A 113,324-nucleotide genomic window follows, 5' to 3' on the forward strand; every position below is an offset into this window, starting at 1 on the left:
GTAAGTGTCCGTGAAAACGGGGGTGAACCCATCTCCGACATCAACGCGCATACCTACACCTACCTGCTCAACGGCGCGGCGCCCGCGGGCAACTGGACCGGCCTGTTCCAGCCGGGCGAGAAGGTGCTGCTGCGCTTCATCAACGCCTCGGCGATGACCTACTTCGACATCCGGATCCCGGGGCTGAAAATGACCGTGGTCGCCGCCGACGGCCAGTACGTGCATCCGGTCAGCGTCGACGAATTCCGCATCGCCGTGGCCGAGACCTTCGACGTGCTGGTGGAGCCCGCCGGCGCCGACGCGTTCGCGATCTTCGCGCAGGACATGGGGCGCACCGGCTACGCCCGCGGCACCCTCGCCGTCCGCCACGGCCTGCACCCGCCGGTCCCGCCGCTGGACCCGCGCCCGCTGCTGACCATGGACGACATGGGCCACGGCGGCATGGACCACGCGAGCATGGACCACGGTGGCGGCGCGATGAAGGGCATGGAAGGCGGTTGCGGCGCCGACATGGGCCACGCGATGCCGGCGATGGACCACGGCGGCAGCGCGATGCAGCAGCACCCCGCCAGCGAGACCGGCAACCCGCTGGTCGACATGCAGACGATGACGCCGGTGCCGCGGCTGGACGACCCGGGCATCGGCCTGCGCGACAACGGCCGCAAGGTGCTGGCCTACGCAGATATTCACAGCACGTTCGAGGACCCTGACGGCCGCGAGCCCTCGCGCACGGTCGAACTGCACCTGACCGGCCACATGGAGAAGTTCGCGTGGTCGTTCGACGGCATCAAGTTCAACGACGCCGAGCCGCTGCGGCTCAACTACGGTGAGCGCATGCGCATCGTGCTGGTCAATGACACGATGATGACCCACCCGATCCATCTGCACGGCATGTGGAGCGACCTGGAGGACGAGTCCGGCGAGTTCCTCGTGCGCAAGCACACCGTCGACATGCCGCCCGGCACGAAGCGCAGCTACCGCGTGCGCGCCGACGCGCTCGGCCGCTGGGCGTACCACTGCCACCTGCTCTACCACATGGAGGCGGGGATGATGCGCGAAGTGCGGGTGGTCGAATGAACCGCCACGCCCTCCCCCGCCTGGCGCTGGCCGTCGCGCTGGTCGCCTGCTTCGGCGGCCCGGCGGCGCTGGCGCAGGACGATCCGCACGATTTGCATCAGGGCCACGGCCAGCACGCGCCGGCGCTGCCGACGGCCACGGACGAAGCCGATGTGGACCATTCGCAGCACCGGCCCGCGGCAGCGGACGACTCCGGCACGGACCACGCCGCGATGGGGCACTCCATGGACCACGCGGGAATGGACCATTCGACAATGGATCACTCGGGAATGGACGCCACCGCCGCGCCCACGCAGCCACGCGTGCCGATCCCGCCGCTCACCGATGCCGACCGTGCCGCCGCGTTCCCGGAGCTGCACCACACGATGCATCACGGCGACGGCGTTCATGGCTTCCTGCTGGTCGACCGGCTGGAGGCCTGGGATGGCGACCACGGCACCGGCCAGGGCTGGGAGCTGCAGGGCTGGCTCGGCGGCGACATCAACCGCGCCTGGCTGCGCAGCGAGGGCGAGCGCGAAGGCGGTGAAACCCACGCGGCCGATATCGAGTTGCTGTACGGGCGCGCGGTCTCGGCGTGGTGGGACGTGGTCGCAGGCGTGCGCCACGACTTCGCCCCGGGGGATTCCCGCAGCTGGGCCGCGGTGGGCGTGCAGGGGCTGGCGCCGTACATGTTCGAGACGCAGGCGACCGCCTACTTCGGCGAATCCGGGCGGGTCGAGGCGGTGATCGAGGTCGAGTACGAGCTGCTATTGACCAACCGGCTGATCCTGCAGCCGGCGGTCGAGGCCACCTTTACCGGCCGTGACGACGCCGACCGGGGCGTCGCCTCGGGACTGTCGTCGAGCGAGGCCGGTTTGCGGCTACGCTACGAGTTCACCCGCAGGTTCGCGCCGTACGTCGGTCTTGTGCACGAACGCAGCCACGGCGGCACCGCCGACCTGCGGCGCGATGCCGGCGAGCCGGTCCACGACACCCGCTGGGTCGTCGGCCTGCGAACCTGGTTCTGAGCGCAAGTTCCTGGCAGACACGCCGGATCGACACGATCCCGACACACGCAGCATCCGAGAGAGACAGCCCATGAAGACCCTGCCCGCCCTGTTCGCCACCTTCGTGCTTGCCGCCGCGCTGCCCGCCTGCGCCGGCGGCGACCCGGCGTCCCCGGCCACCGCTTCGGCCCAGTCCCACCAGGGCCACGCCGCGCAGTCCCCTGCCCCGGCGACGCTGCCGCAACTGCTGGTCCACAAGAGCCCGAGCTGCGGCTGCTGCGTGCACTGGGTCGAGCACATGCGCGAGGCCGGGTTCACTGTGGAAGTGCGCGACGTCGACAACGTGCAGGCGGTGAAGGACCGCGTCGGCGTGCCGACCGGCAAGGCCTCCTGCCACACGGCCGAGGTCGGCGGCTACTTCATCGAGGGCCACGTGCCGGCCGCCGACGTGAAGCGCCTGCTGGCCGAGGCGCCCGAGGCCCGCGGCCTGACGGTTCCCGGCATGCCGGCCGGTTCGCCGGGCATGGAGCTGCCCGACGGCCGCGTCCAGCCCTACGCGGTGGAACTCGTTGCCAACGACGGCAGCACCACCGAGTTCTCGCGCCACGGCGAGTAAGCGTTGGCGGTACGGTCAGGCACGCGGTCGCGGTTGCGCGACAATGGCGGCCTGACCCTGCGGAACATCCCATGTCGATCCGATCCAAGGCCAAGCGCGACGCCCGCCGCAAGCAGCAGTCGCGTGCCCCGCAACGCATCGTGGTGGCGCCGCGCCCCGGCGTGGAGGCCCACGCCGACCTGCGCGACGAGGCCGGCGAGTTGCTGGGCGGCATCGCCCGGCGCGAGGGCGAGTGGGTGCTCGGGCTGGACGGCCGGATCGTCGGCGGCTCGGAAAGCCCCGCGACGCTGCTGGCGATGCTCCGCCGCGCGGCGACCATGCAGCGCGAGGCCGGGCGCGAGGTCCGGCTCAAATTCTCCGACGCGCTGCGCACCGCGGCCGATGAGGAGGCGCGCGCGCAGGGCCTGAGCTTCGAGGAGTTCGAGGCCCAGCTGGACCACCGCCTGCGCACCGGTGACGCGGACGCCACGCCCCTCGCCCACTGACCGGCCTCAGGCGACCTGGCTGGACACTCCGTCGTTGGCCGCGCCGCCGGCACCGGTACCGGTATCGATGCGATCGGCCGGGCACAGCCGCCGCACGTAGTCGGCATCGAAGGTGAGCCGCTCGACCAGGAAGTCGACGAATGCCCGCACCTTCGGCGACGGCACGCGCCCGCGCGGAAACAGCGCCGTCAGCGCAAGGTCCGGGCCGACCCAACCCGGCAGCACGTGGCGGACCTGGTCGCGCTCGACATGCGCCTTGATGGTGATGTCGCAGGCCAGCATCAGCCCCTCGCCCGACAGCAGCGCGCCCTTGAGTCCGCTGAAGTCATTGGCGACGAGCACCGGGTGGATCCGGTAGTCGCACAGCGGCCGCACACCGCAGGGCTGGCAGATCGCCGACGACTCCGCCAGCGGCCAGGCGAAGCCGTCGTTGCGACGCCCCAGCGGCAGGCTCACGGTGCGGTGGCGCTGCAGGTCGTCGGGGTGGCGCGGCTCGCCGTGGCGGGTGATGTAGTCGTGGCTGGCGTAGACCTGGGTACGGAACACCGCCAGCCGCCGCGCGACCAGGCTGGAATCCGGCAGGTCGCCGATGCGCAGCGCCAGGTCGAACTCGGTGTCGATCAGGCCCGGCTCGTCGGTGCCCAGGGTCATTTCGACCCGGACCCCGGGGTGGCGCGCGTGGAACTCGCCCAGCAGCGGCGCGACCCACGTGATGCCGACGTCGTACGGCGCTGCGAACCGCAGCCAGCCACGCGGGCCGTCCTGCAGCTGGCCGATGGCGTGCTCGGCCTCCTCCAGCCCGCGGCAGATCCGGCGGGCATGCGCGAGGTAGACGTGGCCGGCGTCGGTCAGCCCGAGCGAGCGCGTGGTCCGGTGCAGCAGCTGCGCGCCGAGCCGGGACTCCAGCTCCTGCACCTTGCGGCTGACCGTGGTCCGCGGCATCGACAACGCCCGCGCGGCCGCGATGAAGCTGCCCCGCTCGGCGACGGTGGCGAACACCAGGGTCTCGTTGAGGTCGCGTCCCATCGGTCGGGCCGCCGTCAGGCGGCGGCCTCCTCCTCCTCGTCTTCCGGCCGGCGCAGGGCCAGGCTCGACAACGCCGCGGTGGTGGCCACGCGCGAGCGCTCCTCCACCTTGTTCTCCCGATGGTGGATACCGGGGCAGCGGCTCAGCATGTAGGCGGCGTCGAAATTGAGCCGGTCGACCAGGAAGTCGACGAACGCGCGCACCTTCGGCGACTGCATCCGCCCGCCCGGGAACACCGCGTTGAACTCCATGTCCGGGCCGGTCCAGCCGGCCAGCACCCGCCGTACCAGGCCCTGCTCGACATAGGGTTTGACGGTCAGGTCGCTGGCCAGCATCACGCCCTCGCCGCACAGCAGCGCCCCCTTCAGCGCGGCCGGGTCGTTGGCGACCAGCACCGGATCCACCCGGTACTCGATGCTCTGCCGGCCGTCGTTCAGCGGCCAGGCGTAGCCGCCGTTGCGACGGAACTTCTGGAACGTCAACGCCCGGTGGTGCTGCAGGTCGTCCGGGTGGGCCGGCTCCCCGTGCGCCTCCAGGTAGCAGGAGGACGCGTACACCTGGCTGCGGAACACCGCCAGCCGCCGCGCGATCAGGTTCGAATCCGGCAGGCTGCCGAGCCGCAGCGCCACGTCGATTTCGGTGTCGATCAGGTCCAGCGACTCGTTGGCGAGCACCATCTCCACCCGCACCTCGGGGTGCAGTTTGTGGAACTCGCCCAGCAGCGGGGCAATCCAGGTGATGCCGACCGAGTACGGCGCGGTGAATCGCAGCCAGCCGCGCGGGCCGCCCTGCAGCTGGCCGACCGCGGTTTCGGCCTCGTCCAGTTCATGGGCGATGCGCTTGCAGTGCTCGAAGTAGATGTTGCCGGCCTCGGTCAGGCCGAGCTTGCGGGTGGTGCGGTGGAGCAACTGCGCGCCCAGCCGGGTTTCAAGGTCCTGCACCTTGCGGCTGACGGTGGTCTTGGGCAATCGAAGCGAGCGGGCTGCGGCGATGAAGCTGCCGTGCTCGACCACCTTCACGAAGATCAGGGTGTCGTTGAGGTCGCGGGCCATCGTGAGCTCCTTGCATGCGGGCCTGTATTGGACCGCGAGGGGGACAATTATTCCCCGATCCACCGGCTAATCAAGCGACACCGGGACGCCTAGGCTGCACGCCTGCCCTTCCCCGATGACCTCCGAGGCCACGCCGGTGTCCCGCCCGATCCCGTCCCGCTCCTCCCTCGCGCCGCTGTCCCGGACGGCGGCCAAGGGCATGCACGGCCCTGTGTCCGCAAGGCCACGCGCCAACGGCGGCGCGGGCTGGCGTGTGGATGGGCGCCGGTCCCCATCTTCGCGTTCGCACATCGCCCGACGTGCCGGCGGCGCCTGCCAGCCGGTGGCGCACCCGGGCCCGGGCATCGGGCCCGGCCGCGATGACATCCCGCCGGCGGGATCAAAAATCCCGGCAACGGGACAATCCATCTGTCGATTTAGGCCTTCGTCACTCGCCGAGAGAGGACGAACCCGTCTTTGGCCCGGACAGCAGGCCCCGCGCGAGACGTGCACTCCCCTCGCACCCCGTTGCGCGCTGCCGGGCTCTTTTCTTCCCGCTTCCAGTCTTTCCACTTCCAGGACCCGAACGTCATGACCTCCCCCAAGGCCCCCTTCCCCACACCGCCCCGTCCCGCGGGCATCGTCCCCGAACTCGCCCTCGCGCTGGCCGCGCTGCTGGTGGTCGGCCTGTCCGGCTGCGGCACCCAGGCCGCGCCCGGCGGCGGCATGCCACCGCCGCAGGTCAGCGTCGCCACCGTTGTCGAGAAACCCGTCAAGCAGTGGGACGAATTCAGCGGCCGCATCGAGGCCGTCACCTCGGTCGATCTACGGCCGCGCGTCAGTGGCTACGTCGAGCGGATCGCCTACGAGGAAGGCCAGGAGGTCGGGAAAGGCGACCTGCTGTTCGTGATCGACCCGCGCCCCTACCGCGCCGCGCTCGCGCAGGCCGAGGCCAACCTTGAACGCGCCCGCAGCGAGGCCCGCCTCGCCGATGCCCAGCACGAGCGCGCGCAGTCGCTGATCAAGGCGCAGGCGATCTCGCGCGAGGAGGCCGAGGCACGCCGGGCCGCCGCCGCGCAGGGCAACGCCGCGGTCCGGGCCGCCGAGGCCGCCGTAGCCACCGCGCGGCTGGACCTGCAGTTCACCCGCGTCACCTCGCCGATCGACGGCCGCGCCGGCCGCGCGCTCGTCACCACCGGCAACCTCGCCCGGGCGGATGCCACCGTGCTGACCAGCGTGGTCTCGCTCGACCCGGTCCACGTCCACTTCGAAGGCGACGAGCAGACGTTCCTGCGCTACCGGGCGCTGGCCCGCAGCGGCGACCGTGCCGACTCGGGCAATCCGGTGCGGGTCGGCCTGGCCGGCGAGACCGGCTTCCCGCACAATGGCACGGTCGATTTCGTCGACAACCAGGTCGATCCGGCCACCGGCACGATCCGCCTGCGCGCGGAGCTGCCCAACCCGGATCGCGTGTTCACGCCCGGTCTGTTCGCGCGGGTGCAACTGCTGGCCCGCAACGAGCACGAGGCGCTGCTGATCGACGACCGCGCGGTGATGACCGACCAGGACCGCAAGTACGTCTACGTGCTCGGCGAGGGCAACAAGGCGGTGCGCAAGGACGTCCAGCTGGGCGACACCGCCGACGGCCTGCGCGTCGTCACCGCCGGGCTGACCGCGAAGGACAAGGTGATCGTCCACGGCGTGCAGAAGGTGTTCTTCCCCGGCATGCCGGTGGACCCGCAGACCATCGCGATGGGCGCGCCGTCCGCCGCCGCCGTCGCAACCGCCGCCGGCGCCAGGTAAGGCCGCCGGACGCAGGCAACCCGAACAGGAACCCAGATGGATTTCTCCAAGTTCTTCATCGACCGGCCGATCTTCGCCGCGGTGCTGTCGATCGTGATCTTCGCCGCCGGCCTGATCTCGATCCCGCTGCTGCCGATCGGCGAGTACCCCGAAGTCGTGCCGCCATCGGTGATGGTCCGCACGGTGTACCCCGGCGCCAACCCCAAGGTCATCGCCGAAACCGTCGCCACGCCACTGGAGGAATCCATCCGCGGCGTCGAAGGCCTGATGTACATGAAATCGGTCGCCAGCTCCGACGGTTCGCTGCAGACCACGGTGACCTTCAGCCCCGGGATCGACGCCGACGAGGCCACCGTGCGCGTGCAGAACCGCGTCAGCCAGGCGCTCGCGCGGCTGCCCGAGGACGTACGCCGGCAAGGCGTGACCACCCAGAAGCAGTCGCCGGTGTTCCTGATGGTGGTGCACCTGACCTCGCCCAGCGGCAAGTACGACACGCTGTACCTGCGCAACTACCTCCGCCTGCACGTGAAGGACCGGCTGGCGAGCATCCCGGGCGTCGGAAACGCGCAGGCGTTCGGCGGTGGCGACTACGCGATGCGGCTGTGGCTGGACCCTGACAAGGTCGCGTCGCGCGGGCTGACGGCGGGCGACGTCGTGCGCGCCGTGCGCGAGCAGAACATCCAGGTCTCCGCCGGCCAGCTGGGCGCCGAACCGATGCCCAACGGCAGCGACTTCCTGACCCTGATCAACGCACGCGGCCGGCTGGCCAGCGCCGAGGAGTTCGGCGACGTGGTGATCAAGACCGGCGCCGACGGCACGGTGGTGCGGCTGTCCGACGTGGCCCGGATCGAGCTGGCCGCCGGCGACTACAGCATGCGCTCGCGCCTGGACGGCGAAAACGCCGCCGCGATCGGCATCTTCCAGGCCCCCGGCGCCAACGCGCTGGAGATCCGCGACGAAGTCATCCGCCGCATGGACGAGGCGGCCGAGAGCTTCCCGCCGGGCGTCGAGTACAAGTCGATCTACGACACCACCGTGTTCGTGCGCGATTCGATCAAGTCGGTGGTGACCACTCTGCTGGAGGCCACCCTGCTGGTGGTGCTGGTGGTGATCCTGTTCCTGCAGACCTGGCGCGCGTCGATCATTCCGCTGATCGCGGTGCCGGTGTCGATCGTCGGCACCTTCGCGGCGCTGTACCTGCTCGGCTTCTCGATCAACACGCTGACCCTGTTCGGCCTGGTGCTGGCGATCGGCATCGTGGTGGACGACGCGATCGTGGTGGTCGAGAACGTAGAGCGCCACATCGAAGCCGGCGCGTCCCCGCTGCACGCCGCGCACCTGGCGATGCGGGAGGTCTCCGGGCCGATCATCGCGATCGCGCTGGTGCTGTGCGCGGTGTTCGTGCCGATGGCGTTCCTGTCCGGCGTGACCGGCGAGTTCTACAAGCAGTTCGCGGTGACCATCGCGATCTCGACCGTGATCTCGGCGATCAACTCGTTGACCCTGTCGCCTGCACTGGCCGCTCGCCTGCTGAAGCCGCACGGCGCCGCCAAGGACGCGCCGACGCGCCTGATCGACCGCCTGTTCGGCTGGATCTTCAAGCCCTTCAACCGGTTCTTCGCCGACAGCTCCGACCGCTACGAGCGCGGCGTGGCGAAGGCGCTGGGCCGTCGCGGCGCGGTGTTCGTGGTCTATGCCGTGCTGCTGCTGGGCACGGGGCTGATGTTCCAGATCGTGCCGAAGGGCTTCATGCCGGTGCAGGACAAGGGCTACATCATCGCCGGCATCAAGATGCCCGAGGGCTCGTCGATCGAGCGCACCGACGCGGCGCTGAAGAAGATCGGCGAGGCCGCGATGGGGATCGAGGGCGTGCAGCACGACGTCGCCTTCCCCGGCTTCAACCCGCTGCAGTTCATCAACACGCCCAACTACGGCGTCACCTTCATCGGCCTCGATCCGTTCGACCAGCGCAGCCGCACGGCGAAGGAGATCACCGACGAACTCAACATGAAGATCTCCGGCATCCAGGAGGGCTTCGCGTTCGCGATGATGCCTCCGCCGATCCAGGGGCTGGGCAACGGCTCGGGCTACTCGTTCTTCATTGAGGACCGCGGCAACCTCGGCTATGGCGAACTGCAGAGCGCGGTGCAGGCGATGCAGGCCGCGGGCTCGCAGGTGCCGGGGCTGGGCTTCCTCAACAGCAGCTACCAGGCCAACGTGCCGCAGCTCGACGTCGAGGTCGACCGGGTCAAGGCCAAGGCGCAGGGCGTTCCGCTGACCGAGCTGTTCGACACCCTGCAGACCTACCTGGGCTCGGCCTACGTCAATGACTTCAACATGTTCGGCCGCACCTGGCAGGTCATCGCTCAGGCCGAGGCACCGTACCGCGACAGCGTCAGCGACATCGGCAACCTGCGCACCCGCAACGCCGACGGCGAGATGGTTCCGGTCGGCAGCATGGTGACGGTCAACGAGACCTTCGGCCCCGACCCGGTGATCCGCTACAACGGCCACACCGCGGCCGACATCATGGGCGAGGCCGATCCGCGGCTGCTGTCGTCCGCACAGGCGATGGAGCAACTGGAGCAGCTCGCGCAGAAGGTGCTGCCGCAGGGCATGGAGATCGAGTGGACCGACCTGAGCTACCAGCAGGCCACCCAGGGCAACGCGGCACTGGTGGTGTTCCCGCTCGCGGTGCTGCTGGTGTTCCTGGTGCTGGCGGCGCTGTACGAAAGCTGGACCCTGCCGCTGGCGGTCATCCTGATCGTGCCCATCGTGATGCTGTCGGCGCTGCTCGGCGTCTGGCTGACCGGCGACAACAACGTGTTCGTGCAGGTCGGGCTGGTCGTGCTGATGGGCCTGGCGTGCAAGAACGCGATCCTGATCGTCGAGTTCGCCCGCGAGCTGGAAATGCAGGGCAAGGGCATCGTGGAGGCCGCGCTGGAAGCCTGCCGCCTGCGCCTGCGCCCGATCGTGATGACCTCGATCGCCTTCATCGCCGGCACCGTGCCACTGGTGCTGTCCAGCGGTGCCGGCGCGGAGGTGCGCTCGGTCACCGGTATCACCGTCTTCGCCGGAATGCTCGGCGTCACCCTGTTCGGGCTGTTCCTGACCCCGGTGTTCTACGTCGCCCTGCGCAAGCTGGTGTCGCGACGGGCCGGCGCCCAGGCACACCGCGAACTGCAGGAGATAACCCATGCGTGACCTGAACCCCGCAGCGGCGACACGTGGCCTGGCCGCCTCGCTGCTGGCCCTGTCGCTGGCCGCCTGCATGGTCGGGCCGGACCACGTCCGCCCGTCCCTGCCGGCATCCGGCGAATTCACCCACGAACCGGCCGCCGACCCGCTTGCCGTCGCCCCGCAGCCCGCGCCCGACGCGGACTTCTGGAACGCATTCGACGACCCGCTGCTGACCCGCCTGGTCGACGAGGCGCTGCTGGCGAACCACGACCTGCGCATCGCGCTGACCCGCTACGACCGCGCCAACGCGCTGTTGCGCGGCGCCCGGTTCGATGCGTTCCCGACGCTGACCGCAAGCGGCCAGGCCAGCGACACCCGCGCCAGCGCCGACCAGATGCCCGGCGCCACCCGCGACCAGCGCGACGGCGAGAGCTACTCCGCCGGCATCGACATGGCGTGGGAGCTGGATCTCTTCGGCCGCGTGCGTCGCAACGTCGAGGCCAACCGCGCCGGGACCGCCGCGGCCGCCGCGGACCTCGCGGCGCTGCAGGTCGCGATCGTCGCCGAGGTCGCGCGCAGCTACATCGACCTGCGCGGCCTGCAGGAGCGCCTGCAGGTGGCGCGCGACAACGCCGACAACCAGCGCGAGACGCTGCGCATCGTGCAGGCCCGCCTCGATGCCGGCAGCGCCACCGGTTTCGACCGCGCCCGTGCCAGCGCCCAGCTCGAGGCCACCCTCGCACGGGTGCCGGCGCTTGAAGCCGAGGCCGCGGTGATGATGAACCGGCTCGCGGTCCTGGCCGGCAAGACGCCGGGCGCGCTGGCGGTCGACCTCGCAACGCCCACCGGCCTGCCCACCCTGCCCGCACCGGTCGATCCCGGCACGCCGGGCGAACTGCTGCGCCGCCGTCCCGACATCGCCGCCGCCGAGCACCGCCTGCACGCGGCGACCGCGCGCATCGGCGTCGCCACCGCCGACCTGTTCCCGCGCTTCACGCTCGGCGGGCTGATCGGGAGCCAGGCGATCGACGCCGGCGATCTGTTCGAGCGCGACAGCGAGGCCCGCGTCGTCGCGCTCGGCATCGACTGGTCGTTCCTCGATATCGGCCGCGTCCGCGCCCGCATCGCCGCCGCCGATGCCGACGCCGCCGGCGAACTCGCGCGCTACCAGAAGACCGTCGCGCTGGCGCTGGAGGAAACCGAGAACGCACTCGTCCGCCACGCCCGCACCCGCGCCGAGGACCGGCACCTGCAACAGGCCGCCGCCGACAGCACCCGTGCCGCCGAACTCGCCCGCCTGCGCTACGACGCCGGTGCCACCGGCCTGCTGGAAGTGCTCGACGCCGAGCGCACCCGCCTGCAGGCGCAGGACGCGCTGGCCGACGTGCGCACGCGGGCGGCCAACAGCGCGGTCGCCGTGTACAAGGCGATGGCCGGCGGATGGCCCGGACGGCTGCCGGTCCGCGAGGACATCGCCGGGGTCGACTGAGCGCTTTGCACGCTCCGCAAACATGTGCGGGGCGAAGGTCGCAGGGTCGATCCCGGAGGGACAGCCCATGCATGCCGCAAAGTCACCCCGCGCCCCGTGGCTCACCGGCGCGGTGTTCGCCCTGATCGGCCTGGCCCTCTCGGCCGGGGGAATCCGGCTGGTGCTGCTCGGTGGGTCGTGGTTCTACCTGGTTGCCGGCGTCGGCTTCGTCGTCGTCGCGCTGCTGCTGTGGATGCGGCGCGCGGCCGCCATACCGGCCTACGCGCTGGTGCTCCTGGGCACGCTGGCGTGGTCGCTGTGGGAGGCGGGGCTGGACTGGTGGCCGCTGGCGACGCGGCTCGGGCTGCCGTTCCTGCTCGGGCTGTGGTTGCTGCTGCCATGGGTGCGGCGCTCGCTGCGTCCGGTCGGCTCCGACCTGCCTCCGCCCGGTGGCGTCGCGCGGGCGCGCGCGGGCAAGCCGTGGCTGCTGGCGGGCGTGGTGGTTGCCGTGTTGCTGGTATCGGTCGCGTCGTGGATGGCCGATCCGCATCGCATCGAGGGCGAGGCGCCGGCCGCGCGTGCCGGCATCGCTGCAACTCCGGCGGAAGTACCACCCGGCGAGTGGCCGGTCTACGGTCGCACCCCCCACGGGCAGCGTTATTCGCCGCTGGACCAGATCACGCCGCGGAACGTCGACGAGCTCGATGTCGCCTGGACCTATCGCACCGGCGACGTCCCCGGCCAGCCCGGCGACCCGGTCGAGACGACCTTCGAGGTCACCCCGCTCAAGATCGGCAACCGTCTCTACCTGTGCACGCCGCACCAGTTCGTCATCGCACTGGACGCGACCACCGGCGAGGAGATCTGGCGGCTGGACCCGGAGATCCAGGGGGAACTGGCGCTGCAGCATCTGACCTGTCGCGGTCTGTCGTACCACCCCGGGCCGGTTGCCACGGACGACCCACAGGCTTCCGCGGCGACAAGCAAAGACCCCCCGGACGCGCCTGTCGCCACGCGGAGCGTTCCCGCCATTGATGCGAACGGCGGGACCGGCGATGAAGCCGCGGTACCGGTAGTTCGTAGCGACGCCGCGGCCGAAACCGGGGCCCCCACCGGCTCGCCAAACCCCACCGGCGCACCCGTCGCCACCGCGTCGCTGCCGGTCGCCGAGCGCTGCAGCGCGCAACTGTTCATGCCGACGTCCGACGGCCGCCTGCTCGCGATCAACCCCGACAACGGCCGAGTCTGTCCGGAGTTCGGCAACGGCCGCGGCCAGATCAACCTGTGGCAGCACATGCCCAACATCAACCCCGGGTCGTACTACTCGACCTCGCCGGTGGTGGTGACGCGGGGCCTGATTGTCGTCGGCGGCACCGTGCTCGACAACGTCACCGTCCACGACGCGTCCGGCGTGGTCCGCGCGTTCGACGTCGACACCGGCGAGCTGGTGTGGGCCTGGGATTCCGGCAATCCAGGCGACACCACGCCGCCCGCACCCGGCGAGACCTACACCGAAAACTCGCCCAACAGCTGGTCGATCTCCAGCGTCGACGAGGACCTCGGCCTGGTCTACGTGCCACTGGGCAACCAGCCGCCGGACCAGTGGGGCGGCAAGCGCAGCGACGCGGTCGAGCGTTTCTCCAGCAGCGTGGTCGCGCTGGACCTCGCCACCGGGCAGGTGCGCTGGGTGTTCCAGACCGTCCACCACGACCTGTGGGACTACGACGTGCCGGCGCAGCCGGGCCTGGTCGACCTGACCATCGACGGCCGCACCGTACCCGCGCTGGTGCAACCGACCAAGCAGGGCGAGATCTACGTGCTCGACCGCCGCACCGGCGAGCCGCTGCTGCCGGTCCGCGAGGTCCCCGCACCGCAGGGCGCCGCCGCCGGCGACCACACGGCGCCTACCCAGCCGGTCTCGGCGCTGTCGTTCAATCCGCCGCCGCTGACCGGCGCCGACATGTGGGGCGCAACCCTGGTCGACCAGCTGGTCTGCCGGATCAGGCTGAAGCAGTTGCGCTACGAAGGCCGCTACACCCCACCGACGACCGGCGGCTCGCTGGTCTACCCCGGCAACTTCGGCGTCTTCAACTGGGGCGGCGTCGCGGTGGACCCTCAACGGCAGATCGTGTTCGCGATGCCGACCTACCTCGCCTTCACCTCCAGGCTCATCCCGCGCGAGAACGACGAGAAGCTGTACGTGAGCGAAGGCAGCGTGCCGCCGCACAGCCCGCTGCCCAGCCTCAACGAGAACTTCGGCGCGCCGTTCGCGGTGGAGATGGCGCCGTTCCTGTCGCCGCTCGGCATTCCCTGCCAGGCCCCGCCGTGGGGCTACGTCGCCGCGGCCGACCTGACCACCGGCGAGATCATCTGGCGGCACCGCAACGGCACCGTGCGCGACCTCACCCCGCTGCCCCTGCCCTTCAGGATGGGCGTGCCCGGCATCGGCGGGCCGATCATGACTGCCGGTGGCGTCGCGTTCCTCTCGGGCACGGTCGACAATTACGTGCGCGGCTATGACGTGACCACCGGCGAGCAGGTCTGGGAGGAGCGCCTGCCCGCGGGTGGCCAGGCAACGCCGATGACCTACCTCGGCGCCGACGGCCGCCAATACCTACTGGTGGTCGCCGGCGGACACGGCTCGCTCGGCACCGACACCGGCGACCATGTCATCGCCTATGCGCTGGATGCGGATGACGTCGACGAAAGCGAGTGAACAAAAAGGGCCGCCTTTCGGCAGCCCTTGATGCTTGTAGCGAAGTGGCGTCCCCACGGGGATTCGAACCCCGGTCGCAACCGTGAAAGGGTTGTGTCCTAGGCCTCTAGACGATGGGGACGCAGTGGTTTTCCGCACCTTGGTCGGCTGCTTTCACTCAGCCGGGTAACGAAGAACCTTTGAAGTGGTGGAGCCAGGCGGGATCGAACCGCCGACCTCTACAATGCCATTGTAGCGCTCTCCCAGCTGAGCTATGGCCCCACGTGCTGGAAAGTCGACAAGCTTAAGGACGGTTCCCGAAGTCGTCAAGCAATCTTTTGCATTCCGGTGAAACTTTTTTCGGCCGGCCTCAACGTGGCCACACCGTGTCCCTGTTCGGACAGGTACTGCAGCCATTTTCCCAGAAAGGTGTTCATCCGCAAGCGGTGTCCGATGAGCTCCGCCGGCGGTGGATACATGCCGATGACGTCCTGCCAGCGGCGGCCGACGTAGCAGTGCGTCGCCTCCACCTGGCGGGCGTCGTGGTACTGCCGCAGGTACGCCGACGGGTCCGGCTCGCCGGTCACCGGGTCGGGCATGGCGTAGGTGAGGCGCAGCTCGGTGGTGTAGCGGTGCTGCTCCAGCACCTCGATACGCAGGTCGAGCCCGTCACCGACGCTGGAGACGAAGCAGCCCGGCTCCAGCCCCGCCGGCGCGAACATCGCGGCCAGCCGGCCGTGGTTCTCCGAATAGAGCGCCATCAGCCAGCCGAGCCGGCTCAGGGTGGGTATCCGCGCGTGGCGGCGGGCCAACGGGTTCATGGCTCGATGCTACACGCGGCCCGTCCTGCGCGGCAGCGTTGACGGCCTATCCGGCCGGACGTAGGTTCAGGGTTTGCCCGCCCGCCCGCGCGCCGGGCTGCGGCTCAGAACATCTCGCGCCGGATGCCCAGCGTCGACAGCACCTTGCTGGAGATCTCCTCGATCGAGGTGTGGGTGGTGCTGAGGGTCGGGATGCGCTCTGCGCGGAACAGCGCCTCGGCCTGGGCGACCTCGCGGCGGCAGGTCTCGAGCTTCGCGTAGCGCGAGTTCGGCCGGCGTTCCTGGCGGATCTGCTGGAGCCGCACCGGGTCGATGGTCAGGCCGAACAGTTTCTGCCGGTAGGGTCGCAGGCGCGGCGGCAGGCGGTCGTGCTCGAGGTCTTCCTCGGTCAGCGGGTAGTTGGCCGCGCGGATGCCGTAATGCAACGCCAGGTACACGCAGGTCGGCGTCTTGCCGGCCCGCGACACCGCCACCAGGATCACGTCGGCATCCTCGTAGTCCACCGCCTGGCCGTCGTCGTGGGTCAGCGCGTAGTTCATCGCGTTGATGCGGTGGTGGTAGGACTCGAAGTCGACGATCGCATGGGCCCGCCCGACGTGGCGCTGGCGTCCCTCCTGCAGCTCCCGCTCCAGCGGCTCGATGAATGGCGCGAACACGTCCAGGATCAGCGCGCCGCTCTCGGAGATGGCCTCGCTGACCTCGCTGTCCATGCAGGAGTTGATGACGATCGGGCGGATCCCGTGCACCTCGGCGGCGGCTTTGATCCGTTCGGCCGCCTCACGCGCCCGCTCGACGCTGTCGACGAAGGAAATGCGCTCGCTGACGAACTGGGTGTCGGTGAACTGCGTCAGCAGGCTGTGGCCGATGGTTTCGGCGGTGATGCCGGTGCCGTCGGAAACATAGAAAACCGGCCTGACGTTCGCCATCGAAACCCTCGCCATCATCGTCGATCAACAAGAAAACCCCGCCGGATCAACCTTGTATGGCCCCGGCGCAGGAGCGATCATATCCGCTTGGCCGCGCCGGTCGGCGTGTCGGACCCTTCGGAGACCCCGCTTGAACGAGAACATCCTCTGGCTGCACGCGCTGCGCCTCAACGACCTGGCCCGCGTCGGCGGCAAGAATTCCTCGCTCGGCGAGATGATCGGCAACCTTGCCAACCTCGGTGTCTCGGTGCCCGGCGGCTTCGCCACCACGGCCGAGGCGTTCAAGGACTTCATCGCCCACAACGACCTGCACCAGCGCATCTTCGACCGCCTCGCCTCGCTCGATGTCGAGGACGTTGGCGCGCTGACGAAGGCCGGCGGCGAGATCCGCGGCTGGGTGATCGACGCCCCCCTGCAGCCGGCGCTCGACAAGGACATCCGGGAGGCCTACCGCACGCTGTGCGCGGAGAACGGCGGCGGTGACGTCGCGGTTGCGGTGCGCTCCTCCGCCACCGCCGAGGACCTGCCCGACGCCAGCTTCGCCGGCCAGCAGGAAACCTTCCTCAACGTCACCGGCGAGGACGACGTCGTCCACAAGGTCAAGGAAGTCTTCGCCAGCCTCTACAACGACCGCGCGATCGCCTACCGCGTGCACCACGGCTTCAAGCACGAGGACGTGTTCCTCTCCGCCGGCGTGCAGCTGATGGTGCGTTCGGACGTCGGCGCCTCGGGCGTGCTGTTCACGCTCGATACCGAGTCGGGCTTCCGCGACGTGGTGTTCATCACCTCGAGCTACGGCCTGGGCGAGATGGTCGTGCAGGGCGCGGTCAACCCTGACGAGTTCTACGTCTACAAGCCCACGCTGGCGCAGGGCAAGCAGGCGATCCTGCGTCGCTCGATCGGCGCCAAGCAGCTGCGCATGGTCTACTCCGACCAGCCGGGCGAGCGCGTGCGCACCGAGGACACCCCGGCCGAGCTGCGCAACGCGTTCTCGATCTCCGACGAGGACGTGCACGAGCTGGCCCGCCAGGCGCTGACCATCGAGAAGCATTACGGCCGCCCGATGGACATCGAGTGGGCGAAGGACGGCGTCTCCGGCAAGCTGTTCATCGTGCAGGCGCGTCCGGAGACGGTGAAGTCGCGCGCCAAGGCGACCCAGATCGAGCGCTACCAGCTCGGCGAGCGCGGCCCGGTGATCTGCGAAGGCCGCGCGATCGGCCAGAAGATCGGCAGCGGTGTCGCGCGGGTGGTGCGTTCACTCGACGACATGGCCCGCGTACAGCCCGGCGACGTGCTGGTCGCCGACATGACCGACCCCGACTGGGAGCCGGTGATGAAGCGCTCGGCCGCCATCGTCACCAACCGCGGCGGCCGCACTTGCCACGCCGCGATCATCGCGCGCGAGTTGGGCGTGCCGGCGGTGGTCGGCACCGGCAACGCGCTGGATACGATCCAGGACGGCCAGACCGTCACGATCAGCTGCGCCGAGGGCGACACCGGCTTCATCTACGAGGGCGCCCTGCCCTTCGAGCGCCACACCGCCGACCTGGACGACATGCCGCCGGCGCCGCTCAAGGTGATGATGAACGTCGCAAATCCCGAGCGCGCGTTCGATTTCGCCATGCTGCCGAATGCCGGCGTCGGCCTGGCGCGGCTGGAGATGATCATCGCCAGCCACATCGGCGTGCACCCCAAGGCGCTGCTGGAGTACGACCAGCAGGACGCGGCGACGAAGAAGAAGATCGACGAGCGCATCGCCGGCTACGGCGACCCGGTCGATTTCTACGTTGATCGCCTGGCCGAGGGCATTGCCACGATCACCGCGTCGGTCGCGCCGAACCCGGTGATCGTGCGCCTGAGCGACTTCAAGTCCAACGAGTACGCCAACCTCATCGGCGGCAGCCGCTACGAGCCGCACGAGGAGAACCCGATGATCGGCTTCCGCGGCGCCAGCCGCTACGTCGATCCGAGCTTCACCGAGGCGTTCGCGCTGGAGTGCCGCGCGGTGCTGAAGGTGCGCGAGCAGATGGGCCTGACCAACTGCTGGGTGATGATCCCGTTCGTGCGCACGCTCGACGAGGGCCGCAAGGTGGTCGAAGTGCTGCGCGCCAACGGCCTCGAACAGGGCAAGGACGGCCTGAAGATCATCATGATGTGCGAGGTGCCGTCCAACGCGCTGCTGGCCGACGAGTTCCTCGAGATCTTCGACGGCTTCTCGATCGGTTCCAACGACCTGACCCAGCTCAGCCTCGGCCTGGACCGCGACTCGAGCATCGTCGCCCACCTGTTCGACGAGCGCGACCCGGCGGTCAAGAAGCTGCTGTCGATGGCGATCCAGACCGCTCGCGCCAAGGGCAAGTACGTCGGCATCTGCGGCCAGGGGCCGAGCGACCACCCGGACCTGGCCGAGTGGCTGATGGAGCAAGGCATCGAGTCGGTGTCGCTCAACCCCGACACCGTGGTCGACACCTGGCTGCGGCTGGCGAAGGCGAAGGCCGGCGCGGCATGACGGGCCGATAACGCCCGCGGCGTCACCATCACCGCAACAAAGCGAAGCCCCGCCCACGCGGGGCTTCGTACTTCCGGAGACCGCTCCCATTGGAGGCCCCATGCCCGACCGCAGCCTGAGCTGGATCGACTACGCCCGTGCCGGCGAATGGACCGAGGCCCTGGTCGGCCTGGGCATCCGGGTGGCGCTGGCGCTGCTGCTGTTCCTGGTCGGCCGCTACATCGTCGCGTGGCTGGTCAAGGTGATCGACCGCGCCCTCGCCCGCACCGATCTGGATGCGACCGCGCTGCAGTTCCTGTGCAAGGTCTCGACGGTCGTGCTGACCATCGTGCTGGTGCTGGCGTCGCTGCAGGTTGTCGGCGTGCCGATGACCTCGATGATCGCCGTGCTTGGTGCGGCGGGCCTGGCGATCGGCCTGGCGCTCAAGGACTCACTGTCGAACATCGCGTCGGGCGTGATGCTGGTGGCGCTCAAGCCGTTCCGCGTCGGCGACGTGGTGAACATCAACGGCGAAGGCGGCACCGTCGAGGCGATCAGCATCTTCCAGACCCGCCTGCGCGGCGCCGACAACCAGACCATCGTGCTGCCCAACAGCCTGGTGACGTCGGACTCGATCATCAACTCCACCCCCGATGTGCACCGCCGGGTCGAGCTGGTGATCGGCATCGGCTACGACGACGACATCGACCGCGCGCGCGCGATCGTCATGGACATCATGAACGCCGACAACCGCGTGCTGGCCGAGCCCGAGGCCGACGTGGTGGTGTACGAACTGGCCGAGAACAGCGTCAACCTCGGTGTGCGCTGCCACACCGCCAACGGCGACTGGTTCGCGGTGAAGGTGCACCTCAACGAGAGCATCAAGAAGGCGTTCGACGCCGCCGGCATCAGCTTCCCGTATCCGCAGCGCGACGTGCACGTGTACCGCCATGCCGCCGGGGCGGCGACGGCGCGCAAAGGCGCCGGCGAAAACCCGGCTCCCGAACCACGCTGAAAAGAGCGCGGCCCGGCGCGGTCAGAGCTCGGCCGGCTCCATCCCGCCCAGCCGGCCCATGAAGAAGCGGTAGTGCTTCAGTTCGGCGATCGAGTCGTGCACGTCGCTGAGCGCGGTGTGACGCGCCTCCTTGCCGACCCCGGCCAGAACCTCCGGCGCCCAGCGGCGTGCCAGCTCCTTCAGCGTGCTGACGTCGAGGTTGCGGTAGTGGAAGTACTGCTCCAGCCGCGGCATCTCCCGGTGCAGGAACCGGCGGTCCTGGCAGATCGAGTTGCCGCAGATCGGCGACGCCTTCGCCGGCACCCATTCGGCCAGGAAGGCCAGCGTGCGCTCCTCGGCCTCGGCCATCGGCACGCCCTGCTCCAGCACCCTCGCCCACAGGCCGGACTTGCGGTGCTGGTTGCGGTTCCAGTCGTCCATCGCCTCCAGCCGCTGCAGCGAGTGGCGGATCGCCAGCTCGGGGCCCTCGGCGAGGATTTCGAGGTTGGCGTCGGTCACGACGGTGGCGATCTCCAGGATCGAATCGTTGGCGGTGTCGAGGCCGGTCATTTCCAGATCGATCCAGATCAGCCGTTGCTCGTTGCCTGTCCGTGTGCCCATCGCTCGCCGTCTCCCACGTGAAGCGGCATGATATCCCACGCCCTCCCGCCACCGCCGCGCCGCGGCCGGAACCGTGATCCCGACCGATTCCCAGTACGCCGTCCTGACCGCGATGCTCGCCCCGGCCTTCTTCCTGACGGCCACCGGGTCGCTGCTGATCTCCGCGAGCAACCGCCTTGCACGGGTGGTCGACCGCCTGCGTCAGCTGATGAAGGAAATGGAGCAGACCACCGACCCCGACGAGCTGCAGTGGCTGGACCACCGGGTGACGCGCCAGCGACGCCGCAGCGGGCTGATCCTGCGTGCCAACCAGATGCTCTACCTGTCGCTGAGCTTCTTCGTCGCCACCAGCCTGATGGTGGTGCTGGAGGCCTTCGTCCCGTCGCCGGCCGGCCTGCTGCCGACCACCTTCGCGATACTCGGCGTGCTCGGGCTGTTCGCATCCAGCCTGTTGCTCTCGCGCGAGTCGACCATTGCGCTGGCCATCCTCAACGAGGAGATGGACCGCTCGCATACCCGCGCGCGGGCCGGCGGCGCCCTCTAGAGCGGCGGCTTGCCGCGCTTGCGTCGGAAGTAGTTGCCGAGCATCCGCCCGGCCTCCTCGCCGAGCACGCCGCCGCGGACCTCGACCCGGTGGTTGTGGCGTGGGTCTGCCAGCAGGTCGAACACGCTGCCGGCAGCGCCGGTCTTGGGGTCGAACGCGCCGAACACCACCCGCGCGACGCGGGCGTGGACCATCGCCATCGCGCACATCGCGCACGGCTCCAGGGTGATGTACAGCGTGCTGCCGAGCAGCCGGTGATTGCCGATGCGCCGGCCGGCCTGCCGCATCGCGACGACCTCGGCATGCGCGGTCGGGTCGTGCTCGGTGATGTTGCGGTTCCAGCCCTCGCCCAGCACCTCGCCATCGGCCGAGACCAGCACCGCGCCAACCGGGATCTCGTCGTCCTCGTGCTCGGCCCGGCGCGCCAGGTCCAGCGCATGGCGCATCCAGCGTTCGTCAGCGGTGGTCGATGGGTCTGGCGGGTTGTCCACGGTCGGCACTGTGGCGGCGGGCCGGCAGGATACCGCGCGGCTTACAATCCCCGCATGTCCGACCAGCCCGCCCCCGCCCCCGCCGCCGCGCGCCACGCGTCCACCGTGGACGACTTCCGCGCCAACCTCGCCGCGGTGCGCGCCCGCATCGAGGCGACCTGCCAGCGTGCCGGCCGCGACCCCGCCACGGTGCGCCTGTTGCCGGTCAGCAAGACCGTCGACGAGGCCCGCATGCGCCTCGCGTGGGAGGCCGGCTGCCGCGAGTTCGGCGAGAACAAGGTGCAGGAGGCCGCGCACAAGGCCGAGGTCATGGCGGATCTACCGGGCGTGCGCTGGTCGGTGATCGGCCACCTGCAAACCAACAAGGCGAAGCTGGTGGCGCGGTTCGCCGACGAGTTCCAGGCGCTCGACAGCCTGCGCGTGGCCGAGGCGCTGGACCGCCGGCTGCAGATCGAGGGGCGCTCGCTGGACGTGCTGGTTCAGGTCAACAGCTCGGGCGAGGAAAGCAAGTTCGGGCTGGCGCCGGAGGAGGTGCCGGCGTTCGTGCGCGGGCTGCCGGCGTTCCAGTCGTTACGGGTGCGCGGACTGATGACGCTGGCGTTGTTCTCGGCCGACGCCGACCGGGTGCGTCCGTGCTTCGTCCGCATGCGCGACCTGCAAGAGCGCCTGCGCCAGGAGGCCCCGGCCGGTTTGTCGTTCGACGACCTGTCGATGGGGATGTCGGGCGATTTCGAGCTGGCCATCGAGGAAGGCGCGACCGTGGTACGGGTCGGCCAGGCGATCTTCGGTGCCCGCGCCCTGCCCGACAGCCACTACTGGCCCAGCACCGGATAAGACGAGGGCCACGTTTCCGTGGCCCTGCGTGGTGTCCGCTTGGCGCCTGCCGGCGCTCTCACTCCCACTCGATCGTCGCGGGCGGCTTTCCGCTGATGTCATAAACGACGCGAGAAACGCCTCGCAACTCATTGATAATTCGATTGGAAACCTTGCCGAGGAACTCGTACGGCAGGTGCGCCCAGTGCGCTGTCATGAAGTCGATCGTCTCGACCGCCCGCAGCGCGATCACCCATTCATAGGCACGCGCGTCGCCGACCACGCCGACCGACTTGACCGGCAGGAACACCGCGAACGCCTGGCTGGTCCTGTCGTAAAGATCGGCCTTGCGCAGCTCGTCGATGAAGATGTGGTCGGCTTTGGCCAGCAGCTCGGCGTACTCGCGCCTGACCTCGCCGAGGATACGCACGCCCAGGCCCGGGCCCGGGAACGGGTGCCGGTAGACCATCGGTGCCGGCAGGCCGAGCTCGACGCCCAGGCGCCGCACCTCGTCCTTGAACAGCTCGCGCAGCGGCTCGACCAGGCCGAGCTTCATGTGCTCGGGCAGGCCGCCGACGTTGTGGTGGCTCTTGATGACGTGCGCCTTGCCGGTCTTGCTGCCGGCCGACTCGATCACGTCCGGGTAGATCGTGCCCTGCGCGAGCCACCGGGCGTTCTTCAGCTTGCCCGACTCTTCCTCGAAGATCTCGACGAACAGGTTGCCGATGATCTTGCGCTTGGCCTCCGGGTCGCTGACGCCTTCCAGCGCCTTGAAGTAGCGGTCGGCGGCGTCGACGCGGATGACCTTGACGCCCATGTGCTCGGCGAACATCGCCATCACCTGGTCGCCTTCCTGCCAGCGCAGCAGGCCGGTGTCGACGAACACGCAGGTCAGCTGCTCGCCGATCGCCTTGTGCAGCAGTGCGGCGACCACGGACGAATCGACGCCGCCGGACAGGCCGAGGATCACCTCGTCGCTGCCAACCTGCGCGCGCACCCGGGCGATCTGGTCATCGATGATGTGGGCGGCGGTCCACAGCGTCTGACAGCCACAGATCTCGGTGACGAAGCGGCGCAGCAGGGTCTGACCCTGCAGGGTGTGGGTGACTTCCGGGTGGAACTGCACGCCGTACCAGCGCTTGTCCTCGTGCGCCATCGCCGCGACCGGGATGCGGTCGGTCCTGGCGGTGACGGTGAAGCCCGGCGGCGCGGTGGCGACGTGGTCGCCGTGGCTCATCCAGACGTTCAGGCGCGGCGCGCCGCCGTGGTCGGACAGGCCGCCCAGCAACGCGTCATGGGCCACCAGTTCGACTTCGGCGTGGCCGAACTCACGCGCATCGGCCGCTTCGGTCGAACCGCCCAGCTGCGCGGCAAGGGTCTGCATGCCGTAGCAGATGCCAAGGATCGGCAGGCCGCTGTCGAACACCTCCTGCGGTGCGCGCGGGGCGCCCGGCAGCGTGGTCGACTCCGGGCCGCCCGACAGGATGATGCCCTTCGCGCCGTACGCGGCGATCTCGGCCGGGTCGTGGTCCCAGGCCCAGATCTCGCAGTAGACGCCGATCTCGCGGATGCGGCGGGCGATCAGCTGCGTGTACTGCGCGCCGAAATCGAGGATGAGGATCTTGTCGCTGTGGATGTCGGTCATGGGTCAGCCGGCGCGGTAGTTCGGCGGTTCCTTGGTGATCTGCACGTCGTGGACGTGGCTCTCGCGCGAGCCGGCGCTGGTCACCCGGACGAACTGGGGCTTCTTGCGCATCTCGTCGACGGTGGCGCAGCCCACGTAGCCCATGGTCGCGCGCAGTCCGCCCATCAGCTGGTGGACCACGCCCCGCAGCGGGCCCCGGTACGGCACCCGGCCCTCGATGCCTTCCGGAACGAGCTTGTCGGCGTCGGAAGAGTCCTGGAAATAGCGGTCCTTGGAGCCCTGCTCCATCGCACCGATGCTGCCCATGCCGCGATAGCTCTTGTAGCTTCGGCCCTGGAACAGCTCGACCTCGCCCGGGCCTTCCTCGGTACCCGCGAACAGGCCGCCGACCATCACCGTCGAGGCGCCGGCGACCAGCGCCTTGCCGATGTCGCCGGAGTAGCGGATGCCGCCGTCGGCGATCAGCGGGATGCGGTCCTGCAAGGCCTCGGCGACCATGTCGATCGCGGTGATCTGCGGCACGCCGACGCCGGCGACGATGCGCGTGGTGCAGATCGAGCCCGGGCCGACGCCGACCTTGACCGCGTCCGCGCCATGGTCCATCAGCGCCAGCGCGGCATCGCCGGTGACGATGTTGCCTCCGATGACCTGCAGTTGCGGGAAGTTCTTCTTGACCCACTTGACGCGCTCGAGCACGCCCTGCGAGTGGCCGTGCGCGGTGTCGACCACCACCACGTCGACCCCGGCAGCGGCCAGCGCCTCGATGCGCGACTCGGTGTCGCCACCGACCCCGACCGCGGCGCCGACCAGCAACCGCTCGCTGGTGTCGTAGGCGGCGTTGGGGTTGTCGGACTTCTTCTGGATGTCCTTGACGGTGATGAGGCCGCGCAGTTCGAACTCGTCGTTGACCACCAGCACCTTCTCGATGCGGTGGCGGTGCAGCAGGCCGAGCACTTCGTCGTCGGGCGCGCCTTCCTTCACCGTGACCAGCCGGTCTTTCTTGGTCATGATGTGGCGGACCGGGTCGTCGTGCTTGGTCTCGAAGCGCATGTCGCGGCTGGTGACGATGCCGACCAGCTTGCCGGCGTCGACCACCGGCACGCCGGAGATGTTGCGCTCGCGGGTGAGCTTGAGCACGTCGCCGATGCTGGTCTCGGGGCCGACGGTGAAAGGCGACTTGATCACGCCGGCCTCGAAGGTCTTGACCTGCGCGACCTGCGCGGCCTGCGCGGCCTGCGTCATGTTCTTGTGGATGATGCTGAGCCCGCCCAGCTGCGCCATCGCGATGGCAAGCCGTGCCTCGCTGACCGTGTCCATCGCCGCCGACAGCAGCGGCAGGCGGATGCGGAGGTCGCGGGTGACGCGGGTTTCGAGGGAGACGTCCTTGGGAAGGACGCTGGAATGCGCGGGGACGAGGGATACGTCGTCGTAGGTCAGCGCTTCAGCCTGGATGCGCAACATGGGGCGGCCCGGGGAGGATGAAGCGCGTCATTGTACCGCGTTCGCGGGCCGCGCATACGCGGGCCGGGCCGTGGGACGCTCCGTTCCGGGGGCGGGTTCAGGCCCGCCGGTCGCCGTCGGCGGCCTCGGCCGCCTCCAGGGTGTTCTGCATCAGGGTGGCAACCGTCATCGGCCCCACTCCGCCCGGGACCGGGGTGATCCAGCTGGCGCGCCGTGACGCGGCCTCGAACCCCACATCGCCGCACAGCCGGCCGTCGTCCAGCCGGTTGATGCCGACGTCGATCACCACCGCACCCGGCTTGACCCACTCGCCCGGGATCAGCTGCGGGCGGCCGACCGCCACCACCAGGATGTCGGCGCCGCGCACCGCGGCCTCCAGCACGTCCGGCGGGGTGAATTTGTGGCAGGACGTGGTGGTGCAGCCGGCGATCAGCAGCTCCAGCGCCATCGGCCGGCCAACGTGGTTGGAGACGCCGACGATGGTCGCGCTGGCGCCGCGCACCGGGCGGTCGGTATAGGCCAGCAGGGTCGTGATGCCGCGCGGGGTGCAGGGCCGCAGGCCGAACTGGCGCAGCGCCAGGTGGCCGACGTTCTCCGGGTGGAAGCCGTCGACGTCCTTGGCCGGGGAAATGCGGTGGATCAGCGCGGTGGCGTCGCGGCGGTCCGGCAGCGGCAACTGGACCAGGATGCCGTGGACGTCGGGGTCGGCGTTGAGCCGGTCGATCAGCGCCAGCAGTTCCTCGTCGCTGGTGTCGGCGGGCATGTCGAAGTCGATCGCGCGGATGCCGACCTTCTGCGCCGCACGCCGCTTGTTGCGCACGTAGACCGCCGACGCCGGGTCGTTGCCGACCAGCACCACGGCCAGCCCCGGGGCCTTGCGTCCGCTGGCGACGCGGGCATCGACACGCGCCTTGAGGTTATCGAGCAGGTCCTCGGCGATGCCCTTGCCATCCAGGATGCGGGCGGTAGCGGCGGGCGTGTCGGTCATCGGGTGGCGGTCCTGCTTCGGCGGCCGGCCATTATCCCCCATCCGTGGGTGGAGTCGCCCCGACCGGGCAGCGCGGCACGCCCGAGCCGACCACGCACTGCACGCAACACCGGGTAGGCGTGCCCTGCTCCACCGGGGTCGCCGGGGGCATCCGCGGTGGCGGCGCGGCACGCAGCGAGGGATCCAGTTTCAGCAGCGCCGCCCAGTCCTGCCGGTTGAAGCTGCAGCCCGCCTCGTTGGCCGGCGAGCAGAACGGCGCCCCGCGTGGAAGCCCCCAGAGCCGGCCGTCGCGGTTGAGCGGCAGCAGGCGCTGGGTGACGCTCTGCAGGACGTTGCCCCCGACCAGTTGCAGGCGCCCACCGCCGGCGCCGACGACGATCTCGCAGTGCATCGGGAGCGATCCGTCGGCGTTCGTCGCCAGCCATGCGCGCAGCCCTGCAGGGCCCATCGGCGTGCTGCCCCGGACGTAGCACAGCATGTCGCCGATGGCCGGTCGCGAGGCATCCGGGTCGACCAGTTGATAGGGGCTGCCGGCACCCGCGAGGTAGGCATCCCGCACGTAGTCGACATGGCGCGGTGACGGCCGGAAACCCGGGACCCCGGCACGGACCAGTACGAACGAGGTGAACGCGGCCGACCATGGCCGGTCGATGATGAAAGCCCGGCAGTCCGGCGCGGGGTACGCGAGTCCTGCGGCGCGCGCGCAGGTGCCCGCACCGGGGAAGGCGCTCATCTGCCACATAAGACCACTGCCGCGCCAGTACTCGGCCACCCGTTTCCAGGCGGGGGTGGTGCCGTCAGCCAACTCCCCGGCCTCGGCCTCGGTCGCGCTCATGCTGGCCAGGTGGCCGTCGGTGTTGATGAAGGGCTGGTACCAGAGCCAGTTCTCGCGGCATGCAATGGCCGCGATCCGCCCGCCCAGACTGGTCGCAGCGGCCGGGTCGTCCTTGCCGCAGGCCCATGCACGCCCCATCGGCCAAAGCGCGAGCACCAGCAGCACGCATGCCAGCCCGCTCCACCGCCACCCAGTCGCCATCGTCCGCCTCCTCCCGTGTGCCGCCCATGGTCCGGAGGCGGCGTGAGTGCGAGGTACAGGCGGGGTGCAGGCCGGCTCAGCCGGCGCAGAACTGCTGGTAGTCGATGTAGCCCGGGAACGGCGTGCCCGGCGCGCAGACGGGGCAGCCGGGGTCGGCCCGCAGGCCGGTTTCGTGGAAGCGCATCGACAGCGCGTCGAATTGCAGCAGTCGCCCGGCCAGCGGTTCGCCGATGCCGAGGATCAGCTTGACCACCTCGGTTGCCTGGAGCATGCCGACCACGCCGGGCAGGACACCGAGCACGCCGGCCTCGCTGCAGTTGGGCGCCATCTCCGGCGGTGGCGGCTCGGGGAACAGGCAGCGGTAGCACGGCGCCTCGCCACGCCGGCGCCCGGCATCGAACACGCTCACCTGTCCGTGGAAGCGGTGCACGGCGCCGTACACCAGCGGCTTGCCGAGCTTCACGCAGGCGTCGTTGAGCAGGTAGCGGACCGGGAAATTGTCGGCGCCGTCGAGGACTACGTCGGCATCGGCGATCAGCCGTTCGACGTTCCCGGCGGTGATGCGCTCGCGCATGCCGATGACCCGGATGGTCGGGTTGAGCGCTTCCAGCGCGACCCGGGCCGACTCGACCTTGGCGGTACCGATGCGCGCGTCGGTGTGCAGGATCTGCCGCTGCAGGTTGCTGCGGTCGACCACGTCGTCGTCTGCCAGACGCAGCGTCCCCACGCCGGCCGCGGCGAGGTAGTACGCCGCCGGCGAGCCCAGCCCGCCCGCCCCGACCACCGCCACCGTGGCCTGCTGCAGCCTGCGCTGGCCGGCCTCGCCGACCTCGGGCAGGCGCAGGTGGCGCGAGTAGCGGTCATTGAAATCGAGGTCGCCGTGGGCGGCGACCAGCGGCAGGTTTTCCAGCCGCCATTGCCGGGTCCCACCCTCGATCGAGGCCACCCGCTCGAAACCCGCGTCGACCAGCGCCTCGGCCGCCTGCCGCGAGCGACCGCCGACCTCGCAGATCAGCAGCACCTCGACATCGCGACGCGCCAGCACCGCGCCGGGCGCCGCTTCCAGCTCCGACCGCGACACCCCGAGCGCTCCCTCGGCCATGCCGAGCGCCCGCTCGTGCGCCTCGCGGACATCGATCAGCACCGCGCCGCCGAGCTGGCGCCGGCGTGCCTCCGCCGGGGTGATCGTCTCGACGGCCATGCGCGCCGCCTAGCGGCCCTTCTTGACGTGCCGCAGCAGCCGGCGCTTCTTCGCCACCTGCTTGTCGGTCAGCACGTTCTTCTTGCCTTCGTAGGGGTTGCTGCCCTCCTTGAAGACGAAGCGCACCGGCGTGCCGACCAGCTTGAAGCGCTTGCGGAAGAAGTTCTCGAGGTAGCGCTTGTAGGTGTCGCTCAGCGTGCGCAGGCGGTTGCCGTGGATCGCGAACGTCGGCGGATTGCTCGCCACCGGGTGGGCGAACCGCAGCTTGGCGATATGGCCGCGCACGACCGGCGGCGGGTTGCTCTCGTAGGCGATCTCGACGGCGCGGGTGATCTCGCTGGTGCTGAACTCGCGGGTGGCCGACGCATGCGCGCGGTGGATCGCGCCGAACAGTTCGCGCAGGCCGGAACCGTGCTTGGCGCTGATGCGCACCGCCTCGGCCCAGTCGACGAAACCGAGCTTGCGCGCCAGCAGCGCCTCGGCCTGCTGGCGCTGGTATTCGGTCAGGCCGTCCCACTTGTTGACCGCGACCACCAGCGCCCGGCCGGCGTCGAGCGCATAGCCGAGCACGCTGGCGTCCTGGTCGGTGACGCCCTCGCTGGCATCCAGCATCACCACCGCGACCTGGCACTGCTCGATCGCCTGCAGGGTCTTGATGATCGAGAACTTTTCGACCGCCTCGTCCACGCGCGACTTGCGGCGCAGGCCGGCAGTGTCGATCAGGCGGTACAGGCGACCGTCGCGCTCCATGTCGATCGCGACCGAATCGCGGGTGGTGCCGGGCACGTCGGAGGCGATCATCCGCTCCTCGCCGAGCAGCCGGTTGACCAGTGTCGACTTGCCGACGTTGGGCCGGCCGATGAAGGCGACGCGGATGCGCGACGGGTCGGTGTCGAGCTCGGGCGCGACGCCCTCTTCCGGCAGCCGCGCGACCACTTCGTCGATCAGGTCGTCGATGCCCTGCCGGTGTGCGGACGAGGTCGCCACCACGTCGCGGAAACCGTAGCGGGCAAACTCGTTGAGCGCGGCGCCGGTGTCGATGCCGTCGGTCTTGTTGACCACCAGCACTGTCGGGCGGGCGCTCTTTCGCAACCACGCGAGGATCTCGTCATCCATTGCCGAGGCGCCCTCTCGGCCGTCGACGATGAACAGCACCAGATCGGCCTCGGTCGCCGCAGCGCGCGCCTGGCGGGTGGTTGCGCCGACCAGTCCCTCGTCCTCGCCGGCGATGCCGCCGGTGTCCACCACGGCGAAGTGGCGCTGGCCTTCCGGCCGGCAGACACCATAGTGGCGGTCGCGGGTCACGCCCGGCTGGTCGTGGACCAGCGCGTCGCGGGTACGCGTGAGCGCGTTGAACAGGGTGGATTTGCCGACGTTGGGTCGACCAACGAGCGCGACGAGGGGAAGCATGGATTCAGCCGTTTGGGGGCGTGGAACGGGAGCCGACGGGCAGACTTTGCCACGGCGGCGCGGGCCAGTGGCCGATCCCGGAAACAGGACCGGCGGCCGGATGGACGATGTCGCCCATTATCGGCCGCCGGCCCGGGTTTTCGCCAATGGGTTACTGCGCGATGCGGAAGGCGCTCAGCCCGCCGTCGACGTCCTGGGCGATGAGGATGTCGCCGGAGACCACCGGGACTGCGCGGATGGCGTCGCCACCGGCGCGGGCGCGGGCGGCAAAGGCACCCGTGGCGAGGTCGAGCCAATGCAGGTAACCGTCGTAGTCGCCGACCACCGCGTAGCCACCGTGCACCGCAGGCGCGGACAGGTTGCGCCGGACCAGGCCGGGCTGGGTCCACAGGGCGCTGCCGCCGCGCTTCTCGAGCCCGTAGACGTTGCCGTCGGCGGAGCTGACCGCCAGTACGCTCGGCGCCACCGCGGCACGGCCGGGGCCACCGTGGTTGCTGACCCACATCGGCTGCCCGGACGGCGCGTCGATCGCCATGGTGCGGCCGTCGAAGCTGGTCGCGATGATCGTGGTGCCGTCGAGCACCGGGGTGCCGTCGACATCCGCCATGCGGTCAAGCTCGGTGCGGCCTTCCTGCTGGCCGACGGCCTGCTCCCACAGCGGGCGACCGTCGGCGGCGGCGAGCGCGCTGACGGTGCCGTCGTCGCTGCCGACGAAAACGTAGCCCGGGCCGAGTACCGGCGCGTCGTTGCCGCGGACCGACAGCGACGGCACGTCGTGGTTCCAGAACCAGCGACGCTCGCCGGTGGCGGCGTCGAACGCGGTCAGCCGGCCGTCGTTGGAGCGTACGAACACCATGCCAAGGCCGACCACGGGCTCGGCGATGATCTCGTTGCCGACCTTGGCCTGCCAGCGCTCGGCACCGGTGCTTGCGTCCAGCGCGATCACGTCGCCATCGAGGCTGCCGACCACGACCAGGCCGTCGCCGGCGCCCGGCCCACCGCTGAGGCGCAGTTCGCTCGGGTAATGCCAGATGCGCTTGCCGGTCTGCAGGTCGAGCGCGTGGACCCCGCCATCGACCGCCGCGGCATACACGCGGCCGTCGACGATCACCGGGTGCTGGCGGATGCCGAGCCTGTCCTCGCCCTCGCCGACGTCGGCCGACCACAACTCGCTGACCGTCACGGTGGGGGAAAATTCGGTGAGCTTGGCCGGTTCGGTGGCGTCTTCGTCCTTGCCGTCGAACCAGCCCTTGACCGTGCTGCAACCGGCCACGGCCAGCACGCACAGGGCGAGCGCGCAAGCGCGCAGCAGCGGCGTCGCGGCCGCGGCGGAATGCGGGGTCGATGCAGGCTTCATCAGGACTTCGCCTCGGTGCTGGCGGGCGTGCCGCCGACTTCCATGAGTTTCAGTTCGAGCAACTGGCGCTGCGGCGCCGCCACGTCGAGCCCGGCCAGCGCCTTCGAATAGTCTTCGCGCGCCTTTTCCTGCTGCCCGAGCGCCTGTTGAGCGTCGCCGCGGGCCTCCAGGGCAGCGGGCGTGGCAGCGTCGGCGAGCAGCTCAAGCGCGGCTTCGGCCTGGTCGGTGGCGATCAGCAGGCGGGCCAGCCGCTGGTCGACCACGTCGGCAACCGCCGGGTTGCCCGGCTTGATCGCGCGCAGGGTCTCGATCGCTTTCTGCGGTTCGTCAGCCTCGACCTGGGCGGCGGCGAGTTCCAGTGCCGACAGGTTGGCGAACACGCCGTCCCCGAGCGCCGCGACCTTGGCGGCGGCCTCCTCGTCGTTCGCTTCGATCGCGCTGACCGCGGCGTGGTAACGGTCGGCGGCGGCCAGTTCCTGCTGCTGCTGGTGCTGCTGCCACCACTTCCAACCGCCGATTGCCGCCAGCCCCAGCACGATGCCGCCGATCAGGCCGGCACCGTTGTTGCGCAGCCATTCCAGGACGCGTTCGCTTTGTTCGTGCTCGTCGAGCAGGTCGTCTATTGCCATGCGGTAGCTGCTATCCAGCCCCGGCCGACGGCCGGAGACGCTTGATTACGGACGAGCCCGCGGGGCGGGCCGGTGGGAGTCGGACCCGTCGCGGGTCAGTCGACGACCGGCGCGAGGGAACCGTCAGAGGATAGCGTAAAGCGGGCCACGTTCGCGCGGCTGAACGGTGCCAGGTCGACCGGCTCGCCGTTGTGCATCACGTCGACCGCGGCGATGTTGCCAAGCACGACCCGGCCCACCTCACCCGGTTCGTAGCTGCGGCGGTCGCCCTCGGCCAGCAGGCCCTGCTCCAGCGAGCGTCCGTCCGGTGCGAACACCTGCACCCAGCTTTCGCCCTCGAACGCGAGTGACAGCGCCGGTTCGACCGGGCGCTGGGCGGGCGCACTGCGCATCGTGCCCATCGAGGCGATCAGCGGGGTCCGCCGCGGCGGGGTTGCCGACGGCGCCGGCTCGGCGGTTGCCAACTCGGCCGGGACCTCCAGCGACTCGACGTGCGGGGTGTTGGACAGGTGCGGCTTGGTGGCCAGCCAGACCGGGACCGCGATGACCGCGGTGATCGCGATGTACATCGCGCGGCGGGTGGCCTGCTCGAACACGTGGCGGTAGCGCGGGACGTGGGTGTGGCTGACCAGCTCCGGCGGCGCGACCGGCCCGACCTGCGCCTGCACGAGGTCGGCCTCCAGGTCGATGCCCATCAGGCGGGCGTAGCTGCGCAGCTGGCCGCGCACGAACACGGGCGCACCGATGCGCGCCCAGTCGTCCGATTCAAGTGCCTCGATGACACGCACCGGCATCCTCAGCCGTGCGGAAACCTGCTCGCGGGACATGCCCGCCAGTTCCCGGGCCGCGCGAAGGCGCGCGCCACAGCTGTCGACGCCCTCGGGCGTGGTGTGGTTCGACTGCATCATCGTTTCCCGTCATCCCCTGTTCCGGAGCCCGACGTTGCCGGGAACTCCGCCCGCAGCCGTTGAACGTATCGGTCGGCGGCCTCCTTGTCGCCGAGTTTTGTTTCGATTTGTGACGCAAGCAACAACGAAGCCGCATCCGCGGGTGCAGCGGCCAGCCTGCGCTGGGAAAACGCCCGTGCCTGGAAGGCCCGCCCCGCGTTGAACTCGTAGCGCGCCATCGCCGACAGCGCCACCGGGTTGACCGGGTCCTGCTCCAGCGCAGCCTCCAGCAGCTTCGCCCCCTGCTCGGCCCGTCCGGCATCGATCGCGCAGGCGCCGGCGTTGGCCATGGCGGTCGAGCGCCGCGGATAGTTGGGGTCGGCCAACGCCCGCTGGAACCAGCCCAGCGACTCCTCGGCACGTCCGTTGGCGCACAACCACGTGCCGTAGTTGTTGAACATGCCGCCCTGGTGCGGGGCCAGCTCGACCGCACGTCGGTAGTGCTCGCCGGCGCGCTCGATCTCGCCCCGATGGTCGGCGACCACGGCCCGGAGAGTGTGTGCCGCGGCCGAATCGGGATTCTGCTCGATCGACTGCTCGGCGAACCGCGCCGCCTCCTCCAGCCGTCCCGCCGAAAACGCGGCCTGCGCCTGCTGCAGGGAGATGCGGGCGCCGTCGTGGCGCGGGTCGGTCTGGATATCAAGCTCGGGCGCGGTGCGCTCGAAGTCGCCGCGGCCGAGGTCGGGCTTGATGAAGGTGAGCCGGCTGCAACCCGCCGCCACCAGCACCACCAGCACGCACGCCCCCCATCGCACCCCTCCGCCGGCGCCGCGCTCAGGCGGCCGCATCGTCGATCCCCCGCTCCGCAAGCGTCTTGCGGAACTCGGCCTGTCGGCGGGTGCGGTCCATCACCTGGCCCTTGAGCTGGCCGCAGGCGGCGTCGATGTCGTCACCGCGGGTCCGCCGCACGGTGGTCAGCACACGGGCGTCCTGCAGCAGTTTCTGGAACGTGCGGATGTCCGCTTCGGGCGAGCGCTCGTACTGCGTGCCCGGGAACGGGTTGAACGGGATCAGGTTGACCTTGGCCGCGTCCTTCATCTGCACCGCGTTGTCGAACTGGCGCATCAGGCGGGCCAGCTCGCGGGCGTGCTGCGGCTGGTCGTTGACGCCCTTCATCAGGGTGTACTCGAAGGTGATCGAGGAGCGCGGCTTTCGCTTGACGTAGCGCTGGCAGGCCGCCATCAGCTCGGCGATCGGGTACTTTTTGTTCAGCGGGATCAGCTCGGTGCGCAACTCGTCGTTGGGCGCGTGCAGCGACACCGCCAGCGAGACGTCGCTGGCCTTCCCGAGCTGGTCGATCTGCGGCACCAGGCCGGAGGTCGACAGGGTCACGCGCTTGTTGGCCAGGCCGTAACCGAGGTCGTCGCGCATGATGCTCATCGCGCGCACGACGTTGTCGAAGTTCATCAGCGGCTCGCCCATGCCCATCATCACCACGTTGGTCAGCTTGCGCTGCTGGTGCGGCAGGTTGCCGAGCTGGCGGGCGGCGATCCAGACCTGGCCGATCACCTCGGCGGTGGTCAGGTTGCGGTTGAAGCCCTGGGTGGCGGTCGAGCAGAAGGTGCAGTTGAGCGCGCAGCCGACCTGGCTGGACACGCACAGCGTGCCGCGGCCCTTGTCGGGGATGTAGACCGCCTCGATGGCGTTTTTCGGGTCCATGCCGATCAGCCACTTGATGGTGCCGTCGGCGGAGGGCTTCTCGTGCAGGACCATCGGCGCACGGACCTCGGCGTGCTCGTGCAGCTTGGCGCGCAGCGCCTTGCCGAGGTCGGTCATGTCGTCGAAGTCGGTGACGTAGCGGTGGTGGATCCACTTCATCACCTGGTGCGCGCGGTAGCGCTTTTCGCCGAGGACGTTCTCGAAGAAGTCCTCCAGCGAAACGCGGTCGAGGTCGAAGATGTTGGTCTTCGACCCCGACGCGTCGCCGGCCGGGCGCGCCGCGGAACCGGCCACCCGCATCGCATCCGCTTGCGTGGAGGCATTGGCGAGGACGATGTCGATGGCGGTGTCGCGGGTGGTCATGGCCGGGATGTTGCGTGTATCGGTGATGCCTCAGCGGGCGTGGACGTCGGTCGCCGGGAAGAAGTACGCGATCTCGATCGCGGCGTTCTCCAGGCTGTCCGAGCCGTGCACCGCGTTGGCGTCGATGCTGTCGGCGAAGTCGGCGCGGATGGTGCCCGCGGCGGCGTCCTTCGGGTTGGTGGCGCCCATCAGGTCGCGGTTCTTGAGCACCGCGCCCTCGCCTTCGAGCACCTGGATCATCACCGGGCCGGAGATCATGAACTCGACCAGCGCGCCGAAGAACGGGCGCTCGCGGTGGACGGCGTAGAAGCCTTCGGCCTCGGCCTTGGACAGGTGCTTCATCTTCGAGGCGACGACCTTCAGGCCGGCCTTCTCGAAGCGGGTGTAGATCTCGCCGATGACGTTCTTGGCGACGGCATCGGGCTTGATGATGGACAGGGTGCGCTCCAGCGCCATGGGAGGTTCTCCGGGTAGGCGGGTCGCGGCCGTCTTGGGACAGGGTTCGCGCCCGAGGATAACAGAAAAACCCGCGTCGGGACGCGGGTTTAGCCGATATGGCTACGGTAATGCTACCGGATTGCCGGTCGGGTTTGCACTGCCCTGCCCGCATTTCATGGCCGGCTGCGATTGACGGTTCATCATGTCAGGCCTAGCATCAAACAAGCGTTTGATTCAGCCAGGCCCGACCCCGCGACCATGTCGACCACGACCTTCTCCACGAAAGACCGGATCCTCGGCGCGGCCGAGGAACTGTTCGCCCAGTTCGGTTTCACCGGCACCTCGTTGCGGCAGGTCACCAGCCGCGCCGACGTCAACATCGCCGCGGTCAACTACCACTTCGGCAGCAAGGAAAACCTCGTCAACGAGGTGTTCCGGCGGCGCATGGACGATATGAGCCGGCAGAGGCTGGACGCCCTGAAGGCCGCCGTGGCGGACCATCCGGGCGAGCTGGAGCCGATCCTGGCGGCGTTCGTGGAGCCGGCGCTGGCGCTGGCCCAGGACCGCCACGGTGGCGGCGCGTTCGTGCGCGTGGTCGCGCGGGCGTACGCCGAGAAGAACGACAGCCTGCGCAAGTTCCTGTCCGACCACTACGGCCACGTGCTGCGCGATTTCGCCCGCGCGATCGCCGCGTGCGTGCCGGGGCTGAGCAAGGAGGAGCTGTACTGGCGGCTCGACTTCCTCGCCGGCGCGCTGACCTATGCGATGGCCGACTTCGGCCTGATCAAGCGCCCCGCAGGCACCGCCGAAAAGGCCCACCGCGAACGCGCCGCGCGCGAGCTGATCCGCTTCGCGGCGGCTGGATTCAAGAGCTGATATTCCGATTTTTCAGGGAGTTACGATAATGTCCAAGAATCTGCTTGTACGTCGTGCGGCTGTCCTGGGCGCCGGCGTCATGGGCGCGCAGATCGCCGCGCACCTGACCAACGCAGGGGTCGACACCGTGCTGTTCGACCTGCCGGCGAAGGACGGCGACCCGAACGGCATCGTCAACAAGGCGATTGCCGGGCTGGCCAAGCTGAGCCCCGCCCCGCTGGCCGACAAGGCGCTGGCGTCGCGCATCACCGCCGCCAACTACGAGACCGGACTGGCCCTGCTGGAAAGCTGCGACCTCGTCATCGAGGCGATCGCCGAGCGCATGGACTGGAAGCAGGACCTGTACCGGAAGATCGCCCCGCACGTGCCGGCACACGCGGTGCTGGCCAGCAACACCTCGGGCCTGGGCATCAACAAGCTGGCCGAGGTGCTGCCGGAGGAAATGCGGCACCGCTTCTGCGGCGTGCACTTCTTCAACCCGCCGCGCTACATGCACCTGGCCGAGCTGATCCCGGCGCGCGGCACCGATGCCGACGTGCTGGCCGGCCTGGAAACCTTCCTGACCACCACCCTCGGCAAGGGCGTGGTCTACGCCCGCGACACCCCGAACTTCATCGGCAACCGCATCGGCGTGTTCTCGATGCTGGCGGCGATGCACCACACCGAGCAGTTCAAGCTCGGCTTCGACACCGTCGACGCGCTGACCGGCCCGGCGATCAGCCGGCCGAAGTCGGCCACCTACCGCACCGCCGACGTGGTCGGGCTCGACACCATGGTCCATGTCATCAAGACGATGGCCGACACCCTGCCCGACGACCCGTGGCACAAGTATTTCAAGGCGCCGAAGTGGCTGGCGGGGCTGGTCGAGAAGGGTGCGCTGGGGGCCAAGACCGGCGCCGGCGTGTACACCCGCAAGGGCAAGGACATCCTCGTGCTGGACCTGCAGGCGCAGGATTACCGGCCGTCGAACCCGGAGCTCGACCCCGGGGTTGCCGCGCTGCTGAAGGAGCGCGACCCGGCGAAGAAATTCGCCGCCCTGCGCGCGTCCGACCACCCGCAGGCCAAGTTCCTGTGGGCCTGCTTCCGCGACACCTTCCACTACAGCGCCTACCACCTCAAGGACATCGCCGAGACCGCGCGCGACGTCGACTTCGCGATGCGCTGGGGCTACGGCTGGTCGGTCGGTCCGTTCGAGAGCTGGCAGGCGGCGGGCTGGAAGCAGGTCGCCGAGTGGATCGCCGAGGACATCGTCGCCGGCGATGCGATGAGCAACGCCGAGTTGCCGGACTGGGTGTTCGACGGCCGCGAGGGCGTGCACGCCAGCGCCGGCAGCTACAGCCCGGCGCGCGACGCGATGGTGCCGCGCTCGTCCAACCCGGTCTACGCGCGCCAGCGCTTCCCGGACGCGCTGCTGGGGGAGAAGGCCTCGCAGGGTCGCACCGTGTTCGAGAACGACGGCATCCGGATGTGGGCCGACGAAGGCGATGAAATCGCGGTGGTGAGCTTCAAGACCAAGATGCACACGGTCAACGACCACGTGCTCGACGGCCTGCAGGAAGCGGTGCGGATCGCCGAGCGCGACTTCCGCGGGCTGGTGATCTGGCAGCCGAAGGAGCCGTTCTCGGCCGGTGCCGACCTGGCCGGCGCGCTGGGGCTGCTGCAGGCCGGCGACGTCAAGGGCTTCGAGGCGATGGTCGAGAACTTCCAGCGCACCAGCATGGCGATCAAGTACTCGCTGGTGCCGGTGGTCGCGGCGGTGCGCGGCCTGGCGCTGGGCGGCGGTTGCGAGTTCCAGATGCACTCGGCACGCACGGTGCTGGGGCTGGAGAGCTACATCGGCCTGGTCGAGGCCGGCGTCGGCCTGCTGCCGGCCGGTGGCGGGCTGAAGGAACTGGCCGTGCGCGCCTCGGAGGCAGCCGGTCGCGACGGCGATGTGTTCGCGGGGCTCAAGACCGTGTTCGAGACCGTGGCGATGGCCAAGGTCGCGACCTCGGCAGTGGAGGCGAAGAACCTGCAGCTCGCCCGTCCGGACGACGTGGTCGTGTTCAACGCCTTCGAACTGTTGCACGTGGCGAAGGCACAGGCACTGGCGCTGGCTGAATCCGGCTACCGCCCGCCCCTGCCCGCCCGCGCGATCCGCGTGGCCGGCGACGTCGGCATCGCGACTTTCAAGATGATGCTGGTGAACATGCTCGAGGGCCGTTTCATCTCGGAGCACGACTACGAGATCGCCACCCGGATAGCGACGGTGCTGTGCGGCGGCGAGGTCGACCGGCACTCGGTGGTCGACGAGGAGTGGCTGCTGCGGCTGGAGCGCGAGCACTTCGTGGCGCTGGCGCAGATGCCGAAGACGCAGGAGCGCATCGCCCACATGCTCAAGACCGGCAAGCCGCTGCGCAATTAGCCATGAAGAAGATCGGGCATCCTGCCGCGACTTCTTCGCCTCTGGCGAAAAACGCGGTTTTCGCCAGAGGCCGCGACGTCGCGCCGCGACGCCGCGCCGGCACATCCATGTGCCGGTAAACACCACCGAATCCGGAGTCATCCCATGACCAAACAGATCCAGGACGCCTACATCGTCGCCGCCACCCGTACCCCGGTGGCCAAGGCGCGCGGCGCATTCCGCAACACCCGTCCGGACGACATGCTCGCCCACGTGCTCCGTGCCGCGGTCGCGCAGGCGCCGGGCATCGACGTCAACCGCATCGAGGACGCCATCATCGGCTGCGCGATGCCGGAGGCCGAGCAGGGCATGAACGTGGCGCGCATCGGCGTGCTGCTGGCGGGCCTGCCCAACACCATCGCCGCCCAGACCATCAACCGCTTCTGCTCGTCGGGCCTGCAGGCGGTCGCGCTGGCGGCCGACCAGATCCGCCTTGGCCAGGCCGACCTGGTGCTGGCCGGCGGCACCGAGTCGATGACGATGGTGCCGATGATGGGCAACAAGGTCGCGCTCTCGCCGAGCGTGTTCGAGAAGGACGAGAACGTCGCGATCGCCTACGGCATGGGCATCACCGCCGAAAAGGTCGCCGAGGAATGGAAGGTCAGCCGCGAGGACCAGGACGCGTTCGCGCTGGAGTCGCACCTGAAGGCGATCCGGGCGATCGAGGCCGGCGAGTTCCGCGACGAGATCACACCGCTTGAAGTCGTATCGCACATCCCCGACCTCGCCGGCAACGCGATCCGGTTGAAGAAGACGCTGGTCGACACCGACGAAGGCCCGCGCGCGGGCTCGACCATCGAGGCGCTGGCGAAGCTGCGTCCGGTGTTCCGCAACGGCCAGTTCGGCGGTACGGTGACGGCCGGCAACAGTTCGCAGATGTCCGATGGCGCCGGCGCCGTGCTGGTGGCGTCCGAGCAGGCGATCAAGGACTACGGACTGACCCCGCTGGCGCGCTTCGTCAGCTTCTCGGTCGCCGGCGTGCGGCCGGAGGTAATGGGCATCGGCCCGATCGCGGCGATCCCGAAGGCGCTGAAGCAGGCCGGGCTGACGAAGGACCAGCTGGACTGGATCGAGCTCAACGAGGCGTTCGCCGCACAGGCGCTGGCGGTGATCCGCGACAGCGAACTGGATCCGTCGAAGGTCAACCCGCTCGGTGGCGCGATCGCATTGGGCCATCCGCTTGGCGCGACCGGCGCGGTGCGCACCGCGACCATCGTCCATGGCCTGCGCCGGCGCCAGCAGAAGTACGGCCTGGTGACGATGTGCATCGGTACCGGCATGGGTGCGGCGGGCGTATTCGAAGCGCTGTAACGCAATGCGTGGGCCGGGCGTCCCGCCAGGCGCCCGGTCTACGCGATATCAGCCGCGCCCGGTCGCGGCCTTCCAGGCATCCCGGGCTTCGGCCCACCAGTAGCTCAGCTGCGCGCCGACGAACCCGGCCGGCTTCCACGCCGGCACCAGTCCGAACTCAGCCAGGTCACGCCAGCGCGTGTCGCCTTCGGCGATCGCCGACGCCAGCAGCTCGCCGGAAAACGCCGTCGGTGCGACGCCGTGACCACCGAACGCCTGCGCCAGCCACAGGCCCGGATCGACCTGCCCGACCTGCGGCATCTGGTGGCGCGCATAGCTCATCAGGCCGGACCACGCGTGGTCGATGCGGACGCCTTCGAGCTGCGGGAAGACCTTCAGCATGTCGCGGTACAGCAGTTGCCGCACCGCGTCCGGCGAACGGTCGCGCACCGAGATGCGTCCGCCCCACAGCAACCGCGTGTCCGGCAGCGGGCGGTAGTAGTCGAACGCGAAGCGGGTGTCGTACACCGCCGCGCGGGTGCGCATAACCTCGTCGAGGTGCGCACCGAGCGGCTCGGTCACCATGACGTAGGTCGCGATCGGCAGGATCGAGGCATCCACTTCGCGCCGAAGGCCAGCCAGGTACCCGCCACAGGCCAGAACGACCTGCCCGGCGCGGACGCAGCCGTCGTCGGCCGTGTGCACGCGCCAGCCATGGCCGTCGCGCTCCAGTCGCGACGCGACAGTGTGCTCGTGCACGACCAGCCCCTGCCGCACTCCTGCTTCGGCCAGCCCGGCCACGTACTTCAGCGGGTGGAAGTGGAACCCCTGACGCTCGAACAGCGCGTCGCCGTAACGCTCCGAATGGATCAACCGGCGCAACCCGGCCTGCGGCAGCCACTGCCAGTGCGCGTCGAAATGTTCCGTCAGCAGCGCCTGGCGTGCCTTAAGGATGGCCGGGTCGCGGAACCAGTTGGCCCAGATCACCCCGGCCTCGACCGCGTCGCAGTCGATCATGTAACGGGAGATGCGTTCGCGCACCAGTTCGACCGCATCGAGCGTGCCGCGGTAAAGCGACTTCGCCCGCTGCGGCCCGAGCTGCCGCAGCAACTCTCCTTCGCCGAGTGAGAAGCCGCCGAAGACGAATCCACCGTTGCGGCCCGACGCGCCGAAACCGAGCTGCTCGGCTTCGATCAGGACAACGCCTTCGACGCCGCGCTCGACCAGCCCGACCGCCGTGTTGAGGCCGGCAAACCCTCCGCCGACCACGCAGACGCTGGCGTCCAGATGGCCGCGCAGGGACGGATACGGGCTGCGCGCCGGCGTCGTCGCGCGGTAGTAGGAGTCGTGCATGGGGCGATGGTACCGGGCCGGGCGGGCGATGCCCTGGGCGCCCCCCCCCCGGATTCGAGGAGCCCGGTGCCGCGCGTCGCCCTACTCGAGTTCTTCGACGCCCATTTCCCGCAATGCGTCCTGCATCAGCGTCGTGGCGGCGTTGCTGAGCTTCTCGTGGTCGAGCGCGTAGCGGATCGTCGCCTCGATCAGGCCGATGTGGGTACCGCAATCGAACCGCGTGCCGCGGAACCGGTAGGCGTTGACCGCCTCCTCCTTCAGCAGCGCGGCGATCGCATCGGTGAGCTGGATCTCGCCACCGGCGCCGGGCGTGGTGCTTTCGAGCAGTTCGAAGATGCGCGGATTGAGCACGTAGCGACCGACCACCGCCAGCGTGCTGGGCGCATCGGCGGGCTTCGGCTTTTCGACGATCGCCTCGATCCGTCCCTCGCGGCCGTTGAAGTCCGGCGCGGCGACGATGCCGTAGCTGCCGGTCTTCTCGCGCGGCACGTCCTGCACCGCCAGCATGCTGGCGCCGCTGGCTTCGGCGGCATCGGCCATCTGCTTGAGCGCGCCGTCGCCGCCTGAACCATTGTGGCGGTTCCAGATCAGGTCGTCGGGCAGGATCACGGCGAACGGCTCGTTGCCGACCACGGGTTTGGCGCACAGCACCGCATGGCCCAGCCCGAGCGCTTCGGCCTGGGTCACGAACACCGCACGGACGCCCTTGGGCAGCACGTTGCGGACCAACTCGAGCTGCTCGTGTTTGCCGGCGCGCTCGAGCTTCTGCTCCAGCTCGTAGGCCTTGTCGAAATAGTCGGCGACCGCGTGCTTGTAGCGGTTGGTCACGAACACCAGCGTGTCGCAACCGGCCTCGATGGCTTCGTCGACGGCGTACTGGATCAGCGGCCGGTCGATGATCGGCAGCATCTCCTTGGGGACGGTCTTGGTGGCGGGGAGGAAACGGGTACCGAGGCCGGCTACGGGGAACACGGCCTTTCGAATGCGTGCTGGCATCAAGACTTCCTTGCGGCCCGGGACGGGAACGCGACGACGATGGCCCGTTCGGCCGGCGCCGGCGCCCGGTGGGCGATGGGCTGGAACTCCGGTACTAGCTCACGGAGCACCATGGAAAGGATTTCACAATCGTACCGGCCCGACGCCTCGCGCAGCTTCTCGAGTCCGGCCTGCACCAGCTCGGCCTGGATCGCGCGCGGTTCGGCCTGCAGGATCTTCGGGTGGGCGGTGGCGCGGTAGCGCTCGTCGGCGTGGAACAGCGTCTCGTGCAGCTTCTCGCCCGGCCGCAGCCCGGTGTAGGCGATCGAAATGTCGCGTCCGGGTTGCTTGCCGGCGAGCCGGATCATCTGCTCGGCGAGCACGCGGATCGGCACGGGCTCGCCCATGTCGAGCGTGTAGATCGCCTCGTGGGTGCCGATCGCCGACGCCTGCAGGATCAACTGGCAGGCCTCCGGGATGGTCATGAAGTAGCGCGTGACCTCGGGGTCGGTGACGGTGACCGGGCCGCCGTTGCGGATCTGCTCGCGGAACAGCGGCACCACGCTGCCGGCCGAGTCCAGCACGTTGCCGAAACGCACGGTGACGAAACGCGTGCAACGCTGGTCGGCCAGGGCCTGGCAGCCCATCTCGGCCAGCCGCTTGGTCGCACCCAGCACGTTGCCCGGGTCCACCGCCTTGTCGGTGGAGATCAGCACGAAGGTACCGACGCCCGCCTCGCGGCACGCATGCGCGACCGTCCGGGTGGCGAGCACGTTGTTGCGCACCGCTTCGCGGACCTGGGTTTCCAGCAGCGGGACCTGCTTGTAGGCCGCCGCGTGGAAGACCGCTTCGGGTACCGCCTGTCGCAGTGCGTAGTCGATCACCGCGGGGTCGCCGCAGTCGCCCAGCACCGGGATGTACTCGAGATCGGGGAAGTCGCGGCGCAGCGTGGCTTCGGCCGTGATCAGCGACAACTCGTCGAGCTCGACCAGCGTGATCCGGCGCGCACCGTGGCGCGCGCACTGGCGGCACAGCTCGGAGCCGATGGAACCGCCCGCGCCGGTCACCAGCACCGAGCGTGCGCCCAACCAGGCACGGATCGCCTTCCAGTCCGGCAACACCGGCTGGCGCCCGAGCAGGTCCTCGATCGCGACTTCCTTGAGTTCGCCCGGCAGCGAGCGGCCTTCCAGCACGTCGCGCAGGCGCGGCACCATCCGGAACGGCAGGCCCGAGCGTTCGCAGGCGACCACCACCCGCTGCATTGCGTCGGCGTCGGCCGACGGCATCGCGATCACCAGCAGGCGGGCGGCGGTTTCCCGGGCGATCTCGGCCACGTCCTCGACCCGCCCAAGTACCGGGACACCCTGCACCTTGGTACCGCGCAGGCGCGAGGCGTCGTCCAGGAACCCGACCGGCTGGTAACTGCCGAAGCGCCGCAGGTCACGGACCAGCGCTTCGCCGGCGTGCCCGGCGCCGAGGATCAGAATCCGCACCGACGCCTGGCCGCCCCGGTCCACATGACTGTCCTTCCATGCCCGGTACAGCAGCCGCGGGGCGCCCAGCAGGCCCATCAGCACCAGCGGATACAGCACCAGCACCGTGCGCGAGACCAGGTCGAGCCGGTTGTACAGGAACAGCCCGAGCACGATCGCGAAGAGGCCCAGCGCGCAGGCCTTGAAGATGTTCCACAGGTCCGGGACGCTGGCGAAGCGCCACAGGCCGCGGTAGAGGCCCACCTGCCAGAACACCAGCCCCTGGGCCGCCAGCACGAGCACGACCTCGGTCGACCACAGCGCCATTTCCGGCGGGTTCGGCATCACGCTGTAACGCAACCAGTGCAGCCCCTCCCACACCAGCCACACCATCGCCAGATCGTGCGTCACCACGGCCACCCGAGGCACCGAGCTCGACCAGCGATCGCCCCACTTGCTCATCCGTTTTCCTTGTTGTTCTTCGATACCGCCATCGGCTCGAACCGCTGCACCCGCACCCACGCGAGTGCCGCCAACCCGTACCAGACCGCGCACACCATCCACGCCATGAAGACCTCGCCACGGGCGAGCACGAGCGCCACAGCCAGTCCGACCGCCGTCCATCCGACATAAACCAACGTGACGACGGCGTGACCGGAACGACGCGCCCAGATCTGGTAGGCGTGCTGCGCGTGGGCGGTCCACCACTGTTCGCCACGCAGGACCCGCCGCGCCAGGGTGAGGCTGGAGTCCACCAGGAACGCGGACAACGGCAGCAACAGCAGGACCCCGCCGAACGCCCCGTGCCGACCGACCGTCACCACCCCCATCCCGGCGATCGCGAACCCGAGCGCCCCGCTGCCGACGTCCCCCATGAAAATCCGCGCCTGGGGGAAGTTGAACGGCAGGAACCCGGCGCAGGCCGCCACCAGCGCAAGCGCCAGCCACGTCCACGCGCCGCCCCCCAGCCACGCCAGCGCGACACCCAGCAGCAGCGCCTGGCTGGCCGCGATGCCGTTGATCCCGTCCATGAAGTTCCAGACGTTTGACAGGACCAGGGCCGCCACGAACGCCAGCCCCCCCCAGCCGACGCTCCCGGACGCGAATTGCACCGCCGCGCCGAACACCAGCCCGGCCACCGCATGCACCGCCAGCCTGACCCAGGCCGGCAACGGCCGGTGGTCATCGATCCACCCCACCACCGCAACCAGTGAAAGCCCCGCCACGAACGCACCCAGCAACAGACGCTGCCCCGGATCACGCAAAGCGAGGGCGAATGCGGCCACCAGCAGCGCGAGTACCAGCGCGATGCCACCGCCACGCGGCGTCGGCGTGGCATGGCTGCGGCGGCCGCCGGGATGGTCCAGCAGCGCGCGCCCCAGCGCATAGCGACGCGCAAGCCACGTCGCCAGCGCCGCGATGCCGGCATGCAGGATCAGCCAGGCCGTCATCCCTCAGACCACGGCGTAGTTCAGCAGCGGCTTGATCGTGCCCCATTCCTTGCAGCTCGGGCACTGCCAGTGGTGGCTGCGCGCACCGAAGCCGCAGCGGTTGCACCGGTAACTGGGATTGCGCACCAGCAACTGGTCGGTGATGTGCTTGAGGTCCAGCAGCGTCGCCGCCGGGTCCGCGCCGTCGGCGAGGCTGAGGTCGATGAGGGCGGCCTCGCCCCGCACCGACGGCCGGTCCTTGAGCTGCTCGGCCAGGTAGGCGCGGGCGGCGGGAACGCCGTCGCCGCTCTCGACCATGCGCGTGAGCGCCAGCACCGGCGCGATGCCGCGGTAGTGCTCGCACATCTCGGCGAGGAACGCCCGGGCGCCGGGGATGTCCCCCACCCGCTCGTAACTGGCCAGCAGCGGCGGCATCACTTCGGGCAAGTAATCCGGATCGTGGCGGGCGACGCGCTCGAACGCGCGGATCGCCGCCTGGTGGTTGCCCGCCTCGACCTCGATCCGTCCTTCCAGCATCCCCGCCCGCACCGAGTTCGCGTCGGCCTGGTAGGCCCGCGCCACCGCCGCGCGTGCAGCCGCGTCGTCGCCGGCGGCGCGGTGGCGGTCGGCCAGCTCGCATTCGAACTGGGCGATCAGCTTGCCCATCGGCTCGTCAGTCGCGGCCTCGTAGCGCTGGGCGTTCTCGATCGCCTTGTCCCAGTCGCGCTCGGACTGGTAGATGTTGATCAGGTGGCGCAACGCCAGCGGCGCGCGCATGTCGAGGTCGACCAGGTCGCTGAAGACGGTCTCGGCGCGGTCCAGCAGGCCCGAACGCATGTAGTCCTCGCCGAGCGCGAGCAGCGCCTGGACCTTCTGCTGGTCGCTCAGGCCGGGCCGCTGCACGAGCGCCTGGTGCAACCGGATCGCGCGGTCGACCTCGCCACGGCGGCGGAACAGGTGCCCCAGCGCGACCTGCGTCTCGAAGGTGTCCTTGTCGAGCTCGGCGATGTGCAGGAACAGCTCGATCGCCTTGTCGGGCTGCTCGTTCAACAGATAGTTGAGGCCGCGGAAATAGGTGGTCGACAGCCGGCTGACCTGGGAGTCGCTGTGGCGCTCGCCGCCGCGCCGGCCGATCACCCAGCCGCTGACCGCCGCGATCGGCAACAGCAGGAAGAACCAGAACCACTCGTTGATGAAGGCCACGTCAGGTCCTTGCGGTTGCCGTGGCGGGGCGTTCGGCGCGGGCGAGGCGACGACGCAGCGGCAGCACCACGCTGGCGCTGATGACCAGCCCGCCCAGCAGCACACCGAGCAGCAACGCGATGATCAGCGCAACGCCGAGGTTGGTCGGCAGGTGGGCGAAGCCCAGGTCGATCGACACCGGCTGGCGGTTGAGTGCGCCCACCACCGCGCCCACTGCGAGGCCGGCGAATGCGATCAGGTAGCGGATCAGGCGCATGGCGGAACTCCGGAAGACTCCATGTTCAGCCAATAGCTTAGCCGACACGCCGTCGGCGGCGATATCCGAATCGCGTCGCTCAGTCGTTCTCGTCGAGCGGCACGGCGTTGCTGACGCGCTCGCGCAGCTCCTTGCCGGGCTTGAAATGGGGGACGTGCTTGCCTGCGAGTGCAACCGACTCGCCGGTCTTCGGGTTGCGCCCCAGGCGGGGCGGACGGTAGTGCAGCGAGAAGCTGCCGAAACCGCGGATCTCGATGCGTTCGCCGTTGGCCAGCGCGCCTCCCATCATCTCAAGCAGCGCCTTGACCGACAGATCCACGTCCTCGGCCTTCAGATGGGCCTGGCGCTGGGCGAGGATTTCGATCAGTTCGGACTTGGTCATGGGTGGCAAGGCACTCGACGGGGACGGCTGCGGGCGTTGCGCCCGTACAACGGTGGTGCGGGTTTCCATAAAGGAACGGCCCGGCCGGAGCCGGGCCGTTCCCTGTTACAGCGATGCGACAAGCACCACTCGGCAGGACCGATTACTCGGACTTGCTGTTGAGCTGCTCGCGCAGCAGCGCGCCCAGCTTGGTGGTGCCGCTGGCGGCCTCGGCCGAAGCGGCGGAGCGGTTGTAGTCGGCCACGGCCTCCTGCATCTCCGCCTCGTCCTTCGCCTTGATCGACAGCTGCATCGTGCGGCCCTTGCGGTCCATGCCGATGAAGCGCGCCTCGACCTCGTCACCGACCTTCAGGTGCTTGGTGGCGTCGTCCACGCGCTCCTTGGCGATGTCGCGGGCGGCGATGTAGCCCTCGATGCCGTCGGCCAGTTCGATCGTGGCGCCCTTGGCGTCGACTTCCTTGACCGTGCCGGTGACAATCGAGCCCTTCGCGTTCGACGCCATGTACTGGCCGAACGGGTCCTGCTCGAGTTGCTTGACGCCCAGCGAGATGCGCTCGCGCTCCGGATCGACCGCCAGCACGACGGCCTCGAGGGTGTCGCCCTTCTTGAAGTTGCGGACGATGTCCTCGCCGGTGGTGTTCCAGCTGATGTCGGACAGGTGGACCAGGCCGTCGATGCCGCCGTCCAGGCCGATGAAGATGCCGAAGTCGGTGATCGACTTGATCTGGCCCTCGACCTTGTCGCCCTTCTTGTGCAGCACGGCGAAGGTCTCCCACGGGTTGGAGGTGACCTGCTTCATGCCCAGCGAGATGCGGCGACGCTCCTCGTCCACGTCCAGCACCATGACCTGGACCTCGTCACCGACCTGCACGATCTTGGACGGGTTGACGTTCTTGTTGGTCCAGTCCATCTCGGACACGTGCACCAGGCCCTCGACGCCCGGCTCGATCTCGACGAACGCGCCGTAATCGGTGACGTTGGAGACCTTGCCGAACACGCGGGTGTCGGCCGGGTAGCGACGCGCGATGTTGTCCCACGGATCCTCGCCCAGCTGCTTGAGGCCGAGGCTGACGCGGTTGCGCTCGCGGTCGTACTTGAGCACGCGGACGTCCATCTCCTGGCCGACTTCCACCACCTCGGACGGATGGCGCACGCGCTTCCAGGCCATGTCGGTGATGTGCAGCAGGCCGTCGATACCGCCCAGGTCCACGAACGCGCCGTAGTCGGTGAGGTTCTTGACCACGCCCTTCAGGATCGCGCCCTCGACCAGCTTCTCCATCAGCGCCTCGCGCTCCTCGGAGTGCTCGCTCTCGACCACCGCGCGGCGGGAGACGACGATGTTGTTGCGCTTGCGGTCCAGCTTGATGAGCTTGAACTCGAGTTCCTTGCCTTCCAGGTAGGTCGAGTCGCGCACCGGGCGCACGTCGACCAGGGAACCGGGCAGGAAGCCGCGGACGTCCTTGATGTCGACGGTGAAACCACCCTTGACCTTGCCGCTGATGCGGCCGGTGATGGTCTCGTTCTTCTCGAGCGCTTCCTCGAGCTCGTCCCACACCATGGCGCGCTTGGCCTTCTCGCGCGACAGGACGGTCTCGCCAAAGCCATTCTCGATGGCGTCCAGCGCGACCTTGACCTGGTCGCCCTCGGCCACGTCGATCTCGCCGGCGTCGTTACGGAACTGCTCGATCGGCACGATGCCTTCGGACTTCAGGCCGGCGTTGATCACCACCACGTCGCCACGGACCTCGACGACGGTACCGGTGACGATGGCGCCCGGCTTCAGCTTGGCCAGGTAGGCCTGGCTCTGTTCGAACAGTTCGGCAAATGATTCGGTCATTGGAAAAATATCCGGTTGAACACACGGGCCGCACCGGTTGGCACTCGCTCCCCGACGGGGCAGCGCAGGCAACACGTGGTCGACCCACCCGTTGATGTGGTGCGATGCAGCTGCACCATGTGTCGGTTGGTTGATCCGCCGCGCTGCACCATGCAACGTGGCGGGGCTGTTCTGCCGCGGTCGGTCAGGCCCCCGGACCGACGGGACGTGCCGGCATCAGCGCCAGCACGCGGTCGACCACCTCGTCGATGCCAAGCCCGGTGGTATCGATCCGCACGGCGTCTTCGGCCGGGCGCAACGGAGCCACCGCGCGACTGGCATCGCGGGCGTCGCGGGCCAGAATCTCCCGCAGCAGACCGGCCAATGTAACCGGAACCCCCTTGTCATTCAACTGCTTATAGCGTCTTTCGGCCCGCTCCTCGGCGCTCGCGGTGAGGAACACCTTGTGCGCGGCATCGGGGAAGATCACCGTGCCCATGTCGCGGCCGTCGGCGACCAGCCCCGGCGGCTGCCGGAAGGCGCGCTGGCGGTCCTTCAGCGCGGCCCGGACCTCGGGGATCGCGGCAATCGCGGAGGCGGCAGCACCGGCGGTCTCGGTCCGCAGCTCGTCGGTCGCGTCCTGGCCGTTGACCAGCACCCGCAGTTCATCGCCCTCGTCGCGGAAGCCGATCTCGGTGTCGAAGGTGCAGCGCACCAGCGCGGCCGGGTCGGCCAGGTCGATGTCGCCCCAGCCGGCGGCCACGCCGACCGCGCGGTACAGGGCGCCGGAATCGAGGTAGTGCCAGCCCAGTTTGCGGGCCACGAGGCGGCTGATGGTGCCCTTGCCGGAGCCGGAAGGGCCGTCGATGGTCAATACGGGGGTGTCGAGGGTCGTCATGCCGGCATTATGCGGGTCAGCCGGCGCCCGATCGCGGGGATTGTGCGCGGGCACGGTAAATTTTTGCCGCAACCACTTGATCCCACTGGCAAATGCCCGCTATCATCGCGGGCTTGCTCAATTTCCCCGTTTGCCGAGGTCTGTCATGAAGGTCCTGTCCTCCCTGAAGTCGGCGAAGAACCGTCACCGCGACTGCAAAGTCGTCCGCCGTCGTGGCAAGGTCTTCGTGATTTGCAAGTCGAACCCGCGTTTCAAGGCGCGCCAGCGCTGAACCGCCGGCCGCGCCGGTTCACCGGCGTGCGTTTCGACCGGAAGGCCGCCCCTGGGCGGCCTTCTGTCATTGGGGCGGATGCCGCGCCGGCCGGATGCGGCGGCGCACGGGTTCCGTGATGACGGTATGCCGCCCTTCCCGCGCCCGCCGCATACAATCGGCCGGAAACCTGAGCGGCCCGGCCGTTCGGCCATCACCAGACCGTATACAAGGACAGGGGATTCCCATGAAGACGAGCATCGCCGCACTTCCGCTGATCGCCCTGCTGGCCATGGCCGGCACCGCATCGGCCGAAACCCTGCTGATCGACCGCGTCCAGCAGGAGCCCGCCAGCGCCCCCGTGCGCGGCCAGAGCATGGCCCAGGTGGAGTCGCAGTTCGGCGCCCCGGCCGAGCGCATGGACCCGCGCGGCGGCCAGAAGAGCCAGTGGCCGACCATCAACCGCTGGGTCTATCCGGCCTTCACCGTCTATTTCGAGAAGAACCGCGTGATCGACGTCGTCGCCAACAAGGCGACCGCCGCCGAGATCGGTCCAAAGCCGCCCATCCGCTGATCCTCCGCACAGAATGACCGCAACCGCACCGCGCTTCCCTGCCGAGTGGGAGCGCCAGTCGGCGATCCTGATCGCCTGGCCGCATGCCGACACCGACTGGGCCGACCGGCTCGGCGACGTCGAGGAAACCTACATCGCGCTGGTCGCGGCGATCACCCGGTTCCAGCCGGTACTGGTCTGCGTCGCCAACGACGACGTGGAGGCCTACGCGCGCGCGCGGCTGGCGTCGGCGCGGGTCGACATGGAGCGGGTGCGGTTCGTCGAGGTCGAGTACGACGACACCTGGCTGCGCGACTCCGGCCCGATCACGCTGCGTGACGGGTCCGGCTTCCGCCTGCTCGACTTCCGCTTCACTGGTTGGGGCGGGAAGTTCGCAGCCAGCCGCGATGACCGGCTGGTCGAGGAGCTGGTGGAGCGCGACACCTTCCACGCCGACCGCCACGACAGCATCGACTTCGCGCTGGAAGGCGGCGCCATCGAGACCGACGGCGCCGGCACCCTGCTGACCACCTGGCAGTGCCTGCACGAGCGCCACCCGGACGCCTCGCGCGAGGAACTGGGCCGCCGGCTCGCCGACTGGCTGCACCAGGACCGCGTGCTGTGGCTCGACCACGGCTACCTCGAGGGCGACGACACCGACGCCCACATCGATACCCTCGCCCGCTTCGCCGCGCCCGACGCGATCGTCTACCAGGGCTGTGGCGACCCGGCCGACTCGCACCACGCAGAACTGCAGGCGATGGCGGCCGAGCTGGCCGCGCTGCGCACCCGCGACGGCCAGCCCTACCGGCTGTTCGAGCTGCCGTGGCCGCAACCGGTGATCGACGGCGGCCGCCGCCTCGCCGCCAGCTACGCCAACTTCCTGATCGTCAACAACGCGGTGCTGATGCCGGCCTACGGCGACCCGGCCGACGATGCCGCCGCGGCGGTACTGGCGCAGGCCTTCCCGGGCCGCGAGATCGTGCAGGTGCCGTGCCGCCCGCTGATCTGGCAGAACGGCAGCCTGCACTGCATCACCATGCAGCTGCCCGAAGGCCTCGTCGCCGCTTGACCCTCCGGCAACGGTCCACGTGCGACCGTCGCCGTCGAGCCGCCGGACCGTGCGGCGCAACACCGGACCCATCGCAATGAAGAAGCAGACCCTGCCCGTCGCCCTGATCCAGGAGCGCAACCACGGCGACGCCGACGCCAACCTGAGCGTGATCGAGCAGCGCGTGGCCGAGGCCGCCAAGCGCGGCGCCAGGCTCGTCCTGCTGCAGGAGTTGCACAACGGCGCGTACTTCTGCCAGCACGAGGACGTCTGCGAGTTCGACCTGGCCGAACCGATCCCCGGCCCCAGCACCGAGCGCCTCGGGGTACTGGCGAAGCAGCACGGCGTGGTGCTGGTCAGCTCGCTGTTCGAGCGCCGCGCGGCCGGGCTGTACCACAACACCGCGGTGGTGTTCGAAGCCGACGGCAGCGTCGCCGGCAAGTACCGCAAGATGCACATCCCGGACGACCCGGGCTTCTACGAGAAGTTCTACTTCACCCCGGGCGACATCGGTTTCGAGCCGATCGACACCTCGGTCGGCCGGCTCGGCGTGCTGGTCTGCTGGGACCAGTGGTACCCGGAAGGCGCGCGCCTGATGGCGCTGGCCGGCGCCGAGCTGCTGCTGTACCCGACCGCGATCGGCTGGGACCCGGACGACGACCAGGCCGAGAAGAACCGCCAGCGCGACGCGTGGGTCCTCAGCCACCGCGGCCATGCGGTGGCCAACGGGTTGCCGGTGCTCAGCTGCAACCGCGTCGGCCACGAGCCCTCGCCGCTCAAGGCGTCGGGCATCGACTTCTGGGGCAACAGCCACGTGCTTGGGCCGCAGGGAGAGTTCATCGCCGAAGCCGGCGGCGAGCCGGAGATCCTGATGGCCGAGGTCGACCTGCAGCGCAGCGAGCACGTGCGGCGGATCTGGCCGTTCCTGCGCGACCGCCGGATCGACGCCTACGGTGACCTGCTGAAGCGCTACCGCGACTGAGGGGCTGCCCACTGCGCCGACGAACGGCACGAACGAATCGAACGGGCGTGCTATTTTTCGCCCATGACCGTCGCTCCCGCCACTTCGAAAGGCGCCGCCACCCGCGAGGCGATCCTCGAGCACGCCTATGGCATCGCCTGCTCTGCGGGGCTTGAGGGGCTGTCGATCGGCGCCCTGGCGCACGCGGTGCGGATGTCCAAGAGCGGGGTGTTCGCGCATTTCGGCTCGCGCGAGGACCTGCAGCTGGCGGTGCTCGATACCGCCGCGCAGCGCTTCGTCGCCCACGTGTTCCAGCCCGCCCTGCGCAAGCCGCGGGGGCTGGCGCGGCTGCGGACGATCATCGAGCAGTGGTTCGACTGGGTCCGGCACGAGGACGATGGCGGCTGCCTGTTCCTGGCCGCGGTGAGCGAATACGACGATCGTCCCGGCCCGCAGCGCGACTTGCTGCTGCAGCAGGACCGGCAATGGCGCCAGGCGCTTGCCCACGCGGTGTCGCTGGCGGTCGAGGCCGGCGAGCTGCGGCCGGACATCGACATCGAACAGCTGGTGTTCGAGATCTACGCGTTGCCGCTGCTGGTCCACCACGACGCCGGGCTGTACGGCTTCGAAGCGGCCTGCTCGCGCGGCCTGCGTGCCTACGACCGTTTGATCGGCGCCGCATCCCTTCCTTGACCTTCGACCGGAGGCCCGACCATGCCCATTGCCCTGCCCCTAATTAGCACGAACGTTCGATCTTTCGCATTCTGGAAGCTGCTGCGGCTGCGGTTCCGACTGGGCGGCCTGGTCGCGCCGGCCGCCACGGTCGAACGTGCCTCGGCACTGTTCTGCACGCCCTACCCCGGCACGCGCGAGCGCGCCTTGGCGGCGCCCACGGGCGATGCGCGGCTGGACGTGATCGATGCCGGTGGCCACGCGCTCACCCGCTACACCTGGGGCGAGCCGACGCGGCAGCCGTACGTCCTGTTCGCGCACGGCTGGTCGAGCCATGGGGCGCGGGTGCTGCCCTGGGTCCAGCCTCTCCGCGACGCCGGTTACGCCGTCGTCGCCTTCGACCAGCCGGCGCACGGTCGCAGCGAGGGCCGCCAGAGCAACCTGTACGACTTCACCGAGCGGCTGCTCGACGTCGGTCGGCTCACCGGGCCGGCCGCCGCGGTCATCGGGCACTCACTGGGCGGCGCCGCGGCCGGGCTGGCGCTCGCGCGCGGGTTGCAGGCCGAGCGCGCGGTGCTGGTCGCGGCGGCCGCCGATCCGGTCGACGCCGGCCGTCGCTTCGCGCGCCGGATCGGGCTGTCGGAGGGGTTGCGACGACGGATGTACGAACTGTTCGAGACGCGGCTGTCGATCCGCTTCGACGAGATGATGGCCGAGCGCAATGCACCCGCGATCGACCGCCCGGCGCTGATCGTGCATGACCTTGCAGACCGCGAGGTGCCGTGGTGCGAGGGCGAGCGCTGGGCACGCCACTGGCGCCGCGCGCGCCTGCTCGACACCCGCGGGCTGGGCCACCACCGCATTCTCGGCGACCCGGAGGTGTTGGCCGCGGTGCTGCGGTTCCTCGATGGCGATGCGGTCGGCGACCGGCTGGTGTCGTCGCCGAACCTCGCACACGTTGCATGAATCCCGGCGCCCGCGAGGGTTTGCCGGCGCCCCGGTGACGCCCTAAGCTGCCCGGTCGCACGCTCCGTGCGTCCCGAGCCGACCGACCGATGCCCTTGCCGTCCCCCGCCCTTCCGTCACGCCTTCGCGCGCGTTCCATCATCGTCGACGGAGGCTGCCAGCGTGGATGAGGGCAACGCGGCGCCGGTGCTTGACGGCCAGCCGCACGCGATCGTCGAGCGTGACGGCGTGCGCTACACCCTGCTCGGCACCGCGCACGTCTCGCAGGCGAGCGTCGACGCGGTGCGTACCGCGATTGCCGGTGGCGGTTACGACGCGGTGGCGGTCGAGCTCGACGAGCCGCGGCTGCAGGCACTCACCGACCCGGACGCGCTGGCGCGGCTGGACCTCATCCAGGTGATCCGCACCGGCCGGACCGCGATGTTCGCCGCCAACCTTGCGCTGTCGGCCTACCAGCGCCGGCTGGCCGAGCAGCTCGGGATCGAACCCGGCGCCGAACTCAAACTCGCCGCCCTGCAGGCCCGCGAACAGGGCCTGCCGGTGCACCTGATCGACCGCGAGGTCGGCCTCACTTTCAAGCGCGCCTCGGCCCGGCTGGGGTTCTGGGGCCGCGCCAAGCTCGGCGGCGGCCTGCTCGGTTCGCTGTTGGCCAGCGAGGACGTCGGCCACGACGAAATCGAGAAGCTCAAGCAGGGCGACATGCTGGAGGCGAGCTTCAACGAGTTCGCCGCCGAGAGCCCGGCGATCTACGAGACCGTGATCGCCGAGCGCGACCGCTACATGGCCGCGCGCCTGCGCGAGGTCGGTGAAGAATCCGGCCCGGAGGTGCGCGAGGTGCTGGCCGTGGTCGGCGCCGGCCACCTGCAGGGCCTGGCCCGCCATCTGCGCGAGGAGCAACGCCCCGGCCCGGCGGTCCGCGAAGAGCTCGAAACGCTGCCGGAGAAGAGCGGCATCCCGTGGTTCACGCTCGCGCTGGCGGCGTTCGTGCTCGGCGGCTTCGCCTGGGGCTTCTGGCAGGGCGGGCTGGATGTCGGCTCCGACCTGCTGCTGCAGTGGGTGCTGGCCACCGGCGTGCTCGGCGCGATCGGCTGCGCGATCGCCGGCGGCCACCCGCTCAGCATCATCGTCGCCTTCCTCGCCTCGCCGATCACCCCGCTCCACCCGGCGCTGGCCTCGGGCACGCTGAGCGCGCTGACCGAGGCCTGGCTGCGCAAACCGACCTACGCCGACTTCATGGCGCTGCGCAACGACGTGCAGACGCTGAAGGGCTGGTGGCGCAACCGTGTCGCGCGGATCCTGCTCAACTTTTTCCTGACCAGCCTGGGCACGGCGATCGGCGTGTGGACCGGCGGGCTCAGGATGCTGGGGACATTGTTCTGAGCCCGCGGGCGTGGCGCACCGTGCGGACGGTGTTGTTGCGCAGGTCGTCGAGGATCGCGTAGATCGTCGGCAGGAACAGCAGGCTGACCACCGTCGAGAACGCCAGCCCGCCCGCCACCGCGCGGGCCATCGGGTAGTAGGTGATCCCGCCCAGCACTTCGGTCGTGCTCAGGCCGATCGGCACCATCGCCAGGATCGCCGTGCCCATCGTCATCATGATCGGCCGCAGGCGCTCGCGGCTGCCCTCCACCAGCGCATCGGTGCGGCACTTGCCCATCCGGCGCAGGTTGTTGATGTGCTCGATCATCACGATGCCGTTGTTCACCACCACGCCCATCAGCACCAGGATGCCGATGAAGGCCATCACCGAGAACGCGGTGCCGGTGATCCAGAACAGCCAGAACACGCCGAACACCGAGAACAGCACGCAGCTCATGATTGCCGACGGGAACAGCAGCGACTCGAACACCGCCGCCATCACCACGTAGATCATCACCAGCGCGATGATCAGGTTGAAGAACATCTGCTTCTGCGCGTCCGAGTCGCGCTCGAACGCGCTGCCGTCGAAGCTGTAGCCGTAGCCCGGCGGGAAGGCGACGCTCTCCATCGTCTGCTCCATCACCTGGCGCGCCTCGGGCACGGTGGTCTCGCCGGCCAGGCCGGCCTGGATGGTCAGCGTGGTCTGGCGGTTGTTGCGGCGGATCTCGGTCGCGGCGGGGAGAACCGCCACGTCGACCATCGCCATCAACGGCACCGTGCGGCCATCCGGTGCGCGCACGGTGAAACCGGCGATGTCCTCGACGCCGAAGCTCTCGGCGCCCTCGAAACGCACCCACACCGGCACCTCGTTCTCGCCCTGGCGGAAGTCGCGCAACTGCGCGCCGCGCAGCGCCAGCGAAACGAACTGCGACACGTCCTGCGCGCTGAAACCGAATGCCGCCGCGCGGTCGCGGTCGACCCGTACGGTCAACTCGCTGTTCTGGTCGCCCGCGTCCACCCGCACGTCACGCAACTGCGCGGTGTTGGCGGCGAGGACCGGCATGATGTCGCGGGCCAGCTCGGCCAGCACCGTGGTCGAGTCGCCGACCAGCTGCACCTGCACGTTGCCGCCCTCGCCACCGCCGCCACCACCACCGCCGCGCTCGCCGATGCCGATCTTGGCGCGCGCCGACTTCGGCAGCTCCTTGCCGATGGTCTCGACCAGCGCCTTGGAGTCACCCACCGATTCGTCGAAGGTGACCTCGGTGCCGGCCCAGCCCTGCTCGCTGTACCAGGAGTAGATCTGGGTGATGTGGAACCGCTCGCGGTTGTCGTCGAGGAAGCGCTCGACGCGGCGCACCTCGTCGGAGATCTGCTCTTTCGTGTAGCTGCCGTTCCACTGGTAGAAGATGTTGGCCTCGCCGCTGTCCTCGCCGCCGCCGAACATGTCGAACCTGGTCTGCGTCATCGGCACGATGCTGATCGCGATGATCATCAGGATGCCGAACACGCTCCAGCCGCGATGCTCCAGCGTCCAGCGCAGGAACCGCGCGTAGCGGGCCTGCAACCGGTGGATCAGGCCGTTCTCGTTGCGCACCGCCGGCGGGGTCTTCATGCGTGCCGAAAGCATCGGGATCAGGCTGACCGCGACCAGCCACGATGCCAGCAGCGATACCGAGATGGTGATTGCGATCTGCGACATGAAGATGCTGATGTCGTTGGTCTCGCCGAACAGGTTCGGCACGAACACGATGCAGTGGCACAGGGTGCCGGCCGACAGCGCGATGGCGACGTTGCGGGTGCCGATGATGGAGGCGCGCATCGGCTGGCCCGGCAGCTTCTCGCGCTCCTGGTAGATGCTCTCGACCACCACCACCGCGTTGTCGACCAGCATGCCGACCGCCAGCAGCAGTCCCATCAGCGACAGCACGTTGAGCGTGACGCCGGCGAAGTACATGAAGCCCAGCGTCATCACGAAACAGATCGGGATCGCCAGCGTCACCATCAGGGTCGACGGCCAGTGGCGCAGGAAGAAGAACAGCACCGCGATCGACAGCACCAGGCCAACGCCCCCGGCCTCTGCCAGCTCCAGCAGCGAGCTGGTGACATCCTCGCCGAGGTTCTCCACCACCTTGACCTGGATGCCGCTCAGTTCCGGGTGCTTGCGGATGCGCTCGATCTCGGCCAGTACCGTGTTGGACACCTCCACCAGGTTGGCGTTGCGTTCCTTGAAGATTTCCAGGCCCACCGCCGGCTGGCCGTCAAGACGGCGGCCGTAATCCATGCGCTGCGCCTTGAGCCGCACATCCGCGATGTCGCCCAACCGCAGGCCGCGGTGGTTGATCACCAGGTCGCGCAGCTGGGCCAGGTCGGTCAGCTCGCCGACCGGCTGCACGCGCAGGCGCTGGTCGCCGGCCTCGATCTGCCCGGCCGACAGCGAGAAGTTGACCGCACGCAGGCGCGTGCTCAACTCGTTGAGGTTGAGTCCGTGCGCGCCGAGGCGCTCCGGGTCGATCGCGATCTCGACCTCGCTCGGCGGCGCGCCGACGATGTCGACCTTGGCCACGCCCGCGACGCGCTCCAGCGGGCGCTGGAACTCGCGCTCGATCAGTTCGTAGGCGCCGGTCAGGTCGCGCTCGCCGGCCAGGCGTATCTGCAGGATCGCCTGGTCGTCGGTCGAGAAGTTGCCGACGAAGTAGCGCTGCAGGTCCTCCGGCAGCTCGTCGCGGATCGCGTCGATCCGCTCGCGCGCTTCCGACGCGGCGATCTGCACGTCGGTATCCCAGTCGGAGTACGACACCTGCACCATCGCGCTGTCGGCGCTGGCCCGACCCTGCAGCCGCTCCAGCCCGCTCATGGTCGAGAGCGCTTCCTCGACCGGGCGCAGCACCGTGCGCTCGACTTCCTCCGGCGTCGAACCCGGATACGGCAACTGCACGAACACCGCCGGGAACGAAAGCGACGGCAGCGCTTCCAGCGGCAACCGCACGGCCGCGATCAGGCCGATGACGAACATCGACACGAACAGCATGATCGTGGTGACCGGCCGTTTCAGGCTCAGCTCGGCGATGCTCATGCAGGCTGCTCCGCCTCGTCACCACCCGCGTTGCCCGACAGCTGCGCGCCGCGCCGGCCGCGCTCGCGGTAGTGCTCGTCGGCGCGGCGGTCGAGGCGGTCGTACACCACCGGAATCACCACCAGCGTCAGCAGCGTGGAGACCAGCAGGCCGCCGATCACGGTGATCGCCATCGGCGAGCGCACCTCCGAGCCCTCGCCGAAGGCCAGCGCCAGCGGCAGGAAGCCGAACAGCGTGCACAGCGTGGTCATGATGATCGGCCGCAGGCGCGAACGCGCACCCTCCACCAGCGCCTCGCGCTTGGCCACGCCGGCCTCGCGCAGCTGGTTCACCTTGTCGATCAGGATGATCGCGTTCTTGGTCACCAGCCCGACCAGCAGGATCAGGCCGATGAACACGACGATCGAGACCGTCGAACCGGTCAGCAGCAGCGCCAGTACCGCGCCCACCATCGCCAGCGGGATGGTGAAGAGGATCACGAACGGGTGCAGCAGCGACTCGAACTGCGAGGCCATCACCAGGTAGACCAGGAAGATCGCCAGCCCGAACGCGAACAGCAGCGAGTTGATCGACTGCTCCAGTTCCTCGCCCTGGCCACCGATGTTCATGCGCACGCCGGGGCCGAGCGGGTTCTGCTCGACGATCGAACGGACCTCCTGCACGGCGCTGCCCAGGTCGATGTCGCGCAGGTTGGCCGAGACGATCGCCACCCGGACCTGGTCGGCGCGGTGGATCTCGCTCGGGCCGGTGGTGGCCACCACATCGGCGACCGAGGCCAGCCGCACCGGCGCGGCGCCGGACGGGTTGACGATCAGGTTGCCGATGTCCTCCACCGACGCGCGGTCGGTCTGCTGCGCGCGCACCAGCACGTCGATCTTGCGGTCGCGGAAGCTGTAGCGCGTGGCCACCTCTCCGCGCACCTTCGCCACCACCGCGTCGGCGATCTGGCGCGTGGTCAGGCCCAGCGCCGCGGCGCGCTCCTGGTCGAAGTGGATCTGGATCTCGGGGAAACCCTGCTCCACCGTCGAGCTGACGTCGGCGTAGTGCGGGTTGGCGCGCAGCAGCTCGGCCATGCGCCGGCCGGCCTGCTCGATTTCGGCCAGGTCGTTGCCCTGAAGCTCGATTTCCAGCGGTGGCGAGAAGCTGAAGAGTTCCGGCCGGCTGAAGTCGACCTGCGTGCCCGGATGCGCCTGCATGGTCTCGCGCAGGCGCTCGGTGGTGGCGGCCTCGACCTCTTCGCTGCCGCCGTCGGCCATCACGATGCTGAGCTTGCCGATGTTCTCGCCGCTTTCGGTCGGGCTGGCGTCCAGTCGCGTGCCGCTGCCGCTGACACCGTAGAGCGCGTGGATACCCGGCTCGTCGGCGTGCTTGCGCTGCAGCTCGCGGACCAGCGCGTCGGTCTGTGCCAGCGGCGTGCCCGGCGGCAGCTTCACGGTCATCTCGAACCGGTCCTGCGCCAGCTGCGGGATCAGGTCGGCGCCGAGCAGCGGCACCATCGCCAGGGTCAGCACGAATGCAGCCGCGGCAGAACCCATCACCAGCCACGGACGGGCCAGCGCTGCTGGCAGCAGGCGCAGGTAGCCCCGCTCGGCACGAGCGTACGGCGCCATCGCGATGTCGCTGGCCTTGCGCATCACCGGCCCGACCAGCGCGACCAGCAACCGCCACGCCCGCACCACGACCCACGCCAGCCCGAAGAAGCCGCCGCGCGCCCCCGCGCTGACGCCCCGCTCGGCCAGCGCCAGCGGCTTCTGGAGCTTCGACATCGGCTGCCACTTCGGGTGTGGCGGCTCCTCCGGGAACGACATCGGCGGCCGGCCCTTGAGCGCACTCAGCATCGGGATCAGCGTCATCGACACCAGCAGCGAGATGCCGATCGCCAGCGCCACGGTCAGCGCCTGGTCGCGGAACAGCTCGCCCGCCACGCCCTCGACGAACACCAGCGGCAGGAACACCGCGATCGTGGTCAGCGTCGACGCGACCACCGCCATGCTGACCTCGCGCGTGCCCTGGATCGCCGCCTGCAGGATGCCCAGCCCGCGTTCGCGCGCCTTCGCGATCGACTCCAGCACCACGATCGAGTCGTCCACCACCAGGCCGGTGGCCAGCGCCAGGCCGCCCAGCGACATCACGTTGAGGCTCAGGTCCAGCTGGCCCATGAAGAAGAACGTGGTGATGATCGAGACCGGCAGCGACAGGCTGATCACGAACGTGCTCCAGCCATCACGCAGGAACAGGAAGATGATCAGGATCGCCAGCACGCCGCCGATCACCGCATCCACCTTGACGTCGCTGATGGCGTGGCGGATGAAGGTCGACTGGTCCTCGATGACGGTCAGCTCGATGTCCGGCGGTACCTGCTCGCGGATCTGCTCGAGCCGCGCGTGCACCGCATCGGCAGTGGCGACGGTGTTGGCGTCGCCCTCCTTGTAGATCGCCAGCTCGACCGCTTCCTGTCCGTCGAGACGGATGATCGCCTCGCGCTCCTTGTAGCCCTGGCGAACGGTCGCGACGTCCTTCAGCCGCACCGGCATGCCGCCGGCGACGGTCGAGCCGCCACCCGACGACGCGCTCTGCACCGAGGCCGCGGCCGCCATCGCGTCGGCCGACCCCGTCGCCGCGGCCACGCGCGCCATCTGCAGCGCCGCGTCCTGCGCCGCGTTGTCACCGCCGCTGCGGGTCGACACCAGCATGTTGCCGATCTCCTCGACGCTGGCGAACTGGTTGACCGTGCGCACGAGGTAACGCTGCGAGCCTTCCTCCAGCCGGCCACCGGAGATGTTGATGTTCTCCTGCTGCAGGCGCTCGATCACGCGCTCGATCGGCAGGTTGAGCTGGGCCAGCTTCTGCTGGTCGATCAGCACCTGGATCTCGTCCTCCAGGCCGCCGCCGACCTTGACCGCGGCGACGCCCTCGACCGGTTCGAGCTTCTTCTTCAGGTCCTCGTCGGCGTAGCGGCGCAGCGTCGTCAGCTGGGCCACCGCGTCATCGCCGCCCTTGGCCGACAGCGCCAGCCGCAGCACCGGTTCGGTCGACGGGTTGAAGCGCAGCAGCACCGGCGGCTCGGCCTCCAGCGGCATCTGCAGCGCTTCCATCTTGTCGCGCACTTCCAGGCTCGCCTGGTCCATGTCGGTGCCCCAGGCGAACTCCAGCACCACGTCGCTCTGGCCGGTGCGCGACACCGACTTCAGCTTGCGCAGGCCCTTGACCACGCCGACCGCCTCTTCCACCGGCTCGGAGATCAGCGTCTCGATCTCGGCCGGCGCGGCGCCGGTGTACTCGGTGCGCACGGTCAGCGTCGGGTAGCTCAGGTCCGGCAGCAGGTTGACCTTGAGGTTGCCGAGCGCGATCAGGCCGAACAGCAGGAAGGTGATCGTCACCATCGCCACCGTCACCCGGCGGCGGGTGGAGAACTCGACCAGGCTGAAGTTGCGCGGGGCGTGCGAGTCCACTGACCCGTCCGGCCCGCCGGAAGGACGATTGATATCGCTCACGTTGGGGTCCCGGGGTTACTGGTTGTTGGACGGGGCGTTGGCCGCCGGCGTCGCGCTACCGCCTTCCGACGACGCGACCGCCTTGCTCTCCGGCGCGCCGATCACCGCCACCGCGCTGCCATCGCGCAACGCGGCCTTGCCGGCGACGACCACCTGTTCGCCCACCTCGACACCCTTGCGCACCTCGGCCCACTGGCCGTCGAGGTAGCCCAGCTCGACCGGCACCCGCGCGGCCTTGCCGTCGCGCACGACGAACACCGCCGCGTCGCTGCCGGCTTCCAGCAGTGCCGAGCGCGGCACCACGGTGGCATTGGCGCGGCGGTCGTAGTCGATGCTGATGCGGCCGAACATGCCCGGCTGCAGCAGCCCGCCGCTGTCGAACTCGGTGATCACCCGGAACGTGCCGCTGCCGGCATCGACCACCGGCGAGACCCGGTCGATCGTGCCGTCGAAGGTCTTGCCCGGCAGCGCGTCAACGCGCAGCGCCACCGGCAGGCCGGCCTGCATCGTCGCCAGTTCGCGCTCGGGGACGTTGAGCACCGCCTCCAGCGTCGAGGTGTCGACGATGCGCACGATCGGCGTGTTGATCTGCACGAAGTTGCCCGGCTTGGGGGTCACCGAGGCGACCACGCCGCTGATCGGCGCCTTGACCGCGGCGTAGGACAGTTCGAGGTTGGCCAGCCGGTTGGCGGCGCGCGCGTTCTCCAGGTCGAAGCGGATCTGGTCGTAGTCGGACGCGGCGATCAGCTGCTCCTTGGCGAGCGTCTGCGCGCGGGCGAACTGGTTCTGCAGCTTGTGCATCTGCGCGGCGGTCTGCGCGGCCTGCAACTCGGCGCGCGAAGAGTCCAGCCGCACGAGGGTCTGGCCGGCGCGCACCACGTCGCCTTCCTCCACCAGCACGCTCAGGGCGACACCGGAGGTCTTGGCAACCACCTGCGACTCGGCCGGCGCTTCCAGCGGCGCGGTGCCCGAGTAGCTGGCGGCGACCGCGCGCGTCTCGACCGGGGCGACCTCGACGGATATCGCTTCAGGCCCTTTCATGCCGCCGGCTCCCGCCTTGGCGTCGGCCGGCGGGCCACCCCCGCAGGCCGCCACCGACAGCGCGCAGGCCAGGGCGAGGACAATGGCGCGGACCTGGCCGCGTGACATGGTGTGGTGGCGCATCGGGGGACCCCAGGAAAAGGTTGCAGGACGTTGTCTGCCGGGCGTATGCCGGTGTTGTATGTAGGTATATCACCCGCCTCCGGAACCACCATGCGCCAGAGGTCATGGTGAGCGACGGCACCACCCGCGATGCCGTTGTCCGGCGTCCGGGGTTCGTTGCAGGCGGGGCGCAAGCTATACTCCACGGATTATGCGCCGGGGTTGCGGACACGCTCCGCCGCGCAGCCAGCTTCGATTCCCTGCCAGCTACCAGAGATTGCGGACTACGACATGATGCGACCGCTGACGATCGCCGCCTTGGCGCTTACCACTGCCTTCGCCACTCCGGCGCTGGCCCAGGACACCGCGGCCCCGGCGGCCGCAGCCGCTGCCGCCCCGGCCACGGGCGACATCGAGAAGGGCCGCCTGCTGACCTACACCTGCCAGGGCTGCCACGGCGTCGAGGGTTACAAGAACGCCTACCCGAACTACCACGTGCCCAAGATCGGCGGCCAGTCGTCGGTCTACCTTGTCAACGCGCTGACCGCGTACCAGCAGGGCACCCGCGCGCACCCGACGATGCAGGCCCAGGCCGAGAGCTTCTCGGACCAGGACATCGCCGACATCGCCGCCTTCCTTTCCAGCCTGAGCAAGTGAGCAGACGCCAATGACGATCCGCAACCTCGCATTCGCCCCTGCCCTTGCTTCCGCGCTGCTGCTGGCCGCCTGCTCGTCGGGGTCCGGCGACCACGCCGCCGCCGCGACGTCCTCCTCGGCCGGCCTGCCCCAGGGCAACATCGCCGCCGGCGAGCAGCTGGCCAACGCCAAGGGCGCCGCCACCGGCCAGTCGTGCGTCGATTGTCACGGCCCCGACGGCAACGCGCCGATCGATCCGAGCTATCCGAAGCTGGGTGGCCAGTTCGCCGACTACCTCGGCCACGCGCTGCAGGGCTACCGCAGCGGCGCGCGCGACCACGCGCTGATGTCGGCGCAGGCGAAGGCGCTCACCGACCAGCAGATCGCCGACCTGTCGGTGTACTTCGCCTCGCGCGAGGGCGAGCTGGTCGACCTGAGCGGAATGGACGACTGACACGACGCACCAGCGCCCGACACGAAAAAGCCCGCCATCGCGCGGGCTTTTTCGTGGGCGTCGAACGGGCCGCGGTTGGCGGTCAACCGCCGCTCGCGGGCGGGCGGCTGCCGTTGCCTTCCTGCAGCTCGGGCTTGAACGGGATGTCGGGTGGCGGCCGCGCGGTCGCCGGCTGCTCGTTGAGGTTGGGGTCGCCGATGCCGCAGGCGCCACCCATGACCAGCATCACGGTGGTGCACTCGATGTACTTGCTGGTGCCGGGGATCGGGATGCGGATCGTGGTGACGCTCTTGCGCACCCATTCCTGCAGCAACGTCTCGTTCGGGCGCCAGTACTCGTCGAAGGCGGTCGGCTCGTAGTCGTTCGGTGGGCGCCGCAGCCAGGTGCCGGCGCGGTCGAGGTCGGCGATCTCCTCGGTGATGGTGCCAGGCGCCTGGCCGGGCGATGCCGAGCCGGGCGACTCCGCCAGGCGGACACTGCCGTCGCTGTTGTAGAGGCCGGGTGGCTCGCCGCGCTGGGCGCCGGGACGTTCGGTGTCCGACGCGCCCCAGTCGTCGGCGCGTTGCGGCGATGGCCAGCCACCGGGGGCCGGTGTCGGCTTGGGGCCGGCCATGGCCTGTGGCTTGGGCTCCGACGACGGGGAGGCGGCGGGCGTCGCCGGGGTGCCCGACATGTCAGGCGTCTTGGGCGCCGGTGTCGCTTCGGCGGCCGCGGTCGCCTCGGCCGGTGCGCTGTCGCGGGCGGGCGCTGGTGTGGGCGCGGCCGGTCTTGGCGTCGGCGCTTCGCGCGGCTCGACCTCGATCCGCCGCTCGCGCACACTCGCGACCGGCGCACGGATCCGCGGAACCTCCGCCGGCTCCGTCCGGATGACCGGCGCCGCCGGCCGCCGCAAGGGCACCGGTAGCTCGCGTACCGCCACCTCCGGCACGGTCGCCTGCAAGACCGGCTGGGCAACCGTCGGGGTCGGCAGGCGCTGCACAGTCGGCGCGCGGACCTCCCGCGGAATCTCGACGACCTGCATCTCGGGCACCGTCGCCTCGAGTTCCGGCATCGCCACCGGAGGCGCCTCGATGCGCGTCGGCGGCGGCAGTACGAACGTCTCCGACACGTCCGGCACCGGCTCGCTGACCGCCAGCGGCTGCGCGGCGGGTTCGGGTTCGGCCAGCGGCACCTCGCGCTCGGCCACCGCGGTCGATGGCAGCGGCACCACCGGCTGCGACATGTCGATCGGCTGCACCTCGAATGCGGGCGGCACCGGTAACGCTTCCGTCGTGGCCTCCGGCGGTGCGGGCGACGGCTGCTGCACGGCGGTCGCCGCCTGCGCCTCCGATGGTGCCGGTTGCGCGGCCGGTTGCACCGGTTGCGGCACGGGTTCCGCGTCCGGCCCGCCACCGACGTCCTCCGGCGTGCCCTCGCCGATGTACTCGATCTGGACGACCAGTTCCTCGCCCTTCGGCGGCGGGTGCGCGGCGTTGATCAGGTCGAGGTACATCAGCCAGACCAGCATCGCGGCGAGCAGCAGGTGCCAGGTTGCCGTGATGCCGCCGGCCAGCCAGCGCAGGCCGCGGTCCTGCGGCTCCGGGCGGTCCCACTGCTGCCGCCACAGGGTGGTGAAAGCCTCCCAGCGGGTCAGCTCGCCGACCCGACGCGGCGGCGTCGCCAGCGGGCGCTGCAACAGCGTGGCCACCAGCGCGTCGGCCGGTGCGCCCGTCACCCGTCCCGGTCGGGCGCGCATCGCGTCGAACCATTGCTGCCACCCGGGCGGGAACTCCCCCGGCGGCCGGCGCCTGTGCGGCGCCAGCACCAGCAGGCGTCGCTGCAGTGCCTGGATCAGTGCGTCGGCTGAGATCATCAACGACGCGGGGCCGGGTTCAGGCCGCGCCGCTGCGGCTGATGTACGGCGAAGCGCCGGTGTCGTGGTCGGTCGCGTCGCGCACCGCCGTCACCCCGGGGACCTTCTCCAGCAGGGTCTTCTCGATTCCGTTCTTGAGCGTCATGTCGGCCATGCCGCAACCGTGGCATCCGCCGCCGAAGCGCAGCACCACCACGCCCTCGGCGGTCACTTCCTCGATCGCGACGCTGCCGCGGTGCGCCGCCAGCTGCGGGTTGATCTCGTTCTCGACGATGTAGCGCACGCGCTCGACCAGCGAGGCGGACTCGCCCGGGGCGACGCCCTTGATCTTCGGCGCGCGGATCTGCAGCTGGCCGCCGGTGTCGCGGGTCTCGAAGTCGATCTCGGCGCCGTCGAGGTACGACGTGCTGGCCGCTTCCAGCCACAGGGTGAAGCCGTCGCAGTCGATCGCCCACTCGTCGCCGTGCAGGTCGCCGGGCTCGGCGAACTCCAGCCGCACGTCGGCGCGCGGGGTGCCGGCGTCGACGGCGGACAGCCGCACGCCGAGGCCGGGCAGCGCCTCGCGTTCGATCAGCTTGCGGAAATGGGTCTGCGCGGATTCGGAAATCTGGATCATGCGGCTATTCTAGCGGCCTGCGCGCGGCAACACCGCGCCTGTCCTTCGTCCGACCGCCGTCGCTGCGTTTCGTTCAGTCGACCCCTGCCAGAGGAACCGCAATGAACGACCTGATCCCCCTCGCCCGCGCCCACTGCGTCCCGCGCCGGGGCAGCGAACACAAGCTCAGCCAGGCCCGCATCCGCGAACTGCTGCCGGACATTCCCGGCTGGGAACTGGCGGAGGACGGCCACGCGCTGGTCAAGACGTACCGGTTCGACGACTACCACCGCACCATGGCGTTCGTGAACGCGCTGGCCTTCATCGCCCACCGCGAGGACCACCACCCCGACCTAAGCGTGCATTACGACCGCTGCGTGGTGCGCTTCTCGACCCACGATGTCGGCGGCCTCAGCGAGAACGACTTCATCTGCGCGGCCAAGACCGAGTCACTGACGGAGTAATGCCATGAGCACGCACGCGATCGGCAGGTCCCACACGTCCATCCGCACCGCCCTCCTCGGCACCGCCCTGCTGGCGCTGCTGGCCGCCTGCGAGGGCGGCCCGCCCGACACCAGCATGATGGTCCCGCCGACCCAGCCGGTCGCGCTCGACACTCCGCCGCCGGCCTATCCGGCCGAGCTGGCCTGTTTCGACCGTGGCGGCACCGTCGGCCTGCTGATGAAGATCGGCGTGGACGGCTCGCCGGCCGACATCCGGGTCGAGACCAGCAGTGGCCACCCGCAGCTGGACCAGTCGGCGCTGGACGCGGTGCAGGGCTGGAAGTTTCGGCCGGCCACCCGCAACGGAAATCCGGTCGCCACCGACCTGCGCGTGCCGGTGACCTTCAGCCCGCCGGACGTGCGCCCGGAGATGTGCTTCCAGTACGACGAATAGCCGCGGCGCCTCGCGCGAGGTTTACGCCAGCCGGTCGAGGACGTCGACCAGCTCGGGGGCCAGCGGTGCGTTCAGCAGGTACTGGACCTTGCCGCCGTCGAGCGCGAACTCCAGCGTCGATGCATGCAGGAACAGCCGCTTCAATCCCGCCTGTTCGCGCAGCCGCTTGTTGACCGCGGGGTCGCCGTACTTGTCGTCGCCGGCAACCGCGTGGCCGATGTGGGCGGCGTGCACGCGGATCTGGTGGGTGCGCCCGGTCTCGATCCGCACCTCGCAGTAGGACTGCCCGCCGCGCCGCTCCAGCGCCCGGAAGTGGCTCAGCGACGGCTTGCCGGCCGGGGTGACCTGCACGTGGCGCTCGCCGCCCTGGCGCAGCCCGGCGTGCAGCGGTGCGTCCACGCTCATCACGCCATCGGGCATGCGGCCGGTCAGCAGCGCAAGGTAGCGCTTGGCGATGCCGCCCTCCCCGCGCATCAGCGCCTGCATCTCGGTCAGCGCCGAGCGCTTCTTGGCGATGACCAGCAGCCCCGACGTGTCGCGGTCGAGGCGGTGGACCAGTTCCAGCGTCTGGTTGGGACGCAGGGCGCGCATGGTCTCGATCGCGCCGAAACTGATCCCGCTGCCGCCGTGGCTGGCGACGCCGGACGGCTTGTTGAGCGCCAGCAGCCGCGCGTCCTCGTAGACGATCGCGGCGTCCAGCGCGTCCATGAAGCCCTTCGGCGGCGCCGGGCGGTCTCCCGGTTCAGCGAGACGCAACGGCGGGATCCGCACCTCGTCCCCACCCTCGAGCTTGCGTTCCGCCTTCGCCCGGCCACCGTTCACCCGCACCTGGCCGGAGCGGACCAGCTTGTAGATCAACGACTTGGGCGCACCCTTGAGCTGGCCCAGCAGGAAGTTGTCGAGCCGCTGGCCGGCGCGCTCATCGGGCACCCGCACGGTGCGGGCGCCGGCACGGTTCTCACCGGCGTCGGGGTTGGCTGAATGGGGCATCCGTCGTGGGTTATCTGTTACACTCGCGACGCGAGATAAGGTTTTGATTTCGCAGGGACTTCCCCCTGGCGACCCGGCGCGGCCGCGGCGTCAACCGGGAGGACGGGGCCAAAAGCCCCACCTGCGATTCCGTTCCACGCCTGACCACTGCCCAGTGCCGGTACTTCAGCACGGGCAGCCATGTTAGCAGCGACGGCCCGGCTGAACCGACCCTCGTCCGGCGGGTCAAACCGCCTGTAATGAACACGCCCCGCGCGGCGCCAAGGCATCCGCCAACCGCAGCCGCCGGCCCGAAATACAGGAAAGCAGTACACAAGCGCTCCCGCGGCATGCCGTGGTGTCGTAGCGCTGGAAATAGTCAGGTCGCGCCGGCGCGCGCACGGGTTGCTCCAAACAGCACCCTGCACAGTCGCGAAGGCGGGGCCCGGTGGTCCAGAAGCGAAACGCCACGGCGTTCCGCGCGGTAGAGCGCGCGAGGACGCAACAATGAAGCGCATGCTGATCAATGCGACGCAGGCGGAAGAACTGCGCGTAGCGATTGTCGACGGACAGAACCTGTACGACATCGACATCGAGCAACCGTCGAAGGAACAGAAGAAGTCCAACATCTACAAGGGCAAGATCACCCGCCTCGAGCCCTCGCTCGAGGCCGCGTTCGTCGAGTACGGCGCTGCCCGCCACGGCTTCCTGCCGCTGAAGGAAATCTCCCGCGACTACTACCAGTCCGGCGTCGACCCCAACAAGGCCGGCCTGAAGGAACTGCTGCGCGAAGGCCAGGAAGTGGTCGTGCAGGTCGACAAGGAGGAGCGCGGCAACAAGGGCGCCGCCCTGACCACGTTCATCTCGCTGGCTGGCCGCTACATGGTGCTGATGCCGAACTCGCCGACCGCCGGCGGCGTCTCGCGCCGGATCGAGGGCGACGACCGCGCCGAGCTCAAGAAGGCGATGGACAGCCTGAACATCCCCGACGACATGGGCGTGATCATCCGCACCGCCGGCGTCGGCCGCGATGCCGAAGAGCTGCAGTGGGACCTCGACTACCTGCTGCAGGTCTGGAAGTCGGTCGCCGAGGCCGCCCTGAGCAAGCCGGCGCCGTTCCTGATCTACCAGGAGTCGCGCCTGATCATCCGCGCCCTGCGCGACTACATGCGCCCGGACGTCGGCGAGATCCTGGTCGACACCGAGGAGATGTACGCCGAGGCGCGGGAGTTCGTCGAACAGGTGATGCCGCACAACCTGCGCAAGCTCAAGCACTACACCGACGACGTCCCGCTGTTCAACCGCTTCCAGATCGAGTCGCAGATCGAGAACGCCTACGAGCGTGAAGTGCGCCTGCCGTCCGGCGGCGCGCTGGTGATCGACCAGACCGAGGCGCTGACCGCGGTCGACGTCAACTCGGCACGCGCCACCAAGGGCAGCGACATCGAGGAAACCGCGTTCCACACCAACCTGGAAGCGGCCGAGGAAGTCGCCCGCCAGATGCGCCTGCGCGACCTCGGCGGGCTGGTGGTGATCGACTTCATCGACATGTCGTCCAACAAGCACCAGCGCGAAGTGGAGAACCGCCTGCAGCACGCGCTGCGGCAGGACCGTGCGCGCGTGCAGGTCGGCCGGATCTCGCGCTTCGGCCTGCTGGAAATGAGCCGCCAGCGGCTGCGCCCGAGCCTGGGCGAGTCGAGCCAGATCGTCTGCCCGCGCTGCGAGGGCCACGGCCGCATGCGTTCGGTCGAGTCGCTGTCGCTGTCGATCCTGCGCGTCGCCGAAGAGCACGCGATGAAGGACAACACCGGCCAGGTGCTGGTGCAGGCGCCGACCGAGATCGCGACCTTCCTGCTCAACGAGAAGCGCCGCGCGCTGAGCGAGATCGAGCGCCGCCACGACGCGCCGATCGTGATCGTCGCCGACGAGCAGCTGCACACCCCGCATTACGAGGTTACCCGTATCCGCGAGAACGAGCTCGGCGAGGAGACCAGCCGCCCGAGCTACCACCGTGGCACGCCGCGCAAGCTGCCGACCCACGCGCTGACCAAGGCCCACCTCAACATCCCGGCGGCGCCGGCGGTGACCAACGTCAAGCCGGCCCAGCCGGCCCCGCTGCGCGAGCCGCGCGAACCGGTCCCCGCCCCGGCGCCGGTCGCGCCGGTGGTCACACCGACGCATTCGGTCGGCGTGGTCGAGCGGATCATGCGCTTCTTCCGAGGCAGCGCGCCGGCCGCCGAGACGGAATCGTCGAACCGCAGCCGGTCGTCGGAAGGCCGCGGACGCGGTGATCGCAACGACCGCGGCGAACGCAGCGGCCAGCGCCGAGGCAAGCAGGGTCGCGACGGTCGCCGTGACGAGCAGTCGCGCGACGGCCAGCGCCAGCAGCGCAACGGCCAGGCGCAGGAGCAGGCGCCCGGTCGCGGTGGCAAGCAGGGCCGGCAGAAGCAGCCGCGCGCGCAGGCTGACGAGCGCAACCGCAATGGCACCGCCCAGGCCGCTTCGACCGAACAGGCCGAAGCCCAGGCGCCCAAGCCGCCGCGCCAGCCGCGTGCCGAGAAGCCCCGCAGGGATGCCGAGCAGGCTCCGGCGACCGAGGCGGTTGCGGCCGTGACGGCTGCGGCTGTCGCAACGAACGCCGAGGTTGCCGCCCCTACCGAGACCGCGAAGCCGCAGGTCGAGGACACGACCGCCGCCACCCCGTCACCCACGCAGAACGCCAGCACTTCCGAACAGGGCGAAGCCGGCGCCGAAGGCGGCCGTCGCCGTCGTGGCCGTCGCGGCGGCCGCCGCCGCCGTCGCGGTGCTGGTGAGAACGCCACGGCCGAGGGCCAGGCGAACACCGACGCGCTGGACGACATCGACGCCGACGCCGACGCCGACAACACCGCTCCCGTCGCCACCCGCTCGCAGCCGGAGTTCGACTTCGACGACGGCGCAACCGCGAGCGCTCCCGAGGCGCCGGCTCCCGACAGCGCTCCGCGCACCGGCCGTACCCGCAAGCCGGCGGCGACGTCCGGGCAAGCCGAAAGCAGCCCGGCAACCGTCGCCGCGGCGGTCGTCGCGCCGGTTGCGGCAGAGGCCGTCCACACGGGCGATGCCCCGTCGAACGTGACCGAATCGCCGGACGTCGCCGCCGCGCAGGCAGCGCCGGTCGAGGCCCAGGCTCCCGCCGTACCGTCGCCCTCCCCTGCCGAAACCGCAGCCCGGCTGGCTGGCGGTGGCACGTCGGACGAGAAGCCTTCGACGGACCAGCCGACCCCCGTGGTCGAGCAGGCGATCGTCGAGGACGAGGTGGTCCCGGCCCCGGTGCCCGCCAACGAGTCCGCCGTGGTCGAAACCGCGGTGGTCGAGGAGGAGGTCATCACCCCGGCCGCACCGACGGGCGACGTCATCGAGCCCCCGGCCGATTCGCCGTCCGCCGACATCGAGCGCGGCGCCGCGGCCGGCGTGAACGGCGCCGGCGCCGCCGCGCAACCGCGCACCCCGGGGCTGTTCGACGCCGAGCCGCCCGCGGCCGCGCCGCAGCAGGCCGCGGTCGAGGGACAGCGTGACGATGGCGAGGACCCGGCGCGCAGCCACCGCGACGCCTGACCCGCCGCGGGCACGCAAACGGAACGGGCCGCTCGATGCGGCCCGTTTTTTGTTGCACGACGCGACTGATGCTGCGCGGGTCCCCGTCTACAGGCTCAGCGCCGGCTCCATCAGGCCGTGCTGGCCGGCCAGCCGCGCAAGCGCCACCGTGTCGGTGATCTCCAGCTTCTGGAACAGCCGCGTCTTGTGCGTGCTGATGGTCTTGGCGCTGATGCCAAGCCGGCCAGCCATGACGTCCTGCTTGAGTCCCTGCACGAGCATCATCGCGATCTCGAGTTCGCGCGGCGAAAGCAGGTCGAAGGGCGATTCCGAGCCGCGGTCCAGCCCGGTCAAGGCCAGATATTGCGCGATCCCGCTGGCGAGGTAACGCCGGCCACGTGCAACCGTTCGGACCGCGCGCAGCAGTTCGGTGGCATCGCCACCCTTGCCGACGTAGCCGGACGCGCCTGCTTCCAGCAACCGCTTGGGCAGCGGGCCGTCCTCCAGTACCGAAACGATGATCACGCGCGTGCCGTGGTTGCCCTTGACGATCCGCTCGGTCACTTCCAGCCCGCTCACGCCGGGCAGGTGCAGGTCGCACAGCACCACGTCGGGCTTGAGCGAGCGGATCAGCGGCATCGCGGCCTCGCCGCTTTCGGCGTCGCCGACCACCACGATGTCGACCTCGGCCGACAGGATCATGCGCATGCCGGTACGGACCAGCGCATGGTCGTCCACTAAGAAAACCTTGATCGCCATCGTCTTCCCTGTGATTCCCCCATCCCTGCTCTTCAGGCTACCGGCGGCCCGGGACCCGTGCAACCGCGCCCTGTGCGGCACGGGTCCGGGATCGGGCACACTCGGCCGACCTCCCGCAACCGCAACCGCCATGACATCGACCCGCCTACGCCCGGTATCGACCGCGCTTGCCCTGTCCCTGCTGCTGGCCGCCTGCATGCACTCCGCGGAACCGGCAGCGTCCGCCGTCCCGGCACAACCGGTGGCAACCAGCGACGCGGCGCGCGAGTGGCTCGACGACGTGGGCGCGATCGCCGCGGGCGTTGACAACGCCGCGCGCCGCGCAAACATCCGGCAGCGCCTGGACGCGCTCGGGCTCGAGGTACGCAGCGCCGGCTTCCAAAGCGATCACGGCGACGGCGAGAACCTGCTGGCCGACGTCGCCGGCGAGGCCGACGCGCCGCTGCTGTTGCTGGGTGCCCACTCCGACCGGGTCGGCACCGGCGCCGGCGCCACCGACAACGCCTCCGGCAGCGCGGTCGTGCTGGAGCTCGCCGAGCGGTTCCTCGCCGAACCGCTGCACAACCACCGCGTCGCGGTCGCGTTCTGGGACCAGGAGGAGCTCGGCCTGCTCGGCGCCCGCGCGTTCGTGCAGGCGGGCGGCCCGGCACCCGCGCAATACGTCAACTTCGACGTGTTCGGCTGGGGCGACACGGTGTGGATGATGGCGCCCGACCCGACCCACGCGCTGGTCGCTGCCACCCGCACGGCCGCCGCCGACGCCACGCTGCAACTGTCCGCCGGCAGCGAATACCCGCCCACCGACCACCTCGCCTTCCTCGAAGCGCAGTGGCCGGCGGTGTCGTACTCACTGGTCGGCCGCGACGAGATCGACGGCATCCTCGGGGCCTACGCCGGCAAGCCGCCCGCGACGCCGCCGAAGGTCATGCACGTGCTGCACAGCGAGCGCGACACCGTGTCGCAGCTGGACCCGGAAGCCGCCGCGCGCGGCATCGACGCGATCGAGGCGGCGCTGCGGGCGTGGGATGCGGCCGGCACCAACGGCGGTGCGGCGACCGGCGGCGATTGAGCGCCAATTAGTCGCCTCCGCGTGCACTGCCTACAATGCGCGGGCACGGGCAACGACGGGCTGGGGATGACCGAACACACACCGGACGGGCTGCCGACTCCCACGCGGGACCAGCGGGCCGCCACCGACGCGCTGCGGCCCTGCCACGGCGTCGTCAGGAACCAGCGGGGCGACTGGATCCTGCTGCGCCACGACCTCGTCGTGCAGGCGGCGCTGGACGACGCGGGATTCTCCAGCGCGGTGTCGCGGTACCTGCAGATTCCCAACGGCCTCGACGGCGACCGCCACGCCGCCTACCGGCAGGCGCTGGACCCGTTCCTCGACGCCGCCGCGCTCGAACCTTTCCTCGACGACTTCCGCCGCATCGCGACCGGGCTGGTCGCGTCCTTGCCCCGCGGTGGCAGCGTCGACGCGGTGTCGAACCTGGGCGCCCGGTTCGCCGTGCGCGCACAGAGCGCCTGGCTGGGCTGGCCGGCCGAGCTGGAAGACCGGCTGGTCGACTGGGTGGCCGAAAACCACGCCGCAACCCGCTCCGGCGACCGCGACTGGACGCTGCGCGTGGCCGAGGACTTCGACACGCTGATCCATTCGGTGCTCGACACCCGTCGCGACGGCCAATGTCCGGGCGGTGCACGCGACGTCACCAGCGCACTGATGCGCACGCAGGTCGAAGGCAGGCCGCTGGAGGACGCGGAGATCGTCTCTGTCCTGCGCAACTGGACCGGCGGCGACCTGGGTTCGATCGCCCTGTGTGTCGGCGTGCTCGTGCACCGACTGGCCAGCGACCCGGCACTGCAGCAGCGCCTGCGCGCCGGCGTCGCGGAAGCCGAGTTCGACGCGTTGATCGACGAGATCCTGCGCATCGACAACCCGTTCCTGTCCAACCGCCGCATCACCACCCGCCCGCTGACGATCGGCGGCGTCGACCTGCCGGCGGCGGCCCGGGTGACCCTGCACTGGACGTCGGCCAACCGCGACAGCGCGGTGTTCGGCGACCCCGACGCGCTGGACCCGCAAGCCAACCGCGCCCACAACCTGGTCTACGGAATCGGCCGGCACGCCTGCCCCGGACGGCTGCTGTCGACGCTGGAACTGCGCATCGTGCTGCGCGCGCTGCTCGACGCGACCGCCTCGGTCACCCTCGACCCGGACGACCCCGCCGAACGCGCCATGTCCCCGGCCGGCGGCTGGTCGCGCGTGCCGGTCATCCTGCGCTGAAGGCCGGGTCCGCGGCGTCTGCCGGACCATGCGGGTGGCGGAGAGAGTGGGATTCGAACCCACGGAAGGTTTGACCCTTCGCCGGTTTTCAAGACCGGTGCCTTAAACCGCTCGGCCATCTCTCCGGATGCGTCCCGCGCGCCGACGCGTTGCGCGCGGCGGGCGACATTCTCGCATGGTGCGCGGGGCCGCGCTCAGCGGTTGGCGGCCTTCGGCGTGGCGTCGGTGCAGGGTTTGCCGTCGAGGTCGATGCAGCCCACCCGGGCCGATTCCACCAGGCCCGGCACCTTCTCGGCGAGGTAGTCGATGAACACCCGCACCGCCGGCAGCAGGCCGCGGCGCGAGGCGAACACGGCATGGAAGATGCCCTGCGGCAGGCGCCACTCGGGCAGCACCACCTGCAGCTCGCCGCGGCGCACGGCGTCCGAGCAGATGGTTTCCGGCAGCATGGTGATGCCCACGCCCTGCTTGGCCAGCGCCATCAGCATCGGGAAGTCGAAGCCGGCCACGCGCGGCTTGAGGTCGATCCGTTTGATCTCGCCATCCGGCCCGTGCAGCTCCCAGCGCTGGCGCGACTCGTCCTCGCTCATGCTCAGGGTGATGTGTTCGGCGAGGTCCTCGGGGCGCTCGGGCCGGCCCATCTTGCGCAGGTAGTCGGGGCTGGCGATCAGCAGCTCCTGGATCTGGCCGAAGCTGCGCATCACCAGGCTGCCATCGTCGTCCAGCCGGGAACGCACGCGCAGGGCGACGTCGATGCCCTCGTTGATGACGTCCACCCGGCGGTTGCTGACCTGCAGCTGCACGCGCACCTGCGGGTAGCGGGCGAGGAACTCCGGCAGCAGCTGCGGCATCTGCTGCTGGGCGGTGCCGACCGGCACGCTGACCCGGATCAGCCCGCGCGGCTCCGCGCTCAGGCGGTCCACCACCTCGCGCGCGGCCTGGGCCTCGGCCAGCATCGTCTGGGCGTGGCGATACACGCTCTGGCCGACATCGGTGACGGCGAAGCGCCGCGTGGAACGCTGCAGCAGCCGCACCCCCAGCTCGTTCTCCAGCTGGGTGATGCGCCGGCTCAGGCGCGACTTGGGGATGCCCAGCGCCCGCTCGGCGGCGGCGAAGCCGGAGTGGTCGACCACCATCGCGAAGTAGTAGAGATCGTTCAGATCGTGCACGTTAATTCCAAATTCGGAACATTCCGTGGCATTAGATTCGGTTTATCCCGAAACCGCAACAACCTAGTCTGGCTTCCAACGGGCCACGGCCCCACCGGTCACGAGGGAATCCATGAAACTGCTCCACATCGACTCCAGCATCCTGGGCGACAACTCCACCAGCCGCTCGCTGAGCGCGGCGATGGTCAAGCGCTGGCAGGACGCGACGCCCGGCCTGCGGGTCAGCTATCGGGATCTGGCGGTCACCCTGCTGCCCCACCTCGACGGCGGCTCGCTGGCCGGCGCCGATGCGGACGAGGCGGCGCTGGCCACTGCCCTGATGGACGAGTTCCTCGCCGCCGACGTGGTGGTGGTCGGGGTGCCGATGTACAACTTCAACATCCCCAGCCAGCTCAAGGCCTGGATCGACCGCATCTCGGTCGCGGGCAAGACCTTCAAGTACACCGAGGCGGGCCCGGTCGGGCTGGCCGGCGGCAAGAAGGTGTTCGTGACCGGCGCGTACGGCGGCTTCCACTCGGGCGATGCGCCGACCAACTTCATCGAGCCGTACCTGCGCTTCGTGTTCGGCTTCTGGGGCATCACCGAGGTCGAGTTCATCACCGCCGAGGGGCTGGCGGTGTCGCCGGAACAGCGCGAGGCATCGATCGTCGCGGCGCGCGAGCGGATCGACGGGCCGTGCGAGGCGCTGGCGGCCTGACATCCTCCCGTCTCCCGCAAAGAAAAAGGGCCCGCTCGCGGCCCTTTTTCACGGAGCGACGTCGCGCAACCGTCAGCCGATTCGCTCCAGCCCACCCATCCATGGCCGCAGCACCTCGGGGACGGTGATCGAGCCGTCGGCGTTCTGGTTGTTCTCCATCACCGCGATCAGCGCACGGCCGATCGCCACGCCCGAGCCGTTGAGGGTGTGCACCAGTTCCGGCTTGCCGGTCGCCGGGTTGCGCCAGCGCGCCTGCATCCGGCGGGCTTGGAACGCCTCGCAGTTGGAAACCGAGGAGATCTCGCGGTAGGTGTCCTGGCTCGGCAGCCAGACCTCCAGGTCGTACGTCTTGGCAGCGGAGAAGCCCATGTCGCCGCTGCACAGCAGCATGCGGCGGTACGGCAGGCCCAGCCGCTCCAGCACGACCTCGGCGCAGCGGGTCATCCGCTCGTGCTCGTCGTAGGACTCGTCCGGCCGGCTCACGCAGACCAGCTCGACCTTCTCGAACTGGTGCTGGCGGATCATGCCGCGGGTGTCGCGGCCGTGGCTGCCGGCTTCGGCACGGAAGCACATCGAGTCGGCGGTCATGCGCAGCGGCAGCGCCGCGTCCTCGACGATCTGGTCACGGACGATGTTGGTCAGCGGCACTTCCGCTGTCGGAATCAGGTAACGGCGGTTGTTGGCCGAGGCGGCGTCGCCGACTTCGGTCGCGAACAGGTCGTCCTCGAACTTCGGCAGCTGGCCGGTGCCGCGCATGCTGTCGGCGTTGACCAGCAGCGGGACGTTGGTTTCCTCGTAGCCGTGCTCGCCGGTGTGCAGGTCGAGCATGAACTGGGCGAGCGCGCGATGCAGGCGCGCCAGTTGGCCCCGCAGCACGGTGAAGCGCGCGCCGCTGAGCCGCGCCGCGGTGTCGCCGTCGAGCCAGCCGTTGCGGGCGCCGAGTTCGACGTGGTCCTTCACCTCGAAGTCGAAGCTGCGCGGCGTGCCCCAGCGGTGCTGCTCGACGTTGCCGGACTCGTCGGTACCGGCGGGGACCGACTCGTGCGGCAGGTTCGGGATGCCCAGCGCGATGCCTTCCAGCTCGCCCTGGATCGCCTGCAGGCGGGTCTCGCTGGCCTTCAGCTCGTCGCCCAGCCCGGCAACCTCGGCCAGCAGCGCGGCGACGTCCTCGCCCTTCGCCTTGGCCTGGCCGATCGCCTTGGAGCGACTGTTGCGCTGGGCCTGCAGCTCCTGGGTGTGGACCTGGATCTGCTTGCGCTCGGCTTCCAGCGCCTGCAGCGCCTCCGCATCGAGTTCAAATCCGCGCGTGGCGCGCAGGCGCCCGGCGAGTTCGGTGGGTTGCTGGCGCAGCAGGTTGGGGTCGAGCATGGGAACCGCATCCGGGGTGATCGGGTTCGCGATTATCGCGTGGAATCGCGATGGATGGGCCGCCCGCGCGCCGCCGGCCGACACCGACGGCCATGCGCATGCACAATGGGGCGTCCGTCGACGAGCCGTACCATGCCTGATCCGACTCCCAACCCGTCGCGCTTCCGCCTCGATCTCGACGCATGGCGCCCGTCGCTACGCGCGCTGTGGCTGGTGCTGGCGGCGTTCGTGATCGGCCTCGTGCTGTTTGCGCTGGTGTGGTCCGGCGACCGTGACGACGATGGTTTCTTCCGCGCCGACGGTGCGCCGCCGACGGCCGCTCCGGTCGACTACGAGCCGCTCCCCATGCCGTTGCCGGCGGGCAGCCGCGACGCCAGCGGCCTTGACCCGGACGAGCGCAAACCGGCGGACAAGGTGGTGCAGCAGGAGGAGCCACGGCTGATCGAGCCGCCGCAGCCGGTCGCGGAAGAACCCGCGCCGGCGCCCGCACCCGCACCCGGCGCGCTGAGCCAGCCGCGTCCGATCCCCGGCGCGATGCCGGCGCCGCGCTACCCGCCGCGCGCCCTGCGCCGCGGCGAAAGCGGCACGGTGATGGTGCAGGCGGCGATCGGCCCGGACGGCGTGCCGACCTCGGTCAGCGTGGCGCAGACCAGCGGTTCGCGCCTGCTCGACCGGGCCGCCGTCGACGCGGTCGAGCGCTGGCGGTTCGAGCCGGCGATGCTCGACGGCCGCCCCACCGTCGGCAGCGTGGTGGTGCCGATCGAGTTCGCGCCGGCCGGGCGCTAGGCGAACTCAGCCCGCGCGCAGGCCGAAGCCGATCGAGTCGGCCAGCGTTTCGAAACCGGGGAACGAGGTCGCCACGTTGGCAACGTCGTTGACCCGTACGTCGCCGTCGGCCACCTGCGCCGCGACGGCGAAACTCATCGCGATCCGGTGGTCGCCATGCGCATCGACCTCGCCGCCGCGTAACCGGCCGCCTTCGATCACCGCGCCGTCGGGCTGCTCGTCGACCCGGATGCCCAGCGTCCGCAGCCCGGCGGCCATGGTGGCGATGCGGTCGGACTCCTTGACCCGCAGTTCGGCCGCGCCGCGCACGACGGTGCGGCCGCTGGCGCAGGCCGCGGCGACGAACAGCGCGGGGAACTCGTCGATCATGTCCGGCACCAGCGCCTCGGGTACCTCGATGCCGTGCAGCGGCGCGTGGCGCACGTGCAGGTCGGCGACCGGTTCGCCGCCCTGCTCGCTGCGGTTGTCCTCGCGGATGTCGGCACCCATCGCCCGCAACGCCTGCAGCAGGCCGGTCCGGCGCGGGTTCATGCCGACCCGGCGCAGGCACAGCTCCGACCCGGGCACCACGCTGGCGGCGACCAGGAAGAACGCGGCCGACGAGAAGTCGGCGGGCACCTGCACGTCGGTCGCAACCAGCCGCCCGCCGCCGGTCACCCGGGCCACGCCGGGCGCGAAATCCACCGGCCAGCCGAACGCGGCGAGCATGCGTTCGGTGTAGTCGCGGGTCGGCCGCGGTTCGCGCACGCAGGTTTCGCCGTCGGCATAGATGCCGGCGAGCAGCAGGGCCGACTTCACCTGCGCGCTTGCTATTTCAAGTTCGTAATCAACGGCTTGCAGCTTCTTGTTCCCGTTGATTCTCAGGGGTGGCCGGTCGCCGGCCGCGGTCTCGACCACCGCCCCCATTCGCGCCAGCGGTCCGGTCACGCGGCGCATCGGCCGCTGCGACAGCGATGCGTCGCCGACCAGCACGCTGTCGAAACGCTGCCCGGCGAGCAGGCCGGCAAGCAGGCGCATGCCGGTGCCGGAGTTGCCGCAGTCCAGCACCCCGGCGGGCGCCTGCAGGCCATGCAGGCCGACACCGTGGACGATGCGGCGCTGCGGGTCCGGGGTCTCGATGCGCACGCCCATCTGCGCGAACACGCGGGCGGTGGCGCGGGTGTCCTCGCCTTCGAGGAAACCGTCGATGCGGCTGCTGCCCTCGGCCAGCGCCGCCAGCATGATCGCCCGGTGCGAAATCGACTTGTCGCCCGGAACCTGCAGCTCGCCGCGTAGCGGGCTGCCGGGCGCGGCGATCCAGTCCTCGCGGCTGGCCTGCGTGCTGCTCATGCGGCCACCGCGTCGAGTGCGGCCAGCAGCCGCCGGTTCTCGTCGGCCGTGCCGACGGTGATGCGCAGGAACCCGGGCAGGCCGTAGCCGGCCATCGGCCGCAGCACCACGCCGGCGGCGACCAGTGCGGCCTCGACAGCGCCGGCGGCGCCGAACTCGACCAGCAGGAAATTGGTCTGCGACGGCAGCACCCGCCAGCCTCGCGCGGACAAGGCTTCGGCGAGGGCGGCGCGCTCGCGGGCGTTCCAGTCGCGCACCTGCTGCAGATGATCGACATCGGCCAGCGCAGCCTCGCAGGCAGCCAGCGCGGGGCCGTTGACGTTGAAGCTCTCGCGCAGCCGCTCCATCACCGCGACCAGGCCGGGCGCCGCCAGCAGGTAGCCGCAGCGCAGGCCGGCCAGGCCGTAGGCCTTGCTGAAGGTGCGAGTGATGACCAGATTCGGATGCCGCGGCAGCAACCCGGTCCCGCTGGCGTAGTCCGGCGCGTCGGCGAGCTCGGCGTAGGCCTCGTCGAGCACCACGATGACGTGCTCCGGCACCCGGGCGAGGAACCCGGCCAACGCCTGGCCGTCGAACCAGGTCCCGGTCGGGTTATTGGGACTGGCCAGGTACACCAGCCGGGTGGCGGGGCCGATCGCATCCAGAAGTGCGTCGAGGTCATGGCCCAGCGGCATCGCCGCATCGAGTGGCAGCGCATCGGCAACGCGCAGCGTCGCGCCGACGGCCTGCGCCGCCAGCGCGAACACCGCGAATCCGTAGCGCGGGTAGACCACCTCGTCGCCCGGCCCGGCGAACACCTGCGCCAGCTGCATCAGCAGTTCATGGGAACCGTTGCCGAGCAGGACCTGCGAAGCGTCCACGCCGTGCCGCTCGCCCAGCGCACGCTTGAGGCCGGCCCCCAGCGGGTCGGGATAGCGGTGCAGCATGTCCAGCTGGCGAAGCACCGCCTCGCGCGCGGCGGGCGACGGGCCCCACGGGTTCTCGTTGGAACCGAGTTCGACCAGCGCGTCGCCGAAGCGCCGGCGCAGCGTCACCAGGTCATGGCCGGGGTCGTAGGCGCGCAACCCGCGGATGCCGGGCCGGGCGCGGGCCGCGAACGACGCTTCGCCGTGTTGCGTTTCATCGGTCATCAGGGTGCCCGCGTCGCTCACACGATCGCCACCGGATAGGAGCCCAGCACCCGCACCTCCTGCGCGAACTCGGCGAGCTCATCCAGCGCCCGCCGCATCGCGTCCTCGTTGGCATGCCCGCCCACGTCGATGAAGAACGCGTACTGCCAGCGCCCGGTGTGGCCGGGACGCGACTCGATGCGGTTCATGCTCAGCCCGTGGCGGGCGAACGGCGCCAGCACGTGGTGCAGCGCGCCCGGCTGGTCCTTGATGAACACCAGCAGCGAGGTGCGGTCGTTGCCGGACGGCGGGAACAGCTCGCGGCCGAGCACCAGGAAGCGCGTGGTGTTGTCCGGCCGGTCCTCGATCGGCCCGGCGACGTTCTTCAGGCCGTACACCGTGGCCGCGCTGATGCCGGCGATGGCCGCGGCGTCGTCGGCATTGCGGGCGCGCCGGGCGGCCTCGGCATTGCTGGCCACCGGGATCTTCTCGGCATCCGGCAGGTACTGCCGCAGCCACGCCTTGCACTGCGCGAACGACTGCGGATGCGAGTACACCCGCTCGATGTCCTCGATCCGGCCGCCGCGCGACAGCAGGTGCTGGTGCACGCGCATCTCGACCTCGCCGCAGATGCGCACGCGGGAGGTCAGGAACATGTCGAGGGTCGACTGGATCGTGCCCTGGGTGGAGTTCTCCACCGGCACCACGCCGAAGTCGGCCGCGCCGGATTCGACCTCGCCGAACACCTCCTCCAGGCTGACCAGCGGCAGCCCGTGGATCGAGTGGCCGAAGTGCTTGTAGACGGCCTGCTGCGAATGCGTGCCCTCGGGGCCGAGGAAGCCGATCTTGAGCGGCTCCTGCTGGGCCAGGCACGCCGACATGATCTCGCGGAACAGGCGCACCAGCGCGCCATCGTCGAGCGGTCCCTCGTTGCGGTCGACCACCCGCCGCAGCACCTGCGCCTCGCGCTCGGGCCGGTAGTAGTCGATCGCCGCGGCCAGCTCGCCCTTGGCGCGACCGACCTGGCCCGCGAACTGCGCGCGCTCGGTGATCAGGGCCTGGATTTCACGGTCTATGCCGTCGATGCGCTCGCGCAGGGCCTGCAGTTCGGGGCTGGCGGGCGTCGCGGCGGTGTTCCGGGGCTCGTCGGCCGCGGCGGCTTGGCGGGGGTGGTCGGTACTCATTTACGTTCCGGGCGGGATGCGTGGGGTGGGCGCTACAGGCACGCGCCGGATGACCGGCACGCCGCCCCGAGGATGACACGCCGCCGCGCCTCCCGGGTACGCCGGAACGGCGCGTTCGCCATTCCGCCATTCCCGGCCGTCATCAGCCGTGGCGCTTCTGGAAATCGCCCATGAACGCGACCAGTGCCTGTACGCCCTCCTCGGGCATCGCGTTGTAGATCGACGCCCGCATCCCGCCGAGCGCGCGGTGGCCCTTCAGCGCGATCAGCCCGGCCTCCTTCGCCTCGGCGAGGAACGTCTTGTCGAGCGCATCGTCGTGCAGGAAGAACGGCACGTTCATGCGCGAGCGTGCCGCCACCGCGACCTCGTTGCGATAGAACCCGCCCGAGCCGTCGATCGCGCCGTACAGCGCCGCCGCCTTGCGTGCGTTGCGCCGCGCGAACTCCTCGACGCCGCCCTCGGCCAGCATCCACTTGAACACCAACCCGGCCAGGTACCAGTTGAACGTCGGCGGGGTGTTGAGCATCGAGCCGGCCTGCGCATGGCGGGCGTAGTCGAAGATCGGTGCGCGTGCGTGGCCGGTGCGCTCGAGCAGGTCGCGGCGGACGATCACCACGCTCACGCCGACCGGACCGAGGTTTTTCTGCGCGCCGGCGTAGATCACCCCGTAGCGCGACACGTCGAGCGGCCCCGCGGCGATGCTGGAACTGAAGTCGGCCACCAGCGGCGCGTCACCGACATCGGGCGTGTGCTGGAACTCGACGCCGTGGATGGTCTCGTTGGCCGTGACGTGGACGTACGCCGCGCCATCGGTGAGCCGCCAGTCGGTCGCCGGCGGAATGTCGCGGAAGCCGCCGCCGTCGCCATCCGCGGCGACGTTGACCGCCACGTAGGGCTGCGCCTGCTTGATCGCGGTCTTGCCCCAGTGACCGGTCACCACGTAGTCCGCCACCTGGCCCGGCGCGGCGAGGTTGAGGGCGAGCAAGGCCTGCTGCGTCGTCGCGCCGCCGGACAGGAACAGCACCGCATGGCTGTCGGGAATCGACATCAGCGTGCGCAGGTCGGCCTCGGCCTCGGTCGCGACCTGCATGAACTCCGGCCCGCGGTGGCTCAGCTCGATGATCGACGCGCGGGCGCCGCGCCAGTCGAGCAGTTCCTCGCCGGCCTGGCGCAGTACGGATTCGGGCAGGGTCGCGGGGCCGGCACTGAAGTTGTACGCGCGGGTCATGCGGGGAACTCCGTCAGAAAGGTCGGGAAGGTCGTATCGCCACCCGCCGGGATTCAGCGGGTGCCGAACATCAACAGCAGGGTCAACGCGCCGGCGATCAGCAATGCGGCCAGCAACAGCCACGGGATGCGGCGCATCGACGAGGCGACTGGCGACGGTTTCGTCGCCGCGGCGTCGGTACTATCGGTATCGTCGACGGGGACCGGCTCGACCGCCGCGCCCGGCGACATCGGCGCCTCGATCACGAAGCGGTGCTGGCCGCCGAACACCAGCTGGTCGCCGGGCTGCAGGAGCCCCTCGCCCACCGGATGGCCGTTGACCACCACCGTCCCGCCGCCGAGATCACGCAGCACGAGGCCGTCCTGGTGCGGCTCCAGCCGCGAGTGGCGATCGGCGATCCCCGGTCCGTCGAGGCGGATATCGCATTCCACGTCGTGCCCGACCTCGCGCGCATGGTCGAGGCTGAAGCAGCGCCCGTGCGACGGCCCGCCGATGCCGCGCAGGACCGCCCGGCGGTCGCTCTCGCGCACGATCGGCACGCCCTGCGGCATCGGTTCCGGCGCGGGGCCGAGCAGCACCAGCTCAACCGCTTCGACGTGGATCGAATCGCCCGGCCGCAGCATCGCCATCTGCCGCACCGGGCGGCCGTTGACGTGCACCGCGCCATCGGCGGCACGCGACTGCAGCCACACGCCACGGCGGTCGACGCAGAACTGCACCAGCGCATCCTCGCGTCGCTCGACGCGGTCCAGCCGCCCTGCTCCCGAATGGCCGAACGCGTGGACGCCCCGGCCAAGGGCCAGGTCATCGCGGTCGTGGTCGGGGAATCGCAGGCTGATGGCATTCACGCGGGCAGAATCTAGCACGCCCCCGACACCCCGCCCACGGGCTGTGAACCGCCGCCGGCGCACCGCACAATGGGCCGTCCAAAGGAGGCGCCCATGGCAAGCATCGACATCCAGCATCCGCACACCCTGCCCCCCGCGCACGCGCGGCAGGCGGTGCAGGACGTGGCCGACAAACTCGTCGACCGGTTCGGCATGGAGTGCCGCTGGAACGGCGACATCCTCGATTTCACCCGCACCGGTGTCGACGGGCGCATCGCGCTGTTGCCGGGGCAGTTGCACGTCACCGCGCAGCTGGGCTTCCTGCTGGGCGCGATGAAGGGCCCGATCGAGGCGGAGATCCGCCGCATCCTCGACGAGCGGTTCTGAGCACTACCGGCAACTTGCCGGGACGTGCCGCACCTCACTTCGCGTTGCCGGTGCCGCACGTATATTGCGCGGACCTTCCGGCCCACAGGTAGAACCAGGGAATGCCGACCATCCCCTTCGTCGTGACCATGCTGGTGATCGCCCTCCTCCTCGGCGCGGCCGCAAGCGCCTGGCTGTGGCGCGTGCAATGCCGGCGCTGGGTGGTGGAAGCCGGCCTGAAGACGCTGGCGGCGATGCGCTGGCGCGAGTTCTCGCGGTTCGTGATCGAAGCGCTGCAGGCGCAGGGCTTCGAGGCCAGCCGGCTGGAACCGGCGGCCGACCGCGGGCAGAAGGCCGACCTCCTGCTCAACCGCGACGACCAGACCTGGTTGCTGACCTGCAAGCAGGGTGTCGACTACCGCATCGACCGCACGATGGTCGAAGACCTGCGGCAGGCGGTGCGCGCCAGCGGTGCCAGCGGCGGCATCCTCGCGACGCTCGGCCGGATCGAGCCGGATGCGCGCCGCAACGCCGGCGGCATCGAGCTGCTCGATGGCCCGATGCTGTGGACGCTGATCGACCCGCTGCTGCCGCCGAGCGTGCACAAGGACCTCGTTGCCGGTGCGCGGCGCCGGATGTGGCGGGCGATGGTGCTCGCGTGGATCGCGGCGCTGGTGCTGGGCCTGGCGCTCGCCCTGTTGCTGGCGCGGCACGCCACGCCCGATGCAAGCGTTTCCGCCCCGTCCGCAGCCACCCCGCAACCGGCCTCACCCGCAGCCACCGCCGATGTACCGGCCGCGACCTCCGCACCGGCGGCGACCCCGGACGCACCGGCCGAACAGCTCAGCGAAGACGAGCAGCGCGCCCGGATCGAGCGCGACGTGGGCGCTCTGCCAGGCGTCATCGAGGCAGGCTGGGCGACCCGGTCCACCCTGGTGGTGCAGCTGATGCCCGATGCCACCGAGGCCCACATCGACGGGATCTGCAGCGTGATGGAGCGCAGCCAGGCACTGGGCGCATCCCGCGTGCAGCTGCAGCCGGCGCCGTCCACCGGCCAGCCGGTGCGCTTCATGCAGTGCCGACCCTATTGAGGCGTTTGGAGGCTTGCCGGCGACCGTGGCGGCCAGTAAACTGCGCGGCCCAGCAGTAACGCAGTATTCGGGCGGTTAGCTCAGCGGTAGAGCATTGCCTTCACACGGCAAGGGTCGCAGGTTCGATCCCTGCACCGCCCACCAGCAGTACCGGAGCCGGCCCCGCGCCGGCTTTTTTGTGCCCGCGGCACGGACCTGTCAGGAGCATTGGCATGCACCCCACCCGCCTGTACCACAACCCCCGCTGCTCCAAGTCGCGAGGTGCGTTGGAGCTGCTGCGCGAACGCGGCATCGAGCCGCAGATCGTCGCCTACCTCGACACGCCGCCGACAGAAGACGAACTGCGACAACTGGTCGCGATGCTCGGCCTGCCGGCGCGCACGCTGCTGCGCACCGGCGAAAGCGAATACGCCGAACTCGGGCTCGACGACCCGGCACTGACGGACGAGCGGATCATCGCCGCGATGGCGACGCACCCCCGGTTGATCGAGCGCCCGGTCTTCGTCCACGGCGGTCGCGCCGTGATCGGCCGCCCGCCGGAACGCGTGCTCGAACTGCTCGACTGAGTCGCCTCAGAACGACTTGCTCTGCCGCATCCGGCGTACCCGCTCGGGCGCGCAGAACGAGTCGCTGCGCGCACTCGCCCAGAACGCCTTGAACACCGAGTGCTCCGGGATGCCCGCGAGCAGCTCGCCCGGCTCGAGGAAGCGGAACAGCGCCGCCAGCGAGCGCACCTCGGTCGGCGTCACCCGACGCATGATGTGTTCGGGACCGATCTCGCGCGGGTGCTCCAGGCCGGCCGCGCAGATCAGGTCGCGCAGCGCCCGCACCGTGTTGTGGTGGAAGTTGTGGACGCGCACCGCCTTGTCGGTGACGTCCAGCCCACGCCAGCGGCGCGGGTCCTGGGTGGCGACGCCGGTCGGGCAATGGTCGGTGTGGCAGGCCTGGGCCTGGATGCAGCCGACCGCGAACATGAAGCCGCGCCCCGCGTTGCACCAGTCCGCGCCCATCGCCAGCGTGCGCGCGATGTCGAACGCGCTGGTGATCTTGCCGGCCGACGCCAGCCGCAGATTGTCGCGCAGTTCCAGCCCGACCAGGGTGTTGTGAACCAGCATCAGCGCCTCGTGCATCGGCACGCCGACGTGGTCGATGAATTCCGCCGGCGATGCGCCGGTACCGCCCTCGGCGCCGTCGACCACGATGAAGTCCGGCAGGATCCCGGTTTCCTTCATCGCCTTGGCGATGCCGAACCACTCCCAAGGGTGGCCGATCGCAAGCTTGAAGCCGGTCGGCTTGCCGCCGGAAAGCTCACGCAAGCGGGCAACGAACTCGAGCAGCCCGACCGGTGTCGAGAACGCGCTGTGCTGCGCCGGCGACACGCACTCCACGCCCGGCGGCACACCGCGGGTCACCGCGATCTCGGGGCTGACCTTGGGCGCCGGCAGCACCCCGCCGTGGCCCGGCTTGGCGCCCTGCGACAGCTTCACCTCGATCATCTTGACCTGCGGGTCGATGGCGTTCTCGACGAAGCGCTCGACGCTGAAGTTGCCCTCGTGGTCGCGGCAACCGAAGTAGCCCGAACCGATCTCCCACACCAGGTCGCCGCCGTGTTCGCGGTGGTACGGCGAAATCGAACCCTCGCCGGTGTCGTGGTAGAAGCCGCCCGCCTTCGCGCCCTTGTTGAGCGCGCGGATCGCGTTGGCCGACAGCGAACCGAAGCTCATCGCCGAGATGTTGAACACGCTCGCCGAGTACGGCTGCGCTGTGTTCTCGCCGACCAGCACCCGGAAGTCCGGGTCGACGTGCTGGCTCGGCACCATCGAATGGTTGATCCACTCGTAATCCGGGCCGTAGACGTCCTGCAGGGTGCCGAACGGACGGGTGTCGATCACCGACTTGGAGCGCTGGTAGACCAGTGCGCGCTGCAGCCGCGAGAACGGTACCTCCGCGGTGTCGGCCTGGATGAAGTACTGCCGCATTTCCGGGCCGATCGACTCCAGCCCGTAGCGGAAGTGCGCCAGCAGCGGGTAGTTGCGACGCAGCGTGCTGCGCGTCTGCAGCAGGTCCCAGGTGCCCAGTGCGGCCAGCGCGCCGGACACGAGGAGCAGCCACATCCAGTCGCGATCCAGCACGAGCGTCATCAGCGCCGGCAGCAGCGTCAGGGCGAGCGCGGCGATGTAGAGGGCATAACGCGACATGGAATCTCCCGTGGACCGGACACCCAAGGATAACCGCGCCCCCCGAGCCCGGCCGGGATGGTGGGTGCGCCGCGCCTATTGGCCGTCGGTGTCGACCGGCGTGGCCGGCGTCGCTTCGCGCAGCGCGGCCAGCAGCCCCTGGCTCGCGCGTCCGTCGACGGTGCGGCCCAGTCGTTGCTGTTCGACCCTGATCGCGGCACGCGAACCGGCACCGATGATGCCGTCCACCTCGCCGATGTCGTGCCCGCGCTGCAGCAGGATCCGTTGCAGCTCGCGCCGCTCCCGTCGCGACAGGCCCGGGTCGTCGGTCGGCCAGTCGCGCACCAGTCCGCCCTGTCCGCGCAAGCGATCGGAAAGCAGCGCGATCGCGAACGCGTAGCTCTCGGCGGCGTTGTACGAATAGATCGCGTCGAAATTGCGGAACACCAGGAAGGCCGGCCCGTCCCTGCCCGCCGGCATCACCAGCGCCGTGCGCCTCGCATCCGGCGCGATCGCGCTGCCGTCGACGCGGGTGATGCCCTGCCCGACCCAGTGCGACAGCGGCCGGCGATGGGTGCGTCCGCTCGGGCCGGCATAGCCGCGCGGCACCGCGACCTCGTAACCCCACGGGTTGCCGGTCTGCCAGCCGGCACGCTTCAGGTAGTTGGCGGTCGACGCCAGCGCGTCGGGGATGCTGCCGACCAGGTCGCGCCGGCCGTCACCGTCGAAGTCCACCGCAAGGCGGCGGTAGGTCGACGGGATGAACTGGGTGTGGCCGAAAGCGCCGGCCCACGAGCCGACCAGCCGCTCGGGCGCGACGTCGCCGTCGCGGATGATGCGCAGCGTCGCGAACAGCTCGTCGCGGAAGAAATCCTGCCGCCGTCCCATGCATGACAGTGTCGACAGCGACTGCAGCAGCGGCCGCTTGCCGAAGGTGTCGCCGAAGTCGCTCTCCACGCCCCAGACCGCGACCACCGTGGCCGGGTCGACGCCGTAGGCCTTGCGTACACGCTCCAGCGTGGCCGCGTGCTGCTCGAGCATGGCCTTGCCATCGGCGACGCGCTCCTGGTCGACCAGTCCGGCCAGGTAGTCCCAGATCGGCGTCCTGAACTCCGGCTGCGCGTCAAGCAGCCGCAGCACCGTGGTATCGGGCACCACGTCGCGCACGTGCCGGTTGAACAGCGCCCGGTCGATACCCTCGCGGCTCGCCCGGGTCTCGAGGCTGTCCAGGCAGCGGTCGTAGGCGGCTGCGTCGTAGGGAGGCACCGTGGCAGCCTGCGGCGCCGCGGCCATGGCGATGGCGAGCAGGTTCGGAAGCATGGCCGAACCTTATCGACCCCCGTCGTGACGGCGCCGTGGTCGGGGCGTGGCCGCGGTCAGGTAGCCGCGCGGACCAGCAGGTAGCCGCCCACGCTGAGCCACAGGAACAGCACGCCGGCCAGCAGCAGCGGCCGCGGCCCGAGCGCACGCAGCTTGGCGACGCGCGTCTCCACGCCCAGCGCGGCCATCGCGGTGGCCAGCAGCAGCGTGTCCAGCGTCAGCAGCGCCGACTTCCACGACGGCGGCAGCTCCACCAGCGAGTTGAATGCGACGACGGCGAGGAAGCCCAGCGCGAACCACGGGATCACCATCGCCCGCTCGCCACCGTTGGCGCGCGCCTCGTGCCAGCCGAGCGCCAGCAGCACCGGCACCAGCAGCAGCACGCGGGTCAGCTTGACGATCACCGCGGCGTCGGCGGTCTCCGGGCTGACCGCGCTGCCGACCGCCACCACCTGCGCCACCTCGTGCACGGTCGCGCCGGCGTACAGGCCGAACGCCGCCGGGTCGAGCCCGATGTGCGGATACAGCGCCGGATACAGGAAGATGTTGAGCGTGCCGAACAGCACCACCGTCGCCACCGCGATGGCGACCTTGCTCGGTTCGGCGCGGATCACGCGCTCCACCGCCAGCACCGCGGCCGCGCCACAGATCGCACTGCCGGCCGCGGTCAGCATCGCCGTGTGGCGGTCCAGCCCGAACCAGCGGCGCCCCGCCCAGGTGCCCAACAGCAGGGTCGAGACGACCACCACCAGGTCGACCAGCAGCCCGGCAACGCCGATCGCTGCGATGTCCTGGAAGCTCAATCGCAACCCGTACAGCACCACGCCCGCACGCAGCAGTTGTCGCTGAGACAGGTGCAGCCCGGGACCGAGGCTGGCCGGCAGCCGCGCACCCAACACGTTGCCGACCAGCAGGCCAAGCACGATCGCGCAGGTCAGCGCGCTCAGCTGCCAGCGCGCCAGCCACGGCAGGTCGGCCAGCCACAGCCCGGCAAGCCCCAGCGCGAGCGCGAGCGCGAGGCCCGGCAGCAGGCGCGGCCCGGGACGCAGGGACTCGGGGATCAGGCGGGAGGCGACGGTCTGGGGCATGGCGGTCGGGGACGGCGGGTGGCGTGCATGCTCCGCGTTGCCGCCTCCTCAGTACAGTTGATATTACTTAGCGGCATGATCAAATAACCTGATGATCGGCGTCAGCCCCCGCCAGCTCGAGATATTCGTCGCCGTTGCCGTCGCCGGCAGCGTGCGCGGCGCGGCCGGCCAGCTTCACCTGAGCCAGCCGGCAGTGAGCATGGGCCTGTCGGAACTGGAGCGCCTGCTGGGGCGTCGGGTGTTCGACCGCGTGCAGCGACGGCTGCACCTCAACGCCCACGGCAAGCGACTGCTGCCACAGGCGCAGGAGATCCTCGAGCGGCTGCGCGAGTTCGGCGCGGCCGAGTCGCCCGGGCAACTCTCTGGGGACCTCCGCCTCGGCGCCAGCAACACCATCGGCAATTACCTCGTGGGCGACCTGCTGGGTGACTTCGTGGCCACGCATCCGCGGGTGTCGCTGCGCCTGCACGTGGACAACAGCGCCGCCATCCTCGCCGGCATGCTGGACTACAGCCTCGACCTGGGCTGCATCGAGGGGCCGGCCGCGCATCCCGAGCTCGAACTGCTGCCTTGGCGCAAGGACGCACTCTGCGTCTGCGCCCCGCCCGGCCATCGCCTGGCCACGCGCAAGCGCCTGCGCCCGGAGGACTTCGCCGGTGCGCGATGGATCCTGCGCGAGGCGGGTTCTGCCACCCGCGGACAGGCCGAGCGCATGCTCGCCTCGCTTCCGGCGGGTGAAACGGTGCTGGAACTCGGCCAGAGCGAGGCGATCAAGCAGGCCGTCATCGCCGGGCTCGGGCTGGCATTGCTGCCGCAGGTGGCGGTCGAACCGGCGCGCGAGGCGGGGCGGATCGCGGTGCTGCACACGCCGTTCCTGTCGCTGCAGCGCGAACTGAGCCTGGTACTGCACCGCCGGCGCCATCGCGGACGGCTGTTGCAGGCGTTCCTGCAAAGCGTACGGCGCGAACGCGCCTGAGTGCGTGGTGCCCGGAGTCGGGATCGAACCGACATGACCTTGCGGCCGAGGGATTTTAAGTCCCTTGCGTCTACCAGTTTCGCCATCCGGGCCGATGGGTCGCGACAAAAGAAAAACCGCGCCGGGGCGCGGTTTGAAGATGGAGGCCGAGGTCGGAATTGAACCGGCGTACGCGGATTTGCAGTCCGCTGCATAACCACTCTGCCACCCGGCCGGATGACGCGCACCGCAAGCATACCGCTTGTGGTGCCGGCTGCACGAAGCAGCCTCTGGAAAAAACAAAACCCCGCGAACGGGGTTTGTTTCGAAAACCCCTCCGGCGGACCGGAGGGCGAAATCTGGAGCGGGAAACGAGACTCGAACTCGCGACCCCGACCTTGGCAAGGTCGTGCTCTACCAACTGAGCTATTCCCGCTGAGGAGCCGCCATTTTAGGCATGGACGCAGAAGTGTCAACTAGTTTTTCGCATCTTCCTTCAGCGACGGCCACGCCGCGTGCAGGTAGGCGAATCCGGACCACAGCGTCAGCAGCGCGGCGGCGGCCAGCAGCCACTCGCCGATGACGAAGACCGGCAGGCCGAGGAAGTCCTGCTGGTACAGCAGGCACACCAGCGCGACCATCTGGACGATGGTCTTGATCTTGCCGATCGAGGCCACTTTCACCTTCGCGCGCTGGCCCAGCTCGGCCATCCACTCGCGCAAAGCAGACACCGCGATCTCGCGGCCGATGATCACCGCCGCCCACAGCGTCATCCAGACAGTCGGGTGCGCCTGGACGGTCAGCATCAGCGCGGTGGCCACCATCAGTTTGTCGGCGACCGGGTCGAGGAACTCGCCGAATGCCGAGTACTGGTTGTAGCGCCGCGCGATCCAGCCATCCAGCCAGTCGGTGATCGAGGCCAGGGCGAAGATCGCCGCGGCGGCGATGTGCGCCCCGCGGAACTCCAGGTAAAACACCAGCACCAGCACCGGGATCAGCACGATCCGCAGCAGCGTGAGCATGGTCGGTACCGTCAACTTCATTCATCGCTCCGTGTCGCACTGGCCCGGGGGGCGCCATCGGCGTTCTCCAGCCCGTGCAGGGTCGCATAGATGCGCTCGGCAAGGGCGGCGTTGACCCCGTCCACGCGTGATATTTCCTCGATGCCGGCGGCTTTCAGGCCGCCCAGTCCACCGAAATGCTTGAGCAGGTTGGCCCGCCGCCGCGGACCGATGCCGGGGATGTCCTCCAGCCGGCTGGTGCTGCGCGCCTTCTGGCGGCGCCCGCGATGGCCGGTGATGGCGAAGCGGTGGGCCTCGTCACGGACCTGCTGGACCAGTTGCAGTGCCGGCGACCCGGCGCCCGGCCGCACGCAGCGGCGGTCAGGCAGCAGCAGTTCCTCGTCGCCGGGCCGGCGGGCCGGCCCCTTCGCCACGCCGACCAGCGCGACGCCTTCTACGCCCAGCTCGTCCAGCACCGCCCTCGCCTGCGCGACCTGGCCGGCGCCGCCGTCGATCAGCAGGATGTCGGGCAGCACCGCGGCGGCTTTCTCGGAGCGCTTGCGACTGGTGGCGGCAGCAGGGTCGTCGGCGTCCACCGCATCGGAGGCCACCGCCCGCTTGAACCGCCGGCTGATCGCCTGGTGCATCGCGGCGTAGTCGTCGCCCGGCTCGATGCCGGCGATGTTGTAGCGCCGGTACTGGCCGCGCACCGGCCCCTCGGCGTCGAACACCACGCACGACGCGACGGTCGCCTCGCCCATGGTGTGGCTGATGTCGAAGCACTCGATGCGCTGCGGCAGCGCGGCCATGCCGAGCAGGTCGCGCAGGTCTTCGGCGCGGGCGAGCTGGGCGGCGTGGCTGGTGCGCTCGCTGGCCAGGGTGATCTGCGCGTTGCGGCGGGCCATGTCGAGGTAGCCGGCGCGGTCTCCACGCACACGGTGGCGGATCTCGACCCGTCGCTCGCCCGAGGCCGACAGCGCCTGCTGGATCAGTTCGCGGTCCGGGATGTCACGGTCGACAACGATTTCGCGCGGCGGCAGCTGCTCGCCGTAGTACTGCGACACGAACGCGGCCAGCACCTCGTCCGGGTTCTCGCTGCCGTTGGTCTTCGGGAAGAAGGACCGGGTGCCGAGGTTGCGGCCGTCGCGGAACGCAAGCAGCACCACGCACGCGGCGGCGCCCTGCATCGCGACGGCGAGCACGTCGAGGTCGGCAGCGCGGCCGTCGACGTACTGGCGGGCCTGCAGGGTGCGGATCGACGCGATCAGGTCGCGCAGGCGGGCCGCTTCTTCGAAATCCAGGCGTTCGCTGGCCCGCTCCATCTTCGCGCCGAGCTCGTCGGTGAGCTGGTCGCTGCGCCCTTCCAGCAGCAGCGTCGCCTGGCGCACGTCCTCGGCGTAGTCGCGGGCGGAAATCAGGCCGACGCAGGACCCGCTGCAGCGACCGATCTGGTACTGCAGGCACGGCCGGCTGCGGTTGCGGAACACGCTGTCCTCGCAGCTGCGCAGCTTGAACAGCTTGTGCATCAGGTTGAGCGTGTCGCGCACGGCGCCGACACTGGCGTAGGGGCCGAAGTAGCGCCCCGGCACCGATCGCGGCCCGCGATGCATGGTGATCCGCGGCCACTGCTCCTGGGTCAGCAGCACGTAGGGATAGCTCTTGTCGTCGCGCAGCAGCACGTTGTAACGGGGCTTTAGCGACTTGATCAGCTCGTTCTCGAGGATCAGCGCCTCCGCTTCGGTACGGGTGACAGTGACCTCCATCCGCGCCGTCTGCGCCAGCATCGCCATGATCCGCGCCGATTTCGGGGTCGCGTTGAAGTAGCTCGATACCCGGTTTTTCAGTGCGCTGGCCTTGCCGACGTACAGCACGTTGTCGTCGGCGCCGATCATCCGGTAGACACCCGGCGCGGTGCTGAGGGCGCGGGCGAAGGCCTTGCCGTCGAACGGCGGCGCGGCGCTCACGGATGGCCTCCGCGGCAGCCGCCGGGACACGGAGGCGGCACGGACGTGTTGGCGTGGCGGGCGGGCATCGGCTCCATGGATGGGGGTGATTATCGCCCGTGCAATCGGCCGGCGGGCCTCGGTGCGGTGCGCGTTCACACGGCAGGCCGGGCTGGCGCGGGTGCGCGGCCGCTGCAATCATCGGAGCATGCCGTCGCCCGCCACCTCGCCCCGCGCCGCCGCGCTCGCCCGCTGCAAGCGGATTGCGGTGGCGATGCTGGTGCTGGCGGCGCTGGTGTTCGTGGTCGGCAGCTGGATGGAGGTGCGGCACCCGCACTGGGCGTTCGGCCTGGTGGTGGCGATGGCCGAAGCGGCGATGATCGGCGGGCTGGCGGACTGGTTCGCGGTGGTCGCGCTGTTCCGCCATCCGCTCGGACAGCGCTGGATCCCGCACACGGCGATCATCCCGAACCGCAAGGACGCGCTCGGCCGGGCGCTGGCGGACTTCATCTGCGACCACTTCCTGGAGCCGCGCGAGGTGCTGCGCAAGCTGGACGAATTCGACCCGGCCACGCGCCTGGCCGCGGCGCTGTATCGGCCGGAGAACGCCACGCGGGTCGGCCGGCTGGTGGTCGACCTGTCGCCGCACCTGCTGGCCATGCTCGACAGCGAGCGCCTGCACGGCTTTCTGGAACGGCTCACCCGCGAGCAGCTGCGCCGCATGGACGTCGCCGCGCTGGCCGGCCAGGTGCTGGAGGTGATGACCCACCAGCGCCGCCACCAGGCGTTGCTGGACAGCGTGCTGCGGGACGTCGCGGGCGTGCTGGCCGACCCGTCCACGCAGGAAACCGTGGCGGCGCGCATCGCGCCGCAACTGTGGTCGGTGCTGCGCCTGACCGGGCTGGACGAACCGGTGGCGCGGCGGCTGGCCGAACGCGTGGTGGCGGGCGTCGGCGACCTCGTCAACGAGATGGCGACCGATCCGGAGCACGACCTGCGCCTGCGCTTCGACGACTACGCGGACGACTTCATCGAGCGCCTGCGCACCGACCCGGCGCTGCAACACAAGGTCGCGGTCATGCGCGACCGCCTGCTCGACGATCCGGCCCTGCCCCGCTACATCCGCGGCCTGTGGGACGACGTGCTGGCGTGGCTGCAGCAGGACCTGCGCCGGGACGACTCGCAAGTCGCCGCGCGCGCCGGCGGCGTCGCGCTGCTGCTGGGCGATCGGCTCACCGCCGACGCGGCCATGCGCGACTGGATCAACCGCTGGCTGCGCGACACGATCGAACCGATGGTGGACCGCTACCGTGGCAGCATCCGCGGTTTCATCGTCGAGCGCGTCGGCCGCTGGGACACCCGCGAACTGGTCGACGAGCTGGAACTCAGCGTCGGCAGCGACCTGCAGTACATCCGCTACAACGGCACCGCGATCGGCGCGCTGATCGGCGGCGTGCTGTTCGCAGTCGTGCAGCTGATCGGCCGGCTTGGCGCCTGATCAGCCGCGCGTGCGGTCCGTGGCAATGCGTTCTTCGGCCCGGGCGAGGTCGTCGGGCGTGTCGACGCCGGGCGGGAACGGCGACGGCGTGAGCGCCACCGCGATCCGGTGACCTGCCTCCAGCACGCGCAACTGCTCGAGCGATTCCACCCGCTCCAGCCGCCCCGGCGGCATCGCGGCGAACCGCTGCAGGAAGCCTGCGCGGTAGCCGTAGATGCCGATGTGGCGCAGCCAGGTGTGGCCTTCCGGCAGCCGGCTGCGGTCGGTCGCGAACGCGTCGCGCGGCCACGGTACCGGCGCGCGGCTGAAGTACAGTGCGTCGCCGTTGTCGGCCCGCACCACCTTCACGGCATTGGGGTCGAGCAGCGTATCGACGTCTTCGACCGGCGCCGCCAGGGTGGACATCTCCGCGCCGCTGTCGCGCAGCAACGCGGCAACGGTGCGGATGCCGTCGGCCGGCGCGAACGGTTCGTCGCCCTGCAGATTGACCACCACCGTGTCGTCGGCCCAGCCGGCGATGCGGGCGCACTCGGCGAGCCGGTCGGTGCCGGACGCATGCGCCGGCGAAGTCATCGCGACCTGCACACCGCTGCCCTGCAGCGCGTCGGCGATGCGGGCGTCGTCCGCCGCGACCCAGACCTCGCGCGCGCCGGCGGCGAGTGCGCGGCGGGCGACGTGCAGCACCAGCGGCTCGCCGGCCAACGGCCGCAGCGGCTTGCCCGGCAGGCGCGTGGCGTCGTGGCGGGCGGGAATCGCGACTACGAAGTCATCCGGGCTCATGGCCGCGATTGTGGTCGAGCGCCTGCAACCGGTCCAGCAGCGACACCCAGAACCCCTGCGGCAGCGCGGCCTGCACCGGCACGCTGTGGAACGCGTCGGTGGCGAACGCGGCGCACTTGACCGCGTCCTTCTCGGTCATCAGCACCGGCAACGGGCTGCCGAACTCGAAATCCGACTCGCGGTAGCGGTGGTGGTCGGCGAACGCGTGCGGCACCACGGCGATGCCGAGCCCGCGCAGCATCGAGAAGAATCGCTCGGGGTTGCCGATGCCGGCGACCGCATGCACGCGATGGCCGGCGAAGGTCTCAAGCGCCCGCGGGCGGCCGCCGCGCACCGGCACCGCGCGGTCGGCCAGCAGGCGCATCGGCCATTCGCCGAAGCCGGGCTCGCCGCCGTTGATGACGCGGAAGTCGCACACTTCGCCGCGCGCGGGTAGTTCGCGCAGCGGGCCAGCCGGAAGCAGCCGCCCGTTGCCGTAGCGACGGCGGCCATCGACCACCTCGATCTCGATGTCGCGCTCCAGCCGGTAGTGCTGCAGGCCATCATCGCAGATGACGATGTCGCAGCCGGCCTCGGCCAACGCCTTCGCGGCGGCGGCGCGGTCGCGGTCGGCGCGCAGCATGGCGCCGGTCCGGCGGGCGATCAGCACCGGCTCGTCGCCACCGATGGCGGGCGCGGTGTCGGCCTCGACCCACACCGCGTTGGCGACGTCGGCGCGGCCGTAGCCGCGGCTGGCGACGCCCGGGTTCCAGCCCTCGCTGCGCAGCCGCTCGACCAGCGCGATCGTCAGCGGGGTCTTGCCCGCGCCGCCGGCGGTGATGTTGCCGACCACGATCACCGGCACGCCGGGATGGCTGCTGCGGAGCCAGCCCTTGCGGTACAGCCAGCGGCGCACACCCGTCACCAGCGCGTACACCGACGCCAGCAGCCGCGCATGCAGCGGCACCGGCGCCTCGCCGTACCAGTACGGCGGCTGGTGCTCGCGCCGGCTGGAAGGAGCCGTCGGACCGGGGTTCATTGGGCCTCGCGGAACTGCATGCGGTGCAGGTGGGCGTACAGCCCGCCGCGCGCCAGCAGCTCGGAATGGGTACCGCGCTCGACGATGCGTCCCTCGTCGAGCACCAGCACCTGGTCGGCGTGTTCGATCGTCGACAGCCGGTGGGCGATCACCAGCGTCGTCCGGTCGGGCATCAACCGCTCCAGCGCGTCCTGCACCAGCCGTTCGGATTCGGTATCGAGCGCGGCGGTGGCCTCGTCGAGGATCAGCACCGGCGCGTCCTTCAGCATCGCACGGGCGATCGCGAGGCGCTGGCGCTGGCCGCCGGACAGCCGCCCGCCCTTGCTGCCGATGCCGGTATCGACGCCCTCGGGCAGGCGCTCGACGAACTCCATCGCGTTGGCGCCGCGGATCGCGCGCTCCAGGCCGTCGGGCGTCGCCTGTCCGAGTTCGCCATAGGCGACGTTGGCCGCGACCGTGCCGTCGAACAGCATCACCTGCTGCCCGACCAGCGCGATCTGCCGGCGCAGGTCGGCCAGCGGGTAGTCGCGCAGCGGGTGGCCGTCGAGCAGGATCTGCCCGGACTCGATTTCGTAGAAACGCGGGATCAGCTTGATGAGGGTCGACTTGCCACTGCCCGAACGGCCGACGATCGCGGTCACGGTGCCCGGCCGCGCTATGAAGCTGATGTCGCTCAGCGCCCGCTCGGCCTGCCCCGCGTAGCGGGCGCTGACGTCGCGGAACTCGATCTCGCCACGCGCGCGCTCCAGCGGACGCTGGCCTTCATCGGCCTCGTCCTCGGCGTCGATCACGTCGAACAGGCGGTCGGCCGAGGCGACACCGCGCTGCAACATGCCCTGCACGTTGGTCAGCTGCTTGAGCGACGGGATGATCGCCATCATCGAGATCATCAGGGTGACGAAGCCGCCGGCGCTCAGGCGCCCCGCCATCGCCTCGCGGCCGGCGAAGAACAGCAGCAGCGCCAGCCCGATCGAGCCCATCAACTGCACCATCGCCGAGGAGATGCTGCGGGTCGACTCTACCTTCAGGCTCAGCTTGAGGTGGTGGTCGGCCTGGTCCGCGTAGCGCTGCAGTTCGACCTGCTGCGCGCCGTAGACCTTGACCTCCTGCTGGTTGCCCAGCGCCTGGTCGGCCGACTGCATCAGGGCCGCGCCGCTTTCCTGGATCCTGTGGCTGATCCGCCTGTAGCGCTTGCCGACTTTGTCCATGATCCACGCCAGCGGCGGCGCCATGATCAGGATCGCGATCGTCACCTGCCAGCTCGTCCACAGCATCACGCCGAGCATCGCGATCACCTGCAGCGTCTGCTGCAGCATCACCTTCATCGCATCGATCGCCGCCTGTGCGACCTGGTCGCTGTCCGAACCCAGCCGCACCAGCATCGAAGGCACCGGCTCGGCGTCGAACCGCAGGCCCGGCAGCCGCAGGTACTTCCCAAGAACAAGCACGCGCAGGTCGCGGGCGATGCCGCGGCCGGACTTGGCCATGTGGATGTCGGTGACGTAGCCGGCGATGCCACGCAGCACGAACAGCCCGACGATGGCCAGTGGCAACAGCAGGCTGAATTCACTGTCGCGGGCGATGAACGTCTCGTCCACCACCGGCTCCATCAGCTTGGTGAAGGCGGCGGCGGACGCGGCCTCGACCAGCATGCCGACGCCGGCGATTGCCAGCAGGGGGCGGTAGGGGCGCGCGAAGCCGAGCAGCCGCCGGTAGACCTGCCACGGCGTGGCGGGTTGGCTCACGGAACCGCCCCGCTGCCCTCGCCGGCCGGCGGCGCGGTGGCGCTCATGACCCGGTTGAAGCCGAGCTGGCCGAGCGCGTCGTAGACGGTCACCACCGCCTGGTACGGGGTGCGGGCGTCGGCGCGCAGCATCACCGGGCGATCGCGGTCGGTGCCGGCGACCTCGGCGATGGTCGCCTTGAGCGAGCCGATGTCGGTCCGCAGCACCTCGCGGTCATCCACGAAGTAACGACCCTCGGCGTTGACCAGCACGATCAGCGGCGCGGTCGCCTCGGTCTGCTCGCCACTGGCGCGCGGCAGTTCGAGCTTGATCACCGAGCGCGCGTCGAACGTGGTGGTGACCACGAAAAAGATGATCAGTACCAGGATGACGTCGATCATCGGCACCAGGTCGATCTGCGGCGAATCGTCGGCGCGGTGGTCGCGGATGCGCATCGGTCAGCTCGCGCTCACCGGCGGGTTGATGCCGTGGCTGCCCGCGGCGACCTCGGCCGACGCGGCGGCCGGCTCGATGGTGTCGAGCAGGCGGATGGCCTCGTGTTCCATGTCGACGATGTACTCGGCGATGCGGCCGCGGAACCAGCGGTGCGCCATCAGCGCCGGGATCGCCACGATCATGCCGGTCGCGGTGCAGACCAGCGCCTTGCCGATGCCGCCGGCCAGTTCGTTGACGTCGCCGATGCCGCTCTCGCCGATCACCAGGAACATCTGGATCATGCCCACGACCGTGCCGAACAGGCCGAGCAGCGGACCGGCGGCGGCAATCGTGCCCAGGGTGTTGAGGTACCGCTCCATGCGGTGCACGAGGTGGCGGCCGACGTCCTCGATGCGCTCGCGGATCTGGTCTCGCGGGCGGTGGCGGACGTCGAGCGCGGCGGCCAGCAGGGCACCCAGCGGCGAGGTGGCGCGCAGGGAGTCGATGTGGGCGGGGTCGAGCTTGCCGCCCGCCGCCCAGGCCCGGACCTCCTGCCCGAGGCTCGGCGGCGCGACGGCGGCGCGGCGCAGGGTCCACGCGCGCTCCAGGATGATCGCCAGCGCGAGCACGGTCAGCACCAGCAGGGGAATCATCGGCCAACCGCCGGCCTTGACCAGTTCCAGCACGCACAACCTCCGGCCCGCGGCCGATCTACTCCGGCCGGTAGGATAGCCCAGCCTGCGCGGTGCCCGATGCGCCCGCGGCGCGGCGGGCGGCGTCCCACAGGCGCGGATGTGCGTCCCGTCGCGTTTCGACCACCGGCCCGCCGGGTGCCAACCGCACCGTGAGCGCCCCGCCCTCGGCGGTGGCTTGGACCCGGGCGCCGGAGGCCTGCCAGCGCGCCACCACGTCGGGTTTCGGATGGCCGAAACGGTTGCCGTGGCCATTCGACACCAGCGCGTGGCGTGCGCTGGTCGCGGCAATGAATGTCGGGTCGGAGGCGCTGCCGCTGCCATGGTGCGCGACCAGCACGACGTCGGCATCGATCGCGGACGCGGGGTCCCCGGTTGCGCGCCGAACCAGCCCGCGCTCGACAACCTCGCCGATGTCGCCGGTCAGCAATGCGCTCCCGTGTGCCGTGCTGATGCGCAATACGCAACTGGCCTCGTTTCCGAGGTACGGAAAGTACGGGGTCGGATGCAGGTAGCGGAACTCGACGCCGTCCCACTCCCAGCCGGTACCGGCGACGCAGTGGTGGCCGGCCGCGACCGGCGCGCCCTCCGGCGCATCGGTGCGGTCGACAGGGAGCGCGGCTACCACCGCATCGAACCCGCCGGCGTGGTCGCTGTCACCATGGCTGGCCACCGCGCGGTCCAGCCGGCGCACGCCCAGCGCCCGCAGCGCCGGCAGGACCACGCGCTCGCCGGCGTCATAGCCGGGCGTGGCGGGCCCCATGTCGTACAGCAGGCTGTGGTTGGCGGTGCGGACCAGGATCGCCATGCCCTGCCCCACGTCCAGCACCTGCAGTTCGGCCTCGCCATTGGCCGGGAGATGCCGGTCCGGCCACAGCAGCGGGAGCCACAGCAACAGCGCGAGCGGCTTGCCGGGCAGTCCCCGCGGCAACAGCAGCCAGAAGGCGCCGAGCACCGCCAGCGGCAGCGCGAACCAGCGCGGCTCCGGCAACCACCACAATGCCAGCCCGCTGGCCGAGAAGCGTTCGAACAGCGGCCAGCTGGCCTCGAAGCACCACGTCGCCAATCGCCACGCCCACTCGCCCCAGCCCACATGCACGGCCTCGAGCAGCGTTCCCAGCAGCGACAGCGGCACCACCACCAGGCTCCACCACGGCACCGCGATCAGGTTGGCCACCGGTCCGGCGAGCGACGCCTCGCCGAACAGCACCGCCGCCAGCGGCAACAGGCCAACGGTCGCCACGCCCTGCGCCGACAGCAGGTCGCGAACCGGCCGTTGCCCGGCGTCCGGCAGGCACCACAGCAGCCAGGCGACACCGAAGAAGCTCAGCCAGAACCCCGCGCCAAGGATGGCAAGCGGGTCGACCAGCAGGATCGCGATCGCCGCCAGCGCCAGAGCTTCGAAGGTCGACGTCGGTCGCCGTGCGGCGCGCACGCCGGCCACCACCGCGATCATCAGCACCGTGCGCACCGTCGGCAGCGCGAACCCGGCGACGGCGGCGTACCCGGCCGCGCCCAGCAGGCCCACGACCGCCATCGCCACCGGCCGTGGGCAGCGCCGGCCGAGCCCCGGCCACGCCCACCACGCCGCCGACGCCAGCAACGCGGCGAAGCCGGCCACCAGCCCGACGTGGAAGCCGGAGATCGCGATCAGGTGGGTCAGGCCGTTGGCCCGCAGCGTCATCCAGTCGGCATCCGACAGCCCGCGGGTGTCGCCAAGCGCCAGCGCCCGGACGAACCGGCTGCCATCGGAGGGCACCGCGGCGGCGATGCGGCCGGACATCCGCTCGCGCCAGGCATCGATGCCGGTCGCCGCGGATTGCAGCTGCGCGGACAACGGCTCGCGGACGTGACCACCCGCGGTGACGCGGTCGGCCATCGCATGCTTCTCGCTGTCGAAGCGGCCGGGGTTGCGCAGGCCGCGCGGTGCCTTGACCTGCACCCGCAGTTGCCAGCGCTGGCCGGCCCGCAGGCGGTCACGCCCGGTCGACGTCCCGTCGAAGTCGTCGTACCAGGACAGCTTCAGCAGACGGCCACGCAGCGGCTCCGGCTGCGCGGCCGTGTCGTCGACCCGGAACGCGAACGAGGTACGCCGCGGCTGGTGCTCCGGCAGTTCAACCACCCAGCCGGTGACGGCGACTTCGCGCTTCTCCCAGTCGGACGGCAGTTGCAGCGCGAGCGCGTGGGCGGCATGCAGACCGGCGAGCGCGAAGCCCGCCAGCGCGGCACCGGACCAGCGCAGGCGCCCGCCCTTCCACCATGCCAGCAACCCGACCGGCAGAGTCGCCACCAGCAGCCAGACCGGCGGCAGCTCCGGCAACCACAGGCACGCGGCAACGCCCGCCAGCAATGCGAGCGCGACGGCGATGCCGAACGGCGCCGTGGCGTGTGAAGTGTCGTGCGTCGACACCGCGCGTACTGCGGTTGCCCGCGCGGGAGTCCCGCCGGCGGTGTCGGGCGGCGTCCGTGCCGCTTCGTCCATGGCTACATCCCTGTGTCTAGACTTCGCTCGGCTCCAGCTCACGCAGCTTGCCGTCGTGCAGTTCCAGCACGCGGTCGAGGCGCCGCGCAAGCCGGCGGTCATGGGTCACCAGCACCAGGCTGGTGTGCTGCTCGCGGTTGAGCCCGAGCATCAGGTCGAACACCGTCGCCGCGGTCTTCTCGTCGAGGTTGCCGGTGGGCTCGTCGCCCAGCACGCAGGCCGGATGGTTGACCAGCGCCCGCGCCACGGCCGCCCGCTGGCGTTCCCCGCCGGACAGCTCGCCGGGCTTGTGGCCGAGCCGGTGCCCCAGTCCGACCGCCTCCAGCAGCTCGCGCGCCCGCGCCTGCGCATCCGCCACGCCGGTACCGTTGAGCAGCACCGGCAGCATCACGTTCTCGACCGCGGTGAACTCGGGCAGCAGGTGGTGGAACTGGTAGATGAAACCCAGCGACTTGTTGCGCAGTGCGCCGCGCGCGGTGTCGGACAGCGCGCTCATCTTCTGCCCGGCGACGAACACCTCGCCCGTGGTCGGCGTGTCGAGCCCACCAAGCAGATGCAGCAACGTGCTCTTGCCGGCACCCGACGCCCCGAGGATCGCGACCGTCTCGCCCTTGCGCACATCCAGATGCAGGCCATCGAACACCGGCGTGCGCAGCTTGCCCTCGGCGTACACCATGCCCAGCGCGTCGCAGCTGAGCACCGTCTCGCGTGCCGTCAACGGTTCACTCATAGCGCAGCGCCTCCGCCGGCGGCGTGCGGGCCGCCCGCCAGGCCGGGTAGATCGTGGCCACCAGCGCCATCAGCAGCGCGACCGCGGCGATCGCGGTGACGTCGCTGCCTTTCAGCTCGGTCGGCAGTCCGGTGATGTAGTAGACGTCCTCGGGCAGCAGGGTCATGCCGAAGACTTTCTCGATCGCGAACAGGATCGATTCCAGATTGAGCGTCAGCAGGATGCCGCCGACCACGCCGAGGATCGTGCCGATCACGCCGATCAGGCTGCCCTGCACCACGAATACCGTCATCACTCCACGCGGGCTGAGGCCCAGTGTCCGCAGGATCGCGATGTCGGCCTGTTTGTCGGTCACCAGCATCACCTGCGACGACACCAGGTTGAAGGCGCCCATCGCGATGATCAGCGACAGCAGGATCGCCATCATCGTCTTCTCCATCCGCAGCGCCCGGAACATGTTGGCGTTGTCGGTGGTCCAGTCGCTGACCTGGTACGGGCCGCCGAGCTCGACCGCAAGGTCGCGCGCGACGTTCCAGGCGAGGTTCATGTCGTGCAGCTTCAGCCGAACGCCGGTCACGCCGTCGCCCATCCGCAGCACCCGCTGCAGGTCGTCCATGTGGACGAAGGCCATGCTGCGGTCGTATTCGTTGTAGCCGACCTCGAAGATGCCGCTGACGACGAATCGCTTGAACTGCGGCAGTGCACCGATCGGCGAGCCGCGGGCGTCGGCCAGCATCATCACCACGTCGTCGCCGACGCCGACGCCGAGCCACGCCGCCAGCTCGCGGCCGAGGATGATGTTGAACGCGCCGGGCTCGAGCGATTCCAGCTCGCCCTGCACCATCTTCTCGCCCAGTACCGACACGCTGCGCTCGTCCGCCGGGATCACCCCGCGCACGAACGCCGGCTGCTGCCGCGCGCCGTTGAGCAGGGCTTCCTTCTCGACGTAGGGCGCGGCACCGGCGACGCGCTTGTCGGCCAGTGCCAGGTCGACCGCACGCTGCCAGTCACTGATCGGCTCGCCGTAGGCGCTGACGGTGGCGTGGGCGGCCATCTGCAGCATGCGGTCGCGGATCTCGCGCTGGAAACCGGTCATCACCGCCAGAGTGGTGATCAGCGCCGCCACGCCCAGCGCGATGCCGAGGATGGATGCCAGCGAGATGAAGGAGATAAAGCCATTGCGGCGCTTGGCGCGCAGGTAGCGCAGGCCGATGGCAACGGGGATGGGTTTGAACATAGCCCGGTATGGTGCCATCTAAAGCGCTGCACGCGGGGCTGTTTCGACCGGCAATGCCAGCCGGAGTTCACGCCGGCGGTGCCGTGGCAGCGTGTCGGGCCACCACACCCGCCGCTGGGTGCGCCCCTCCGAGTCGATCCAGCGGGCGAAGGCGAGCGTCCCGCGCCAGTCGACGCGGAATGCGGATACGACAACTCCGTCGACCCGTACCTGGCCGTCGGTCGGGATCACGAAGCAGGTCTTCGGCCGCCGCGACTCCCGCCACGCGAGCGCCGCGCCCCAGCCGACCGCGAACAGTGCCAGCGGGCGGGCGAAGGTCGGGCGAAGGTCGGAAGCGATCAGCGAAAGCGCTGCCAGCACACCCATCAGCACGAGGGCGGCAACCAGCCAACGCGAAGGCCGCCACGCGAACGCGGCGGCGGCGGTCGGAACCTCAGTGTGCAGGCAGCGAGCGGATGCGCCCGACAAGTTCGGCAAGCTCGGCATCGGTCGGCGTGTCATGCCCCATGAACCAGCGCCAGAGCTTATCGTCCTCGCAGTCCAGCAGCCGTAGGAAAACTCCGCGCTGGGCGTCGGAATCCTGCCGCCACGCGCGGTCAAGATAACGCTCGAACAGCCGGTCGAGTTCGCGCATGCCGCGCCGTGATTTCCAGCGCAGCCGGCGCAGCTCGACCTCGTCCGCGTGCTCCGCCATCGGTCAGAGTGCGCGGCGTTCCAGCATCAGCTTCTTGATCTCGCCGATCGCCTTTGCCGGGTTCAGGCCCTTCGGGCAGGTCCGCGCACAGTTCATGATGGTGTGGCAGCGGTACAGCTTGAACGGGTCCTCGAGGTCGTCCAGGCGCGAACCGGTGTCCTCGTCGCGGCTGTCCACGATCCAGCGGTAGGCCTGCAGCAGGATCGCCGGGCCGAGGTAGCGGTCGCCGTTCCACCAGTAGCTCGGGCAGCTGGTCGAGCAGCATGCGCACAGGATGCACTCGTACAGGCCGTCGAGCTTCTTGCGGTCCTCCGGCGACTGCAGCCGCTCGCGGTCCGACGGCGCCGGGCTCTGCGTGCGCAGCCACGGCTTGATCGACGCGTACTGTGCGTAGAAGTGGGTCAGGTCGGGCACCAGGTCCTTGACCACCTCCATGTGCGGCAGCGGGTAGATCGGCACGTCGGCCTTGCCGCAGTCGCCGATCGCCTTGGTGCAGGCCAGCGTGTTGGTGCCGTCGATGTTCATCGCGCACGAACCGCAGATGCCCTCGCGGCAGGACCGGCGGAAGGTCAGCGTCGGGTCGATCTCGTTCTTGATCTTGATCAGCGCGTCCAGGACCATCGGGCCGCACTTGTCGAGGTCGACCTCGTAGGTGTCGACCCGCGGGTTCATGCCGTCTTCCGGATTCCAGCGGTAGACCTTGAAGGTGCGCGTGTTCTTCGCGCCTTCGGCCGGCCAGTGGCGGCCCTTCTGGATCTGCGAGTTCTTGGGGAGTGCGAATTCGGCCATTTCGGTTTCCTGCCTACCGGATCAGTACACGCGCTTCTTCGGCGGGATCACGTCGACATCGCTGGTCAGCGTGTGCATGTGGACCGGGCGGTAGTCGATCCTGGTCGTGCCGTCCTCGCTGACCGAGCACAGGGTGTGCTTGAGCCAGTTGACGTCGTCGCGCTCCGGGTAGTCCTCGCGCGCGTGGGCGCCGCGCGACTCGGTGCGGTTGGCCGCCGACACGATCGTGCCGAGCGCCTGCCCGAGCAGGTTGGACAGCTCGTAGGTCTCGACCAGGTCGGAGTTCCAGATCAGCGAGCGGTCGGACACCTTGACGTCGGCGAACGAGGCGTGGATCTCGCGGATCTTCGCCACGCCCTCCTCGAGCGTCTCGCCGGTGCGGAACACCGCGGCGTCGGCCTGCATGGTGCGCTGCATGCGGTCGCGGATGACCGCGGTCGAGGTGCCGCCGTTGGCGTTGCGCAGGCGGTCGAGCCGGGCCAGCGCCTCGTCGCAGGCGTCGCCTGCCAGCTTCGGCTGCGGGCCGTTCGGGGTGATGGTCTCGGCGCAGCGGTTGGCGACCGCGCGGCCGAACACCACCAGGTCGAGGAGCGAGTTGGAACCCAGACGGTTGGCGCCGTGCACCGACACGCAGGCGGCCTCGCCGATCGCGTACAGGCCCGGCACCACCGCGTCGGGGTCGCCGTCGCGCAGCTGCACGACTTCCCCGTGGTAGTTGGTCGGGATGCCGCCCATGTTGTAGTGGACGGTCGGGATGACCGGGATCGGCTGCTTCTCGACGTCGACGTTGGCGAAGATGCGCGCCGACTCGGCGATGCCGGGGAGCTTCTCGTGGATGACCTCCGGGCCGAGATGGGTCAGGTCGAGCAGGATGTGGTCCTTGTGCTCGCCGACGCCGCGGCCTTCGCGGATCTCCATCGTCATGGAGCGGCTGACCATGTCGCGCGGGGCGAGGTCCTTGACGCTCGGCGCGTAGCGCTCCATGAAGCGCTCACCGTTGGCGTTGCGCAGGATGCCGCCCTCGCCTCGCACGCCCTCGGTGATCAGGCAGCCAGCGCCATAGATACCGGTCGGGTGGAACTGCACGAACTCCATGTCCTGCAGCGACAGCCCGGCGCGCAGCACCATGCCGCCACCGTCGCCGGTGCAGGTGTGGGCTGACGTCGCCGAGAAGTACGCGCGGCCGTAGCCACCGGTTGCCAGCACCGTGCCCTGGGCGCGGAACAGGTGCAGCTTGCCGGTCTCCAGCTCCAGCGCGAGCACGCCGCGGCAGGCGCCGCTGGCGTCCATGATCAGGTCGAGCGCGAAGTACTCGACGAAGAACTGGGCGTCGTGCGCGAGCGACTGCTGGTACAGCGTGTGCAGGATCGCGTGGCCGGTGCGGTCGGCCGCGGCGCAGGTGCGCTGCGCCGGCGGGCCTTCGCCGTAGCGCGTGGTCATGCCGCCGAACGGACGCTGGTAGATGTGACCGGACTCGGTGCGCGAGAACGGCACGCCCTGGTGCTCGAGCTCGATGATGGCCGGGATGGCCTCCTTGCACATGTACTCGATCGCGTCCTGGTCGCCCAGCCAGTCCGAACCCTTGACGGTGTCGAAGAAGTGGTAGCGCCAGTCGTCCTCGCCCATGTTGCCCAGCGCCGCGGCCACGCCGCCCTGTGCCGCCACGGTGTGCGAGCGGGTCGGGAAGACCTTGGTGATGCAGGCCGTCTTGAGGCCCTTCTGGGCCAGGCCGAAGGTGGCACGCAGGCCCGCGCCGCCGGCGCCGACCACGAGCATGTCGAAGGTGTGTTCCTGGATCTGGTATGCAGCAGGCATTGCGGATCAGCCCCCGAGCGCGATGCGGATGACGGCGAGCACGCTGGCGATTGCCGCGAGTACGCAGACGAAGATGACCGCGAGCTGCGACGCCGCCGCAAGCCCCGGAGTGTGGACGTAGTCCTCGATGATCACCTGCAGGCCGAGCTTGGCGTGCCAGAACGAGGCCACCAGGAACGCCACCAGCAGGGTCGCGTTCCACGGCCGGGCCACGGTCGCGCGGACGGTGGCGTAGTCGTCGCCGGCCAGCGACAGCACCAGCCAGACCACGTAGATCGAGAGGAACACCAGTGCGACCGCGGTGATGCGCTGGAGGATGAAGTGGTGGGTACCGTCCTTGGCCGAGCCGAGGCCGCGTGCGCGCTTGAGCGGATGGCGCAGGTCCGGCGCGTGCCGGCCGGAATTGTCGATGCTCATGCGTTCCCCCACTGGGTCATGGCCAGCAGCCAGATGATGGCGGTGAGCACCAGGCTGCCGAAGATCGAGATCCAGCTGTTGAGCACGAAGCTGCGGATCTCGTAGGCGTAACCGGCGTCCTGCACGAGGTGGCGGATGCCGTTGATCAGGTGGTAGGCCAGCGCCCAACTCCAGCCGAACATCACCAGGAAGCCCAGCGGCGAGCGGATGCACTCACCGAAGTCGGCCCATTGCGCGGGGCCGGCGGCCAGCGCCAGCACGCCCCACACGACCAGCAGGCTGCCCAGTGCCAGCACGATGCCGGTGCCGCGGTGGATGATCGAAGTGACCATCTGCACCTGCCACGAATAGACCTGGAGGTGCGGTGAGAGTGGCCGCGCCCGGGGGCGGTCGCTGACGCGTTGCTGGTTGGCCATGCGAGGCTGTCTCGGCTGGGCGGCGGTGCCGCGTGGCAGGAGTGGAACCGTGGATGTGCGACGTGCGGTGACTGGCTAGAAGTCGATGCAGCGGCCGTTCTTTTCCCAGTCGCCGTAGCGGGTGGGCTCGGGGCCGTCGCGCCCCCCGTACTCCGTCGCCATCGTCTCGTCGGGCTTGATTGCCGGCGCCTCGGCGGGCGTTTCGGGGACGGTCGGTGAACCGGGTTCCGGAGTGGTTTGGCCTATCATCACAGCGAACAATCTTAGTTGCCGACACCCATGCATGACAAGCTTCAACCAGCGTCTGGCGCGCTTTTTGCGTTGCCCGACATGCACGTCGTCGAACTCGCCGGGCGCGATGCGGCGGCTTTCGCGCAGGCCCAGTTCATCAACGATCTCAACGGTTTGCGGCCAGGCCAATGGCACTGGAGCGGCTGGCTGACGCCGAAGGGACGCGTGGTTGCGATCTTCGCGCTGGCGAAGTGGTCCGACGAACGGGTGTGGCTGTTGTTGCCGGATCTCGACCCCGAAGCGCTTGCGGCGGAACTGCGGCGCTTCCTGTTCCGCAGCAAGGTGGTGATATCGGTACGCGGAGAGCCGGTCTCCGGTGCGTTCGCGTTGCCGGGTGTGGCGCGTGGCGGCACGTTCGCCGAACACGACGACGTGGTCGAATTCGACCTCGGTACCCCGGAGTCGCCGCGCTGCCTGCGGGTGGGCGGGACTGTCGCGGCCGACGACGGGGCGGCGGTCGCTCGCTGGCGACTGTTCGACCTCGAGCACGGGCTGCCGCGGTTGGCGGACGGGCAGTTCGGGCAATGGACGCCGCAGCAGCTCTCGCTCGAGCGGCTCCGCGGTTTCAGCGTCAAGAAGGGCTGCTATCCGGGGCAGGAGATCGTCGCGCGCACGCACTTCCTCGGCAAGGCCAAGCGCGGGCTGGTGCTGCTGGAGTCGGACGGACCGGTCGCCACCGGTGTCGACGTGCGTGCCGGGGAAGTGGCCAGCGGCAGCGTGGTCGCGGCGGCCACGTCGGACGGCCGCCACCTCGCGCTCGCGGTGATGCCGCTGGAGCGCACGGTGGCGACGCTGGAGGTGGGCGGGACGGAAGTCCGCGAGCGACCTTTTCCCGAGGGACTGGCGCGCTGACCTCGGCGTCGCGACGCCTCAGCCGGCCAGACGGCCCGCGGCGGCGACGATGTCCTCCTCGCCCGGGATGACGAGGAAGGCGGCACCCGCCAGCGGCGTGTAGGTATCGGCACCGACCACACGCTGGAACGGGCGCGCCCCGAAGCCGCCCTCGGCGATCGCCGTGATCACGCCCTCGCCCACGCCGGCGCTGTGGCGACCCTCGTCGACGATGATGATCCGCTTCGCGGTCCGCGCCTGCTCGACGATGTAGCCGGCGTTGAGCGGTACCAGCCAGCGCAGGTCGACCACGCGCGCCTTCCAGCCATGCTTCGCCTCGATCTGCCGCGCGGCGCGCAGGCTCATCGGCACGCCGTTGCCGTAGGTGAAGATCACCAGTTCGTCGCCGGTGTCGTCCTCGGGCAGGTACGCCCTGCCCGCGCCCAGCGGCATCGCCTCGCCGAGCGCCGGGTACGACGTCAACCAACCGCCGTCGCCAGCCTCGTACAGGTCCTTGGTCATGTACAGCGCGATCGGTTCGAGGAACACGCTGACGCGCCCGTCGACCTTCGACAGCGCCGTGAGCGTGCGCAGCATGGTCACCGCGTCATCGCCGCGCGACGGACAGCCGACGACGAGGCCCGGGATGTCGCGCAGCGCGGTAATCGAGTTGTCGTTGTGGAAGTGCCCGCCGAAGCCGCGCTGGTAGCCCAGTCCAGCGATGCGCACGACCATCGGGTTGGCGTACTGGTTGTTGCTGAAGAACTGCAGGCTCGCCGCCTCGCCGCGGATCTGGTCGCAGGCGTTGTGGAAGTAGGCGAGATACTGGATCTCCGGGATCGGGAGCATGCCGACGTTGGCGAAGCCCTGCGCCATGCCGAGGATCATCGTCTCGTCGAGCAGCGTGTTGAACACGCGTCGCGGCCCGAACGCCTTCTGCAGGCCCTTGGTGACGGTGTAGACGCCGCCCTTCTGCGCCACGTCCTCGCCGAACAGCAGGGTGTCGGGGTACTTGGCAAAGGTGTCGTGCAGCGCGTTGTTGATCTGGATCGCCAGGTGCCGCGGCGGCTGGTTCTCGGGCAGCTTCTCGTCGCTGCCGAAGACCTCCAGGCGGCGGCCGTTGAAGTCGGCACGCTCGGCTTCGGCATGCACGGCCTCGGGCGAGTACGGCGCAAGCGGCGCGACCACGTCGGCCAGGCGGTCGAGCTTGGGCGTGCGGTCGGCGGCCTCGGCGGCGGCGAAGCAGCGCTTGCGGGTCGCCTCGTACAGCTCCAACACCTCGTCCTTCGACATCAGCCCGGACTCCAGCGCGATCGCCGCCGAGCGCAGCAGCGGGTCGGTCGCCTCGACCGCGCAGAGCTCCTCGATCGAGCGCCATTCGATCTCGAAGTCGGTGCCGGCGTGGCCCATGATCCGGGTCGTGCGCAGGTGCAGGAAGGTGGGGCGGCGGGTGCGGCGGCAGTGCTCGACCGCACGCTGCACGTCGCCGTAGCCGGTCGCCAGGTCGAGGCCGTCGGCGTGGAAGTAGTCGAGGTCGGGGCGCTGGGCGAAGTTGCGCGCGATCCAGCCGTTCGGCGTCTTGACCGAGATGCCGATGCCGTTGTCCTCGCAGACGAACAGCACCGGCGCCGGCAGCTTCTGGTAGGCCGTCCACGCCGCGGCGTTGAACGCGGTCTGCGCGGTGGCGTGGTTGCTGGAGGCGTCGCCGAACGAGCAGATCGCGATGCTGTCGTCGGGGATCGGCAGCGCGTGGCCGAGGCGGCGGCCGGTCTCGATCGCGATCGCGGTGCCAAGTGCCTTGGGCAGGTGCGAGGCGATCGTCGAAGTCTGCGGCAGCACCCACAGCGGCTTGCTGCCCCACACCTTGTGGCGGCCGCCGCTGGCGGGGTCTTCCTTGCTGGCGGCGAACGACAGCGCCGAGTCCATCGCCGGGTCCATGCCCGGAAGCTTGCGGAAGCGCTCGGCCATGAAGCCGCCGCTGCGGTAGTGCAGGAACGCCGGATCGGTATGGCGGGTGGCACGTGCGACCATCGCGTTGCCCTCGTGGCCGCTGGAACCGATCGTGTAGAAGACCTTGTTCTGCACCCGCAGCACGCGCGCCATCAGGTCCAGGTGGCGGCTGACCAGCTGCGACTCGAACAGCTCGCGGAAGCCCTGCGCGTCGAGCGCGCTGCCCTCGAGGATCGCCTCGCCCGGCGCCGGCGCCGCATCCACCCGGCCGTCCCACCCGCGTACGAACTCACTGAAGTTGACGTCGCAGATCTCGGCGCGGTTGAGGCCGCGCATGCGGGCGGGGATCGGGTTGGCGGTGTTCGACATGGTCGGTGGCTGACTCGTTGTAGGAGCGGCTTCAGCCGCGATCCGAAAAATCGATGAGCGCCCGGGACGCCCGATCGCGGCTGAAGCCGCTTCGACAGGAAGCGACGGAGTTACAGACTGGAACGGCGCGCAAGCCACTCCTCGCGGCTCTGTCCCCAGATATCGACCGGGGAGTCCTCGTACGGCGGCGGCAGGCGGCCGGGGCCGCGGTTGACCGAACCCAGCCGCGCCGCCAGCACCTGCGAGGCGGTGTTGGCCGGCGCGATCGAATGGATCACCTCGGTCCAACCCAGAGTCTCGAACGACCAGTCGATCGCAGCGATGGCGGCTTCGCGGGCGTAGCCCTTGCCCCACGCCGAGCGCAGGAACGACCAGCCG

At 70.0% G+C, this 113,324-nt stretch carries 100 protein-coding genes and 7 tRNA genes (1 of these 107 running past the window's edge); 38 read left to right on the forward strand and 69 right to left on the reverse strand.

The window, feature by feature from the left end:
* From N799_RS00005 to N799_RS00020, 4 genes are all read left to right on the forward strand, one after another.
* Positions 1–1,077: copper resistance system multicopper oxidase (locus N799_RS00005; protein WP_036206078.1), on the forward strand; the 1,077-nt coding region annotated here is incomplete at its 5' end.
* On the forward strand, positions 1,074–2,084 hold the full coding sequence (locus tag N799_RS00010) for a copper resistance protein B (RefSeq protein ID WP_036206081.1): 1,011 nt from the start codon (positions 1,074–1,076) through the stop codon (positions 2,082–2,084). The genes N799_RS00005 and N799_RS00010, both read left to right, overlap by 4 nt.
* Positions 2,085–2,154: 70 nt before the next feature.
* Positions 2,155–2,679, forward strand: coding sequence for a DUF411 domain-containing protein (locus tag N799_RS00015; RefSeq protein WP_203224994.1), 525 nt, complete (start codon positions 2,155–2,157; stop codon positions 2,677–2,679).
* A 71-nt stretch (positions 2,680–2,750) separates the two neighbouring features.
* Positions 2,751–3,164, forward strand: a complete 414-nt coding sequence (locus tag N799_RS00020; protein WP_036206084.1) for a hypothetical protein — start codon at positions 2,751–2,753, stop codon at positions 3,162–3,164.
* A 6-nt stretch (positions 3,165–3,170) separates the two neighbouring features.
* Here N799_RS00020 and N799_RS00025 read toward each other — a convergent pair whose 3' ends face one another.
* Both N799_RS00025 and N799_RS00030 read right to left on the reverse strand, forming a co-directional pair.
* Complete coding sequence (locus tag N799_RS00025) at positions 3,171–4,190, reverse strand: LysR family transcriptional regulator (protein WP_052100802.1); 1,020 nt, start codon at positions 4,188–4,190, stop codon at positions 3,171–3,173.
* A 14-nt stretch (positions 4,191–4,204) separates the two neighbouring features.
* Positions 4,205–5,242 carry a LysR family transcriptional regulator gene (locus N799_RS00030; protein ID WP_081974600.1) on the reverse strand — a complete coding sequence of 346 codons (1,038 nt, stop codon included), beginning with the start codon at positions 5,240–5,242 and terminating at the stop codon, positions 4,205–4,207.
* Between the two features lie 570 nt (positions 5,243–5,812).
* Between N799_RS00030 and N799_RS00035 the strand changes: the two genes are divergently transcribed.
* From N799_RS00035 to N799_RS00050, 4 genes are all read left to right on the forward strand, one after another.
* Positions 5,813–7,024, forward strand: coding sequence for an efflux RND transporter periplasmic adaptor subunit (locus N799_RS00035; protein WP_036206085.1), 1,212 nt, complete (start codon positions 5,813–5,815; stop codon positions 7,022–7,024).
* 36 nt (positions 7,025–7,060) lie between these two features.
* Positions 7,061–10,228: an efflux RND transporter permease subunit gene (locus N799_RS00040; RefSeq protein ID WP_036206088.1), complete on the forward strand. Its 3,168-nt coding sequence runs from the start codon at positions 7,061–7,063 to the stop codon at positions 10,226–10,228.
* Positions 10,221–11,693: an efflux transporter outer membrane subunit gene (locus N799_RS00045; RefSeq protein ID WP_036206092.1), complete on the forward strand. Its 1,473-nt coding sequence runs from the start codon at positions 10,221–10,223 to the stop codon at positions 11,691–11,693. Before N799_RS00040 ends, N799_RS00045 begins: the two co-directional genes overlap by 8 nt.
* Before the next feature lie 67 nt (positions 11,694–11,760).
* The gene (locus N799_RS00050; RefSeq protein WP_036206095.1) at positions 11,761–14,388 is read left to right on the forward strand and encodes a membrane-bound PQQ-dependent dehydrogenase, glucose/quinate/shikimate family; all 2,628 of its coding nucleotides are present in this window, start codon (positions 11,761–11,763) and stop codon (positions 14,386–14,388) included.
* A gap of 45 nt (positions 14,389–14,433) precedes the next feature.
* Here N799_RS00050 and N799_RS00055 read toward each other — a convergent pair.
* The 4 genes from N799_RS00055 to ppsR all read right to left on the reverse strand — a co-directional run bounded on the left by N799_RS00055 (position 14,434) and on the right by ppsR (position 16,114).
* Positions 14,434–14,509, reverse strand: a tRNA-Glu gene (locus tag N799_RS00055).
* A gap of 64 nt (positions 14,510–14,573) precedes the next feature.
* Positions 14,574–14,649, reverse strand: a tRNA-Ala gene (locus N799_RS00060).
* 44 nt (positions 14,650–14,693) lie between these two features.
* Positions 14,694–15,188 (reverse strand): DUF1249 domain-containing protein, encoded by a 495-nt coding sequence (locus tag N799_RS00065; RefSeq protein ID WP_052100805.1) that lies wholly within the window; start codon positions 15,186–15,188, stop codon positions 14,694–14,696.
* A gap of 104 nt (positions 15,189–15,292) precedes the next feature.
* Positions 15,293–16,114: a posphoenolpyruvate synthetase regulatory kinase/phosphorylase PpsR gene (gene ppsR, locus N799_RS00070; protein WP_036206098.1), complete on the reverse strand. Its 822-nt coding sequence runs from the start codon at positions 16,112–16,114 to the stop codon at positions 15,293–15,295.
* Between the two features lie 130 nt (positions 16,115–16,244).
* On the opposite strand from ppsR, the gene ppsA reads away from it, so the two are divergent.
* Both ppsA and N799_RS00080 read left to right on the forward strand, forming a co-directional pair.
* Positions 16,245–18,623, forward strand: coding sequence for a phosphoenolpyruvate synthase (gene ppsA, locus N799_RS00075; protein ID WP_036206101.1), 2,379 nt, complete (start codon positions 16,245–16,247; stop codon positions 18,621–18,623).
* A 100-nt stretch (positions 18,624–18,723) separates the two neighbouring features.
* Positions 18,724–19,617 (forward strand): mechanosensitive ion channel family protein, encoded by an 894-nt coding sequence (locus N799_RS00080; protein ID WP_052100807.1) that lies wholly within the window; start codon positions 18,724–18,726, stop codon positions 19,615–19,617.
* A gap of 21 nt (positions 19,618–19,638) precedes the next feature.
* Here N799_RS00080 and orn read toward each other — a convergent pair whose 3' ends face one another.
* Positions 19,639–20,217: an oligoribonuclease gene (orn, locus tag N799_RS00085; RefSeq protein ID WP_036206103.1), complete on the reverse strand. Its 579-nt coding sequence runs from the start codon at positions 20,215–20,217 to the stop codon at positions 19,639–19,641.
* Between the two features lie 73 nt (positions 20,218–20,290).
* Here orn and N799_RS00090 point away from each other — a divergent pair, with 73 nt between their 5' ends.
* Positions 20,291–20,761 (forward strand): DUF2721 domain-containing protein, encoded by a 471-nt coding sequence (locus N799_RS00090; protein ID WP_238978666.1) that lies wholly within the window; start codon positions 20,291–20,293, stop codon positions 20,759–20,761.
* Here the strand turns inward: N799_RS00090 and tadA are convergent.
* On the reverse strand, positions 20,758–21,252 hold the full coding sequence (gene tadA / locus N799_RS00095) for a tRNA adenosine(34) deaminase TadA (protein ID WP_036206638.1): 495 nt from the start codon (positions 21,250–21,252) through the stop codon (positions 20,758–20,760). The genes N799_RS00090 and tadA overlap by 4 nt on opposite strands.
* Positions 21,253–21,306: 54 nt before the next feature.
* On the opposite strand from tadA, the gene N799_RS00100 reads away from it, so the two are divergent.
* Positions 21,307–22,086: a YggS family pyridoxal phosphate-dependent enzyme gene (locus N799_RS00100; RefSeq protein WP_036206106.1), complete on the forward strand. Its 780-nt coding sequence runs from the start codon at positions 21,307–21,309 to the stop codon at positions 22,084–22,086.
* 58 nt (positions 22,087–22,144) lie between these two features.
* Here N799_RS00100 and guaA read toward each other — a convergent pair whose 3' ends face one another.
* From guaA to ndk, 12 genes are all read right to left on the reverse strand, one after another.
* Positions 22,145–23,710, reverse strand: a complete 1,566-nt coding sequence (guaA, locus tag N799_RS14995) for a glutamine-hydrolyzing GMP synthase (RefSeq protein WP_036206109.1) — start codon at positions 23,708–23,710, stop codon at positions 22,145–22,147.
* 3 nt (positions 23,711–23,713) lie between these two features.
* Positions 23,714–25,171, reverse strand: coding sequence for an IMP dehydrogenase (gene guaB / locus N799_RS15000; protein ID WP_036206112.1), 1,458 nt, complete (start codon positions 25,169–25,171; stop codon positions 23,714–23,716).
* 97 nt (positions 25,172–25,268) lie between these two features.
* On the reverse strand, positions 25,269–26,159 hold the full coding sequence (folD, locus tag N799_RS00115; RefSeq protein ID WP_036206115.1) for a bifunctional methylenetetrahydrofolate dehydrogenase/methenyltetrahydrofolate cyclohydrolase FolD: 891 nt from the start codon (positions 26,157–26,159) through the stop codon (positions 25,269–25,271).
* Positions 26,160–26,190: 31 nt separating this feature from the next.
* Positions 26,191–27,195 carry a DUF2272 domain-containing protein gene (locus tag N799_RS00120; RefSeq protein ID WP_081974601.1) on the reverse strand — a complete coding sequence of 335 codons (1,005 nt, stop codon included), beginning with the start codon at positions 27,193–27,195 and terminating at the stop codon, positions 26,191–26,193.
* A 76-nt stretch (positions 27,196–27,271) separates the two neighbouring features.
* Positions 27,272–28,396 carry a molybdopterin-synthase adenylyltransferase MoeB gene (moeB, locus tag N799_RS00125; protein ID WP_036206118.1) on the reverse strand — a complete coding sequence of 375 codons (1,125 nt, stop codon included), beginning with the start codon at positions 28,394–28,396 and terminating at the stop codon, positions 27,272–27,274.
* Between the two features lie 9 nt (positions 28,397–28,405).
* The gene (gene der, locus N799_RS00130) at positions 28,406–29,806 is read right to left on the reverse strand and encodes a ribosome biogenesis GTPase Der (RefSeq protein ID WP_036206121.1); all 1,401 of its coding nucleotides are present in this window, start codon (positions 29,804–29,806) and stop codon (positions 28,406–28,408) included.
* Between the two features lie 151 nt (positions 29,807–29,957).
* Positions 29,958–31,163 (reverse strand): outer membrane protein assembly factor BamB, encoded by a 1,206-nt coding sequence (gene bamB / locus N799_RS00135; RefSeq protein ID WP_081974602.1) that lies wholly within the window; start codon positions 31,161–31,163, stop codon positions 29,958–29,960.
* A complete protein-coding gene (locus tag N799_RS00140) occupies positions 31,163–31,792 on the reverse strand; it encodes a YfgM family protein (protein WP_036206124.1) in 630 nt (209 codons plus the stop codon). Before N799_RS00140 ends, bamB begins: the two co-directional genes overlap by 1 nt.
* A 95-nt stretch (positions 31,793–31,887) precedes the next feature.
* Entirely contained in the window at positions 31,888–32,700 is an 813-nt protein-coding gene (locus tag N799_RS00145; RefSeq protein ID WP_036206126.1) for a helix-turn-helix domain-containing protein, read from the reverse strand.
* Complete coding sequence (gene pilW / locus N799_RS00150) at positions 32,697–33,476, reverse strand: type IV pilus biogenesis/stability protein PilW (RefSeq protein WP_052100817.1); 780 nt, start codon at positions 33,474–33,476, stop codon at positions 32,697–32,699. The genes N799_RS00145 and pilW overlap by 4 nt, the downstream gene beginning before the upstream one ends.
* 37 nt (positions 33,477–33,513) lie before the next feature.
* Positions 33,514–34,698, reverse strand: a complete 1,185-nt coding sequence (gene rlmN, locus N799_RS00155; RefSeq protein WP_052100935.1) for a dual-specificity RNA methyltransferase RlmN — start codon at positions 34,696–34,698, stop codon at positions 33,514–33,516.
* A gap of 93 nt (positions 34,699–34,791) precedes the next feature.
* Entirely contained in the window at positions 34,792–35,217 is a 426-nt protein-coding gene (gene ndk, locus N799_RS00160) for a nucleoside-diphosphate kinase (RefSeq protein WP_036206129.1), read from the reverse strand.
* A 240-nt stretch (positions 35,218–35,457) separates the two neighbouring features.
* On the opposite strand from ndk, the gene N799_RS00165 reads away from it, so the two are divergent.
* The 3 genes from N799_RS00165 to N799_RS00175 all read left to right on the forward strand — a co-directional run bounded on the left by N799_RS00165 (position 35,458) and on the right by N799_RS00175 (position 39,829).
* Positions 35,458–36,075 carry a TetR/AcrR family transcriptional regulator gene (locus N799_RS00165; RefSeq protein WP_036206132.1) on the forward strand — a complete coding sequence of 206 codons (618 nt, stop codon included), beginning with the start codon at positions 35,458–35,460 and terminating at the stop codon, positions 36,073–36,075.
* A gap of 28 nt (positions 36,076–36,103) precedes the next feature.
* The gene (locus N799_RS00170) at positions 36,104–38,479 is read left to right on the forward strand and encodes a 3-hydroxyacyl-CoA dehydrogenase/enoyl-CoA hydratase family protein (RefSeq protein ID WP_036206135.1); all 2,376 of its coding nucleotides are present in this window, start codon (positions 36,104–36,106) and stop codon (positions 38,477–38,479) included.
* A 144-nt stretch (positions 38,480–38,623) separates the two neighbouring features.
* The gene (locus tag N799_RS00175) at positions 38,624–39,829 is read left to right on the forward strand and encodes an acetyl-CoA C-acyltransferase (protein ID WP_036206137.1); all 1,206 of its coding nucleotides are present in this window, start codon (positions 38,624–38,626) and stop codon (positions 39,827–39,829) included.
* Positions 39,830–39,877: 48 nt separating this feature from the next.
* Here N799_RS00175 and N799_RS00180 read toward each other — a convergent pair whose 3' ends face one another.
* From N799_RS00180 to cmk, 9 genes are all read right to left on the reverse strand, one after another.
* Positions 39,878–41,161: an NAD(P)/FAD-dependent oxidoreductase gene (locus N799_RS00180; RefSeq protein ID WP_036206139.1), complete on the reverse strand. Its 1,284-nt coding sequence runs from the start codon at positions 41,159–41,161 to the stop codon at positions 39,878–39,880.
* Positions 41,162–41,242: 81 nt separating this feature from the next.
* Entirely contained in the window at positions 41,243–42,157 is a 915-nt protein-coding gene (gene galU, locus N799_RS00185; protein ID WP_036206142.1) for a UTP--glucose-1-phosphate uridylyltransferase GalU, read from the reverse strand.
* Positions 42,157–44,070: a polysaccharide biosynthesis protein gene (locus N799_RS00190; RefSeq protein WP_036206147.1), complete on the reverse strand. Its 1,914-nt coding sequence runs from the start codon at positions 44,068–44,070 to the stop codon at positions 42,157–42,159. The genes galU and N799_RS00190 overlap by 1 nt, the downstream gene beginning before the upstream one ends.
* A complete protein-coding gene (locus N799_RS00195) occupies positions 44,067–45,059 on the reverse strand; it encodes an MraY family glycosyltransferase (RefSeq protein ID WP_036206150.1) in 993 nt (330 codons plus the stop codon). Before N799_RS00195 ends, N799_RS00190 begins: the two co-directional genes overlap by 4 nt.
* Before the next feature lie 3 nt (positions 45,060–45,062).
* Positions 45,063–46,241: a lipopolysaccharide assembly protein LapB gene (lapB, locus tag N799_RS00200; protein ID WP_036206153.1), complete on the reverse strand. Its 1,179-nt coding sequence runs from the start codon at positions 46,239–46,241 to the stop codon at positions 45,063–45,065.
* A gap of 1 nt (position 46,242) precedes the next feature.
* Positions 46,243–46,497 (reverse strand): lipopolysaccharide assembly protein LapA domain-containing protein, encoded by a 255-nt coding sequence (locus N799_RS00205; protein ID WP_036206157.1) that lies wholly within the window; start codon positions 46,495–46,497, stop codon positions 46,243–46,245.
* 79 nt (positions 46,498–46,576) lie between these two features.
* Positions 46,577–46,879 carry an integration host factor subunit beta gene (locus N799_RS00210; RefSeq protein WP_036206158.1) on the reverse strand — a complete coding sequence of 101 codons (303 nt, stop codon included), beginning with the start codon at positions 46,877–46,879 and terminating at the stop codon, positions 46,577–46,579.
* A 142-nt stretch (positions 46,880–47,021) separates the two neighbouring features.
* Positions 47,022–48,716 (reverse strand): 30S ribosomal protein S1, encoded by a 1,695-nt coding sequence (rpsA, locus tag N799_RS00215; protein ID WP_036206160.1) that lies wholly within the window; start codon positions 48,714–48,716, stop codon positions 47,022–47,024.
* Positions 48,717–48,900: 184 nt separating this feature from the next.
* Positions 48,901–49,593, reverse strand: coding sequence for a (d)CMP kinase (gene cmk / locus N799_RS00220; protein WP_036206162.1), 693 nt, complete (start codon positions 49,591–49,593; stop codon positions 48,901–48,903).
* Positions 49,594–49,738: 145 nt separating this feature from the next.
* Between cmk and ykgO the strand changes: the two genes are divergently transcribed.
* The 7 genes from ykgO to N799_RS00255 all read left to right on the forward strand — a co-directional run bounded on the left by ykgO (position 49,739) and on the right by N799_RS00255 (position 55,426).
* Complete coding sequence (gene ykgO, locus N799_RS00225; RefSeq protein WP_036206164.1) at positions 49,739–49,864, forward strand: type B 50S ribosomal protein L36; 126 nt, start codon at positions 49,739–49,741, stop codon at positions 49,862–49,864.
* 226 nt (positions 49,865–50,090) lie between these two features.
* Complete coding sequence (locus tag N799_RS00230; RefSeq protein ID WP_036206166.1) at positions 50,091–50,417, forward strand: hypothetical protein; 327 nt, start codon at positions 50,091–50,093, stop codon at positions 50,415–50,417.
* A 13-nt stretch (positions 50,418–50,430) separates the two neighbouring features.
* Positions 50,431–51,468, forward strand: coding sequence for an agmatine deiminase family protein (locus tag N799_RS00235; RefSeq protein ID WP_036206168.1), 1,038 nt, complete (start codon positions 50,431–50,433; stop codon positions 51,466–51,468).
* A 76-nt stretch (positions 51,469–51,544) separates the two neighbouring features.
* On the forward strand, positions 51,545–52,429 hold the full coding sequence (locus tag N799_RS00240) for a carbon-nitrogen hydrolase (protein WP_036206171.1): 885 nt from the start codon (positions 51,545–51,547) through the stop codon (positions 52,427–52,429).
* Between the two features lie 63 nt (positions 52,430–52,492).
* The gene (locus N799_RS00245; RefSeq protein WP_036206174.1) at positions 52,493–53,101 is read left to right on the forward strand and encodes a TetR/AcrR family transcriptional regulator; all 609 of its coding nucleotides are present in this window, start codon (positions 52,493–52,495) and stop codon (positions 53,099–53,101) included.
* Positions 53,102–53,122: 21 nt separating this feature from the next.
* Positions 53,123–54,046 (forward strand): alpha/beta hydrolase, encoded by a 924-nt coding sequence (locus N799_RS00250; protein WP_081974604.1) that lies wholly within the window; start codon positions 53,123–53,125, stop codon positions 54,044–54,046.
* A gap of 162 nt (positions 54,047–54,208) precedes the next feature.
* Complete coding sequence (locus N799_RS00255; protein ID WP_036206176.1) at positions 54,209–55,426, forward strand: TraB/GumN family protein; 1,218 nt, start codon at positions 54,209–54,211, stop codon at positions 55,424–55,426.
* Here N799_RS00255 and N799_RS00260 read toward each other — a convergent pair.
* Genes N799_RS00260 through N799_RS00270 form a run of 3 tightly spaced genes read right to left on the reverse strand, consistent with a single transcriptional unit; the run spans position 55,401 to position 63,139 of the window.
* A complete protein-coding gene (locus N799_RS00260) occupies positions 55,401–58,481 on the reverse strand; it encodes an efflux RND transporter permease subunit (protein WP_036206179.1) in 3,081 nt (1,026 codons plus the stop codon). The genes N799_RS00255 and N799_RS00260 overlap by 26 nt on opposite strands.
* The gene (locus N799_RS00265; protein ID WP_036206182.1) at positions 58,478–61,933 is read right to left on the reverse strand and encodes an efflux RND transporter permease subunit; all 3,456 of its coding nucleotides are present in this window, start codon (positions 61,931–61,933) and stop codon (positions 58,478–58,480) included. Before N799_RS00265 ends, N799_RS00260 begins: the two co-directional genes overlap by 4 nt.
* 57 nt (positions 61,934–61,990) lie before the next feature.
* On the reverse strand, positions 61,991–63,139 hold the full coding sequence (locus tag N799_RS00270) for an efflux RND transporter periplasmic adaptor subunit (protein WP_036206185.1): 1,149 nt from the start codon (positions 63,137–63,139) through the stop codon (positions 61,991–61,993).
* A 273-nt stretch (positions 63,140–63,412) separates the two neighbouring features.
* On the opposite strand from N799_RS00270, the gene N799_RS00275 reads away from it, so the two are divergent.
* Positions 63,413–63,775: a c-type cytochrome gene (locus N799_RS00275; protein WP_036206657.1), complete on the forward strand. Its 363-nt coding sequence runs from the start codon at positions 63,413–63,415 to the stop codon at positions 63,773–63,775.
* Between the two features lie 16 nt (positions 63,776–63,791).
* Positions 63,792–64,208, forward strand: a complete 417-nt coding sequence (locus tag N799_RS00280) for a c-type cytochrome (RefSeq protein ID WP_425476936.1) — start codon at positions 63,792–63,794, stop codon at positions 64,206–64,208.
* 82 nt (positions 64,209–64,290) lie between these two features.
* On the opposite strand, the gene N799_RS00285 is transcribed toward N799_RS00280, so the two are convergent.
* Positions 64,291–66,060, reverse strand: a complete 1,770-nt coding sequence (locus tag N799_RS00285) for a hypothetical protein (RefSeq protein WP_052100819.1) — start codon at positions 66,058–66,060, stop codon at positions 64,291–64,293.
* 19 nt (positions 66,061–66,079) lie between these two features.
* Positions 66,080–66,676 (reverse strand): NfuA family Fe-S biogenesis protein, encoded by a 597-nt coding sequence (locus N799_RS00290; RefSeq protein ID WP_036206190.1) that lies wholly within the window; start codon positions 66,674–66,676, stop codon positions 66,080–66,082.
* A 101-nt stretch (positions 66,677–66,777) separates the two neighbouring features.
* Between N799_RS00290 and N799_RS00295 the strand changes: the two genes are divergently transcribed.
* Both N799_RS00295 and N799_RS00300 read left to right on the forward strand, forming a co-directional pair.
* Complete coding sequence (locus tag N799_RS00295) at positions 66,778–67,119, forward strand: 4a-hydroxytetrahydrobiopterin dehydratase (RefSeq protein ID WP_036206193.1); 342 nt, start codon at positions 66,778–66,780, stop codon at positions 67,117–67,119.
* 4 nt (positions 67,120–67,123) lie between these two features.
* Positions 67,124–67,552 carry an energy transducer TonB gene (locus N799_RS00300; RefSeq protein WP_052100821.1) on the forward strand — a complete coding sequence of 143 codons (429 nt, stop codon included), beginning with the start codon at positions 67,124–67,126 and terminating at the stop codon, positions 67,550–67,552.
* 21 nt (positions 67,553–67,573) lie between these two features.
* On the opposite strand, the gene N799_RS00305 is transcribed toward N799_RS00300, so the two are convergent.
* Positions 67,574–68,542, reverse strand: coding sequence for an RluA family pseudouridine synthase (locus tag N799_RS00305; RefSeq protein ID WP_036206196.1), 969 nt, complete (start codon positions 68,540–68,542; stop codon positions 67,574–67,576).
* A gap of 486 nt (positions 68,543–69,028) precedes the next feature.
* Between N799_RS00305 and N799_RS00310 the strand changes: the two genes are divergently transcribed.
* Positions 69,029–72,115: an Rne/Rng family ribonuclease gene (locus tag N799_RS00310; protein WP_036206200.1), complete on the forward strand. Its 3,087-nt coding sequence runs from the start codon at positions 69,029–69,031 to the stop codon at positions 72,113–72,115.
* An 87-nt stretch (positions 72,116–72,202) separates the two neighbouring features.
* On the opposite strand, the gene N799_RS00315 is transcribed toward N799_RS00310, so the two are convergent.
* Positions 72,203–72,853 (reverse strand): response regulator, encoded by a 651-nt coding sequence (locus tag N799_RS00315; RefSeq protein WP_036206203.1) that lies wholly within the window; start codon positions 72,851–72,853, stop codon positions 72,203–72,205.
* Between the two features lie 130 nt (positions 72,854–72,983).
* Here N799_RS00315 and N799_RS14140 point away from each other — a divergent pair, with 130 nt between their 5' ends.
* Together N799_RS14140 and N799_RS00325 are read left to right on the forward strand one after the other, a co-directional pair.
* On the forward strand, positions 72,984–73,922 hold the full coding sequence (locus N799_RS14140; protein ID WP_052100823.1) for a M28 family peptidase: 939 nt from the start codon (positions 72,984–72,986) through the stop codon (positions 73,920–73,922).
* A gap of 66 nt (positions 73,923–73,988) precedes the next feature.
* Positions 73,989–75,140 carry a cytochrome P450 gene (locus N799_RS00325; protein ID WP_036206206.1) on the forward strand — a complete coding sequence of 384 codons (1,152 nt, stop codon included), beginning with the start codon at positions 73,989–73,991 and terminating at the stop codon, positions 75,138–75,140.
* Positions 75,141–75,175: 35 nt separating this feature from the next.
* On the opposite strand, the gene N799_RS00330 is transcribed toward N799_RS00325, so the two are convergent.
* A tRNA-Ser gene (locus N799_RS00330) sits at positions 75,176–75,265 on the reverse strand.
* Between the two features lie 69 nt (positions 75,266–75,334).
* Entirely contained in the window at positions 75,335–76,309 is a 975-nt protein-coding gene (locus N799_RS00335; RefSeq protein WP_052100827.1) for a LysR family transcriptional regulator, read from the reverse strand.
* 112 nt (positions 76,310–76,421) lie between these two features.
* Between N799_RS00335 and N799_RS00340 the strand changes: the two genes are divergently transcribed.
* The gene (locus tag N799_RS00340) at positions 76,422–77,006 is read left to right on the forward strand and encodes an FMN-dependent NADH-azoreductase (RefSeq protein ID WP_036206208.1); all 585 of its coding nucleotides are present in this window, start codon (positions 76,422–76,424) and stop codon (positions 77,004–77,006) included.
* A 72-nt stretch (positions 77,007–77,078) separates the two neighbouring features.
* Here the strand turns inward: N799_RS00340 and serS are convergent, their stop codons facing one another.
* A complete protein-coding gene (gene serS, locus N799_RS00345) occupies positions 77,079–78,374 on the reverse strand; it encodes a serine--tRNA ligase (RefSeq protein ID WP_036206211.1) in 1,296 nt (431 codons plus the stop codon).
* A 132-nt stretch (positions 78,375–78,506) separates the two neighbouring features.
* Between serS and N799_RS00350 the strand changes: the two genes are divergently transcribed.
* Positions 78,507–79,160, forward strand: a complete 654-nt coding sequence (locus N799_RS00350) for an energy transducer TonB (protein WP_036206213.1) — start codon at positions 78,507–78,509, stop codon at positions 79,158–79,160.
* Between the two features lie 6 nt (positions 79,161–79,166).
* On the opposite strand, the gene aroA is transcribed toward N799_RS00350, so the two are convergent.
* The 5 genes from aroA to N799_RS00375 all read right to left on the reverse strand — a co-directional run bounded on the left by aroA (position 79,167) and on the right by N799_RS00375 (position 84,858).
* Positions 79,167–80,489, reverse strand: coding sequence for a 3-phosphoshikimate 1-carboxyvinyltransferase (aroA, locus tag N799_RS00355; RefSeq protein WP_036206215.1), 1,323 nt, complete (start codon positions 80,487–80,489; stop codon positions 79,167–79,169).
* Positions 80,486–81,640 (reverse strand): histidinol-phosphate transaminase, encoded by a 1,155-nt coding sequence (hisC, locus tag N799_RS00360; RefSeq protein WP_052100828.1) that lies wholly within the window; start codon positions 81,638–81,640, stop codon positions 80,486–80,488. Before hisC ends, aroA begins: the two co-directional genes overlap by 4 nt.
* Positions 81,637–82,782: a prephenate dehydratase gene (gene pheA / locus N799_RS00365; RefSeq protein ID WP_036206217.1), complete on the reverse strand. Its 1,146-nt coding sequence runs from the start codon at positions 82,780–82,782 to the stop codon at positions 81,637–81,639. Before pheA ends, hisC begins: the two co-directional genes overlap by 4 nt.
* A gap of 142 nt (positions 82,783–82,924) precedes the next feature.
* Entirely contained in the window at positions 82,925–84,010 is a 1,086-nt protein-coding gene (gene serC / locus N799_RS00370; RefSeq protein WP_036206221.1) for a 3-phosphoserine/phosphohydroxythreonine transaminase, read from the reverse strand.
* A gap of 53 nt (positions 84,011–84,063) precedes the next feature.
* Positions 84,064–84,858: an FHA domain-containing protein gene (locus N799_RS00375; RefSeq protein WP_052100831.1), complete on the reverse strand. Its 795-nt coding sequence runs from the start codon at positions 84,856–84,858 to the stop codon at positions 84,064–84,066.
* Between the two features lie 93 nt (positions 84,859–84,951).
* Here N799_RS00375 and N799_RS00380 point away from each other — a divergent pair, with 93 nt between their 5' ends.
* From N799_RS00380 to arsC, 4 genes are all read left to right on the forward strand, one after another.
* Positions 84,952–85,224 (forward strand): polyhydroxyalkanoic acid system family protein, encoded by a 273-nt coding sequence (locus N799_RS00380; RefSeq protein WP_036206224.1) that lies wholly within the window; start codon positions 84,952–84,954, stop codon positions 85,222–85,224.
* Between the two features lie 101 nt (positions 85,225–85,325).
* Positions 85,326–86,294, forward strand: a complete 969-nt coding sequence (locus tag N799_RS00385; protein ID WP_036206226.1) for a restriction endonuclease — start codon at positions 85,326–85,328, stop codon at positions 86,292–86,294.
* A 69-nt stretch (positions 86,295–86,363) separates the two neighbouring features.
* Positions 86,364–86,438, forward strand: a tRNA-Val gene (locus tag N799_RS00390).
* A 68-nt stretch (positions 86,439–86,506) separates the two neighbouring features.
* Positions 86,507–86,860, forward strand: coding sequence for an arsenate reductase (glutaredoxin) (gene arsC / locus N799_RS00395; RefSeq protein WP_036206229.1), 354 nt, complete (start codon positions 86,507–86,509; stop codon positions 86,858–86,860).
* A gap of 6 nt (positions 86,861–86,866) precedes the next feature.
* Here arsC and N799_RS00400 read toward each other — a convergent pair whose 3' ends face one another.
* The 3 genes from N799_RS00400 to N799_RS00410 form a co-directional block, all read right to left on the reverse strand.
* Positions 86,867–88,492: an FMN-binding glutamate synthase family protein gene (locus N799_RS00400; RefSeq protein WP_036206232.1), complete on the reverse strand. Its 1,626-nt coding sequence runs from the start codon at positions 88,490–88,492 to the stop codon at positions 86,867–86,869.
* Between the two features lie 75 nt (positions 88,493–88,567).
* Positions 88,568–89,791: a lytic murein transglycosylase gene (locus N799_RS00405; RefSeq protein ID WP_036206235.1), complete on the reverse strand. Its 1,224-nt coding sequence runs from the start codon at positions 89,789–89,791 to the stop codon at positions 88,568–88,570.
* Between the two features lie 56 nt (positions 89,792–89,847).
* Positions 89,848–90,879: a YeiH family protein gene (locus N799_RS00410; protein ID WP_052100833.1), complete on the reverse strand. Its 1,032-nt coding sequence runs from the start codon at positions 90,877–90,879 to the stop codon at positions 89,848–89,850.
* A 91-nt stretch (positions 90,880–90,970) separates the two neighbouring features.
* Between N799_RS00410 and N799_RS00415 the strand changes: the two genes are divergently transcribed.
* Positions 90,971–91,855, forward strand: a complete 885-nt coding sequence (locus N799_RS00415) for a LysR substrate-binding domain-containing protein (RefSeq protein WP_036206238.1) — start codon at positions 90,971–90,973, stop codon at positions 91,853–91,855.
* Positions 91,856–91,860: 5 nt separating this feature from the next.
* Here N799_RS00415 and N799_RS00420 read toward each other — a convergent pair.
* The 5 genes from N799_RS00420 to uvrC all read right to left on the reverse strand — a co-directional run bounded on the left by N799_RS00420 (position 91,861) and on the right by uvrC (position 94,799).
* A tRNA-Leu gene (locus N799_RS00420) sits at positions 91,861–91,947 on the reverse strand.
* Positions 91,948–91,995: 48 nt separating this feature from the next.
* Positions 91,996–92,069, reverse strand: a tRNA-Cys gene (locus N799_RS00425).
* Positions 92,070–92,194: 125 nt separating this feature from the next.
* A tRNA-Gly gene (locus tag N799_RS00430) sits at positions 92,195–92,270 on the reverse strand.
* Positions 92,271–92,310: 40 nt separating this feature from the next.
* Positions 92,311–92,877: a CDP-diacylglycerol--glycerol-3-phosphate 3-phosphatidyltransferase gene (gene pgsA / locus N799_RS00435; RefSeq protein WP_036206240.1), complete on the reverse strand. Its 567-nt coding sequence runs from the start codon at positions 92,875–92,877 to the stop codon at positions 92,311–92,313.
* Positions 92,874–94,799, reverse strand: a complete 1,926-nt coding sequence (gene uvrC, locus N799_RS00440) for an excinuclease ABC subunit UvrC (RefSeq protein ID WP_036206242.1) — start codon at positions 94,797–94,799, stop codon at positions 92,874–92,876. The genes pgsA and uvrC overlap by 4 nt, the downstream gene beginning before the upstream one ends.
* Positions 94,800–94,986: 187 nt before the next feature.
* Here uvrC and N799_RS00445 point away from each other — a divergent pair, with 187 nt between their 5' ends.
* Positions 94,987–96,276, forward strand: coding sequence for a DUF445 domain-containing protein (locus N799_RS00445; RefSeq protein ID WP_052100835.1), 1,290 nt, complete (start codon positions 94,987–94,989; stop codon positions 96,274–96,276).
* On the opposite strand, the gene kdsB is transcribed toward N799_RS00445, so the two are convergent.
* The 15 genes from kdsB to N799_RS14525 all read right to left on the reverse strand — a co-directional run bounded on the left by kdsB (position 96,277) and on the right by N799_RS14525 (position 109,754).
* Positions 96,277–97,056, reverse strand: a complete 780-nt coding sequence (gene kdsB / locus N799_RS00450) for a 3-deoxy-manno-octulosonate cytidylyltransferase (protein WP_036206244.1) — start codon at positions 97,054–97,056, stop codon at positions 96,277–96,279.
* Positions 97,043–98,074, reverse strand: a complete 1,032-nt coding sequence (gene lpxK / locus N799_RS00455; RefSeq protein ID WP_052100838.1) for a tetraacyldisaccharide 4'-kinase — start codon at positions 98,072–98,074, stop codon at positions 97,043–97,045. Before lpxK ends, kdsB begins: the two co-directional genes overlap by 14 nt.
* A complete protein-coding gene (msbA, locus tag N799_RS00460) occupies positions 98,071–99,819 on the reverse strand; it encodes a lipid A export permease/ATP-binding protein MsbA (protein ID WP_036206248.1) in 1,749 nt (582 codons plus the stop codon). The genes lpxK and msbA overlap by 4 nt, the downstream gene beginning before the upstream one ends.
* Complete coding sequence (locus N799_RS00465; protein WP_036206251.1) at positions 99,816–100,253, reverse strand: ExbD/TolR family protein; 438 nt, start codon at positions 100,251–100,253, stop codon at positions 99,816–99,818. The genes msbA and N799_RS00465 overlap by 4 nt, the downstream gene beginning before the upstream one ends.
* A gap of 3 nt (positions 100,254–100,256) precedes the next feature.
* Positions 100,257–100,919 carry a MotA/TolQ/ExbB proton channel family protein gene (locus N799_RS00470; protein ID WP_036206678.1) on the reverse strand — a complete coding sequence of 221 codons (663 nt, stop codon included), beginning with the start codon at positions 100,917–100,919 and terminating at the stop codon, positions 100,257–100,259.
* 25 nt (positions 100,920–100,944) lie between these two features.
* Positions 100,945–103,335, reverse strand: a complete 2,391-nt coding sequence (locus tag N799_RS00475) for a DNA internalization-related competence protein ComEC/Rec2 (RefSeq protein WP_052100840.1) — start codon at positions 103,333–103,335, stop codon at positions 100,945–100,947.
* 88 nt (positions 103,336–103,423) lie between these two features.
* Positions 103,424–104,137, reverse strand: coding sequence for a lipoprotein-releasing ABC transporter ATP-binding protein LolD (lolD, locus tag N799_RS00480; protein WP_036206254.1), 714 nt, complete (start codon positions 104,135–104,137; stop codon positions 103,424–103,426).
* Positions 104,130–105,374, reverse strand: a complete 1,245-nt coding sequence (locus N799_RS00485; RefSeq protein ID WP_036206257.1) for a lipoprotein-releasing ABC transporter permease subunit — start codon at positions 105,372–105,374, stop codon at positions 104,130–104,132. The genes lolD and N799_RS00485 overlap by 8 nt, the downstream gene beginning before the upstream one ends.
* 18 nt (positions 105,375–105,392) lie before the next feature.
* On the reverse strand, positions 105,393–105,842 hold the full coding sequence (locus N799_RS14145; RefSeq protein ID WP_238978668.1) for a hypothetical protein: 450 nt from the start codon (positions 105,840–105,842) through the stop codon (positions 105,393–105,395).
* The gene (locus N799_RS00495; protein WP_036206260.1) at positions 105,808–106,068 is read right to left on the reverse strand and encodes an FAD assembly factor SdhE; all 261 of its coding nucleotides are present in this window, start codon (positions 106,066–106,068) and stop codon (positions 105,808–105,810) included. Before N799_RS00495 ends, N799_RS14145 begins: the two co-directional genes overlap by 35 nt.
* 3 nt (positions 106,069–106,071) lie before the next feature.
* Positions 106,072–106,857, reverse strand: coding sequence for a succinate dehydrogenase iron-sulfur subunit (locus tag N799_RS00500; RefSeq protein WP_036206263.1), 786 nt, complete (start codon positions 106,855–106,857; stop codon positions 106,072–106,074).
* 21 nt (positions 106,858–106,878) lie between these two features.
* Positions 106,879–108,672, reverse strand: a complete 1,794-nt coding sequence (gene sdhA, locus N799_RS00505) for a succinate dehydrogenase flavoprotein subunit (protein WP_036206266.1) — start codon at positions 108,670–108,672, stop codon at positions 106,879–106,881.
* Positions 108,673–108,678: 6 nt separating this feature from the next.
* Complete coding sequence (gene sdhD / locus N799_RS00510; RefSeq protein ID WP_052100842.1) at positions 108,679–109,089, reverse strand: succinate dehydrogenase, hydrophobic membrane anchor protein; 411 nt, start codon at positions 109,087–109,089, stop codon at positions 108,679–108,681.
* On the reverse strand, positions 109,086–109,505 hold the full coding sequence (gene sdhC, locus N799_RS00515) for a succinate dehydrogenase, cytochrome b556 subunit (protein ID WP_036206270.1): 420 nt from the start codon (positions 109,503–109,505) through the stop codon (positions 109,086–109,088). The genes sdhD and sdhC overlap by 4 nt, the downstream gene beginning before the upstream one ends.
* A 75-nt stretch (positions 109,506–109,580) precedes the next feature.
* Positions 109,581–109,754, reverse strand: coding sequence for a DUF1674 domain-containing protein (locus N799_RS14525; protein ID WP_081974608.1), 174 nt, complete (start codon positions 109,752–109,754; stop codon positions 109,581–109,583).
* A gap of 30 nt (positions 109,755–109,784) precedes the next feature.
* Here N799_RS14525 and ygfZ point away from each other — a divergent pair, with 30 nt between their 5' ends.
* Positions 109,785–110,648, forward strand: coding sequence for a CAF17-like 4Fe-4S cluster assembly/insertion protein YgfZ (gene ygfZ / locus N799_RS00520; protein WP_036206273.1), 864 nt, complete (start codon positions 109,785–109,787; stop codon positions 110,646–110,648).
* Positions 110,649–110,666: 18 nt separating this feature from the next.
* On the opposite strand, the gene N799_RS00525 is transcribed toward ygfZ, so the two are convergent.
* Entirely contained in the window at positions 110,667–112,946 is a 2,280-nt protein-coding gene (locus tag N799_RS00525) for a thiamine pyrophosphate-dependent enzyme (protein WP_036206276.1), read from the reverse strand.
* A 110-nt stretch (positions 112,947–113,056) separates the two neighbouring features.
* Positions 113,057–113,324, reverse strand: partial view of a GNAT family N-acetyltransferase gene (locus N799_RS00530; protein ID WP_036206279.1) — the end only. 287 nt of this gene lie beyond the right edge of the window; only the last 268 of its 555 coding nucleotides appear in the window; its start codon lies off the right edge, out of view; it ends in the stop codon at positions 113,057–113,059.

This window comes from Lysobacter arseniciresistens ZS79, assembly GCF_000768335.1.
GTDB lineage: Bacteria > Pseudomonadota > Gammaproteobacteria > Xanthomonadales > Xanthomonadaceae > Novilysobacter > Novilysobacter arseniciresistens.

Excerpts from the sequence above, each read along its gene's own strand:
- N799_RS00010 (WP_036206081.1), top strand. The coding sequence starts at position 1,074 with ATGAACCGCCACGCCCTCCCCCGCCTGGCGCTGGCCGTCGCGCTGGTC.
- N799_RS00015 (WP_203224994.1), top strand. The coding sequence starts at position 2,155 with ATGAAGACCCTGCCCGCCCTGTTCGCCACCTTCGTGCTTGCCGCCGCG.
- N799_RS00020 (WP_036206084.1), top strand. The coding sequence starts at position 2,751 with ATGTCGATCCGATCCAAGGCCAAGCGCGACGCCCGCCGCAAGCAGCAG.
- N799_RS00025 (WP_052100802.1), bottom strand. The coding sequence starts at position 4,190 with ATGGGACGCGACCTCAACGAGACCCTGGTGTTCGCCACCGTCGCCGAG.
- N799_RS00030 (WP_081974600.1), bottom strand. The coding sequence starts at position 5,242 with ATGGCCCGCGACCTCAACGACACCCTGATCTTCGTGAAGGTGGTCGAG.
- N799_RS00035 (WP_036206085.1), top strand. The coding sequence starts at position 5,813 with ATGACCTCCCCCAAGGCCCCCTTCCCCACACCGCCCCGTCCCGCGGGC.
- N799_RS00040 (WP_036206088.1), top strand. The coding sequence starts at position 7,061 with ATGGATTTCTCCAAGTTCTTCATCGACCGGCCGATCTTCGCCGCGGTG.
- N799_RS00045 (WP_036206092.1), top strand. The coding sequence starts at position 10,221 with ATGCGTGACCTGAACCCCGCAGCGGCGACACGTGGCCTGGCCGCCTCG.
- N799_RS00050 (WP_036206095.1), top strand. The coding sequence starts at position 11,761 with ATGCATGCCGCAAAGTCACCCCGCGCCCCGTGGCTCACCGGCGCGGTG.
- N799_RS00065 (WP_052100805.1), bottom strand. The coding sequence starts at position 15,188 with ATGAACCCGTTGGCCCGCCGCCACGCGCGGATACCCACCCTGAGCCGG.
- ppsR (WP_036206098.1), bottom strand. The coding sequence starts at position 16,114 with ATGGCGAACGTCAGGCCGGTTTTCTATGTTTCCGACGGCACCGGCATC.
- N799_RS00080 (WP_052100807.1), top strand. The coding sequence starts at position 18,724 with ATGCCCGACCGCAGCCTGAGCTGGATCGACTACGCCCGTGCCGGCGAA.
- orn (WP_036206103.1), bottom strand. The coding sequence starts at position 20,217 with ATGGGCACACGGACAGGCAACGAGCAACGGCTGATCTGGATCGATCTG.
- N799_RS00100 (WP_036206106.1), top strand. The coding sequence starts at position 21,307 with ATGTCCGACCAGCCCGCCCCCGCCCCCGCCGCCGCGCGCCACGCGTCC.
- guaA (WP_036206109.1), bottom strand. The coding sequence starts at position 23,710 with ATGACCGACATCCACAGCGACAAGATCCTCATCCTCGATTTCGGCGCG.
- guaB (WP_036206112.1), bottom strand. The coding sequence starts at position 25,171 with ATGTTGCGCATCCAGGCTGAAGCGCTGACCTACGACGACGTATCCCTC.
- folD (WP_036206115.1), bottom strand. The coding sequence starts at position 26,159 with ATGACCGACACGCCCGCCGCTACCGCCCGCATCCTGGATGGCAAGGGC.
- N799_RS00120 (WP_081974601.1), bottom strand. The coding sequence starts at position 27,195 with ATGGCGACTGGGTGGCGGTGGAGCGGGCTGGCATGCGTGCTGCTGGTG.
- moeB (WP_036206118.1), bottom strand. The coding sequence starts at position 28,396 with ATGGCCGTCGAGACGATCACCCCGGCGGAGGCACGCCGGCGCCAGCTC.
- der (WP_036206121.1), bottom strand. The coding sequence starts at position 29,806 with ATGCTTCCCCTCGTCGCGCTCGTTGGTCGACCCAACGTCGGCAAATCC.
- bamB (WP_081974602.1), bottom strand. The coding sequence starts at position 31,163 with ATGAAGCCTGCATCGACCCCGCATTCCGCCGCGGCCGCGACGCCGCTG.
- N799_RS00140 (WP_036206124.1), bottom strand. The coding sequence starts at position 31,792 with ATGGCAATAGACGACCTGCTCGACGAGCACGAACAAAGCGAACGCGTC.
- N799_RS00145 (WP_036206126.1), bottom strand. The coding sequence starts at position 32,700 with ATGATGCAGTCGAACCACACCACGCCCGAGGGCGTCGACAGCTGTGGC.
- rlmN (WP_052100935.1), bottom strand. The coding sequence starts at position 34,698 with ATGCGGGTGGCCGGTTCCGCGGCGCGCCCGGCCGGCGACGCGTCGGGG.
- ndk (WP_036206129.1), bottom strand. The coding sequence starts at position 35,217 with ATGGCGCTGGAGCGCACCCTGTCCATCATCAAGCCCGATGCCGTCGCC.
- N799_RS00165 (WP_036206132.1), top strand. The coding sequence starts at position 35,458 with ATGTCGACCACGACCTTCTCCACGAAAGACCGGATCCTCGGCGCGGCC.
- N799_RS00170 (WP_036206135.1), top strand. The coding sequence starts at position 36,104 with ATGTCCAAGAATCTGCTTGTACGTCGTGCGGCTGTCCTGGGCGCCGGC.
- N799_RS00175 (WP_036206137.1), top strand. The coding sequence starts at position 38,624 with ATGACCAAACAGATCCAGGACGCCTACATCGTCGCCGCCACCCGTACC.
- N799_RS00180 (WP_036206139.1), bottom strand. The coding sequence starts at position 41,161 with ATGCACGACTCCTACTACCGCGCGACGACGCCGGCGCGCAGCCCGTAT.
- galU (WP_036206142.1), bottom strand. The coding sequence starts at position 42,157 with ATGCCAGCACGCATTCGAAAGGCCGTGTTCCCCGTAGCCGGCCTCGGT.
- N799_RS00190 (WP_036206147.1), bottom strand. The coding sequence starts at position 44,070 with ATGAGCAAGTGGGGCGATCGCTGGTCGAGCTCGGTGCCTCGGGTGGCC.
- N799_RS00195 (WP_036206150.1), bottom strand. The coding sequence starts at position 45,059 with ATGACGGCCTGGCTGATCCTGCATGCCGGCATCGCGGCGCTGGCGACG.
- N799_RS00205 (WP_036206157.1), bottom strand. The coding sequence starts at position 46,497 with ATGCGCCTGATCCGCTACCTGATCGCATTCGCCGGCCTCGCAGTGGGC.
- N799_RS00210 (WP_036206158.1), bottom strand. The coding sequence starts at position 46,879 with ATGACCAAGTCCGAACTGATCGAAATCCTCGCCCAGCGCCAGGCCCAT.
- rpsA (WP_036206160.1), bottom strand. The coding sequence starts at position 48,716 with ATGACCGAATCATTTGCCGAACTGTTCGAACAGAGCCAGGCCTACCTG.
- cmk (WP_036206162.1), bottom strand. The coding sequence starts at position 49,593 with ATGACGACCCTCGACACCCCCGTATTGACCATCGACGGCCCTTCCGGC.
- ykgO (WP_036206164.1), top strand. The coding sequence starts at position 49,739 with ATGAAGGTCCTGTCCTCCCTGAAGTCGGCGAAGAACCGTCACCGCGAC.
- N799_RS00230 (WP_036206166.1), top strand. The coding sequence starts at position 50,091 with ATGAAGACGAGCATCGCCGCACTTCCGCTGATCGCCCTGCTGGCCATG.
- N799_RS00235 (WP_036206168.1), top strand. The coding sequence starts at position 50,431 with ATGACCGCAACCGCACCGCGCTTCCCTGCCGAGTGGGAGCGCCAGTCG.
- N799_RS00240 (WP_036206171.1), top strand. The coding sequence starts at position 51,545 with ATGAAGAAGCAGACCCTGCCCGTCGCCCTGATCCAGGAGCGCAACCAC.
- N799_RS00245 (WP_036206174.1), top strand. The coding sequence starts at position 52,493 with ATGACCGTCGCTCCCGCCACTTCGAAAGGCGCCGCCACCCGCGAGGCG.
- N799_RS00250 (WP_081974604.1), top strand. The coding sequence starts at position 53,123 with ATGCCCATTGCCCTGCCCCTAATTAGCACGAACGTTCGATCTTTCGCA.
- N799_RS00260 (WP_036206179.1), bottom strand. The coding sequence starts at position 58,481 with ATGAGCATCGCCGAGCTGAGCCTGAAACGGCCGGTCACCACGATCATG.
- N799_RS00270 (WP_036206185.1), bottom strand. The coding sequence starts at position 63,139 with ATGCGCCACCACACCATGTCACGCGGCCAGGTCCGCGCCATTGTCCTC.
- N799_RS00275 (WP_036206657.1), top strand. The coding sequence starts at position 63,413 with ATGCGACCGCTGACGATCGCCGCCTTGGCGCTTACCACTGCCTTCGCC.
- N799_RS00285 (WP_052100819.1), bottom strand. The coding sequence starts at position 66,060 with ATGATCTCAGCCGACGCACTGATCCAGGCACTGCAGCGACGCCTGCTG.
- N799_RS00290 (WP_036206190.1), bottom strand. The coding sequence starts at position 66,676 with ATGATCCAGATTTCCGAATCCGCGCAGACCCATTTCCGCAAGCTGATC.
- N799_RS00295 (WP_036206193.1), top strand. The coding sequence starts at position 66,778 with ATGAACGACCTGATCCCCCTCGCCCGCGCCCACTGCGTCCCGCGCCGG.
- N799_RS00300 (WP_052100821.1), top strand. The coding sequence starts at position 67,124 with ATGAGCACGCACGCGATCGGCAGGTCCCACACGTCCATCCGCACCGCC.
- N799_RS00305 (WP_036206196.1), bottom strand. The coding sequence starts at position 68,542 with ATGCCCCATTCAGCCAACCCCGACGCCGGTGAGAACCGTGCCGGCGCC.
- N799_RS00310 (WP_036206200.1), top strand. The coding sequence starts at position 69,029 with ATGAAGCGCATGCTGATCAATGCGACGCAGGCGGAAGAACTGCGCGTA.
- N799_RS00315 (WP_036206203.1), bottom strand. The coding sequence starts at position 72,853 with ATGGCGATCAAGGTTTTCTTAGTGGACGACCATGCGCTGGTCCGTACC.
- N799_RS14140 (WP_052100823.1), top strand. The coding sequence starts at position 72,984 with ATGACATCGACCCGCCTACGCCCGGTATCGACCGCGCTTGCCCTGTCC.
- N799_RS00325 (WP_036206206.1), top strand. The coding sequence starts at position 73,989 with ATGACCGAACACACACCGGACGGGCTGCCGACTCCCACGCGGGACCAG.
- N799_RS00340 (WP_036206208.1), top strand. The coding sequence starts at position 76,422 with ATGAAACTGCTCCACATCGACTCCAGCATCCTGGGCGACAACTCCACC.
- serS (WP_036206211.1), bottom strand. The coding sequence starts at position 78,374 with ATGCTCGACCCCAACCTGCTGCGCCAGCAACCCACCGAACTCGCCGGG.
- N799_RS00350 (WP_036206213.1), top strand. The coding sequence starts at position 78,507 with ATGCCTGATCCGACTCCCAACCCGTCGCGCTTCCGCCTCGATCTCGAC.
- aroA (WP_036206215.1), bottom strand. The coding sequence starts at position 80,489 with ATGAGCAGCACGCAGGCCAGCCGCGAGGACTGGATCGCCGCGCCCGGC.
- pheA (WP_036206217.1), bottom strand. The coding sequence starts at position 82,782 with ATGAGTACCGACCACCCCCGCCAAGCCGCCGCGGCCGACGAGCCCCGG.
- serC (WP_036206221.1), bottom strand. The coding sequence starts at position 84,010 with ATGACCCGCGCGTACAACTTCAGTGCCGGCCCCGCGACCCTGCCCGAA.
- N799_RS00380 (WP_036206224.1), top strand. The coding sequence starts at position 84,952 with ATGGCAAGCATCGACATCCAGCATCCGCACACCCTGCCCCCCGCGCAC.
- N799_RS00385 (WP_036206226.1), top strand. The coding sequence starts at position 85,326 with ATGCCGACCATCCCCTTCGTCGTGACCATGCTGGTGATCGCCCTCCTC.
- arsC (WP_036206229.1), top strand. The coding sequence starts at position 86,507 with ATGCACCCCACCCGCCTGTACCACAACCCCCGCTGCTCCAAGTCGCGA.
- N799_RS00400 (WP_036206232.1), bottom strand. The coding sequence starts at position 88,492 with ATGTCGCGTTATGCCCTCTACATCGCCGCGCTCGCCCTGACGCTGCTG.
- N799_RS00405 (WP_036206235.1), bottom strand. The coding sequence starts at position 89,791 with ATGCTTCCGAACCTGCTCGCCATCGCCATGGCCGCGGCGCCGCAGGCT.
- N799_RS00410 (WP_052100833.1), bottom strand. The coding sequence starts at position 90,879 with ATGCCCCAGACCGTCGCCTCCCGCCTGATCCCCGAGTCCCTGCGTCCC.
- N799_RS00415 (WP_036206238.1), top strand. The coding sequence starts at position 90,971 with ATGATCGGCGTCAGCCCCCGCCAGCTCGAGATATTCGTCGCCGTTGCC.
- pgsA (WP_036206240.1), bottom strand. The coding sequence starts at position 92,877 with ATGAAGTTGACGGTACCGACCATGCTCACGCTGCTGCGGATCGTGCTG.
- N799_RS00445 (WP_052100835.1), top strand. The coding sequence starts at position 94,987 with ATGCCGTCGCCCGCCACCTCGCCCCGCGCCGCCGCGCTCGCCCGCTGC.
- kdsB (WP_036206244.1), bottom strand. The coding sequence starts at position 97,056 with ATGAGCCCGGATGACTTCGTAGTCGCGATTCCCGCCCGCCACGACGCC.
- lpxK (WP_052100838.1), bottom strand. The coding sequence starts at position 98,074 with ATGAACCCCGGTCCGACGGCTCCTTCCAGCCGGCGCGAGCACCAGCCG.
- N799_RS00465 (WP_036206251.1), bottom strand. The coding sequence starts at position 100,253 with ATGCGCATCCGCGACCACCGCGCCGACGATTCGCCGCAGATCGACCTG.
- lolD (WP_036206254.1), bottom strand. The coding sequence starts at position 104,137 with ATGAGTGAACCGTTGACGGCACGCGAGACGGTGCTCAGCTGCGACGCG.
- N799_RS00485 (WP_036206257.1), bottom strand. The coding sequence starts at position 105,374 with ATGTTCAAACCCATCCCCGTTGCCATCGGCCTGCGCTACCTGCGCGCC.
- N799_RS00495 (WP_036206260.1), bottom strand. The coding sequence starts at position 106,068 with ATGGCGGAGCACGCGGACGAGGTCGAGCTGCGCCGGCTGCGCTGGAAA.
- N799_RS00500 (WP_036206263.1), bottom strand. The coding sequence starts at position 106,857 with ATGGCCGAATTCGCACTCCCCAAGAACTCGCAGATCCAGAAGGGCCGC.
- sdhA (WP_036206266.1), bottom strand. The coding sequence starts at position 108,672 with ATGCCTGCTGCATACCAGATCCAGGAACACACCTTCGACATGCTCGTG.
- sdhD (WP_052100842.1), bottom strand. The coding sequence starts at position 109,089 with ATGAGCATCGACAATTCCGGCCGGCACGCGCCGGACCTGCGCCATCCG.
- sdhC (WP_036206270.1), bottom strand. The coding sequence starts at position 109,505 with ATGGCCAACCAGCAACGCGTCAGCGACCGCCCCCGGGCGCGGCCACTC.
- N799_RS14525 (WP_081974608.1), bottom strand. The coding sequence starts at position 109,754 with ATGATAGGCCAAACCACTCCGGAACCCGGTTCACCGACCGTCCCCGAA.
- ygfZ (WP_036206273.1), top strand. The coding sequence starts at position 109,785 with ATGCATGACAAGCTTCAACCAGCGTCTGGCGCGCTTTTTGCGTTGCCC.
- N799_RS00525 (WP_036206276.1), bottom strand. The coding sequence starts at position 112,946 with ATGTCGAACACCGCCAACCCGATCCCCGCCCGCATGCGCGGCCTCAAC.